This window comes from Rhizobium johnstonii 3841 (assembly GCF_000009265.1).
In the GTDB taxonomy this organism is placed as follows: Bacteria; Pseudomonadota; Alphaproteobacteria; order Rhizobiales; family Rhizobiaceae; genus Rhizobium; species Rhizobium acaciae.
In genome coordinates, this window is sequence record NC_008378.1 from 1 (window position 1) to 113799 (window position 113799).

Here is a 113799-nt window from a genome sequence, read left to right on the forward strand (position 1 = left end):
ATGCAGCCGAGCCTTGCTCTTCAGGACGATCAAGAGCATCTCCCGTCGCTTCTGGCAACAGATGCGAAGGAGTTATCCTATCAACTTCAGCAGCATCAGGCAAAAATCTTTCCCCCGCTCTCGCAAAAGACCATCAGAACATTTTCGCCGGCGGAAGCTGCGGCCTTCATCGGTATCGGCGAAGGTTATCTCCGCCAGGTGGCCGCCGACGGCCATGGGCCGGATCCGCTCGCAAACGGACGGCGGCTTTACAGTGCAACCGATATGGATCGAATTCGCCGGGTCCTCGACGAGCGAAACGGAACGCCGAAATATGTGCCGGCCCGCAGGCCGGGGGAAAAGCTCCAGATCATCTCCGTCATGAATTTCAAGGGTGGCTCGGGCAAGACCACCACTGCGGCCCATCTGGCTCAGTTCATGGCGCTTAGGGGCTACCGCGTGCTCGCCGTCGACCTCGATCCGCAGGCCTCCTTGTCCGCCTTGTTCGGTCATCAGCCGGAGTTCGACGTCGGAGAGGGCGAAACGATCTACGGTGCGATCCGTTATGAGGAGCCGCGCCCCATCGCCGACATCGTGCGCGCCACCTACACGCCCAATCTGCATCTCATTCCGGGCAATCTCGAGCTGATGGAATTCGAGCACGAGACGCCGAAGGCGATGGCGTCGGGTACGGCGGAGACGATGTTCTTTGCCCGCATCGGCGAGGTCCTGACGGAGATCGAAAGCCTTTACGACGTCGTGGTCATCGACTGCCCGCCGCAGCTGGGGTTCCTGACGATGTCAGCGCTCTGCGCGGCAACCTCGGTCTTGATCACGGTTCACCCGCAGATGCTGGATGTCATGTCGATGTCGCAGTTTCTGACGATGACGAGTGAGCTGATGTCGGTCGTGGAAAAGGCCGGCGGGCGTACCAGCTATGACTGGATGCGCTATCTCGTGACGCGGTTCGAGCCGAACGACGGACCGCAAAGCCAGATGACCGGCTTCATGCGGGCGATCTTTGGCAATCGAATGCTCCACAACGCCATGGTGAAGTCGACGGCGGTCGCCGACGCCGGCGTCACCAAGCAGACACTCTACGAGGTCGAGCGGTCGCAGTTCACACGCGGAACCTACGATCGGGCTCTGGAGTCCCTCAATCTCGTGAACGGCGAGATCGAGGCGCATATTCGCTCGACCTGGGGGAGGAAATAGATAGATGGCGCGCAAGAACCTCATCGAAATCTCCGCTCCGAGCCCGGAAAGAATGGACGCAGTCGCACCGCGCGACAATCGCCCGATCGCGGGATTCGTGCCGCAGGAGCGCAGTGCAGCGCCGGTCGGCGGCATCACCAAGACGCTCGGCAACATTACCGAGAAAATGGAGCGGGCGAGTGAGCTGGAACGGCAGCTTGCCACCGGCCAGACCATCGTTGAACTCGATCCCGGGCTGATCGACGCTTCCTTCGTCAGCGATCGATTGGCGATCGATGCGGCCGAACTTGCGCAACTTGTCGAGCAGATCCGCGAGCATGGGCAGCAGGTTCCGATCCTTGTCCGCCCGCATCCCGAAACCAGGGGACGCTATCAGGTCGCCTACGGCCATCGGCGCCTGGCTGCCACCCGAGAAATCGGCATCCGGGTGCGCGCGGTCGTCCGCGATCTCACCGACGGTCAACTGGTCGTCAGCCAGGGACAGGAAAACAGCGCTCGAACCAATCTCTCCTACATCGAGCGCGCGCTCTTCGCATCACGGCTCGAGGAACGCAGCTTTGGCCGCGATGTCATCATGGCGGCTCTCGGTGTGGACAAGGCGGCGCTGTCGAGAATGCTGATCGTCATACGACAGGTCCCCCTTGATCTCGTCAACGCCATAGGTGCGGCACCTGATATCGGCCGCCGGCGATGGTTGGAACTGGGCGAGCGGCTTGAGAAAGCCGACGTCGAAAAGATCGTCGCCGAGTTGTCCGCGGACGACGCGCGCAAAATTTCGAGCGACGAGCGGTTTCAGCGGGCACTCGTTCTGGCAACGAAGAAGACGGCCGCGCCGAAGCCGGCGATGGCCAAAACCCAGGTTAGCGGCGTGCCTGTCATGATCAAGAAGACAGCATCCGGTGCGACCTTCGTCTTCGACGGCAAGACCGCGCCCGGTTTCGATCAATTCGTCCAGGAAAGGCTGAAGGGCCTGTTCCAGGAGTTCAACAAGGACAGAGGAGCGTAGCGCGCAAAAGAAAAAGGCCCCCAACGACGCCGTCGTGGAAGCCCTTCTCAGATCTTAAGCACATCGAGAATCGCATTTCCACGAATCACAGTCAAGCGTCTTAGGCACCAAATTGGTGGATGGTTTTCTTTTGCCTGAACGAAGGTGAAGGCAAATGGAGAGTGGATATGTGACGACGCCCTTTGGGCGGCGGCCGATGTCGCTTGGCATGCTGGCAAGCCAGCAACTGGCCGAGACCATCGAGCCGGGGATGAAACGCAGCAAATGGAAGCTGTTCAGGGCGATCTGCGAAGCGCGGCCTGCGCTTGGCGTCACCGATCGGGCGTTGACGGTGCTCGACGCGCTTTTGACCTTCTACCCTGACGACGAGATCTCCGAGGAAAAGGGACTGATCGTCTTCCCGTCGAATGCGCAGCTTTCGTTGCGCGCTCGTGGCATGACGTCAGCCACCCTCAGGCGGCATCTTGCCGTCCTGGTCGAGGCCGGCCTGATCCTGCGCAAGGACAGCCCGAATGGAAAGCGTTATGCGCGCCGCGACAGGGCAGGGGCCATCGGCGAGGCCTTCGGCTTCAGCGTCGCACCGCTCCTGGCCCGTGCTGTCGAAATCGAAAGCCTGGCCGCCCAGGCGGTTGCTGACCGGGAGTTGCTGCGGGTGACCAGGGAACGCCTGACGCTGTGCCGGCGCGATATCTCCAAGCTGATCGCGGCGGCCCTCGAAGAAGGGGTTTCCGGTGATTGGGAAGACATTTCGGTGATGTTTCGAGCGCTTCTTGCCCGAATTCCACGCGTGGCGACCGCCGAAGACCTGGCACCACTGCTCGACGAGATGAGGCTACTGCGCGCCGAGGTCGTCAACATGCTGGAAAGACGGCTAAAAACAAAAAAAATAGACGCCAATGAGTCTCAAATTGAGCATCACAAACAGAATTCAAATCCCGACTCCACTTATGAACTTGAACCAAGCTTCGAAACGAAGCAGGGCGAAAAGGCAGCGGCCGATAATGACCCGAACGCCGGGCCTTCGGACGAACGAAGATTGAAACAGCAAAAGCCTTCCGGCGGGATGAGCAACAGGGCGGAGGGCGCGGCCGATCCGGGCGCCGGACCAGGCCTGAAATCCTTCCCGCTCGGCCTCGTCCTCCAGGCCTGCCCCAGTATTCTCGATTACGGGCCTGGAGGAAGCATCGGCAATTGGCGAGACCTGATGTCGGCCGCCGTCGTCGTGCGCTCGATGCTCGGCGTCAGTCCCTCGGCCTATGAGGAAGCCTGCTCCGGCATGGGGCCGGAAAACGCCGCAACCGTGATCGCCTGCATCCTGGAAAGGGGAGGGCACATCAACTCACCCGGCGGTTATCTCAGAGATCTGACCCGAAGGACCGAAAGGGGCGAATTTGCGATCGGACCGATGCTGATGGCGCTCGTGCGGGCGAACGGGCTGACGGCGAGGCATGCCAGTTGATCGTGAGAAAGCGACTGCGTCGACATGGGTGTAGCGAGGCAGTGTACAATCACCTCTTTACATCTAACATGTTAGTTTGCTACATCTGATCCATTCTTTGGGAGGAAGCATATTTGACACAAAAATTCGGGCTCTCGGTCGCTCTCGCCACACCGTTCGACAGCAATGGCGATATCGCGATCGAGGCGATGATCGAGCAGGCACGGCGAAGCCTCGCTGCGGGGTGCTCGAGTGTGACCCTGTTCGGGACGACGGGTGAAGGTTCTTCCATCGGCACCCGGGAACGTGAGCGTGTTCTCGCTTCCTTGCTCGATAGTGGGATAGCAGCAAAGCAGATCATCGTCGGTGTGCTGGTCGACGCGGCCGAGGATGCGGCGATGCAGGCCGGCCATGCGCTTTCCAAAGGAGCCCGCAATATCCTCCTTGCTCCCCCTTCCTATTTCAAGAACGTGAGTGACGATGGCGTCTTCCAGTGGTTTTCGGCTGTTTTCACCATCCTGGGCGACAAGGCGCGAGACATTATCGTCTACAACATTCCCTCGGTCACCATGGTTCCGCTGAGCGTATCGCTCATCGGCCGGCTACGGACCGCCTTTCCCGATATCGTCACGGGCGTCAAGGATTCCTCCGGCGACTGGCCTTTCACGGAAGCGCTGTTGAAGGCGCATGGCGATCTCGTCATCCTGGTGGGCGACGAGCGTCACTTGGCGAAGGGCGTGCGGCTTGGCGGCCAGGGTGCGATCTCCGGCATGGCGAATTTCGTACCTCGCGAAGTCAAGCTGATGGCGGAGGAAGGCAAAGACGATTCTCGCATCGAGGATTTCGTGGACGAACTGCTGAAATTTCCGGTGACCGCTGCCGTGAAAGTGATGGTAGCTCACCTGACGTCGGATGAAATCTGGCTTGCGGTTCGCCCACCACTCGTTTCGATATCCGGCGAAGGGCAGGCGCAACTCGCTCTTGTGTTCGACACCCTTTTCCGCTCGAAGGCGGCATAGGTCGGAGATGTTTCTGGGAGAGGCGATGGACGGAACCGACGAGCAGCCGACACTGCGGGAAAAGGCGTATGAGAGCTTCACACGCCACCTTCTTGCGCGTGACGTGCGCCCCGGCCAGTTCGTTTCGCAGCGCCGCCTCGTCGAGCTGACAGGGCTGACGCTTGGCGCCATCCGCGAGCTTATCCCCCGGCTGGAAGCCGAAGGGCTGATCAAGACGGTGCCCCAGCGGGGGTTGCAGATTGCGCATATCGACCTGAACCTTATTCGCGAGGCGTTCCAGCTGCGCGTGTTCCTGGAGAAGGAAGCGGTCGCGCTTTTCACCCGCTCTGCGTCTGACGAGACGGTCGCCGGGCTACTGAAGCAGCATCGGGATATTGCCGACGCCATTCGAAACGGCGATGGATCGCACGAATTGGAAGTGCACGCGCAGGCTGTCGATTGGGGCATGCACGATGCCTTTATCGATGCTTTGGGAAATACCATCATCTCGAACGCCTACCGGGTGAACTCGATCAAGATGCGCCTGATCAGTCAGGACCGTTTTCGAATCGATGGTCACGTCGGACCTGTCATGGTTGAGCACCTGAAGGTGCTCGAGGCGATCGAACGACGATCGGCTGAGGACGCCGTCAACAGCCTTGTCGCACATATCAATCATGCAAGAGATCGTGCGCTCAGGATATAATCGGAAATAAACAGCCGGGGATGAGGAGATCGCCGGCAAAAGGAGGAGGAATCACATGTCATCGTTTTTGAACCCGACGAGGCGCGGCTTTCTGGCGGGTACGGCCGCTTTTGGCGCCAGCAACATGCTCGGCGTCCGGTTGGCATCGGCTGCCGTCGATTGGAAGCGCTTTGCCGGCACGACGCTCGAAGTCAACCTGGTCAAGAGCCCGCGCAGCGAAATACTTCTGAAGTACCTGTCCGAATTCGAGGAGCTCACCGGCATCAAGGTCAATGCCGAAGCGACGCCCGAACAACAGCAGCGTCAGAAGACGACCATCGAGCTGAGTTCCGGCAAGCCGAGCTTCGATGTCGTGCACATGAGCTATCATGTCCAGAAGCGGCAGTTCGAAAAGGGCGGCTGGCTTGCCGATATCGGCGGCTTTCTCAAGGACCCCTCACTGACCGACCCGTCTCTGGTTGAAAGCGACTTCGCCGAAGCCGGCCTGACTTTTGCCAAGGATCCGGGCGGCGTTCTGCGTTCGCTTCCATTCTCGGTCGACTACTGGATCATCTACTGGAACAAGGCGTTGTTCGAGAAGAAGGGGCTGGCCTACCCGACGACGTTCGAAGAACTCGCCAGTGCTGCGGAGGCGCTCACCGATCCTTCCACCAACACCTACGGCTTCGTCGCCCGCGGCCTGAAGAACGCCAATACGCCGGTCTGGACGTCGCTGTTGCTCGGCTATGGTTCGAGCCCGCTCGGCCCTGATGGCAAGCTGCGCACGACATCGCAAGAAGCGATCGATGCGGCCAAGCTTTACCAAAGACTGATGACCAAGACCGCCCCTCCCGGCGTTTCCGGCTTCAACTGGGCCGAGGCGCAGTCGGCCTTCCTGCAAGGCAAGATCGGCATGTGGCTGGACGGCGTCGGTTTTGCGCCGCCGATCGAGAATCCCGAAAAGTCGCGTGTCGTTGGCCAGGTCGGTTACGGCATCATGCCGAAAGGTCCGAAGGCACAGGCCGCAGGCACCTTCGGTGACGGCCTTGGCGTCGTCGCGGCAAGCCAGAAGAAAGAAGCCGGGTACCTCTTCTGCCAATGGGCGATTTCGCATGAAATGGGTGCACGTCTGCTGCAGGCCGGCGCCGGCGTTCCCTTCCGCCAGTCCGTCCTCGAGGATGCGAAGGTCCGCGAAGGCGTCAAGATGCCGGGCGCCTGGCTTGATGCCGTCGTTGGTTCCGGCAAGATCTCGCAGCTCGCGCTGCCGGTCATCATTCCGGTCACCGAGTTCCGCGACGTCTATGGTGTCGGTCTCACAAACATGATCGGCGGCGCCGATCCCGAAACCGAGCTGAAGGCAGCGACGGCACAGTTCGAACCCGTCCTGGCGAAAAGCGAGGGATAATGGCCTCGACAAGCATCGAAACGGCCGCAGTGGCCAAGACGTCGAAAGGAAGGAGCAAACCGGATCGGTTTGCTCCCAACTACTGGCCTTTCGTTATCCCGGCGCTCATCGTCATTGCGGCCGTCATCGTTTTTCCATGGGTGTTTACGCTTTGGATGAGCGTCAACAGCTGGACGCTCGGCCAGTCCCAGGTCTTTGCGGGATTGGACAACTATGCCCGGCTGGTCGTGGACATGCGCTTCTGGGACTCGCTGTGGCATACGGTGCTCTACACGACGCTTTCCGTGGTGGTCCCACTTTTTCTAGGGACGCTCGCGGCGCTGATCTTCGATGCTCAATTTCCGCTGCGCGGTCTTATACGCGGCATATTCGTGATGCCGATGATGGCCACACCCGTCGCCATCGCTCTCGTCTGGACGATGATGTACCATCCGCAGCTCGGCGTACTCAACTATCTCCTCTCCTTCATCGGCATCGGCCCGCAGGAGTGGATCTACAATCAGAGCAGCGTCATCCCGTCGCTGGTACTGGTGGAGACTTGGCAGTGGACGCCGCTTATCATGCTGATCGTGCTCGGCGGTCTGGCGGCGGTTCCGCGCGAGCCCTACGAAAGTGCTGAAATCGACGGAGCCAATGTCTGGCAGAAATTCCGCTATCTGACGCTGCCGATGATCGCGCCGTTCCTGATGATTGCCGTGATCATCCGCAGCATCGATGCGGTGAAGAGTTTCGACATCATCTATGCCATGACCCAAGGCGGTCCCGGCACGGCGTCGGAGACGATCAACATCTATCTCTATAACACCGCTTTCGCCTACTACGATATCGGCTATGGCTCGGCCATGGCGGTTGTCTTCTTCATCCTCATCGTCCTGCTCTCCTTCGTCCTTATGATGCTCCGGCAGCGCGTGAACTGGTCCGACGGGGAGGCACGCTGATGAAGCGCAAGACGCTCGATCGCATCGGACTGCTGTTTGTTGCCCTGGTGATGATCTCGCCGGTCGTCCTGTTCTTCCTCTGGATGATCTCGCTGTCGCTGAAATATGAGATCGACAACGGCGCCTATCCGCCGATCTTCATTCCGGAACGCTTCGCCTGGTCGAACTATCTGAAGGTCTTCCAGGAGAACAACTTCTTCCTCTATCTCTGGAATTCGGTGCTGGTGACGGGTGCGGCCACGCTTCTGGCGCTGTTGATCGGCGTGCCGGCCGGATATGGCATCGCGCGCCTGAAGGCCGAGAAGTCTGCCATGGTCATTATGATCGCGCGCATGACGCCCGGCCTTTCCTTCCTGATCCCGCTCTTCCTGCTGTTTCAGTGGCTGAACCTGCTCGGCACGCTCATGCCGCAGATCATCATCCATCTCGTCGTCACCGTGCCGATCGTCGTGTGGATCATGATCGGTTATTTCGAGACGACGCCGATGGAGCTGGAGGAGGCTGCAAGCATCGACGGCGCAACACCCTGGCAGGTTTTCCGCCTGGTCGCCTTGCCGATCGCAAGGCCGGGCATCGTCGTCGCCTTCATCCTATCGGTCATCTTCTCGTGGAACAACTTCGTCTTCGGCATCGTGCTTGCCAGCCGCGAGACGCGCACGCTTCCTGTCGCGGTCTACAACATGCTTTCGTTCGAGCAGGTCAGTTGGGGTCCGCTGGCGGCGGCGGCGTTGATCGTCACCTTGCCCGTGCTGATATTGACGGTGTTTGCGCAACGGCAGATCGTGGCGGGCCTGACGGCCGGAGCCGTCAAGTGAGCGGGTGAGACAACGGTTTTGACGACTTCTGCTGCCTTCGGCCCACCTCCCGGTCGGGAGCGCCGCGTTTTGTGTGTCGGCGCGGCGGTTATGGACACCCTGTTTCGGGTGCGCACGTTGCCGACCGGCCAGGGCAAGATTCTGCCCTACGATATGCTCCAGATCGCCGAAGGCATGGCATCGAGCGCCGCCTTTGCGGTCGTCCGGCTGGGCGGCGATGCCAGCCTCTGGGGCGCAGTCGGCAATGATGCCATCGGCGAACGAATCGTTGCCGATCTCAGTGAGAGCGGCATAGACACGAGCGGCATGCTGCGTGTCGAAGGCGCCCGCTCGGCCATCTCGACCATTCTTGTCGATGATCAGGGCGAGCGCTTGATCGTGCCTTTCTACGATGCAGGCCTGCACGAAACGGTCAAGCCGGTCACGGAACAGGACGCTTCTGCTTTCGATGCGGTGCTGGTCGACGTGCGATGGCCGAAGCTTGCACTGCGGACACTGTTGGCGGCCCGGGAGGCGGGCAAGCCGGCCATTCTCGATGGCGATGTCGCAGGCGATGGTGTGATCGAGATGCTTGCACCGGCGGCCAGCCACATCGTGTTCTCGCAGCCGGCCGCCGAGCGCCTTGCGGGTGCAGCCGAGCTGGTGAAGGTCGTCGGCCTTCTGAAACGAAAGTTCGAGCATGCTTTCATCAGCGTCACGGCTGGCGAAAATGGCTCCTTCTGGTTCGATGACCTGACCGGCGACGTCTTCCGTCTTGCCGCTCCGAAGGTGAGGGCGGTCGACACGCTCGCAGCCGGCGATGTCTTCCATGGCGCTTTCGCGCTGGCTGTCGCCGAAGGCTTGCCGATCGAAGAAACGATGCGCTTTTCATCCATGGCGGCAGCGCTCAAATGCCAGGTGTTCGGCGGACGCATTGGCGCACCCACCAGAGCCGAAGTCTGGGATGCCCTGCGGGATTGGGACGTGCCGATGACCAAGATGAGGGATCGTTGATGGAAGAGGTCCGAAAGCCAATAGCCTAAGGCTGAAATGATCGCAGCGACGGGGAGTGTGACAACCCAGGCAACAACAATGTTGCCCGCCAAGCCCCAGCGTTGATCGTATGTGTGGTCGAAACCGGGATGCCTAGCCAGGTTGCGCCAACCAATGTCAGAGCTCCACCTGTTTCGGCACAAAAGGCCTGCATTGGGTTGAGACGCGTAATCTTCGATCCCATGGCGTGGACCATCCGCCAGCCGCCGAAAAGCGTACCGAGTGCTATTGCACTTTGGCATGAAAGGACGATCAAGAGCGGCACATGGAAATCACCCGCCAACTATCCTAGCGAATATAGCAAACGGCGATGATGCCCATCGTCTTTTGAGCGTCATTGCCCTATGGCCGAGGGAATAGAGGGGGCGGACACAAACTGGAGGGCTTCGGCCGCACCGACGACGGTCTTCGCATGTTGGGCGAACAAATCGAAGAGGCGATCTTCCCGCGGCATCAGTTTTCGGAAACCAGTTCAGCATCTGCGCTCCATCGAGTGTCGCAAAACTGCCACAAAGCACGCCGCTGCCCGTGAAAAGCCGTTAACGACCGGTGTCATGGGACTTCCTGGGGATCATGCGAGCCATCCCAAAGCTAGGCCAGCGCGCAAATCGATCGGCCACTCAACTCATACTTCCGGCCAGCCGCCCTGTATGACCGTCGGGCTTGGTGTCATCTAATGTTCATATGAACATTGCATATTTGCAAAGTGAAACTCGCCTGTTACGATCGGCTCACGTTCGTAGCGGGAGGCTATGAATCGACAACAAGTGGGAGTGAGAATGAACAAGATCGCTTTTTTCCTGTCCGCAGGACTGACCAGCCTTTCGTTATCCGTTCCGGCCATGGCCGCCACGAAGATCCAGTGGTGGCACGCAATGGGTGGCGAGAACGGCGCGAAGCTTGAACAGATCGCCAAGGGGTTCAACGCGTCTCAATCTGACTACGAGATCGTCCCGGTCTTCAAAGGCACCTATGACGAGACGCTGACCGGCGCCATTGCTGCGTTCCGTGCCAACCAGCAGCCGGCTATCGTACAGGTCTATGAAGTCGGCACCGGCACGATGATGGCAGCACAAGGTGCGGTCTATCCCGTCTACCAGTTGATGAAGGACGAAGGGGAGGCCTGGGACCAGAGCAAATTCATTGCCCCGGTCGTCGGCTACTACTCGGACACCAGCGGCAACGTCTTGTCCTTGCCGTTCAATTCCTCGACGCCGATCATGTATTACAACAAGGACGTCTTCAAAAAGGCGGGGCTCGATCCGGAAACACCGCCGAAAACATGGGCGGACGTCGAAGCCTTCTCACGGACGATCATGAAGTCCGGCGCAGCCAAATGCGGCTTTACCAGCGCCTGGATCTCCTGGATCCAGACCGAAAACCTCAATGCCTTGCATGACAAGCCCTACTCCACCAAGGCCAACGGTTTTGGTGGCCTGGACGCGGAATTCACCTTCAACAACGATCTGACGATCCGCCATTGGGGCAATCTGAAGAAGTGGCAGGACGAGGGGCTCTTCAAATTCGGCGGACCTGGCGGCGGCGATAACGCTCCTCCGATGTTCTATTCGCAGGAGTGCGCGATGTACATGAATTCCTCGGCCGGCCGGGCCGGTGTCATCAACAATGCAAAGGCTTTCAAGGTCGGGTTTGCGCCGCTTCCCTACTATGACGATGTCATTCCGCAGCCGCTCAATTCGATTATCGGCGGCGCCACGCTCTGGACGCTGAAAGGCCGCCCGGAAGAGGAGTACAAGGGGGTCGCGAAATTCTTCACCTATCTGCAGAAGCCGGAAGTCCAAGCCGATTGGCATCAGTTCTCGGGCTACCTGCCGATAACCGAGGCTGCGTATAAGCTGGGCCAGGACCAGGGCTATTACGAGAAGAATCCCGGAGCAGATATCGGCATCAAGCAACTGACGCGGGTGACACCCACCGACAATTCCAAGGGTATCCGGTTCGGCAACTACGTCCAGGTGCGTGGCATCATCGACGATGAGTTTGCAGCCTTGCTGGGTGGGAAGAAGACGGCGAAGGAAGCGGTTGATTCCGTAGTCGCAAGAGGCAACGAACAGCTTCGCGATTTCCAGTCCGCCAACTAATGGGCTCCGCGACGGGGGCTGGTGAGAGACCGGCCCCCGTTTCCCATCCGTCAGTGTGAGGGCCTATGCAAACCAAACGGACCGTATTTCCCAACAAGCTTTTGCCTTACCTGCTCATCGCACCCCAAATTTTCGTGACCGTGGTATTCTTCCTCTGGCCTGCGGCGACTGCATTCTGGCAGTCTTTCCTGCGCCAGGATGCCTTCGGGTTCAAAACGAATTTCGTCTGGTTCGAAAACTACCGCCGGCTGTTTGCCGATCCGATCTATATCAATGCCTTCGGCCACACGCTCGTCTTCGCCATTCTTGTGACGGTCCTGTCGACGGCGATTGCGTTGCTCCTGGCTGCAGCGGCGATGCGCGTGTTGCGCATCTCTCGAATTTATTCGACCTTGCTCATCTGGCCCTATGCCGTCGCTCCCGCGATCGCCGGCATTCTTTGGTGGTTCATGTTCAATCCGTCGATCGGTATCGTCGCCTATATGTTGCGGGCGATGGGGATCAACTGGAACCATCTGATCAATCCCGACCACGCCATGGCCCTGATCGTCATCGCGGCGACGTGGAAGCAGATATCCTATAACTTCTTGTTCTTCTTGGCTGCGCTGCAGTCCGTGCCGCGCTCGCTTCAGGAAGCCGGCGCCATCGACGGAGCTGGTCCCATGAAACGTTTCTGGACGATCGTGTTCCCGCTGATCTCACCGACGACCTTCTATCTGATCGTCATCAACATCGTTTACGCGATGTTCGATACTTTCGGCATCATTCATGCGACCACCCAGGGCGGACCGGCGCGTGCAACCGAGATCCTTGTCTACAAGGTCTATTTCGACGGCTTCATCGGACTGAATTTGGGCTCGTCGGCGGCGCAGTCGGTCATTCTCATGGTGATCGTCATCGCTCTGACCGCGGTCCAATTCCGCTTCATCGAACGCCGCGTGCAATATTGAGGAATCCCGAGGATGGTTGAAAATCGCCCTTTCCTGAATTTCCTGGCGCACCTTGTCCTCATCATTGGCGTCACGATCGTCGTATTTCCGGTCTACGTGGCTTTCATCGCATCGAGCCACGGTCCAAACGACTTCCTGTCAGGCGTCGTGCCGCTGACACCGGGAAGCCATATCATCGAGAACTATTCGACGATGCTGTCGTCGGGAATGACAAGCTCCGGGGCGCCGCCGATCGGGCCGATGATGATCAACTCGCTGATCATGGCGGTTGGCGTCGCCGTCGGGAAGATCGCTATTTCGATCCTTTCGGCCTTTGCCATCGTCTATTTCCGGTTTCCGTTCCGGACCTTGGCATTCTGGATGATCTTCATCACGCTGATGCTGCCGGTCGAGGTACGCATCGTGCCGACCTATAAAGTCGTCGCCGATCTTGGAATGCTGAACAATTACGGCGGCCTCATCATTCCGCTGATCGCATCGGCAACGGCAACCTTCCTGTTTCGCCAGTTCTTTCTGACAGTCCCCGACGAACTCATGGAGGCTGCCCGTGTCGATGGGGCAGGGCCGATGAAGTTCTTCCGCGATATCCTGCTGCCGCTGTCGATCACCAACATCGCAGCATTGTTCATCATCCTGTTTGTGCTCGGCTGGAACCAGTATCTGTGGCCGCTCATCATAACGACCGACCAGAGCTTCTATACCGTCGTGATGGGAATCCAGCGCATGGCAGCGGTTGCCGATGCCGAGCCTCGCTGGAACCTAGTGATGGCAGCCGTCATTCTGGCCGCACTACCACCCGTCCTCGTCATCGTCGCCATGCAACGCCTTTTTGTCAAAGGCCTGGTCGAAACGGAGAAATGAAATGGCAACGATCAATATCATCGACGTCAAGAAGAATTATGGTGCCGTTCCGGCGGTCAAGGGTATCAACCTGTCTGTTGCAGACGGCGAACTCATCGTCCTCGTCGGCCCCTCCGGCTGTGGCAAATCAACCCTGCTTCGCATGATTGCCGGGCTGGAAACCATCAGCGAAGGCCATGTCGAGATTGCCGGCCGCAATGTCAACAAGGCAGAGCCCGCCGACCGCGATATCGCCATGGTCTTTCAAAATTACGCGCTTTATCCGCATATGACCGTGCGCGGAAATCTCGAATATGGTTTGAAAAATCGCGGCACCGAACGGGCTGAAATCAACCGCCGCGTGGCGGAGGCGGCCGAGATCCTCGAAATCGGGCCGATGTTGGATCGTAAACCTCGCGAACTCTCCGGCGGGCAGCGCCAGCGTGTTGCGATGGGGCGCGCCATCGTTCGTGAGCCGGCCGCCTTCCTTTTCGATGAGCCTCTGTCCAATCTCGATGCCAAGTTGCGGGTGCAGATGCGCGTTGAAATACGCCGGCTGCAACGGCGCCTGAAGACCACCAGCATCTACGTCACCCATGACCAGCTTGAAGCGATGACGCTGGCAGACCGGCTGGTCGTCATGAATGGAGGACTTGTCGAACAGGTCGGCACGCCCGTGGCGGTCTACGATCGCCCGGCGAGCCTGTTTGTCGCCAGCTTCATCGGCTCACCGCCTATGAATCTCGTGCCGATCGACGTCCTCAGGGCAGCCGACAGCGCAAGTTCCCTGGCATTGCCCGCCGGCACCGACATGGTCGGCCTTCGCCCGGACGCGTTGCTCGTCACCAAGCCGGCAGAGCCTTCCGTTCGTCTCGATGCAACGGTCGAATTGCTCGAGCCAATCGGGGGAGAAAGCCATCTGCACGTGCGATTGGGCGGGAGCCAGCAGACAGTCGTCCTGACCGTGCCGGGTCGTCCGGATTTTGCCGAGAATGCAAATATCGACGTCTTCGCACGTGTCGGCGCGATGCACCCTTTCAACAGCGATACCGGAAAACGCACAGATTGACTCCGGTTTATTATTTCTCCATCCCACCCCGGAAGACGACGAAAGAGATGAGACGATGACGACCGTAGAGCCGCGATCCGGCCCAAGACGCAATGAGGTTCAGGCGCATCGAGGCGCCTCTGCCATTGCGCCCGAGAATACCATTGCCGCTTTCCGGGCGGCCGCCGAACTAGGCGCGGAATGGGTCGAACTCGATGTTGCACTTCTTGGTGACGGTACCCCGGTCGTCATCCACGACGTCTCCATCGATCGCTGTTCGTCGTCGAAGGGAAATCTTGCCGACCTCACCGCGTCGGATCTCGACGCCATCGACGCAGGCTCATGGTTCAGCCCGAAATTCAAAGGCGAACCACTGCCGACGCTGGCCCGCGTTGTTTCGGCGCTGGGCGAACTCGGCCTCAGCGCCAATGTCGAGATCAAGCAGCATGCCCATCACAAGTCACTCGACCAGCTGGTCAAAGTCGTTGATCAACATCTGAAGGCGCGGGCGGCGCACACCAAGATCATGATCTCAAGCTTTGATGCCGCTGCGCTGAAGGGAATGTACGAGATCGATCAAAGCTACGAACTCGCCATGCTGTGGAGCAAGTTGCCTGCGGATTGGCTGGATGTCCTTCGGTCGATTCCCGCAAAGACCATCCATCTTGACTACAAGGCTCTGAGTATCGGGTTTCTCGAAGAGGCTGTTCGTCGTGGCATCAAGGTACGGGCTTGGACTTGCAACGATCCCAGGCGGCTCGCATCGTTCTGGGATGTGGGTTTGACCGGTGTGATAACAGACGACCCCAGTGTCTACCTCACGTAAGGAGCGGCGATGGGGCAGCGGATCATATCGAGCCGGCAACGTGAGATCCTCGCGCTGATCGAGACGGAAGGTGTTCAGTACATCGAGGAACTGGCACGTCGATACGATTTGACGACGCAGACGATCCGGCGCGATATCAATGCATTATGCGATCTCGGGCACGCGCGCCGCTTTCACGGCGGCGTCGATCTGCCGGTCGAAGGCAGCAACATCTCGCTCAATGCTCGCGCCCAGCTCAATCGGCGCGCCAAGCGGCTTATCGCCAAGCGTGTCGCTTCCGATATAGGTGCAGACGCGACAGTGTTTCTCGGGATCGGCAGTACGGTTCAATTCGTTGCCGAGGCGCTGCGTGATCATCAGGGGCTGACGGTGATCACCAACAACATCCACGTCGCCTTGAGCCTTTGCGACGCGCCGAGCGTCGAGGTTCATTTGACGGGCGGTCTTTTGCGTCACGATGACCGCGACGTGGTCGGCACGGATGTGATCAGGTTCGTCGAAAAATTCTATGCGACTTACGCAATTGTCGGCGCAGGCGCTTTGAGCCCGCTGAACGGACTGATGGACTTCAGCTACAGCGAAGCCCAGATCACCAATGCCCTCCTTGAGAATTCACAAACGCAGATCCTGGCCGCGGACGTCAGCAAGTGGACGCGCAACGCGGCCGTGCGTGTTGCGCCATTCAGCAAACTCACCCGTTTCTACACCGATCGGCTGCCTGGCGACGCGGCCGCCACCAATGCTCTCGCCGAGAGCGGCTTGGATGTGGTCACATGCAGCGAGGATATGACATGAGCTATGTAGACTTGGCGCCATCAGCTCGTGAATTACGGGATGTACGCTACCTGTTCACCGACATCGACGATACGCTGACCACCGAAGGCAAGTTACTGCCGCAAACCTACGAAGCTCTCTGGGATCTCAGCCGGGTGGGCATTGCAGTCGTGCCGGTTACGGGCGGCTCCGCCGGTTGGTGCGAACATATCGTTCGTGCCTGGCCGGTGGCAGCGGTCATCGGCGAAAGTGGCGCATATTGTGTCACCCGTCAGAACGGCGCAGTCGTCTTCGACTATTGGGAGGACGCCACCCTGCAGGCTGAGCGCCAGCGCCAGCATCTCCAGGCAATTAAAGAGCTGGTCTCTCAGGGGAGCAAGACGTTCAGAATTGCCCACGATCAGGTCTTCCGGCTGGCGGACGTCGCGATTGATATCCAGGGTCACGACCCGCGTGAGGTTGAGGACCTCGCGTCCAGTATAAGGGCCATTGGCGGAACGGTTGCGATCAGCTCCATTCACATCAACACGTGGATCGGCGATTACAACAAGCGCTCGATGAGCGAACGCGTTCTAACCGAGATGTTTGGTGTGGATCCCGATGAAACGGCCGCTGTGACCGCCTTCGTCGGTGACTCTCGAAATGATGCACCGATGTTTGGCTTTATCCGCAACTCCTTCGGGGTCAACAACATCATCCCGGTTCTTTCACAACTGCAATACGCGCCAAAATGGGTCTCCTCGCAGCCCGCCGGGCTTGGCTTTGCCGATATTGCCCAAACGATCTTGGACGCGGCTGGCGCGGGTTCTGAGACGTCTCGTCAGCTTTTGACCGAGCCGGCGGTCATGCCCGCCAGGAAGTAGCGTTGAGCAACCAGGTAAAGGACCAGAAGGGGGAGGGAACCGAGCACGCTCATCGCCATCATTTCGTTCCATTCGAAAGCGTGCTGGCCCATCAGAAGCTGGATGCCGATCGGCACGGTTCTGAGGTCCATCGATTTCGTCAGAGTCAGCGCAAAGAGGAATTCGTTCCAGGCCAGCAGGAAGGTGTAGACCGCAGTGGCGACGATCCCGGGGATGGAAACGGGAACGATGACACGCCAGAGCGCCGTCCAGCTTGAGCCGCCGTCGACTAGGACGGCCTCATCCAGCTCTTTCGGCAGGGTGTTGAGATAGCCTGTCATCAGCAGGACGGCGTAAGGCAGGGTGAAAACCAGGTAGGTGAGGATCAGCGCCAGATAGGTATCGAAGATCCTGAAGGCGACCACCATTCCGAAATAGGGGATGAGAAGGGTGATTGGCGGAACGGTCTGCGTGCTGATGATGAAGATGTTCAAGGTGTTCTTGAACCGGAACTGATAGCGGCTGAAGCCGTAGGCGGTTACGATCGCGACGACCAGGGTCAGGGCGGTGACGACGCCGGCGACGAAGTAACTGTTGATGAAGAACCGCACTTTCACGGGATCGTTGAAAATCGTCAGATAGGCGGCCACCGTAAAATCATCCGGCAACAGCCGCGGCGGAAGGGCGAAGATTTCTGTATTCGACTTCAGCGAACTGAAAAACATCCACACGATCGGAAAGGCCGAAAAGACGAGGCCGATCGCCAGGCCGAGATAGGTCAGGATGGTCGGCAATACCGAGCTTTTGAAGGAACGCTTTGCCATGGATCACCTGCGCTGCTGGTGTTTGATGTAGAAGTAGGTGACGCTCATCGAGATGATGAGGATGATCATTGCGCTCGCCGAAGCCAGCGAGAATTCATACTGGGAGAAGGCGAGCTTGTAGGTGAAGGTGGAGAGCACTTCCGTCGAATAGATCGGGCCGCCGCCCGTCGTCATCCATACGAGTGGAAAAACCTGCATCGTCCAGATGAAATCGAGGAGCGCGATGCTGATGATGATCGGCATCAGCTGCGGAATGGTGATGTACCAGAACTTTTGGATTTCGTTCGCGCCATCGATACCGGCCGCCTCGTAAAGCTCCTTCGAAATGCCCTGGAGGCCGGCGAGCAGGCTGACCATGTAGAGCGGATAGCCTGCCCAGATGTTTGCGAAGGTCAAAGCGTGGATGGCCGTGCGCGTCGAGGAGAACCACTCGACCTTGAAGTTGATGATATGGAGCGCCATCAGCACGCTGTTGACGACGCCGTTCGGGTCGAGCAGCAGGCGCCAGATGATGGCGATGATGACGGCCGTGAACAGCCAGGGCAGGATGAAGAGCACGCGCAGGATGCTGCGAATGAGCGGATCGACGCGGTTGGTGTTCAACAGCAGCGCGAAGGCCAGGCCGATGATGAAGTGGAAGATGACGCTCATGATCGTGAAATAAAGCGTCTGCACGACCGACTGCCAGAAGACCGGATTCTCGAAGATGGTCATATAATTCTGGACGCCCGCGAAGGCAGCGTCCTTTTTCATGATGGCGCCGTCCATCAGTGAATATTTGAAGACCATCACCATGGGAAACAGCATCAGCAGGACAAGCAGCAGGGTCGCCGGCGAAACGTAGAAATACGGCACCAGCTTCCTCAAGGTGCTGTAACGAAGCCATCCTTTTCTTCGCGCTTTGGCTTGCGCAGCGACCAGAGCCGTAGCCGAATGATTCATGAGCTGTGACTTTCTATTCTGCCGAAATTTGACGACTTGCACCGGCAGCGCATGGTTGCGCTGCCGGTGATCCGTGAAAGCGACGTGCTTAGAACTTCGCCAGCCAAGCCTTCTCGGTATTGGCAGCTGCCTCCTTGGCTGACTGCCCGCCGTCGAACATCTTCTGAACTTCGACGTTCATGTCGCGCATCAGCTCTTCGGCAACCGGAAGGCCGACGAATTCGTTCGCAGGATAACCGCTCTGGAAGATTTTGAAGGCTTCCGCGAAGATCGGGTCCGAGGCCACGAAGTCCGGCTTGGCATGGACGTTGCCGGGGAAGGCATTGGCAATCGAGACGAGACGGCCATTGACGTCAGGGCTCATCAGGTATTCGACCAGCTTCCAGGCTTCTTCCTTGTGCTGGCTGCCTTCGCTGATGCCGATACCCCAGGATGCATAAGGCATGCCGCGCTTGCCGGTGTAGCCGTCAGTGGCGGGCAAAGCGGAGATGCCGAAATTGAGCTTCGGATTGCGCTCGCGGATCAGGTTCACATGGGCGAGGGAGTCGACCATCATGCCGACGCGGCCATTGACGAATTCCTCTACCTTGTCCTGTTCCTTCTTGGCAAAAATGCCGGGAGAAATAACCCCTTCCTTGTTGAGGGAAGCGATATAGTCGAGCGTGCCGACGACGGCGTCATTTTCGAGGTCAGGCTTGCCGTCCTTCAGCATCGAGGCACCGGAGGCCCAGACCCAGGACATGACGTCGTTCTGGATTCCGCTCGGAGACTGCAGCGATAGCGGCAGGACCCAGCCGTACTGGTTCTTCGAGGCGTCGGTCATCTTCTTCGCTGCTTCGGCAAATTCCGTGCGCGTGGCCGGCAGCTTGTCGACGCCGGCGGCCTTGGCGATATCGAGGTTCACGAAGACCGGGTAGACGAAGGATGCCAGCGGGAACATCACGCTCTTGCCATCGACCTTGACGATATCGGTGATCTGGCTCTTGTCGTATTTCGCCTTCTCCATCAGTTCGTCCATGGAGGCGATCGCGCCCTGCTTGGAGAGCCCGTTTACCCAGGCACCATCGAGGCCCACCACGTCGCTGAGCGTTCCGGAGGCGGCGCCGACGACGATCTGGTCGCGCGTCGTGGCATAGGGGCCGCTGACCAGCGTCACCTTGATGCCGGGGTTTTTGGCTTCGAAATCGTTCATGATGCCGCGCAGAGCGCCCGACGGCATTTCGGGTTCCCACCATTGAATGAACTCGATGGTGGTGTCGGCAAACGCCGATGTGGCGCAGAGCGCCCATACCGCCACGGCAGCCCGCATCGTCACGCCGAATTTTCTGATATTCATTTGTGCCTCCCAAAGATTGTCAGTTAATCGATCCTCCTCAAGATCGTAGGCAAAGTAGGTTCCCTGAAGCCCCCATCTGTCAATGAAGAACTGCGATCGGGAAAAGATGGGAGGCCGGCATTCACCGCGCGTGTTGCGTTAAATCATTGATAAAAAATCATAAAATTGATTGACATCATCAGTGTTTTTCTGCAGCATTTGTATTGCTTGTGACGCATTTTTTCTTTACTTTCGTAAACAAATGAAAGTTTACCCAACAAAATGAAAAGCGTGGCACCTGGCTTCTTCACTGCAAATTTTCGAATTTTGGGTGCTGAAACAAGCGCCTTTTGCAACCACGCGGCGCAGACTGCACAAGTCGAAAATGAAGGGAATATTTCGATTTTCGAAAGGGAGGGCGGGGCTGCACCAAAAATGACGGATCACGCCGGCTTACGCGGTGATTTTCGACGATTCAGGATACGAAGGTCATCCTGTGCAAATTGCCGAATGCATGATTTGGCGCATCAGAGGATCGGCCGTTGAGTGAAATCGTTCCCGATCAGTTGTCGTCGCCCCGCCAGTAAGGAATTGAATGGCCAAGAAGAATTATAAATCGATGGACGACTTCGCGACTGCCGCCGGCGTATCGCGTCCGACCTTGTCGAAATATTTCGATGACCCCTCGCAGATCAAGGAGGTGACCCGCAAGCGTATCGAGGCGGCTCTCAGGAAGTCGCATTTCGAGCCGAATCTTTTCGCGCGGCATCTCAATCGCAAGCGGACCAGGAACATCGGGATTCTGGTCCCGACCATGTCGGATCCCTTTTATGTGCAGGTCGTGTCGCTGATCGAGCTGGAGTTGCGTGAAAAGGGATTCTGGCCTGTTCAGATTTCTTCGCACACGCGGCCGGAGCTGGAGGCGGAGGCCGTTCGGACCTTGCTCTCGCTGAAGGTCGCGGGTGCGATCGTTGCGCCGCTCGGAGCCGGTTCGCGCCGTTCCGCGCTGGAAAGGCTGAGGGATGCCATACCCGTCGTCTGCTTCGACAATCCTGCCGACGCCGACCTTCCTTATGTCGGCAACGACAACGCGCAAAGCATGGCAGCCATTGTGCAATATCTCTGCCGGTCCGGTGAGCCGCCGATCTTCCTGGAAATTCCGCATATGACCGAGAATGCCGGCGAGCGGCAGGCGGGCTACCGCGCGACCATGGCGAGGGAAGGGCACTCCCCGCTCGTCATCGATTGCGACGCCCCACCTTCCTGGGAATTCGAGCGTCTCGGATACGAGCAGATGCAGAGAATTCTTGCGAATGGCAGTCTTCCGGGCAAAACGCTGCTATGCGCCAACGACCGCTTTGCTTTCGGCGCAATGGCAGCCGCATTCGCGTCGGGACTGAAAATCGGCCGGAACGACGCGTGCGACGTGCGCATTGCCGGGCACGACGATCACCCGCTTAGCCGATATACCTGTCCGTCGCTGACGACCATGGCCCAGAACGCGCCCGAGATCGCCGCAAAATCCGTGGAGCTTTTGCTGGCGCATATCGAGAGTGAGGATGATGGAACGACCCCCGTGACGAACAAGGTAATCCTCGAGGCAACACTGGTTATGCGCGAGTCGGCTTGAGGCCGTGTTTCCGCGTTAACGGGCAAGCGCAGGGTCCATGGCGCGCCATGCTGTTGCGATGGCTTCGAGGGCCTCTTGCCCCTCCGGAATGGCCCGTCTCTTCGATACGAAGCCATGGATCTGTCCGGGCCAGGTCCGGGTCGTTGCCTTCGCTTCGGTGCCGAGCCGCTCGGCATAAGCTGCCCCTTCGTCGAACAACACGTCGTATCCGGCAAGGATCACCAGGGCCGGCGCCACGCCCGCCAGCGATGCTGCGTTAAGCGGCGAGGCTCGCCAGTCCGACCGGCTCGCGGCGTCCGGCAGATAGTGGTCTCGGAACCATTTCATCGCGGCTGCCGTCAGGCCGAAATCCTCTTCGTAACGTGAGTAGCTGTCGCTTGTCTGCAACTGGTCGGTCACCGGATAGATCAGCACCTGTCCGATGACAGCCGGCACCTGTCCGTCCCGCGCCAGCAGGGCGACGACGGCGGCCAGATTGCCGCCGGCGCTATCGCCGGCGACGACAACCCGCAAGGGATCGATGCCGAGCGCATCAGCCTGCTCCGTCATCCAGACGAGTGCGGCGGCGCAGTCGTCAATGGCAGCAGGAAAGGGATGTTCCGGGGCCAGGCGATAGTCGGGCGAAACCACGACGGCGCCTGCCATATTGGCAAGCGTCCGGCAGATATCCTCATGGGTTTCCGGCGCGCCGATCACAAAACCGCCGCCATGGAGATAAAGCAAGGCCGGCGCGCCCTGGCGCGGCGCAGCGCGGCCGCGCCATATCTTCAACCGGATGGCGCCTGCATGCCTTTCTAGGGTCTCGACCACGTCTTCGAGCGGCCGTTGAATGTCTGCGAAACTATCCAGATATTGCTGCCGCGCCAGTGCCGGAGTGCAGCTTTCGACCGGCGTTTGCGGATCGCCAGGCCATGCAAGCGCGCGTTTGGCGGATTCATCCAGTTGTGTCATGCCAGCAAACTCCTCGCTTCGTCTTCCCGCAATTCCCTCGGCTGCGCGACGGTACCCGAAATGGTCTGCGCGAGACCGGTTTCGCCGGCACGCAGGATCGCTTCCATGACTTCGAGCACGTGCAGCGCCAGATCGCCCGAAGCGCGGGGCTTGCGGCCTTCGATGATTGCGCGTGCGAGATCGGCAAGACCAAGCATGCGATAGTTGGCACGATCAGGCGCTGCGATCGGCCAATTGACGGCACCGAAGAGTTCGCCTGACGTGTCCGTTTCCTGCCAGGGCGCGCCGCGGCCGGAGAGCGCGACGGAGCCGCCGAAATTGTCGGGGTCGGGCAGGCGCAGCGAGCCTTCGGTTCCGTGGAGTTCGATGGGGTGGTTGGAATGGCGGAATACGTCCCAGGAGGTGCCGAAGGTGACCGTCGCACCGCAATCGAATTCCAGCAGCGACTGCACGCTGGTCGGCGTGCCGACCTTGAACGTGGTGCCCTGCTTCGGTCCCTCCGCCGTGATGAGCCGCTCTTCCTGCCCGCTTGTGGCGACGGCCTGCACACGGCGGATCGGCCCCATCAGATTGACCATCATCGTGAGATAATAAGGCCCCATATCCATCAGCGGGCCTGCACCGGCCTGGTAATAAAAGCTGGGATCCGGATGCCAGTGCTCCATGCCGCGCCCCATCATGAAGGCAGTCCCGGTCACCGGCTTGCCGATGGCGCCGGCTTCCATCTGCCGCCGGGCATGGCGTCCAGCCGCGCCGAGGAACGTGTCTGGCGCCGAGCCGAGCATGAGGCCCTTCGCCGCGGCGGCATCCACCAGGCTGCGTCCTTCTGCGGCCGTGACGCCGAGCGGCTTCTCCGTGAAGACATGCTTGCCTGTCGACAGAGCCCGCATCGAAACGTCAAAATGCGCAGCCGGGATCGTCAGGTTCAGGATGAGGTCGATGTTCCTGTCGTCAATGAGGCTATCGACGTCAGCTGCGCGCAAATTGAACTCCGCCGCGCGACGCTTGGCAGCATCGGCGTTGAGATCTGCACAGGCGGTGATTTCGACGCCGCAAAACAGCGGCGCGTTGCGCATATAGGCGAGCGAAATGTTGCCGCATCCCACCACGCCGATCCTGAGTTTCATACCATTGGTCTGTGCCATCTAAGAACCTGATTTTGCCGTAGCGGGTGCGAAGGGTTGAGGGGTGCGTTACATTTTAATCGCAAGGAATAAAATATGTTGACGTACGGTAACATTTGACCGTAGGTAATGGCAAGACGCCGGCGTCGCAATCCTTGCTGAAGAGCCCGCCGTTCCGGTGTTCAGCCGCCTCTCCCGGCGGAAGGGGCTTTCGGCAAGGCTGGCGAAGCCTCCGAGGATTGCCCGCGCAGGGAAGCCTCCGGCTTCGGTATCGGCTGTCATCAACGAATAGGTCAGGACCGCGATATGAAAAATGCTGAGCTGCAGATCGGCTGCCAAACATTCACCTGGGAGATGCTGGGGACAGATTGGGGCGGCGGTCCGGACGATCTGGTGCGCGCCATCGCCGACGGCGGATATGCCGGTATCGAAATCACCGATACGATGATCGGTCACTACGCGCTCAAGCCTGCCGACTTCGCCCGCACCCTGACGGATGCCGGCTTGACGCTGGTCTCCTTTGCCTTCGGCTCCGCCAGCGGCTTCACGGTGCCGGAAAAGATTGCCTCCGATCTCGACACGGCGCGGCGATGGGTCGATTTTGCGGCGAACTTTCCCGGTGCGATGGTCTCGATGGGGTCGGCGACAGTCGTTTCGGATGGCCCGCGCGATGAGAAGTTCGCCATTGCGGCCGAGTGCTACAATCGTGCGACCGAGATCGGACAGTCGGCTGGCGTCACTGTAGCTGTCCATCCTTCCTCGCATCACAACACGCTGCTTTTCACCCGGAACGACTATGATCGCCTGTTTGCTCTCTTGGATCCACAAGTGGGTTGGGTGCCGGATACCGGCCATATCCTGCGTGGCGGCCAGCAGATCGACGATACGCTGGCGGCCCACCGGGACCGGATCCGTTACGTGCATCTGAAGGATGTCGACGCCGGCGGGATCTGGGCGATGCTCGGCGAAGGCGTCTGCGACGTGCCTGCGGTCATTTCGGCCGCTCGGGATGCGCCGAAATTTATCGGCTGGATCGTGGTCGAGGAAGAATCGGACCATGCCGCAACTGATCCTGCTGCCGCCGTTCGCACGAACCGCGAAACGCTTCGGCGCCTGGGATTTTAGCCTATCTCGCTTTCCCCGGCATCGGCTGGGGCCTTCGGCCCGCACCAAAGCCTCTCTCGGCTCTCTTCTGAAATGGACAGGTTGACTGCAGGTCACGCGTAGCGAACCTCCACGCCCAGCTTGTCCAGCCGGTGGCGAATGCTGTGCGGCATGTTGCTGTCCGTGATGATCAGGTCGACGCGCGACAGCGAGAAGGCTTTGGAGGAGGCGCCGATGTCAAATTTGCTCGAATCCGCCACGAGGACGACACGCCGGGCCATGCGAACCAGGTTACGCTTGGTCCGCGCCACGTCCTCGGAGACATCGACGACATCGAAGGCCTGATCGATCGCGTGGGCGCCGACAAAAGCCTGGTGGGCGACGAGGCCGCCGACCGCCTTGTCGGAGTCCTGTACGATCGTGCTCACGGTACTGGGAAATACGCGGCCGCCGATCATGTGCACGTCGAGCCCTGGCCGGTACATCAGATGCTGGGCGATGTTCATCGCCGTTGTCGCAACCACGACGTTGTTGACCGGTGGCATCTGCATGGCCACCTGCAGCAGGGTCGAACCGCTGTCGAAGACGATCGACTGGTTATCGATGATCTGTCGCGCAGCCATCTGGGCGATGCGTCGCTTCGCATCGAAATTGCGCTGCATGCGTTCCTCGAAGGCCGCTGCCGGCGAGTCGGACGGCAGGGCGATTGCCCCGCCATGCGTTTTGATCAGCTGCTTCTTGGCGTCCATGATTTCGAGATCGGAGCGGATCGTCACTTCCGAGACTTCGAAGAATTCCGCGAGCTGGCGGGTGCGTGCCTGGCCGACCCGTTGAAGTTCCAGCATGATCTGCTGCCGCCTCTGTTCTGCAAGCATATGTGATCCCGACTGCCGTTATATGCAACAATGCGACTTTTGAAAAACGAAAGTTCACCGTCTTATTCCACGGCTCTTGCTGCAGAAATAGCCGTTCGATGGCGAAAATGCACGTCAAAAATTCATCATTCATGTAAAAACGAAAGAAATCGAAATATTGAATATTTGTTTGTTTTCGAGTTAGGGTTTTGCCAGCATCGGCGCCAGCAATCGCAAAGGCTGCCATCACAAAGGAAGTATCGCCATGGGTCTCGGAACCAAAATCCGCCTCGCACGCCTGTTCTCGAACCCCTCGGGTCATCTGTTCGGAGGCGCCGTCGATCATTTTGTCGGTTATGGCAATGTGCGTGAGGGCGGGCTTGCCGACCTGCCCGGTGCGCTCAGACGCGTGATGGCGGGAGGCCCCGACTATATCAGCATCCAGCCTGGCGCGGCGCGCCACCTGTGGTCGGAATATGCCGGAAAGGCAGCGCTGGTCATTCAGGGTGGTTGCTTCACCGCCGACGACCGCATTCGTCAGCTCATTGCGACCCCGGAAGACGCGGTGCGTTATGGCGCGGACGCTCTGGCTGTCGCCATTCCCGTGCGCGGCGCCACCGAAGGAGAGTATATCCGTTGGCTCACCGATACGGTCAACGCCGCCGCCCGCTTCGAAATGCCGGTCGTCGCCCATGTCTATCCCCGCGATTTCTCCGACGGCGGCAAGATCGTGTTCACCCCGGATGAAATCGCTTACGCCGTGCGCATCGGCTTCGAGGCCGGCGTCGACGTGATCAAGGTCGGCTACACCGGCGATTTCGAGTCCTTCCGCGAGACCGTTGCGACCTGCCCGATCCCGGTCGTGATCGCCGGTGGCCCGAAGACCGATACGCTGCTCGGAGCGCTCGTCCAGACCTCGGAAGCATTGCGCGCAGGAGCCAAAGGCGCGGTCGTCGGTCGCAACCTTTGGGGTCACGGCGATACGACCATGGCCGCACGCGCCTTCAAATTCGTCATTCATAAAGGCATGACGCCGGAGGATGCGCTGGCGGCGGCCGGTGCTTGAGAAGTGTCGCGCCCTTTCCAGGTTCTGGGCTTCGGTGCCCTGGCAATCGATGACATCATCTATGTCGATCGGGGGCTGACGGCCGGCAAGGGGAAGGTGACGAAACGCGCCACGGACCATGGCGGCAACGTGGCGACGGCCCTTGTTGCCGTTGCCCGGCTCGGCGGTCAGGCTGGCTTCATCGGCTGGCTTGGCGATGAGACAACGGCCGACGTGGCGGGCAGCGAGCTTGAGCGGGACGGCGTCGACATATCGCTGGCTCCCCGCCACGCGGATGCCGCGCCGATCCGTTCCGTGATCACGGTCGCTCCCGACGGCGACCGGTTCATCGCCTATGATGATGATGTGCTGCACGGCACGTCGGATGCGCTGCCAGACGATGTTTTGATGCGGGCCCCGGTACTGCTGATCGATGGCTATGCCACGCACTCGGAAAGTGTCGTGGCGCGCGCACGCGCTTTGGGCCTGGCCGTGATTGCCGATATCGAATGGACGGTCGGTGCCGCGACCGACCGGATCCTGGCTGTTGCCGATCATCTGGTGTTGCCGCTTGCCTTCGGGAAGGAATACACCGGCGAAGGTGATCCCACGATGATCCTGGACAAGCTCTGGTCCAAGGATCGGTCCGCCGTCGTTCTCACCGATGGCGAACGAGGGGCTTACCTCCGCCAGAGAGCCGATGTCACCCGGTGGCATGTGCCGGCCTATCAGGTTCAAGCAGTCGACACGACCGGCGCCGGGGATTGTTTTCACGGTGCTTATGCTCTTGCCCTCGCTAGGGGTAAGAGCCCGCTTGATTGCGTTGCCTATGCCACGGCGGCTGCCGCCATTTCCGTGACCGCACGGGGAGGGCGCAGGGGCTTGCCGGATCACCAGACGTGCCTGACATGGATGGCGGCAGAGAATGCACCTGCGCCGCTCCCGATGCCGGGATACCAAAAATGAGCGCGGGCGGCGACGGGTGCCGGCGCCGGTCGACCGCCCGAGCATAGCCTCAGCGCTGAAGTGTCATTGAATCGCATTGAGCGAACTCTCAACGGCTGCAACTTCGATCATAAAAGTTACGCGCGGTAAAAAATATAATTCCGCAGTTTATTTTTAATTTCTCGTAAAAGATCTATATTTTTCAAATAGATATTAAGAACTGATGGTGATCATTGGTGAGTTATCCTCGATTCTTTGGTTGACTTTGAAGCCCAGTCCTGAGCTTTCTTGTCGAAAGGATCGGAGACGTCGGGGAGCGCCGTTGGAAGATGTGATCCGAACTGGTACGGGAGGACGAGACGTGGCTGTGGTTGTACTCGACAAGATCTGCAAGACCTATGGAAACAGCTACCATGCGATCAAGGATCTGAGCCTGACGATCCATGATGGTGAGTTTCTGATTCTGGTCGGGCCGTCCGGATGCGGAAAATCGACCGCTCTGCGCATGATTGCGGGGCTCGAGGAAATCAGCAGCGGAACATTGAGCATCGGCGGTCAGGATGTCGTGGATCTCGCGCCCAAGGACCGGGACATTGCCATGGTCTTTCAGAGCTATGCGCTTTATCCGCACATGACCGTCTTCGACAACATCGCCTTTTCGATGAAGCTGGCCGGAAAGAACAAGGCCGAACGCACCAAGCGCGTGCATGAAATCGCCAAAATCCTGCAGCTGGAGCCCTTGCTGGGCAACAAGCCCGCGCAGCTCTCCGGCGGCCAGCGCCAGCGTGTTGCGATGGGCCGCGCCATGGTCCGCGAGCCTGCGGCATTCCTCATGGACGAACCGCTCTCCAACCTCGATGCGAAGCTGCGTGTTCAGATGCGGGCAGAGATCGCAAGCCTGCAGAGACAACTGGGCGTGACGACGATCTACGTGACCCATGACCAGACCGAAGCGCTGACCATGGGCGATCGAGTCGCGGTGCTGAAGGGCGGTGTACTTCAGCAGGTGGATACGCCCAAGGCTCTATATCACCGCCCGGTTAATGCGTTTGTGGCGGGCTTTATCGGTTCGCCGTCGATGAACCTTTTCGAAGGGCGTCTGGCGAGCGGGCGGATCCATCTGCCGGGCTTCTCCATTCCCTTGTCCGACGGTGCCTTCGAGCGTGCTCCCGGTCTATCCGCTTTCGAGGGAAAGGATGTGATCTTTGGGGTCAGGCCCGAGGACCTCTACGACAGCCGGTTGCCGTCAGGCGCCTCCCATCCGACGATCCCGGTTGTCGTGAAGTCGATCGAGGAGCTCGGCTCCGAGTTGATCGTGCACTTGAAGATCGACGCGGTCCGGATCGACTCGGGCGATCCCGATGCCGTCGAGGACCTGAGCGGGGCCGCCAACGCCGTCGCGCGGTTCGAAGCGGTCAGCGCGGTCGAGACGGGCCAATCGATCGATCTGGCCATCGACCCGGCGAAACTTCACTTTTTCAATCCTCAAACACATATGGCGCTGTGAAGTGACGAGGGAGAGCCGACACGCCGGTGGCGGTCCAGCCAGAAGACGTCGGCGACGTTTAATGTCTTGAAAGCATTCCATCCGACGCCGAAACCAGCATTCATCTTCAATATCCGATCCAAAGGGCTTATCGATGCCAGCAAAACAGGAACGACGTCTCCGCATCGGCGTATTGGGAGCGGGCCAGATTGCCCAGGCCGCGCACTTCGAGAGCTGCACGAAGGCAGCCAATGCCGACCTCTATGCGATTTGCGACGTCGCCGAGGATCTCCGCGAACGCATGGCTATCACCCACGGGGCAGAAAAAACCTATGGCGATTACGATCAGATGCTGGCCGATCCCGACCTCGATGCCGTGGTCATTGCGACGGCCGATGCCTTTCACGTCCCGGCTTCCCTTCGCGCCCTTCAGGCGGGCAAACATGTCCTCTGCGAAAAACCGGTCGGCGTCACCATCGAGGAATGCCTTGAACTGAAGGCGGCAGTCGACAAGTCGGGAAAGGTGTTTCAGGTCGGGCACATGAAGCGTTTCGACGCCGGGCTCCAAGCTGCCAAATCCTTCATCCGCGATGAAATGGGCGAGATGGTCGCTCTGAAAGCATGGTATTGCGACAGCACGCACCGCTATCCGATGACCGATGCGGTCCAGCCTCTGATCGTCACCAGCGCCAATGCGAAGAAACCCTCCACCAATCCGAAGGCCGACCTGAGGCGCTACTATATGCTTGCGCACGGTTGCCATCTGATCGACACGGCACGTTATTTCGCCGGCGACATCGTTTCCGTCAACGCTCGTCTGTCGGAGCGAGCCGGTATCTGGTGCTGGTTCGTGGACGTGGAATTTGCCTCCGGCACGCTCGGCCATCTCGATCTCACCGTCCAGGTGCGCATGGACTGGCACGAAGGCTTTCAGATCTACGGCAAGAACGGCAGCATTTTGGGCAAGACCTATAACCCATGGTATTACAAGACCAGCGAGGTGGACATTTTCCGGGAAGTGGACGGAGCCACCCATCGCGTTCTCGGTGCCGACGGCCATTTCTATCGCCGTCAGGTCGAAGGCTTCGCCCGCACCATTCTGGATGGCGCCGTAATGGAAGGCGCCGACATCGATGATGGTCTGGCATCCGTCCGGGCCATGGTCGCGGTTGCGCGCTCCGTCGAAAACGGCAAGACGGTTGCGCTGGCTGACGTCACGGGTGGCGTGTGATGAAGCTCGGCATCTTCGCAAAGACCTTCGAGGGAACGGAACCCGCAACCGTTCTCAACTCGGTCGCAGGCGCCGGGTTCAACTGCGCACAATACAATATGGCCTGCTCGGGCCTTGCGCCGATGCCGGAGATCATCACGGAAGCCCAGGCCCGCGCAGTCGGCGAAGCGGCGCGTAGCAGCGGCGTCGAAATCGTTGCCGTTTCGGGCACCTTCAACATGATCCATCCGGATCCCGCCGTGCGCGAGGCCGGCCTTCGCAGACTGGCAACGCTGGCCGAGCGCTGCGCCGGCATGTCGACGACCCTGATCACGCTCTGCACCGGCACGCGCGACCCCATCGATCAGTGGAAGGCGCATGCCGACAACGACACGCCGGAGGCCTGGCGGGATCTCCTCGAGGCCATGGGGGCGGCAATCGAGATCGCCGAGCGCTACGAGGTCGATCTCGGCATCGAGCCCGAGCTTGCCAATGTCGTCAACTCGGCTGAGAAGGCTTCCCGGCTGATCGCGGCTCTGAAGAGCCCCCGCGTCAAGATCGTACTCGATCCGGCCAATCTCTTCGAGATCGCGACGCTGGATGAGCAGCGGAGCATTGTCTCTTCCGGCATCGACCTTCTGGCCGATCGGATCGTCATGGCGCATGCGAAAGATCGCAATCCGGACGGCAGTTTCGCGACCGCCGGCAAGGGCGTGCTCGACTACGCGCATTATCTCGGCCGTCTCAAGGCGATCGGCTTTAAGGGCAGTCTCGTCACGCATGGTCTTTCGGCCTCGGAGGCGGCTGGTGTGGCGGCCTTCCTGAAGAATAGCCTCGACGGCGAAGCTGCGGGGGCAGGAAGATGAGACGGGCTGAACCGTTCGAAACCAGCGACGGGACCATTCTCAACGTCGATATGGCGGGCGAGGGCGCGTCCATAATCTTCCAGCACGGCTTATGCGGCGACGCGGCGCAGACCGATGAAGCCTTTCCGCTTGAAGCGGGTTTTCGCCGGGTCACGATCGAAGCGCGCGGCCACGGCCATTCCCAAGCCGGCAATCCGGAGCAGTTGTCGATCGCGACCTTCTGCGATGATATCGCCGCCTATATCGAGAAGAGCCTTACGCCGCCGATGGTGATCGGCGGCATCTCGATGGGCGCGGCGATCGCTTTGCGTCTCGCGGTCAAGCGGCCCGATCTTGTCAAGGCACTGATCATCGCAAGGCCTGCCTGGCTGACGGCATCCGCGCCGGAGAATATGTCACCCAACGCCGAAGTCGGGCATCTTCTGAAAACTCTGCCGCCGGATCACGCAAAGGCCGCATTCCTTGCCGGGCCGGTGGGCGTGCGGCTCGCCGCCGAGGCTCCGGACAATCTGGCCTCGCTTGCCGGTTTTTTCTCCCGCACGCCTTTGGATGTGACCGCCGAACTGCTCACCAGAATTTCCAATGACGGTCCTGATGTGACCGACCAGGACGTCGGCAATCTCACCGTACCGACGCTGGTTATCGGCCATGATCGGGACAGCATTCATCCTCTCAGCCATGCGCGTGCTCTTGCCGAGCGAATTGCCGGCGCGCGTTTCGTGCAGATCACGCCGAAGACCAAGAGCCGCCCGCAATACGTCGCCGACTTCCGGCTTGCCATGGGTAATTTTCTGAAGGAGCTCTGAAACAATGACGACCCCCTCCAAGTCCTGGATCGCCGATCTTCCGAAGGATCGCCTGATTGCTGAATTCTCCGTCTGGTCGGCCGATCTCGTACGTCTGGCGGATGATCTGGCGCGTGTCGATCGTCACGTCGACGTCCTACACATCGATGTCGCCGATGGCCATTTCGCGCCGGCCATGTTGTTTTTCCCCGATCTTGTTGCCGGTGTGCGCAAAGTGTCCGCGCGCCCGATCCATGTTCACCTGATGGTCTCTGACAGCATCCTCCTGTCGCAGATCGAGCAGTTCGCCGATGCGGGCAGCGACCTGATCAGTCTTCATGTTGAAAACGAAAGCGTCGCCGCCGAGGCGCTCGATCTTCTCGATCGCCGCGGTGTCGCAGCCGGCATGGTGCTCAAGGTCGACACTCCTGTCGAACGCGTCGAGAAATATGCGTCCCGGTTGCGCTTTGTGACGCTGCTCGGCACGGCGATCGGCGTGAAGGGCCAGGGTCTCGACGAAAAAGCCGGAGCGCGGCTTCAGCAGGCAAAGCAGATCATCGCCGGTTGCGGTGCGGCGCATCGGATCGTGCTGGCGGCGGACGGCGGTATTCGCGAGCACACCGTGCCTCTTCTGCGCCAGTCGGGCGCGGAGACGGTGGTCCTCGGTTCCCTGGCTTTCAATGCGCCGTCGCTCGACGAGCGGATGGCATGGGTGCGCGCACTCTAACTCATGGTCTTCACATGCAGCAGGTTGCCATTGGAATCGACCTCGGCGGGACGCAGGTGCGCGCTGCCCTCGTCGACGAGCAGGGCAGGATCCTTGCCCGCGCAGCCGAACCGACGGATGCGCTGGCAGGCCCCGACCGGGTGCTCGCCCAAATCTGCGGCCTGACCGATGGACTGCTTGCAGCATCAAATCCTGCTTCGGTGGTGGGCGTCGGCGTATCCGCTCCAGGCCCGCTCGATACGGTCGCCGGTGTCGCCTCGAATATCCCGACCCTCTCCGGCTTTGTCGACTTTCCGCTGAAGGCGGAGTTGCAGAAGCGGTTTCCGTTTCCGGTCGACCTCGAGAATGATGCAATAGCCGCTGCCATCGGCGAGTGGCAGTTCGGAGCCGGCAAGGGCCTGGATAATCTGGTCTATGTCACCGTGAGCACCGGCATTGGCGGTGGCGTTGTGTCGGATGGTCGCGTCGTGCGCGGCCGCAAGGGCATGGCAGCCCATGTCGGGCACATGTCGGTCGTGCCGAACGGAGAGCTTTGTCCCTGCGGCAACCGGGGTTGTTTCGAGGCCTACGGATCCGGAACGGCTTTTGCGCGCCGCGCCCAAATGAGGGCGATGGAAACCAGCGGGACGACGATCGGCAGCGACGGCGGCGCCATTGACAGCCGCGGCGTTTTCGCGGCCGCAAGGGATGGCGATCGTCTTGCAAATCAACTGGTTGACGAGGAAGCGGAAATTCTCGGTCGCGGCTTCACCAGCCTGATCCATATCTTCAGTCCGGATATCATCGTGATGGGAGGCGGGCTTTCCCACGAGTTCGATCGTCTACAACCCGGCATTCAAGCCTACATCACGCAATGGGCAATGCCGGCATTCAGGGATGTCAAAGTGGTGCTGGCGGCGTTGGATCAGAACTCGGGCCTCGTCGGCGCCGCGGCTCTGGCGTTTCTGACCGGCAAGGTCCCTGCGATCGATCAGCTTTAGAAAAGCAGGCCGATCCTGCGTGCGTCGGTAAACGCGCTAGAGCATGATGCCGAAAAGTGTGCGCGGTTTTCGGACGACATCCTGATCTATTTCTTTGATTTAGATCAGGATTCAGATTTTAGGCTGATCGGGCCTAAAATCATCCTGATCTGGCGCAAGGTCCCCTGTCCGTATCGAGAGGTTGCTCTCCGTCAGGGCGGCGGGGCGGTACTTTCCCTCAGGATCAGTTCGACTGGCCACAATTCGTGGACCTCATCCACCGCACGTCCAGCGATAAGCTGTAGCGTCAGCGCCTCCGCGACCTTCTGCAATGGTCCGATTGCCAAATCGATTTCAATTTCTGGGAGGAGATTATGAAAAAGTTTGCTTTAGCTTTGTCGGCAATCAGCGTCGCTATCGCTGCCGGCTCTGTCCGTGCCGCTGAAATTTCATTTGCCGCAAATACCACCGGCAAAAACGTCGAATTCCTACACAACCAGCTCGCAATTTTCGAGAAGAATACCGGCAATCATGTCAAGCTCGTCACCATGCCGTCATCGAGCAGCGAGCAGTTTTCCCAATATCGCCTGTGGCTTGCTGCTGGAAACAAGGACGTCGATGTCTATCAGACCGATGTTATCTGGGCGCCGCAGCTTGCCGACCAGTTCGTCGATCTGAAGGAGGCAGCCAAGGACGTGGTCGGCCAGTTCTTCCCGTCGATCATCGCGTCTCAGACTGTCAATGGCCGGCTTGTGGCGCTGCCGTTGTTTACCGATGCTCCAGCGCTGTTTTACCGAAAGGACCTGCTGGAGAAATATGGAAAACAGCCGCCGAAGACCTGGGACGAGATGGCCGCAACCGCCAAAGAGATTCAGGATAAAGAACGCCAGGCCGGACAGAAGGACCTCTGGGGCTACGTCTTCCAGGGCAATTCCTACGAAGGGCTTACCTGCAACGGACTGGAATGGGTGAAGTCGTCGGGCGGCGGCCAGATCGTCGAGCCGGACGGGACGATCTCGATCAATAACGAGAAGGCGGCAGCAGCGCTTGAACGGGCCAAGGACTGGATCGGCACGATCTCACCGCCAGGGGTGCTCGCCTATCAGGAAGAAGAATCGCGCGGCGTCTGGCAGACCGGCAACGCCGTCTTCATGCGCAACTGGCCTTACGCCTATTCTCTCGGAAACGGTGCCGACAGCGCGGTGAAGGGCAAGTTCGACGTGATGACGCTACCGGTTGCGGCTGTCGGCGATAAGCCGTCTTCGACACTTGGCGGCTGGAACCTGGCGGTGTCGAAATATTCCGAACAGCAGGACGCAGCCATCGCGCTCGTAAAATTCCTGGCGTCGAAGGACGTTCAAAAGGCGCGTGCCATCGAACTCTCCAATTTGCCGACGCTGACGGATCTTTATGACGACAAGGATGTCGCTGCCGCGCAGCCCTTCATGCCGAACTGGAAACCCATTTTCCAGGACGCGGTGCCACGCCCTTCGGCGACGGCCAAGGTAAAGTACAACGAGGTGTCCTCAAAGTTCTGGACTGCAGTGCACAATACCTTGTCAGGCAGCGGCTCGGCTGCCGAGAACCTCGAGCTTCTCGAAGCCGACCTAACGACCCTCAAAGGCGACGCTTGGTGAGTATTCCGACCGGCGGCTGTCAGGCCGCCGGTCCGGTCTTCGGACGCGCTAACGAGGGATAGACGTTTCATGAGCGAAATCGTAGTTCCACAAGCAGTCAAGCCCAGGGTTTCCCATTTCAGAGCCACCACGGAGTTGCGGTCCGAGCGCATTCGATCGGCATGGATGTTTCTGGCGCCGACGCTGTTGATCTTGGCAATCGTCGCTGGCTGGCCGCTATTCAGAACGATCTATTTCAGTTTTACGAATGCGTCGCTGAACGACCTTGGCAATGCGCAGTTCGTCGGCTTTGACAATTATTTGTCGTGGGTGACGCTGAAGAGCGGAAGGACCGTCTATCGCGGGCTGCTTGCCGATCCGGTCTGGTGGAATGCCGTCTGGAATACTGCCAAGTTTACCGTCCTTTCGGTGGTAATCGAGACCGTACTAGGGCTGATCGTCGCCTTGGTGCTGAACGCACGGTTCGTCGGGCGTGGGATCGTAAGGGCCGCAATCCTCATTCCTTGGGCGATCCCAACAATCGTCTCAGCAAAGATGTGGGCCTGGATGCTCAATGATCAGTTCGGCATTCTGAACGATATTCTGCTCGGTTTCGGTCTTATCAGCGAGAAGATTGCCTGGACCGCCAATCTGGAAACGGCGATGATCGCAGTGCTGATCGTCGATGTCTGGAAGACGACGCCCTTCATGGCGCTTCTGATTCTTGCGGGACTACAGATGGTTCCGGGAGACATCTATGAGGCTGCCAAGATCGACGGCGTCAATCCGGTCAAGGTTTTCTGGCGTCTGACGCTGCCGCTGATCCGACCGGCTATCATGGTTGCCGTGATCTTCCGGATGCTGGATGCAATGCGCATCTTCGACCTGATCTATGTTCTGACACCCAACAATGCGCAGACGAAGACCATGTCGGTCATGGCGCGCGAGAACCTGTTCGACTTCGACAAGTTCGCCTACGGCGCCACCGCGTCAACGGTACTTTTCCTCATCATTGCCTCCGTAACCGTCCTTTATATCTGGCTCGGTCGCGTCAAGCTCGGCGGGGAGGAACGTTGATGCTGCTTTCGATCGCCAAAAATACGCTCTTCTACCTGCTCGTCACAATCATCGTCATCATTGCGGTATTTCCGTTCTACTATGCAATCCTCACGAGCCTGAAGACCGGCACGGCCCTTTTCAAAGTCGATTATTGGCCGACCTCGATCTCCTTCGGCAACTATACTTCCGTGATGGGCCAGGGCGGTTTCGTCCGCAGTCTGGGGAATTCTGCGATGATCGCCTGCGTCGTGGTTTCAGCATCGTTGCTACTTTCGATCACCGCTTCCTTCGCTTTGGCCCGGGTGCACTTCCGCGGGCGGGCACTGTTGATGTTGACCATCCTCTCGGTGTCGATGTTTCCGCAGATTGCCGTTCTTGCGGGCCTCTTCGAACTCATCCGCTGGATCGGCATCTTCAACACGCCCTTCGCGCTGATCTTTTCCTACATGATCTTCACGCTCCCCTTCACCGTCTGGGTGCTGACGACCTTCATGCGGGAATTGCCGATCGAGATCGAGGAGGCGGCGATCGTCGACGGCGCCTCACCATGGGTCATCATCACCCAGGTGTTCATGCCGTTGATGTGGCCGGCGCTGGTGACGACCGGACTGCTCGCCTTCATCACCGCCTGGAACGAGTTTCTTTTCGCGCTGACGTTCACATCGTCGGATACGCAGCGAACCGTCCCGGTGGCGATCGCCCTGCTTTCGGGCAACAGCGCATTCGAGATCCCCTGGGGCAACATCATGGCGGCTTCAGTGATCGTCACCGTGCCGGTTGTCGTGCTTGTTTTGATATTCCAGCGCCGGATCATTTCGGGGCTGACCGCCGGCGGCGTCAAGGGTTGAGGGAGTAGGACATGGCAGAAATCCGACTGGAGAATATCCGCAAGAGCTTCGGCGCTTTCGAGGTGATCAAAGGCGTGACGATGGACATCCGCCGGGGCGAGTTCATGGTGTTCGTGGGGCCGTCGGGATGCGGCAAGTCCACGCTGCTGCGGCTTATCTCCGGGCTCGAGGACATCACGTCGGGAACCCTCTCCTTCGACAACAAGACGGTGAACCAGCACGCGCCGTCGAAGAGAGGGATCGCCATGGTGTTCCAGTCCTACGCGCTCTATCCGCATATGACGGTCTTCGACAACATGGCTTTCGGCATGAAACTGTCCGGGAGCACCAGAGACGAATGCCGCCAGCGTGTTGAACAGGCCGCCGGCATGCTGCAGCTCTCACCCTACTTGGACCGCTTGCCGCGACAGCTTTCCGGCGGGCAGCGTCAGCGCGTCGCAATCGGCCGGGCGATCGTACGCGATCCCAAGGTCTTTCTCTTCGACGAGCCGCTGTCCAACCTCGATGCGGCGCTTCGCGTCGCGACGAGGCTGGAAATCGCGAAGCTTCATCGCAGCATGCACAACACGACGATGATCTATGTGACCCATGACCAGGTCGAGGCCATGACACTCGCCGATCGGATCTGCGTGTTAAGGGACGGCGTCGTCGAGCAGATCGGCACGCCGCTGGAACTCTACGAAAGCCCCAATTCGGTCTTCGTTGCCGGCTTCATCGGTTCGCCGAAAATGAATTTCCTCTCGGGCGGGCTGGCGCAACCCTATGATAGCCATACGATTGGCGTGCGCGCAGAGCATGTTCGCATCACGCCCGAGTCGCCCGTTTGGAGCGGCACGGTCATCCATTCAGAAATCCTCGGCGCCGATAGCTTCGTCTATCTGGATATCGGGGCGGATGAGCCGTTCGTCGTGCGGGAAGCCGGTGTCTCCAGCCACGCGCCCGGCCAAACACTTGGCCTTGTGCCACTTGCCAGCCACGTTCACCGTTTCGACCGGTCGGGCCGGGCGCTTGAGCGAGCATCCATGCGGGCTGCCTGATTTTCCCAGGGTCGATGTTCCTCCCAAGGCTCGATCCGTTTTTAACTATAAGGAGAGAACGACGTGACCATTCGCACCGTGGTGTGGGGTGAAAACATCCACGAGAATACCAATGAGATCGTCCGGGGGATCTATCCCGAGGGCATGCACACTACGATCGCCAATGCGCTGAACACCGATCCAAGTATCTCGGCGACGACAGCGACGCTGCAGGAGCCGGAGCACGGCCTCAGCGAAGCCCGTCTTACTGAGACCGACGTCTTGACCTGGTGGGGCCACAAGGATCACGGCGCGGTCTCCGATGTGGTTGTCGAGCGTGTCGCCAAGCGCGTCTGGGAAGGCATGGGCCTGCTGGTGCTGCATTCCGGCCATTTCTCCAAGATCTTCAAGCGGCTGATGGGTACGCCCTGCGCGCTGAAGTGGCGCGAGGCGGGCGAGCGCGAGCGTCTGTGGACGATCAACCAGCGCCATCCGATCGCCGCCGGCATCGGCGAGCATTTCGAGCTTGAGAACGAGGAAATGTACGGCGAGCAGTTCTCGGTGCCGGAACCGCTCGAAACGGTGTTCATCTCCTGGTTCCAGGGCGGGGAAGTGTTCCGCTCGGGCCTGACCTGGCGCCGTGGCGCCGGCAACATCTTCTATTTTCGCCCAGGCCACGAGACCTATCCGACCTATCACGACGTCAATGTGCAGAAGGTGCTGATCAACGGCGTGAAGTGGGCCTATAATCCCGAGGGGTCGTTGACTGGTATTACCGATGCTCCAAATGTGCCGGTAGAAAAAGCACTGGAGCCGATCGTCGAACGCGGCCCGAGACTGCACCAGGCCGGCGAAGCCGGTTACCGCTAAGGGACTGAAACACCTTCCTTGGGCTTGGACGCCACGCGTGCGGTCGGCCCGGGAAAACACTGCGCTGACAGTCGTCGCTCTCCATTTGCAGGACCATCTGGCGCTTGTGAAAGTCGACGGTTCTGGCGCTAATGATTGCGATAAACGACCATGAGGACAAAAATGCGCTTGATCATTCTCGGAACCGGAGGATGGGCAAACACCCATGCCATGAATTTTTCCGAAATCGCCGACGTAAAAATTGTTGCTGCTGTCGATACGGACGAGGTCCGGCTGCGGGCCTTCGCGCTCAGGCATGGTATCCCACTTACTTTCACGTCGCTTGATGACGCCCTTGCCTGGGGAGAGTTTGACGCCGTGACCAATGTCACGCCGGATCGCGCGCATTATTCCACGACAATGAAGATACTCGGCGCCGGCAAGCACGTCCTCTGCGAGAAGCCGCTGGCGGTTAACTACCGCGAAGCCAAAGAGATGGCCGACGCTGCCGCTGCGTCCGGCAAGGTCACGATGGTAAACCTTACCTATCGTAATGTAGCGCCGCTGCAAGCAGCGCGTAAGATGGTGCTGGACGGACGCCTCGGCGCGATCCGCCACTTCGAAGCGTCCTATCTCCAGAGCTGGCTGGTCTCAAAGGCGTGGGGAGACTGGACCAAGGAATCGCAATGGCTTTGGCGGCTGTCGACAAAGCACGGCTCCAATGGCGTGCTGGGCGATGTCGGTATCCATATTCTCGACTTCGCGGTTTTTGCCGCCGGAAGCGACGTCAAGGCGGCCGCATCGCATCTTAAGGTGTTCGACAAGAGCCCCGGAAATCGGATCGGCGAGTATGATCTCGACGCTAACGACAGTTTCCTGATGATGGCTGAACTCGAAAACGGTGCCGCTGGCGTCATCCACGCAACGCGCTGGGCGACTGGCCATCTCAACGAATTACGCCTGCGCCTGCATGGAGACAAGGGCGCGCTGGAGGTGGTGCATACGCCTGAAGGTTCGACACTCAGGGCCTGCGAAGGTCCCGATGCCGACAAGGCAATCTGGCGTAAGATCGAGGTCGAACCGGTAATCACCAATTTCCAGCGTTTTGCAAATGCCGTGCAAAAGGGGCAGCCGGATGAACCTGGTTTCGGCCACGCAGCCAAGCTGCAATTCGTTCTCGACCACGCAGTGAAGACGGCCGGCGCTCTGACCGAACTTTAAGCGAAGGCGCTCCAGTTCGGTGCCACCTTTGCAGGTTGCTCGTCGTTTCAAGGCGAGGGCACCGGTTATGCGGCCTCCTTGGAACCGGCGCTGACAGCCTCGTACAAATTCCTCGACAGGGGAGTTGCAAAGGGACGTCGGCTTGTCAGATGCGCCGGTTCAATTCGTCTTCGCTGATCCCAAAGTGGTCGAGAATGATGCCGACGTTTCGGCGATGAGATTTGAAATAGACGTCGAAGATATCGCCGAGCAGGGGAACGGTTCCGCCGGCGGCGTCGATGCCGAGATTGACGGCCATGCGTGCGAGCTTGTGGGTGGGAATGCCGAGGCGTCTTGCCTCATCGATGATGAAAAGACCGATGAGGGATGCGGCAATGTCGCCGACGGCCGGGATAAGGCCGAGAATCGAATCCGCACCGATCCGCACGCCGATGACAGGCAATCTGACCGCGGTATCCATCAGGCGCGCTATGCCGACGGCGCGCCGAATTCTTCCAAGTTCGATGGACGTCAGGTGTTTCGTGCTGGCGGAGGCTGGCATCAGCGACCTTTTGGCGCGAACGACCGTTCCGCCTCCTCGAGTGAGGGCTCGGGAAGGATGTCATCGCATTGCTGCGAAATATTCCGACGCAGCGAAAGCCCGGTGCCATCATGATGTTCCATGGCCGTGAAACGCTGCAAACCCGATAAGGTTGCCCGCGAAAGCAAGGATCATGTCTCGTCGGGAACGACGACCAATTTGCCCACGAAGTTCTTCGCCATGAAATCGGTCTGCGCGCGGTGGAATTCCGACAGCGGATAGACGCCGCCGACGAGAGGCCGGATTTTCCGGCTTTCGATATAGCCGACGATCCGGCGGAAGTCGGCGCGGCTTCCCTGGCTCGATCCGTGCAGTTCCAACTGCTTCAGGTACATGGTCCGCAAATCGAGCTGAACGACCGGGCCGGCGATGGCGCCGGCTGTCGTGTAGCGGCCTTCGGGGCGCAGGATCTTCAGGAGATCGTTGAACAGCGGTCCGCCGACGAGATCGGCGACGACATCGATCGGCTGGCCACGGCTGGCGGAATGGGCGGCTTCGACGAGATCGCCCTTGCCGCGGGTCACGACTGCTTCGGCGCCGATATCGAACATCGCCGCCTCCTTGCCGGGGCCGGCGACCGCGATCGGGATGGCGCTGCGGGCACGTGCGAGCTGGATGATCGCCGAGCCGACGCCACCCGAGGCGCCGGTCACCAGGACGCGTTCACCGGCGACAAGCCTTGCCCGTTCCAGCATACGCTCGCCGGTCAGATAGGCGCAGCAGAAGGTGGCGAGTTCGACGTCGGTCAGATCGGTTGCGACGACATGGGCGTTCTCGGCCGGCAGTGCCATGTATTCGGCATAACCGCCGTCGCGGCCATGGCCCATGTAATCGATGTCGGCGAGGCTGTCGTCGTCCCGGTTGTAGATTGAGAAGTCGACCATGACGCGCTCGCCGATGCGCGCCGGATTAACGCCGGCGCCGACGCCGACAATATGGCCGACCGTATCGGTGCCCTGGATGCGTGGGAATGTCAGTGTATTGCCTTGCCTGCGCCATGTGGAGACGGCAGACGGATCGTCCTCGGTGCCGTAGGCGCCTTGGCGGACCCAGACGTCGGTATTGTTCATGCCGCAGGCCGTGACGCGGATCAGCACCTCGCCGTCCGCAGGTCTCGGGACGGGCACCTCCCTGTCATAGACGAGCTTGTCCAACCCGCCATGGCCGGTGAGCAATACCGCCGCCATCTTTTCCGGGATCGTCATGTTGAGCTTCTTCCTCAGATGTTCTTGAAGACGGTTTCGATCGCATCCGCCGCGGCCTTGACCACGATGTCGGCCTCCTCGCGTGTCAGGCAGAGCGGCGGGGCGAAGCCGAGGATATCGCCCTGCGGCATGGCGCGGCCGATGACACCGCGTTCGAGAAGGGCGGAAGCAACCTGCGGGCCGATCTTGCGGCCGGCGTCGAAGAACGTGCGGTCGTCCTTGTCGTCGACGAATTCGACGGCCGCCATCAGCCCGTCGCCGCGGACTTCGCCGACGTTCCGGTGGCCGCTGACGGCTTTCTCCAGTTCCGAGCGGAAATAGGCGCCGGTCGTGCCGGCATTCTCGACAATCCCGAGTTCATCGATCAGTTCGAGATTGGCAATGCCTGCGGCAGCACAGATCGGATGGGCGGAATAGGTCCAGCCGTGACCGATCGCGCCCAGCTGATCGGAACCCTGCACCAGGACTTGCCAAATCTTGTTCGAAACGATTGTGCCGGAAAGGGGAGCGTAGGCCGAGGTCAGGCCCTTGGCGATGGTGATCACGTCCGGCTTCATATCGTAGTGATCCGAGCCGAACATCGTGCCGAGACGGCCGAAGCCGGTGACGACTTCATCGGCGACGAGCAGGATGTCATATTTGTCGAGCACGGTCTGGATCTTCTGCCAGTAGCTTTTCGGCGGCGGCACGATGCCGCCGGTGCCGAGAATGGGTTCGCCGATGAAGGCGGCGATCGTTTCCGGGCCTTCGGCGATGATCATCTCCTCGAGCTTGTCGGCGCAATATTGCGAGAACTGCTCCTCGCTCATCGACCGGTCGGGGCGGCGGAAATAATAGGGTGCTTCGGTGTGCAGCACGGGTGCGCGCGGCAGGTCGAAAGCGTTGTGAAAGAGCGCAAGGCCGGTGAGGCTGCCGGTCATGACGCCGGAGCCGTGATAACCGCGCCAGCGCGAGATGATCTTTTTCTTTTCCGGACGGCCGAGGATGTTGTTGTAGTACCAGATGAGCTTAATGTTGGTCTCGTTGGCATCCGAGCCGGAGAGACCGAAATAGACGCGACTCATGCCAGTGGGGGCGCGGTCGATAATCATCTTCGACAGCGTAATCGAAGCTTCCGTGCCGTGGCCGACATAGGCATGGTAATAGGCAAGGTTCTTTGCCTGCTCGGCGATCGCGTCGGCTATCTTCTGGCGGCCGTAGCCGACATTGACGCAGTAAAGACCGGCAAAGGCGTCGAGGCTTTTGCGGCCTGTCGTGTCGGTGATGTAGACGCCTTCGCCGCCGGCGACGACACGGGTCGGCGTCTCGCCGCGGGCATGCCCGCCCATATGGGTCGAGGGGTGGAAGAAGTGATCGCGGTCCCAGGCGGCGAGTTCGTTGCTTCTGTCGAGCATGTCGTAGCCTCTTTCTTGAAAATAGGGTCTCACTTGAAATGGGGTCAGGCGGCCGTATCGATGCAGAGATATTTGAGCTCGGTGAAGGCCTCGAGCCCATGGCGTGAACCTTCGCGGCCGAGACCCGACTGCTTCCAGCCGCCGAAGGGAATGGGAGCGCCGGTGATCTTCACCCGGTTGACCGCCACCATGCCGTATTCCAGTGCGCGGCCGAGGCGCATCTGGCGGGCGCCGTTCTCCGTGACGATATAGGCGACGAGGCCGTATTCGGTATCGTTGGCGCGGGCGATAACCTCGTCTTCCGTGTCGAAGGCGGCAATGGCCGCCACGGGCCCGAAAGTCTCCTCGCGCATGATCAGCGCATCCGCCGGCACATCGCTCAGCAGTGTCGGCTCATAGAAAAGCCGGCCGGCCTTGTGACGCCTGCCGCCGGTGACGAGCCGTGCGCCATGTCCCAGCGCGTCGGCGACCTGTTCCTCGACTTTGGCGACAGCGCGTTCATGCATCAGCGGTCCGATCTCGGCGCCATCCTCCAGCCCTGCACCAACCTTCAGTTCGGCAATGCGGTCTGCGAAGGCCTTGGTAAAGGCATCGGCGATGCGCCGCTGGACGAAAATGCGATTGGCGGCGAGGCAATCCTGGCCGGAGGTTGCAAACTTGGCGTTGACGGCGATCTCGACCGCCTTTTCGATATCGGCGTCGTCGAAGATGATCAGCGGGGCGTGGCCGCCGAGTTCCATCACCAGCCGCTTCAGGGTCGGCGCGCATTCGGCGGCGATCAGCCGTCCGATCCCGGTGGAGCCGGTGAAGCTCATGGCGCGTACGCGGGTGTCCGCACACATCCGTCCGACGATCGTTGCAGCATGGCCGGTGACAACGTTGAAGACGCCGGCGGGAACGCCGGCGCGCTCGCCAAGCTCGGCAAGAGCCAGTGCCGAAAGCGGCGTTTCGGAGGAGGGGTGGGCGACGACCGTGCAGCCGGCGGCCAGGGCCGCGGCAACCTTTCGGGTGAGCATGGCGGAGGGGAAATTCCAGGGCGTGACGATGCCGACGACGCCGAGCGCCTCGCGCCTGACGATCATTTCCGCGCCGGGCAGATGGCTGGTGACGCTTTCGGCGTTCAGCCGCTTGCCCTCCTCGGCATACCATTCAACGAAGGAGGCGGCGTAATCGATCTCGCCACGCGATTCCGCGATCGGCTTGCCCTGTTCGAGCGTCATGATCAGCGCCAGATCCTCCTTGGCCGCCAGCATCAGCTCAAACCATTTGCGCAGGATCGCCGCGCGGCCCTGCGGCAGCATTGCGCGCCAGGCGGCGCAAGCCTCCGACGCAGCATTGATCGCGACTGCCGTCTCATCGGCGCCAAGGCTTGCAACCCAGGCCAGCGTCGCCGCAGAGGCAGGATCGGTGACCTCGAAACTTTTCCCTGATTGGCCGGCGATCCACCGGCCGCCGACATAGGCCAGATCGCGCAGGAGATGACGGTCGGCGAGCCGCGACAGCGCGTCATGATAGGCGGGGCGGGCAAAAACGGCGGTCATGTCCAGTCTCCTCGTGGCGGTTGACGTCAGTCTTCCACGGGAGCGGGCGAGAGATTGTCTGTTGGCGGATGCGAAAAGAGAGAGATGGTCTAAAGGACGGCGGCCTGGCAGAGAGATTGTCTACGGCGCGCTCTGTTCTTCATCGGTGGCAGTGAAGGAAGAGACCGGAAGGACGGTGTCCTCCTTCACCGTCTTGGTGACGATGTAGGTGAAGTAGCGGTCGATGCCGAGTTCGCGGTCGAGAAGCCCGTCGACCAGCCGCTGATAGGCGTCGATATCGGGTGCGATGATCTTCAGGATATAATCGACGCCGCCGCCGACCGACCAGCAGGAGACGACCTCCGGGACTGCGCTGATGGCGCGCTCGAAGCGCTCGAAATCCGCCTGGCGATGGTTGGCGAGCGTCACTTCCATCATCACGCTGGCGACCGGCGCGATGCGCCGCGGCGCGATGCGTGCGTGATAGCCGGTGATGATCCCGGCCTTTTCGAGCTTGCGCAGCCGCATCCAGCATGGCGTCGGCGACAGGCCGGCCTTTTCGGCGAGCGCCAGTTTGGTGATGCGGCCGTCGCGCTGGACGGCGTCGAGAATGCGCAGGTCGATGGCGTCGAGCTTCATGGTGCTTTCTTTAGAAAGAATTCATTTCAAACGCAGGGAAAAGACAATGGGAGCGCATTTTGGCATTGTCAATTGAACTGATTTTCAGCAGTGTTGAAATCATGACAAAGTGGCGCCCCGATCCCTCGCAACTCCGCCGGCCGGCCTATCTCTCACTTGCCGAGCAGATCGCAAACGCGATCACGGATGGCAAGCTCATCGACGGCACCCAATTGCCGCCGCACCGCAAGATGGCGGATGATCTGCATCTCTCGGTGCAGACGGTCAGCCGCGCCTATGACGAGTTGATCCGCCGGGGGCTGATATCAGGCGAGATCGGACGCGGCAGCTTCGTCCAGACCAGACCGCGTGAGCCGGAGCCGCCCTATCTGCCGGAACGGCTGGGCGAGGTGATCGATCTGTCGATCCTGAAACCGGTCTGCGAGCAGATCCATTTGGAAAGGCTGCGGCAGGCCTTCGGCTGGCTTTCGGAAAACCTGCCTTCCAGCTCGGCGCTTTCATTCAGGCCGAATATGGTGTTTCCGCGCCACCGCGCGGTCGCCACGGAATGGCTGGCGCGCTGCGGGTTGGAGGTGTCGCCGCTGAACATCAGCGTGACGAATGGTGCGACATCGGGCATGACGGTGGCGCTGATGAGCGTCGCCCCGCCCGGCTCGACGGTTGCGACCGAAGCGATCAGCCATCATACGCTCGTTCCGCTCTCCACCTATCTCGGCCTGCACCTCGAAGGACTGGCGATCGACGAGGAGGGCATGATCCCCGAAGCGCTGGACGAGGCCTGCCGAAAGGGACCGATCCGGGCCATTTTCCTGCAGCCCTCGGTGATCAACCCGATGGCGGCGCTGATGAGCGCGGAGCGCAGGCAGGCGCTTGCCGCTGTGGCGGCCAAGCATGATATCGCGATCATCGAAAACGACATTCTCGGCCCGATGGTCGAGGGTCGTGCGCCGCCGATGGCCGCGTTTGCACCGGAGCGGACACTTTACGTCACGAGTTTCACGAAAATTACCGTTCCGGGCCTGCGGATCGGTTACCTCACCGCACCCGACCGCTATGTCGCCGCCGTCGCCAACCGGCATCTCGTCTCCAACTGGATGGCGACGCCTGCCATGGCCGAGATCGCCACCCGCTGGGTCAGCGACGGCACGGCGATGGAACTCGTCAACTGGCAGCGCCGTGCCCTTTTGAGCCGGCACGCGATCGCGGCGGAGATGCTGGCCGGCCTCAGCTACCGGGCGCATCCGCAAAGCCTGCACGTCTGGCTGCCGCTCTCCGGCAATCATACGGAGGACGGTTTCGTATCGCAGGCAAGGCTGCGCGGTGTGGCGATCGCGCCTGGCAAATCGTTCCACACCGCCGATCAGGGCTGGACGCCGGCCGTGCGCATCTCGCTTGGTTCGACGACGGAAAGCGAGTTGCGCACCGGGCTCGGCATTGTCGCCTCATTGGCGCAGGGAAATCCTGAAGAGCTGCTGCTTGCGATCTGATGCAGATGCCTTGCGTTTGAGCATGTGCAGAATAATTGTCATGATATTATTTTACGAATTGACATGATTTTGATGGGCCGTCATCGTTAGGACATTGCTTGTCTCAACAGGGAGAGACATGAATGCTTCCGCCCATCATCCGCATCGATAATATCGTCAAGAAATACGGCCCGCTGACCGTGCTCGACGGCCTGTCGATGAATGTCATGCCGGGCGAGAAGCTGGCGCTGATCGGGCCGTCCGGCTCCGGCAAGACGACGATCCTGCGCATTCTGATGACGCTGGAGACGATCAGCGGCGGCCATATCGAGGTCGACGGCGAACAGCTCTACCATATACCTGGTAGCAGTGGGCTGGTGCCGGCCGACGAACGGCATCTGCATCGCATGCGCGAAAAGATCGGCATGGTGTTTCAGCATTTCAATCTGTTCCCGCATAAATGCGTGCTCGACAACGTGACGCTGGCGCCGATGCTGACGAAGGGCATCAAGCGGCCCGTGGCGGAAAAGCGGGCGATGGAGCTTCTCGATATGGTCGGCTTGGCCGACAAGGCTAAAAGTGTCCCGGCGCAGCTTTCCGGCGGGCAGAAGCAGCGCGTTGCCATTGCGAGGGCGCTGGCGCTGTCGCCGAAGATCATGCTGTTCGACGAGGTGACCTCGGCGCTCGATCCGGAACTGGTCGAAGAGGTGCTGAACGTCATGCGGCGGCTCGCCTCCGAGACCGACATGACCATGCTTCTCGTCACCCATGAAATGGGCTTCGCCCATGATTTCGCCGACCGTGTGCTGTTCTTCGATCGCGGCAAGATCGTCGAGGAAGGCAAGCCGGGCGACATCTTTCGCAATCCGACGCAGGAGAGGACGCAGACCTTCCTGCGCAAGATCATTGCGGCGGGGCACCGCATCTGACCTCAGACATTGCCCGCAAGAACAAAACTCAAGGAAAATCAGAGGAGTTGGGAACGATGAAAACAGGATATTTTTTGTGCGCCGCCAGCCTGTCGGTGCTTCTGGTCACGGCGGTCGCCCCGGCGTCCGCCGCCGATGACAAGCTCGAGCAGCTGAAGGAGCAAGGCTTTGCGCGTATCGCCATCGCCAACGAGCCGCCGTTCACCGCTGTCGGCGCCGACGGCAAGGTGTCCGGCGCTGCCCCCGATGTGGCGCGCGCAATCTTCGAAAAGCTGGGCGTCAAGGAAGTGGTCGCCTCGATCTCGGAATATGGCGCAATGATCCCCGGCCTGCAGGCCGGCCGCCACGACGCGATCACCGCAGGCCTCTTCATGAAGCCTGAGCGCTGCAACGCCGTCGCCTATTCCGAACCGATCCTTTGCGACGCTGAAGCTTTCGCGCTCAAGAAGGGCAACCCACTGAAGCTGACGAGCTACAAGGACATCGCCGACAATCCGGACGCCAAGATCGGCGCGCCGGGCGGCGGCACCGAGGAGAAGCTGGCGCTCGAGGCCGGCGTGCCGCGCGACCGCGTCATCGTCGTTCCTGATGGCCAGAGCGGCATCAAGATGCTGCAGGACGGCCGCATCGACGTCTACTCGCTGCCGGTTCTGTCGATCCACGATCTGATGGCCAAGGCGAACGATCCGAACCTTGAAACCGTCGCACCCGTCGTCAATGCGCCGGTCTATTGCGATGGTGCGGCTTTCCGCAAGCAGGACGTTGCGCTCCGCGACGCCTTCGACGTCGAGCTGAAGAAGCTGAAGGAATCCGGCGAATTCGCCAAGATCATCGAGCCCTACGGCTTCTCGGCGAAGGCGGCGATGTCGACGAGCCGCGAAAAGCTCTGCGCTGCGGCGAAGTAACAAAGGGTAAGCAACCGGCCATGCCCCAGGCGTGGCCGGATCGCCCTCGAACGATCTCCCAAAGCGCGTCGCGATCTTTCAGATGCACTCCTCGCGCTTTAGGTCCTTGTTTTTACGCATGTCGTTATCGCAAAACCGCTGCACAGTTTTGTGCGACATGCTCTAGGAAGTGAGTTGCCGATGTCGGTATGGTCCGGCTATCTGACACTGATCCTTGAGGGCGCCCTGGTGACGCTCGAACTGACGATCATGGGGTCTGCGCTGGCGTTGGTGATGGCCTTCCTGGCGGGCCTCGGCCGCCTGTCGCGCTTCTTCGCCGTGCGGGCTCTGGCGACGGCCTATATCGAGTTCTTCCGCGGCACCTCGATCTTCGTCCAGCTCTTCTGGGTCTATTTCGTGCTGCCCTTCGCGGGCTTGACCCTGACGCCGCTGCAGGCGGGCGTGCTGGCGCTCGGGCTGAATGTCGGCGCCTATGCGGCGGAAGTGGTGCGCGGCGCCGTCAAGGCTGTCGGGCGCGAACAGTCGGAAGCCTGCATCGCGCTCAACCTTTCGCGATACCAGCGCATGCGCCACGTTATCCTGCCGCAGGCGCTGCCGCTGATGCTGCCGACCTTTTGCAACAATGCGATCGAACTCTTGAAGGGCACGGCCGTCGTGTCGCTGATCTCGCTGACGGATATGACGTTCCAGGCGCAGGTGGTGCGGGCGCAGACCGGCAATACGCTGGTGCCCTTCGCGACGATCCTCATCCTCTATTTTCTCATGGCCTCGGCGATCTCCGCGACGATGCGCTGGCTGGAGCGGCGGATGGCACGCAGCCTCGACGGCATAAGGACCTGATCAGATGGAATGGGATTGGGACTTCGTCTGGCAGATCATGCCGACCCTTCTCGAAGGGTTCAAGATCACTCTTCTCGCGACCATCCTCGGCGCTGCAGTCGCGATGATCGTCGGCCTGGCTCTCGCCATTGCACGACGATCACCGGTCGCTGGCGTGTCACGCACGGTCGGTTTCGTCTCGGAATTCATCCGCGGCACGCCATTGCTGGTGCAGCTCTACTTCATCTTCTACGTGCTGCCGGATATCGGCATCCGGCTGGCGCCGCTGGTCGCCGGCGTCATCGGCATGGGCATTCACTATGCGACCTATACCGCCGAGGTTTATCGCGCCGGCATCGAGAACGTGCCGCGCGGACAATGGGAGGCGGCGAAGGCCACCAATCTGTCGACGCGCCAGGCCTGGATCCACGTGATCCTGCCGCAGGCGATCCCGCCGATGATCCCGGCGCTCGCCAATTATTTCATCGCCATGTTCAAGGAGACGCCGCTGCTTTCGGCGATCACCGTGCTCGAACTCATGAACCAGGCAAAGAGCATCGCCAACAGCAATTACCGCTATATCGAGCCGATGACGCTGGTCGGCATCTTCTTCCTCGTCATCAGCCTGATTTCGGTGGTGGGATTACGCTGGCTTGAGGAACGCTACGCCAGGATGGATGACTGACCATGACCGTAGAGATTGAGATCATCACAGCCGGCCGGCCGCCGCGGCTGGAGGACCGGCCGCTGGAAAAGCGCATCGGCTTGGTCATCCTCGCGACGGACCACACGACGGAAGTCGACTTCCAGCGCATGGTCGCCAGCGATCGCCTCGGCGTCTATGTCAGCCGCATCCACTATGCCAATCCGGTCACGCCGGAAAACCTCTTGAGGATGCAGCCGTCGTTGACCGAAGGCGCGGCACTGATCCTGCCGGGCGAGACGCTCGATGCCATCGTCTATTCCTGCACCTCCGCCTCGGTCGTGATCGGCGACCGGAACATCGAGGCGGCGATCCATGCCGCCAAGCCCGGCGTTCCCGTCGTGACGCCGACGGCGGCCGCCGTGAAGGGTCTGAAGGCGCTTGGCGCCAGACGGATTTCGGTGCTGACGCCCTATACGATCGAGACCAGCCGGCCGATGGCGGATTATTTCGCGGATCTCGGCTTTGCGATCGACCGCTTCACCTGTCTCGGGCTGACCGATGACCGCGAGATGGCGCGGATCGCGCCGGACGAGATCCTTGCCTTCGCGCGCCAGGCGCTGGCGCCGCACTCGGACGCGCTGTTTATCTCCTGCACGGCGGTGCGGGCAGCAGAGGTCGCGGCCCGGATCGAGGCTGAAATCGGCAAGCCAGTCGTCACTAGCAATCTCGCGACCGCCTGGGCTTGCCTGCGGCTTTGCGGCGATGATCTGGCGCGGCCCGAACTCGGTCAATTGATGACCAAGCCCTATCGGGAAGGCTGAGATCATGGTGAGCACCTTGCCCGTTTCGCTGGAGGATATCCGCGCTGCGGCGCGCCGGATTGCCGGCCGCGTGATCGGCACACCGATGGTGCAGTCCTTTTCCCTTGGCGAATTGGCCGGCGTACCTGTCCATCTCAAGCTCGAACATCATCAGACGACCGGCAGCTTCAAGCTGCGCGGCGCGACCAATGCGGTGCTCTCCTTGTCGCCGGCCGAGCGCTCGCGCGGCGTCGTCGCGGCCTCGACCGGAAATCACGGCCGTGCGCTTGCCTATGCGGCAAAGGCGGAAGGGGCGGTTGCGACCATCTGCATGTCGCGGCTGGTGCCGGACAACAAGGTTTCGGAAAGCCGCCGCCTCGGTGCCGATGTCCGCATCGTCGGCGGATCGCAGGACGAGGCGCAGCAGGAAGTCGAGCGGCTGGTTCGCGAGGAGGGGCTGGTGATGGTCCCGCCCTTCGACCATCCTGATGTCGTGGCCGGGCAGGGGACGCTGGGGCTCGAAATCATCGACATCTTGCCGGAGGCGGCAATCGTGCTGGTGCCGCTCTCGGGCGGCGGCCTTGCGGCCGGCGTTGCCGCTGCGGTCAAAGGCATCAGTCCGACGACCAAAGTGATCGGCCTGACGATGGAGAAGGGCGCCGCGATGAAGGCGAGCCTCGATGCCGGACGGCCGGTGCAGGTCGAGGAGGTATCGAGCCTTGCCGACTCGCTCGGCGGCGGCATCGGCCTCGACAATCGCGTGACCTTTGCCATGTGCCGCGAACTTCTCGACGACGTCATCCTGCTGACGGAGGTGGAAATCGCCGTGGGCATGCGCCATGCCTATGCCTGCGAACGCCAGATCGTCGAGGGCGCTGGCGCGGTCGGCATTGCAGCGTTGCTTGCCGGGAAGATTGTGGGGAACGGCCCCATCGTCGCGATCCTGTCCGGGGCGAATGTCGACATGGAGCAGCATCGGCGGGTGATCAATGGCAAGGCGGCACTCTGCGGCGAGGAGAGACCATGAGCCGGATGATCATTCTGACGGAAGCGGAACTGAGGAAAGTCATCGCGCTTGATCGCGATACGGTTGATTGCGTCGAGGCCGCTTTCGCAGCGCTTGCGACCAAGGCCGTCGCCATGCCGCCGATCCTGCGGCTCGACATTCCGGAATATCGGGGCGAAGTCGATGTGAAGACCGCCTATGTGCCTGGCATCGAGGGCTTCGCGATCAAGATCAGCCCCGGTTTCTTCGACAATCCTAAGATCGGCCTGCCGAGCACAAACGGCATGATGGTGCTGCTGTCGAGCCGAACCGGACTGGTGCAGGCCTTATTGCTGGACAATGGCTATCTCACCGACGTGCGCACCGCAGCAGCGGGCGCCGTCGCGGCAAAACATCTGTCGCGAGAAAGTGCATCCGTGGCTGCGATCTTCGGCGCCGGCATGCAGGCGCGGCTGCAGCTTGAAGCACTGACGCTGGTCCGGCCGATCCGCGAAGCGAGGATATGGGCGCGCGATGCTGCCAAGGCGCAAAGCGTGGCAGCGGAATTGGCCGGAAAGCTCGGGTTTCCCATCACGGCCACATCGGACGCCAGAGGCGCGGTGATCGGCGCTGATCTCATCGTCACCACCACGCCGTCGGAAATCCCGATCATCGAGGCCGGGTGGCTCGAACCCGGACAGCATCTGACGGCCATGGGCTCGGATGCCGAACACAAGAACGAGATCGACCCGGCCGCCATCGCGGCGGCCGACCTCTACGTCGCCGACAGCTTGAAGCAGACGCGGCGTCTCGGCGAGTTGCATCACGCAATCGACGCCGGCCTGGTCGCAGGCGATGCGGTCTTTGCCGAGCTCGGCCAGATCGTCGCCGGCCGGACGCCAGGGCGGACGCGCAACGACCAGATCACCATCGCGGACCTGACTGGAACCGGCATCCAGGACACCGCCATCGCCACGCTCGCCTTTGCCCGCGCCGGCGCGGTGAAGGCCGGGACCGCATTCGAAAGCTGACCGGCGCGGCGCCGGAAGAGAAGGGAAGAAACATGACCCAGCCCAAACTCAAATTCTCGCTCGGCGAATATGCCGCGCGGCTGGAAAAGACACGGCGTGCCATGGAGGCGAAGGGTGTCGACCTGCTGATCGTCAGCGACCCGTCGAACATGGCCTGGTTGACCGGTTATGACGGCTGGTCCTTCTACGTGCACCAGGCGGTGATCGTGCCGCCGCAGGGCGAGCCGATCTGGTTCGGCCGCGGCCAGGATGCCAATGGCGCCAAGTTCACCGCCTATCTGAAACACGACAACATCGTCGGTTATCCCGATCACTATGTGCAGTCGACCGAGCGCCACCCGATGGACTACCTTTCGGGCATCCTGACCGAGCGCGGCTTCGGCAAGCTGACGATCGGCGTCGAGATGGACAATTACTGGTTTTCGGCGGCGGCCTTTGCGGCGCTGCAGAAGCACTTGCCGAATGCGCGTTTCGTCGACGCGACCGCCCTCGTCAACTGGCAGCGAGCCGTCAAAAGCGAGACCGAGATCGGCTACATGCGCAATGCCGCCCGTATCGTCGAGGCGATGCACGCCCGCATCTTCGACAAGATCGAGGTCGGCATGCGCAAGTGCGATCTGGTCGCGGAAATCTATGATGCCGGCACCCGCGGCGTCGACGGCATTGGCGGTGATTATCCGGCGATCGTGCCGCTGCTGCCGTCCGGCGTCGAAGCATCCGCACCGCACCTGACCTGGGACGACCGACCGCTGAAGAAAGGCGAGGGCACCTTCTTCGAGATCGCCGGCTGCTACAACCGCTATCATCTGCCGCTGTCGCGCACCGTCTTCCTCGGCAAGCCGACGCAGGCCTTCCTCGATGCCGAAAAAGCGACGCTGGAGGGCATGGAAGCCGGTCTTGCGGTCGCCAGACCTGGCAATAGCTGTGAGGATATCGCCAACGCCTTCTTCGCGGTGCTGAAGAAATACGGCATCGTCAAGGACAACCGCACGGGTTACCCGATCGGCCTTTCCTATCCGCCGGACTGGGGCGAGCGCACCATGAGCCTGCGACCGGGCGATCGGACGGAGCTGAAGCCCGGTATGACCTTCCATTTCATGACCGGCCTCTGGCTCGAAGACATGGGCTTCGAGACGACCGAGAGCATCCTCATCACCGACAGCGGTGTCGAGTGCTTCGCGAACGTGCCGCGCAGACTGATGGTCAAGGATTGAGGCTGTCATGACAGAGATTGGCTTGCGGCCGTCGCCGATCAGCGCGACGGTCAATTTCGCCGCCGAGGGCGTCCAGCACGGATTCCTGCGCCTGCCTTACAGCCGCGACGATTCCGCCTGGGGATCGGTGATGGTGCCGATAACCGTCATCAGGAACGGCAAGGGGCCAACGGCCCTTCTGACCGGCGGTAATCACGGCGACGAGTATGAAGGACCGATCGCGCTCTTCGATCTTGCCCGCTCACTGAAGGCCGAAGAGGTGAAAGGCACTGTCATCATCGTGCCGGCCATGAATTATCCGGCATTCCAAGCGGGAACCAGGACCTCGCCGATCGACAGGGGCAATATGAACCGCAGCTTCCCGGGTCGGCCGGACGGCACGGTGACCGAGAAGATCGCCGACTATTTCAGCCGTGTGCTTCTTCCGATGGCGGATCTCGTCCTCGACTTCCATTCCGGCGGCAAGACGCTCGATTTTCTGCCATTCTGCGCGGCCCACATCCTGCCGAACAAACAACAGGAGACAAAAGCCTTCGAATTCGTGACGGCCTTTGCCGCTCCCTATTCGATGAAAATGCTGGAGATCGATGCGGTCGGGATGTACGACACCGCGGCCGAGGAGATGGGCAAGGTCTTCATCACCACGGAACTCGGCGGCGGCGGCACCGCCACGGCCAAAAGTGCGGCGATTGCCAAGCGCGGCACCATGAACGTGCTGCGCCACGCAGGGATCGTCGCCGGCGCCGTCGATCCCGGTTCAACGACCTGGCTCGACATGCCGGATGGCCGCTGCTTCTCCTTCGCAGAGGAGGGCGGGCTGATCGAACCTGTCATTGATCTCAGCGAAGCCGTCACAGCCGATGCCGTCATCGCGCGCATCTATCCGACCGGGCGGACCGGGTTGGCCCCCCGCGAGATCCGCGCCGGCATGAACGGCATTCTTTGTGCCCGGCATTTCCCAGGGCTGGTCAAGGCTGGTGACTGCGTTGCCGTCGTGGCGATCGTTACGGGCTGAGGTGATTGGACAGGCAGAGGCGGGATCCGTTTCGACTGCTGCCTCAAGCAGCTTTTTGCGCCCTTGACGTGCTGGCTCCCGCATCGACCTGAAAGCGGTTGACGACCCCCTCCAGTGTCTGTGTCTGGCTACCGAGGGCGCGGCAGGCCGAGGCAGTTTCGACCGCCATGGCTGCGTTGCGCTGGGTGACCTGATCGAGCGCGTTGACGGAGGCGTTGATCTCGCCGATCGCTACCGCCTGCTCGGAAGACACCGAAACGATGCGGGCGATCAGGCCGGCAACTTGCTCGACCTGCCCTTCGATTTCCAGGAGCGCCTTGCCGGTTCGGTTGACGAGCTCCACACCGGTGGAGACCTGCGCCGAGGAGGTGGAGATCAGAGATCTGATCTCCTTGGCGGCGTTGGCCGAGCGCATGGCTAGTTCGCGCACTTCCTGCGCGACGACGGCAAAACCCTTGCCTGCTTCGCCGGCGCGCGCTGCTTCAACCCCGGCATTGAGCGCCAGAAGATTGGTCTGGAAGGCGATTTCATCGATGACATTGACGATGTCGCCGATCTGGGAGGACGAACCTTCGATCCTTTCCATGGCGGCGATGGCTTCGCGAACGACGGCTGCCGAATGTTCGGCGCTGGTGCGGGTCTCGGCCATCATGCCCGTCGCCCTGCCGGCATGGTCGGAGGCATCCTTGGCCTTAATATTCATTTCATCGAGCGCGGCTGTCGCCTCTTCGAGCATTGCGGCCTGCTGTTCCGTGCGCGACGCAAGACTGTCGGCTGCATCGGTGATGCCGGCCGAGGAACTGCCCACTTGCTTGGAGGTCTGGGCGATCTCCGCCATCGAAGCGCAAAGCGCGTCCATACTGTCGTTGAACTTCGCGCGCAAAGTCTCGTAGGCGGCGGCGAAGGGTGTCTTGATCCGGCAATCGAGATTGCCGGTCGACAGCTGTTCCAGGCCGTATGTCAACCGATCGATCACCGTTTCGCGGATCTGCTCCTCTGCGGCCCTTTCGGCCAGCTGGCTGCGTTCGCGCTCAAATTCCGCATCGCGAAGTGCGGTCTCGCGCTTCTGCGCCTCCTGCCGCTCGAGCGCGTTGCGGCGGAATACCGCCACAGCCTTGGACATGGCTCCGATCTCGTCGGACCGGTTGGCGTAGGGAACTTCGGTCGAAAAGTCGCCTTCGGCAAGGTTGCCCATATAGGCCTTCATGCCATCGAGCGGCACGATTGCTCGGCGGCGCAGGAGATAGAGCCCCACCAGCAACAGCCCGAACGAACCGAGACCCGCAGCACCCGCATAGATCGTCCAGGTGACGATCTCCGAGGCTGCATTGCGCTCCTCGCCCTTCAGGAAGGCGTCGGAATTGGCAACGAGTTTCTCGACCGCATCCTGGTGCGAATGAAAGGCGACGCGCAGTTGCTCGATCGCACCATGCGCCTTGTCTTCATCCCTGGCATTCAGGGCCGGGATGATCTCACGGTTCATCACCCCCCAGAATGTATCGCCCTTGGCGATGACATCGTTTTCAAGCTCGTCCTTCAAAGCCTGCGGCAGCCGGGTGGTTTTCCAATAGGCGCGGCGGTCGTCGTAGGCGGCCTTGAGATTTGCGATCTTGGCAAGATTGGTTTCGGTGAGCTCGGGAAATTTGCTCGCCTCGAAGGACAGCATGTAGGATTCCACCACAAACAGTGGCGGCGGCAGAATATCGGCGATCAAATCCTTGCCGTAGACGACCTGCTCGTAAACCGGCCCGTTGACTTTCAGCCGTTCGAGCGCCGATTGCTGCAAACCGATCGACATGAAAAGGCCGGCTGAAACGGCGACACCAAACGCCACCAAACTACGAGCAATGGTAAGTGCCAAGACTGCCTCCAAATAACTTTTGGCCTCTCTGCTTCGAGATGCCTGATCTACGTATGGCATTATTTCGCAAGAACACTGAGATATGGTTAATTCTTTTGGCATCGGAACAAAGTAGGGGTCGTGAATACTTGTGGTATCCAGCCATCAGTTGCCATCTTGATGGCTGGCAGGCTGATGTATATACAGATGAAAGGAGACCGACATGGCTGAACCTCAACTTTCCGTGCGCAGCGCGAAGGCACGCGATCTTGCGCATCGGCTTGCCCGGCGCGAAAATCGCTCAATAGCTGACATCGTTGAGCGGGCTCTGGAATCGTATGAAATACGGGAAGCCGGCCGCGAGGCAGCCACGACCTTCTATGCTCGTCTTTTGCAGCAAAGTGGCACGGATATCGACCTTGAATCAGTTATCAAAGAGGACAGGCAGGAGCACAAGGGCATCGAACTTTGATCTTTCTCGATACCAACGTCATATCGGAAACCCTAAAAAAGTCGCCCGACGAGGCCGTGATTGCATGGCTGGTCCGTCATGATGCAGAATTGGCGTTACCGACGGTGACAATTGCGGAAATAGCTTTTGGTATCCAGAAGATCCGCGATCAGCGAGCCGAACGCCTCGAACAGGGGCTGTCCGACTGGCGCCGTCGCTTCGCGGACCGGATTTTCGGTCTGACCGAAGAGGCAGCTCTTGCTTATGGCGACATTATGGGCCTTGCTGCTCGTCAAGGGCGTGGAATGTCGGCTCCGGATGGCATGATAGCCGCTATTGCGCGGGTTAATGGCGGTCGACTTGCGACGCGAGACCTGGGGGACTTTGCGACCACAGGCCTTGAGCTGATTTCACCATGGCAATTTTGAATTCCCGAAACATGCTTGGCGCTCGTAGCTGAGAGGCCTTTCAAGCCAAGCGCAGGAGCTTTTCGTTCAGGCCGCTGATCTCGCGCAGGAGCTCGACCAATCTGTCCGTGTTTTCCTGGCTGAGCCGGCCCGTTCCGCCGCTGCTGTTCCAAAGATCTTGAAATTCTTGGCTCATGGTGCGTGCGCTGCTCATAATTTCGATGATTTGAGCGCGGTTTTCCCAGGTTGCAACGATGGTCGGTTCGTCCATCTCCAGCGACATGTCCGGTTCGCGTTCCAGCAAAAACAATTCCTGATTCCTCTTGGGCGATGACGGTTCGGTTCGGATGGCGCCATCCAGCCTACCGGATGGGCCATTCCTACGATGACTCAGGAACATGGGTTTGACAGTGTCGGAACGATTGAAAATCAAACGATTGGCTAGCGGGTGTGGGGCGGACCCGTTAGCCAATCGGCAAACCCTCCCTGGAATCACCCGAAGCAGAATTCGCATGAACAATAAATGGGAAAATTTCCCATTTGTCAACATGCGGCGACAGCGTTTTCAGCGCGGACCCGGGCCTGGGCCCGGTGGCGGCGGCCCAGGCGGCGGGCCGTCCTGCGGTGGCGGTCCGCCTCTATCCGGAGCGGGAAAATCTCGGTCCGGCCCGCCTCTGCCGAAGGGCGAACGATCGGGCGGCGGTCGATCCGAAGGTCCTCCTGGACGTCGCGAACCGAAGCCGTCCGGAATGCGCCCGTCGGGAAAGCCGGTCATTCTGCTTGAGTCCCGCACGCCGACATCGACGAAGCCATGACCATCAGGAGATGGCGGCCCCGAGCCGAAAGGCGCGGACCCTCCGGGTCCCGCGCCCGGCCGGTCCTTATCGGTCGGCCGGAAGGTCTCGACGTTGACGATGCCGTGTTTCAAGCCCGGCACGAGGGGTTCAGCCTGAATGCGCGTGATGATCAATCGATCGGCGACGGCCTTGAGACGCACGAGCGTTTGCTTGCCGGCCAGGTATCCATGCGTGCTTCCAAGCGAAAGACCGCCGATCAGGACGCGATTGCTGCTCTTGACGGGGATGCCTCGAACATGGGCGCCTTCGGAAACGGAGCGAGGCTCGATGCGCCGGGCAATGATCGTACCGTCAGGTTTGCGGATGCCGAACACGGCGACCCGCTTGCCCTTGCGCAGGCCCTTCGTCGCGACACCCGTCGTGTCGATCGTTTGCCCCAGTACGGTCATGCCGGTCTTGTTTATCCGGTCGATGCGGCCCTGGACTTCGCTGGCGATGGTGATGCGGGCGGCAAGCTTGCCCGTCAGCAGCACCCGGGCGACATGGCCGACCTTCATCGCGCTCGCGCGAACGCGTCGGCCGTCGATTTCGATCGGTGTCGTCGCACTGAACGGGATGTGGATGTTGTTGACGATGATGCTTCCAAAACCCTGGATGGTTCCAACGATGCCCGTCCCGCCGATGCCGTGATCTTCGTTCTCCCCGCCGCCCTGGATGGAAAGTCCAGATCCGCCGATGCCATGATCGCTGGTGCCCGTCGGCTGCGCGGCGGCAATCTTGGGCCCTAGAACCTGAAGCGCTATTCCGGCCAGCAGAAATTGCCTTCTCGAGATGGCCGACGGGGTCATTCGTCCGTCTCCGTCTTGGATGCGGTGTCTGCCTGAAGATCGGCCTCGCCCTCCTCGGTCATGACATAGAGCCCGGCGATCCAGCGGCTGTTGCCGCCGGGGTCGTCCTTGATGGCCTGATGGGCGATCTTGTTGAGTTTCAGGAGCAGCGCCATTCCTTCCGCGCGCGCGATCTCGTCGAGCCGGGCCGCCAGAACGGGCGATATCCCGTCATAATGGACGGCGCGTTCGAAGTTCGGAGGAGGCTCGTTCATCAGGTTCATGACCGACGCCTGCACATGGTCACGGAGGTTGCGGGTAAAATAATGCCGGCGGGCCTCGTCGCCGGCATTGGGGACGATCGATGAGAGATCGAGCTGGATCCAGCCGTTCTGATCGACAACGACGATGCCTTTGTCCAGCCAGTCGTCCAGGATGGAGCGGGGGTGGACGTCCTTGGTGATGTCGCTCACCAGGCTCTCGAATGACGGACCGCCGTCGCTGGAGGTCCGGGGCAGGGCACTCGGCCGATCCTCCGCATCGCAATAAAACGGATCGGCAAGCCATCTGGCGAGAATGCGGCTCGTCTGCGAAACGCCGGTGGTCAGGAAGGATGCCGCAAGCACCTGTCCGCGCAGCCGGTTGACGTCCTTGCGGTGAATGCCGGTCAGGAGCGAGATGCGGCTATCCGTCTGGCTCTTGTTCGGCAGCGCGAATTCCTTCTCTGCGACCTCGATATAAAGGCGGCGAAGAACGGTCGAAAAAGCGATGAAGTTGAAGCCGGAGGCGAGTGCGAGCTTGACCAGCGGGCGAAGCACGCGGATCAGCATGGCCTGCAAGGTCTCTTCGGAGAAGGGTAGCTTCGTGCGCGGCTTCGACATCAAGAACACACTCGGTCTCTGAAAGACCATTGCCGGCAGACCTTCGGCAATCGTCCTCAGTCTCCCCTATGGGAAAGTCCAGACTGCCGCAACGGAGAAGCCCTACGCAAGACCAGCTTATGCCATGATTGCTGGCGGCGCGGCCGTGATCGCGCCACCATTGGGAAAGCATTTTGCGTCTTCTGTCAATGCGTTACGGGATGCGGTTCGGGTGACAGCACTGCGCCGTGGCGCCAGTCGATCAGCCGGTCGATGCGTGCAATCTTGTGGAAAACCTCGAAAACGTCGAATGACGTACCTTTCTCGACGTGGGCTGCCAGCAACTCGCAAAGCTCGAATATTTCAGGGGGCGTAGCGGTCATCTCGACGCCGTCATCCGTGAAGACACCCGATCGCGGCCATGCCCGCGTCTGTTGCTCGTCGAGTTTGCTGCCGACGAAGGGGATCGTATCGATGATGCCGGAGGCAAGCGCGAAGGCCGCCTCCGCCACGATTTCGGAACACGTCGTGTTGGGCTCCTTCGTGAGAGCCGGTATTTGCAACTGCTTGAATTCCCGCATTTTTCAATCCGTCAGAGATAGTTGACCAGGCTCAGGCTCTGGAGTTTCGAAACGAGCGTGTAGGCCGTTTCCAATTGCGTCTGCAGTTGGTTGACGAGCGTCGAGGCTTCATAGGTATCTACGCCCTGGAGATCGACGAGGTTTCCCTGAAGCAGAGTGGATTGAGCGTCGAGCGCGTCATTTGCCTTTTCGAGCCGTTCCTGGGCGAGGCCGAGTTCGCTTTGCTGCGTCACGATCCCGGAGGTCGCCTGCGCCGCATAGGCGATCGCCTTGGATGCGACGGTACTCTGCGCGTCGGAGCTGAGATCCTGGCCGAAGAGAGCGGAGACGACGACGGAGGCGAGCGCCAGATAACGCATGCCTTCGGAATTGGCGTTGGTCGACGAGGTGATGGTTTCCGATCCGCTGATCCGGCTCGTCATGTTGGTGCTGGAAGCGGCCGACCAGCCTTCGGAAGCGTCCGTCCAGGCGCTCTCGGAGAACATCGGCTCGACCGTGTCGGTGATGAAGCTGCCGATTTCCTCGCCCGTCAATTCGCTGACGTCTTTTCCGAGACCGGTTGCATAATCGTTCAGAGCCGAAACGATCGTATCCGAGACCGCCGAGGATTGATCGCTCAGAGGCTGGCTGTCGAGGTTCGTTCCGCCGAACAGGAACTCGCCATTGACCGACGTGTTTGCCGTCGAGACCAGCTGCGAAATCGTGGCGCTCGCCGTCTGCAAGGCAACGGCGATGCTCGTCGTATCCTGGCTCGCCTGGAGTGCGGTCAGGTTCGAGACCAGGCTGTCGCCGGCATCCTTGAGGCTCGAAAGGGCGGTTTGCGATGCGTTCATGCGCAATTCGACGACGGCATTACTCATCTTGAAAGAGGCGGCCTGCGCGATAGCACTGGTGAGATTGATCGACTTTGCAGCGCCGGCGCCGAGGGATACGCCGCTATCGGCGTAGGTTCCTGTGGTCGCTTCCGTCGAGGCCTGCTGCAGCTTGTTTTGGGACTGGCTGATGGTGAGCCGCAAAACATTCTGCATCGCCGATGATGAGACAAAAGATGCTTTCATGACTAGCTCGCTATGTCGAGGAGCGACTGGAACATCTCGTCGATGACGTTCAGGATCTTTGTCGCCGCTTTGTAGGATTGTTCGATGTCGAGAAGCAGTGTCAGTTCCTCGTCGAGGTTGACGCCGGTTTCGTTGGAATAGGCCTCGTCGGAGCGCGACAAGGCGGCAGCCGTGGTTTCGGAGGCCGAGGTGGCGTCGCTTCGATATTGCTCGAGCCAGCCGATGGAGGCGCTGGCGTAGTCCGTCAGGCTTTGCGACGTCGAGAGACCGGCGTCGGAAGAGAACGAGCGCTGTTCCGTCAGCGCCTCATACAGGGCGTCGAGATTGTCCGAGAAGCCGCTGTCTCCCGAGGTGTTGAGATCGGTGATCCCGCTGATGGAGCCATCGCGCAGCTTTGTCGCATCGCCGCCCTCGCTGGTGACGACGGCCAGATTGACCGAGATGGTGGAGGCGATCCCTGTCGCATCGTCGGAAGCAGCAGGTGTTGCCCCGGTTGCGCCTGACGCCGTCGTCCAGACGAAAAGTCCCGGCGCGCTCGTGCTGCCGTCTGTTTCCGAGAAGATCTGGACGAGCGATTTGGCGATCTCGTCGAGTTGAGCCTGGAATGTCGGGGCGATCTCGTCGCGAAGCTGCAGCAGTGCCTGCAGGCTGCCCGAGGCACTCGTCGTCGATCCCTCGCCGGCGTCGAGCGCAACGCCGTCGATATAGATGGAATTGCCTTCCGTTCCCGCGACGTAAGTCGCTGTCGGCGCGAAGGTGACGGTGCGGGGTATGGTCTCGAACAGCACGGTGCCATCAGAGGTGTAGAGCGCCATATCGTTATTGTCGCGCACGGTGGAAGTGACGCCGACGATCGAGGAGATCTGCTTCAGGAGCTTTTCACGCTCGTCGAGAGCCGAGGATGTATCGGTACCGGTCGATGTCGCCAGCTTGACCGCATTGTTGGCCGCCTCGAACTGCGACAGCAGTGTATTCAGGGTTGAGACCTGTGTGGCGATCTCCGCATCCGCCTCGGCTCTGATCGACTGGACGCCGTCGCTTGCGGTATTTAGCGAATTGGCGAGATCCTGCGCGGCGGTCACGGCCGATTGCGCGGCGGTCGTGCTGCTCGGCGACGTGCCGAATGTCTGGAGCGCCTGCTGGAATGCCGTGAGATAGGTACTCGGCGAGGTCTCGTAGTCATTGCCGCCCACCAGCGACTTCAGGCTTTCGAGACCCGTCACCAGCGTCTGCTGGGCGCTGTCCTTGGCATTCGTTTGCAGATACTGGGCAAGCAGCGCAGTTTCCTGCGCCCGGCTGATGCTGACGACCTGGGCGCCGGAAAGAGATGTCGTAACCGACGCCTCCCGTCTCACATAGTCGGAATTTCCGACATTGGCGATATTCGTCGAGATGACGCTGCTTTGCTGGCCCGTAGTGTTGAAAATACTTTGCACGTTGTTCAATGCGGAGGTGAGCGACATGCCGGCGCCCTCCCTATCGTTTCAGATTGACGAGGACATCCATGATATCGGAGCCGGTCTGAAACACCTTGGAATTGGCGGTATAGCTGCGCTGCGCCTCGATCATTTCCGTCAGTTCGCCGGCGAGATCGACGTTCGAGCTTTCGAGAGCGCCGGACTGGATGGAGCCAAGCCCGTTCGTCTGCGGGAAGCCGGTGACCGTGACGCCGGACAATCCGTTGGCACTGTAGACGTTGCCGCTGAGCAGCGTCAGATTGTCGGGGCTGGCGACCGTCGCGAGAGGGATCTGGTAGAGAGCCTTTGTCGCGCCGTTCGCATAGGAGACCGACACCACGCCGTCCGCACCGATAGACACCGAGCTCACCGCACTTGCGGCTTGGCCGTCTGCGGAGCCCGTCGCCGAGAAGTCGGAGGCAAGCTGGGTGAAGTCGGAATAGTCCATGGTGACCGTCTTTGCCGTCACCGGATCGACGATGTCGGTGTCGGTTGCGGAGGTCAGCTGGCCATCGGCGTCGAAGGAGAGCGTTGCGACGCTCACGGCATCGGAGGAGTAGGGAAAGGATGTCGTGCTGCCGGTGGCTGCATCGGCATTGCGGTAAACCGCGACTTCCCAGGTGCTGCCGGTGACCGCGCCGCTCGCGTCCGTCGTGACGCCGGTCTTGGTGAAGTAATAGTCGTACTGGACGGTGCCGCCGAGGCTGTCATAGGCAACCAGCGACATCTTCTGCGTGTCGTCGGTGACGCTCGCCGTGTTGGCGCTCGGCAGTGTCGTCGTATTGGTGACGACGGTCGCTTCGGAGTTCAGGTTGCCGCTGAAATAGGCGCTGCTCGAAGCGATGGCGCTCAAGCCAGATTGGGATACGTTGACCGGCACCAGGCCGTCGAAGCCGTTGACGACCACCGCCGGCACGCCGGAGTCATAGGAATATCCCATCAGCGTAAAACCGGCGCCGTTGACGAGATTGCCGTCGCTGTCGACCGAGAAGTCGCCGGCCCGGGTGAGCACAGGCGTGCCGTCGGCGCTTTCCACGATGAAGAACCCGTCTCCCGAGATCGCCAGGTCGTAGGCCGAGGTCGTATAGGAAATGTCGCCTTGTTGGGAAATCGCCTGGCGCACCGAGGTCTGAACGCCGCCTGAATTGTAATTGCCCGAGGAAGACGGCAGAACCAATGACGAAAAGGACGTTGAAACGGCTTTGTAGCCGGTAGTATTCGCGTTGGCGATATTGTCGGAAACCGTGCTCAGCCGGTTTGCCTGGGCGCTCATGCCGGAGACGGCGGTTTTCATGCTTCCAAAAATGCTCATGGCTCGATCCTTTAAGGTTTGGGAACATGCCATGTGACGAGGGGCTTCCAGGGCCCGGATTGCGGGCGCACGACATCGCTGGCGCCGGGCAAAGGCCGACACCGGTCGATGATCTGATTGTCTGGACTGACCCCGTGATGGCGATAGGCGCTTCGGCTCATCCGCGCGCTAGTATCGTGCGCCTGTGGCGGCGCACCAACGTTTCAGCATTTCAGGAGCGGCCCGGCTGAAGGCTCTGCCAGCTCCACGGCCGGGCCGCTTTCAGATCGTCTCATTGCAGCTTCTCCAGCAACTGCAATGGCGACGCTCCGTATCCGCCGTCAGCCCGCGGACTGTACGGACAATGAACCGGTGTCGGATGTGTCGAGCAGACTAAAGAGCTGGCTCGCCTGGCTTTCGGTGACGTCCTCGGGCTTGCCTGCCATGAACTCGTCCAATGTCACGAGCCCGTCTCCATTCGTATCGAGATCGGAGAGCAAGGATTGAGACTCGTCGTCTTCTGCGGGCGGCGGCGGTGGCGGTCCTTCGGAACGTTGCGACTGCTCGGCCGACATGGCCTCGGTCAGCTCATCGACCGATAGCGAACCCGCTCCTTCGCTGTCGAAGCTGTCGAAAAGCGTGCCGGCCTGGTCTTCCGTCACATCGGAGGGCCGGCCTGCGACGAACTCGTCCTTGCTGATGGAGCCGTCGCCATCGGTATCGAGATCGGAGAGCAGGGATGCAAGATCGTCGCCGCCGGGGCGTTGCGACTGCTGAGCGGACATGGCCTCGGCGAGCACATCGACCGATAGCGAGCCAGTGCTTTCGCTGTCGAAGCTGCCGAAAAGCGTGTTGGCCTGGTCCTCCGTCACGTCGGACGGCCGGGCCGCGACGAACTCGGCCTTAGTCACGTAGCCGTCGCCATCGCTGTCCAATTGGGCAACATCCATGCCTTCGCCGCCATCCTCATCCTCGCCGGATACCGACTGATCGGAGAAGCGATTCATCGACAGCGTCATCAGTTGGGACAGGAGTTTGTCGGCGCTGCTGGACGTGTCTTCATCGAGCTGCCCGCTTTTGGTTGCTTTTGCCGACGAAACCGTATTAGAGGATAGGATCTCCTCGGACGCGGATGTCGGGTACTTGCTATAGGAATAGGAAGAGACTGATGTTGCAGCGGAAATGGTCGTCATAAGCGCTCCATCGCTAGGAGGGTGAGGATGCAACGCATTACAGAACTGATCAGTTCTCTAAATCGAAATCACTAATGCCACAACCGAAAAAATTGCCCCTCAGAAATCGTAGTCTACGTTCTCAGGTCGTCGGCACGCGTTTCGGCAGGGTGGTCTAGACCGTCATGGATATTATCGACGAACCTGCGGACGAGCCGCGCAAACGCGGTCGACCGAAAGTTTCCAGCGACGAGGATAAGCGGGCGCATATCGTCGAAGTCGCGGGCCGCGTTTTCGTCAAATACGGTTATGCCGGAAGCACGACCGCGATCGTCGCCTCCGAGGCGGGCGTTTCGAAGCAGACGCTCTATAAGCTGTTTCAGAGCAAGGAAGAGTTGTTTGCCGCCGTGGTCGGCGCGCATCGACGCCTGATGCTCGATCTGCCCAGGCCTGCCGAAGATATCTCGATTGCCGCGAGCCTCGAGCGCATTTTCATGATCGATATGGATGAGGACAAGGATGCCGATCGCACCGGATTCCTGCAGCTCGTCTTTCGCGAAGCGGCGCAATTTCCCGAACTTGTCGATATCCTGCAACGCGAAGGCATGCTTGCCAGCCGCCAGCATCTCGCCGACTGGCTGAGCGAACGCCGGTCGGAAGGCAGATTGACGCTGGACGATACGGCGAGCGGAGCCCGGATGCTGATGGATATGATCCTCGGCGGCATGGGTCCGCCGGAAGGGCGCGCGCAGGCCTGGCCCGATCGGGCTCAACTGTTTGCCCATCTTCGCCGCTGCATTGCCATCTTTGCCGCAGGCGTCGGCGCCACCTAAAGCGCTGAGATTCGCTCCTCGCGCTTTCGTCCGGCAAAACGCGATCCCTTGACTTTCGCTTTCCAATTCCGCATTGGATAAATTATAGAACTATAGAGTTCTATTAAGTTGATTCGGCCACATATAGGTGGCTGCGCTTCGCCATGACCGGCGACGACATTCCCGCAGAGATGAAAATGTTCACCCGTGACTGCCGGCCGGCTTTCGCGCGGCACCGCCGTGCCTATGAAAGGGACAGACGTTGGTTTCCACCTATGTAAGCTATCTCACGGTCGCGCGAAATCTGAACGCCAGCCTCTCGAACGTGGCTTCACAGGCAACGGTTGCCCGCGACAGCGCCTATTACAAGGAAAACATCGACAAGGTCACGACCGTCGATGAATTCATGAGCGATTACAAGCTTTATTCCTATGCCATGAAGGCCTACGGCCTTGAAGACATGACATATGCCAAGGCCTTCATGAAGAAGGTGCTGGAGAGCGATCTCAGCGATTCATCGAGCTTCGCCAACAGCTTGAGCGACACCCGTTATGCCGAGTTCGCTGCCGCCTTCAAATTCGCCGGCGAGACGAAGACGGCGCAATCGGACGTGCAGCGGGACAATCTGCTCGATGCTTATGAGGAGTCCTTCGACACCGAGGCGGGCGATATCGCCGACGCGACGGACTATTTCGAAGACAATATCTCGTCGATCACCTCGGTCGACGATCTTCTGTCGAGTTCGAAGCTGAAGAACTACGTGCTGACGGCTTTCGGGCTCAGCACCGAATATACCTCGAGCAGCTTTCTGAAGAGTGTTTTGACGAGCGATCTCGACGAGACCGATAGTTTCGTCAACCAACTCGACGACGAGGTCTATGTCAACCTGTCGAAGGCCTTCAACTTCAACGAGGATGGCTTGACCGACGGCGACGTGATGTCGGAAGATCAGATCTCGCTGGTCACAAGCGCTTATGCGGTAGCCTCGGCGACGATCGCTTCCTCGGAAACCGGGGAGGCCTATGACACTTACTTCGCGGCGCAAATTGGCAACATCACCTCCGTCGATGAGTTGATGAGCGACGACAAACTGGTTTCCTATCTGAGAACTGCCTATGGGCTTACCGATAGCGAAACCGATAACTTCATTTCTGCGGCGCTGAAAAGCGCCGACATCGCCGACGCGATCGGCTTGTCCGAGCTGCACGATGCCTTCAATTTCGATGAAGACGGCGCGCTTGCCGATGGTGACACGGCCCAGACATCGGAACAGACCGCCGCCACCACGGCGGCCTTCGATGAAAATTATGAAGTGCTGATCGCCAACACCGACACTGAAGACGCCGTCGACAACTATACGACGCGCATCGCCAGCGTCACCTCGATCGATGATTTCCTGGTGTCGAATGATGACGACGACGATGACGACAACGACGATCTCCCGGAACTGTGGGAAATGGCGTTGCGAGCCTATGACATAGACCCGGACAGCGTTTCGAGAAGCGAGGTCCGGAAAATTCTCGAAAGCGATCCCTCGGACTCGAAAAGCTATGTCAACAGCCTCGACGATGACCGGTTCGTCGCCTTTCGCAAAGCCTTCAACTTCGACGATAATGGCGACGTGACCGTTCCGCTACAGGCCATGTCGGAATCCGTCGTCGACGACTATGCGACCTATTACAAGCAGAACAAGATCCGATACCTCGAAGGCGACGAGATGACGGAAGCGACCGACGCGGCGGACGAGGGGATCACCTATTTTCGCGAGCAGATGGCGACGATCACCACGGCCAGCGAATTCCTGGCCGATGATCGTCTGGTTTCCTTCGTGCTCGAGGCGAAGGGGCTCGATCCTGATGATGTCACGTCGGACGCGTTGGAAGAGATGTTTGCTTCCGATCTCGACGACGAAGACAGTTACGTCAATAAGCTGGACGACAATCGTTTCGCCGAACTCGTCGGCGCGTTCAATTTCGATCAGGACGGCAATATTTCAGCGGAGCCCACCGGAACGGTGCAGCAGCGCGGCGACGTGCTGGAGACGATCGACGCCTATGTCAGGCTGACGCTGGAGGATGATCAAGGCGACAGCAACACCGGCGTGCGCCTTGCCCTCTACTTCCAGCGCAAGGCGCCGGAGATCTCGAGCGCCTACGACATTCTGGGCGACAGCGCGCTCTTCGAGTTTTTTACGACGAGCTTCAACCTGTCCAGTTACGTCTCGAACATGGACGTCGATAAACAAGCCGAGATGATCGACAATTTTATCGACATCGAGGATCTGTCGGATCCTGACAAAGTCGACGATCTGATCAAACGCTTCACCGCCATGTATGACATGGCCAACGGCACAGGCACCACGTCGACGGCGCTGTCGATCCTGACCGGCTCGGCGACGATAAGCGCCGATACGCTGCTTGCGATGGCGCAATTGAAAAGCGGTTGAGCGGCCTGCAAGCCCCCCGTTCCCGGAGAGCCTGCATCGCTGCCCACGGCAGGGCAGGGGGGCGGCTGCCTTTGCCCGGATGTGCCTGATGGACGCAGCGCTGGTTGAAAACAAAATATCCTGCACGTTATATTCATAATTAAATCCTCGTTAATAAGCATAAGCGAATATTCGCGACATGGCTGGACCAACAGCAATGAAATCTAGGGGGATTGCGCGTGAGTATTCTTAATCGTGGTGCAAATGCTGTCGCGGCTCTTGCCGCTCTATCGAATTCGCAAGCCATGATCGAGTTTGATCTATCGGGCAGGATCCTCACCGCGAACGAAAACTTCTGCAGGGCGCTCGGCTACGAGTTGAGGGAGATTGTCGGAAAACATCACAGCATGTTTGTCGAGCCTGCCTATGCGTCGTCGGCAGAATACAAGGCTTTCTGGACGAAGCTCGCAGCCGGGAAATTCGACCAGCAGCAATATAAGCGTCTCGGAAAAGGCGGGCGCGAGGTCTGGATCGAAGCATCCTACAATCCCGTGTTCCGACGCGGGAAGCCGGTCAAGGTCATCAAGATTGCAACTGACATCACCGCGCAGAAGCTGAAGTCTGCCGAGGATTCGGGCAAGATCGATGCATTGTCCCGGGCTCAGGCGATCATCGAATTCACGCCGGCCGGCGAAATCCTGACCGCCAACGACAATTTCCTGTCGACGCTTGGTTATTCGCTTGCCGAAATCCAGGGCAAACATCACTCGATGTTCTGTGAAGCCGACTACTCGAGATCGGAGGCTTACAAGGAATTCTGGCGGAGACTAGCGAGCGGCCAGCTGGTTGCCGACGAATTCATGCGTGTGGGCAAGGGCGGCCGGAAGGTCTACATTCAGGCTTCCTACAATCCGATTTTCGACCTGAATGGCAAAGTGTTCAAAGTCGTGAAATTCGCAACCGATGTCACGGCGCGCGTCGAAAATGTCGAACAACTTGCCCGTTGCCTGACGAATCTTGCGGACGGCGACCTGTCGCAGATGATCCAGAAGCCTTTCATTCCTTCGCTGGAAAGGCTGCGTGCCGACTTCAACAGCGCCTCGGAGAAGCTGAAGGGCGCAATGGCAACGGTTGCCGAAAATGCCAAGGCGATATCAGCCGGTTCCAACGAAATCCGCACAGCGGCCGACGACTTGGCAAAGCGTACCGAGCAGCAAGCGGCATCCGTCGAAGAAACGGCCGCCGCCCTTGAGGAAATCACGACGACGGTCAAGGATTCGAGCCGCCGCGCCGAAGAGGCCGGTCAACTCGTGGGGCGCGCCAGAAATCACGCCGAGCATTCCGGCCAGGTGGTGCGTGACGCCATCGGAGCGATGGACCAGATTGAAAACTCGTCACGCGAAATTTCCAATATCATCGGAGTCATCGATGAGATTGCCTTCCAGACGAACCTTTTGGCGCTCAATGCCGGCGTAGAGGCGGCACGAGCAGGGGAGGCGGGCAAGGGTTTTGCGGTCGTTGCCCAGGAGGTCCGTGAGCTGGCGCAGCGGTCGGCGAAAGCTGCCAAGGAGATAAAGAGCCTGATCACAGCGTCCGGTTCTCATGTCGCAAACGGCGTCGCCCTCGTGACGAATGCCGGATCCGCGCTCCAGGAAATCGCCAGTCAGGTTCACGAAATCAATACCAACGTCACGGCGATCGTGGAGGCGGCGCGCGAGCAATCGACTGCGCTCGGCGGGATCAGCCAGTCCATCAACACCGTCGACCAGGGAACGCAGCAGAATGCCGCAATGGTCGAGGAGCAGACGGCTGCGAGCCATGGTCTCGCCCGAGAGGCTGCCGCGCTCTTCGAGCTTCTTGAACAGTTCCGTTTCAACGATGCGCCGAGATCCAGGTCTTCGTTTGCGCAGGCGGATCGTCACCCCGCCGCACCGACGGCTTTGAAAGTCGTTCGCAATTCGCCCCTCGCATCCATCCAGCGCGGGTCGGCCTCCGTCGCGCTGAAGTCCGACTGGGAAGAGTTCTGATTACGCTGACTGAGCCATTCTCGGCAGTGTTGGCGGCAATCAATCGAGCGACCACGAGCCGGGATAGTTCGGCTTGCGACGCTCGATCCACCCGTCGAGCCCTTCGCGCAAATCGGCGGTTGGCGCCATCCGGGCGAATTGTTCGCCTTCGATCAGCAGCCCCTCCGCAATGCTCTGGTTGATGCCGCGCGTCACCGCCGTCAGAATGCTCGCCGCCGCCAGCGGTGAATGACGCCGAATGCGCCGCGCGAGGTCGTGGGCGGCCGGCATGAGAGCGTCATGCGGGACAACTTGGTTGACAAGGCCGAGTTCGAGGGCGCGCTGCGGGGAGAATGCGTCGCCCGTCAACAGCAATTCGAGGGCGCGCTTGCGCCCGGCCAGCCTTGGCAAACGCTGCGTTCCGCCAAAGGTCGGCGGCATTGCGAGATTGATCTCGGGCTTGGCGAACAGGGCGCATTCGCTGGCGATGGCGAGCGGCACAGCCTCGGTGATCTCGCAGCCGCCGCCAAAGGCAAGGCCGTTGACGGCGGCGATGACGGGTTTGCGGAAGGCTTCCAGCCGCGCAGTTAGGCGCTGTCCGCGCGCGACGAAATCGCGCATGGCGACATCGGCGCCCTGCGCCACGCTTTCCGAGAATTCGTAGATATCGCCGCCCGCCGAGAACGCCCGCTCGCCTGCGCCGGTGAGGATGATCGCCCGGATTGAACTGTCGGTTTCGATGGCGTCGAGGATCGCGAGAAAGCGGTCTATCAAGGCGTAATTCAGCGCATTGAGCTTTTCCGGGCGATTGAGAGTGAGCGTGGCGATTCCGTCGCGGCTGTCGATCAAAACAGTGTCGGCCATTCGGTTTTCCTTTCCGGTATGCTGCGTCAGGAGAAGTATGCCGCCGGTCGATGCTTGTGTATATTCACTAGTCGGTATACATAACGGCATGATCTCACCTGCAATCCCGACGCGCCAACGCATCATATCGGCCGCCGCCAAGCTGTTTTACAACGAGGGCATCAGGAGCGTCAGCGTCGATGCGGTGGCTGAAGAGGCCGGCGTCACGAAACGCACCCTTTACTACCATTTCGCCAGCAAGGACGACCTCATCGGGGCCTACCTGGAGGCGCGCGACCAGCCCAACCTCGCTCTGTTCAAACGCTGGTACGCGGAAACGACGGGCGAACCGGCGGATAAGGTGCAAGGCATCTTTCGCAATCTCGCCCGCGCAGCCCGCCACCCGAAATGGAAGGGCTGCGGCTTCCTGCGCACCTCTGCGGAACTCGTCAATATGCCCGGCCATCCAGCCATGAAAGTCGGGATTGAACACAAGAAGAGGGTCGAGGCCTGGTTGCGGGTGAGGTTCGAGGCGGCCGGCATCAAGGCGGAAGCGCCGCAGCTCGCCCGGCAGATCGTCCTGCTGCTTGATGGCTCCTTCGCCGTCGTTCTGTTGCATCGCGATCCGACCTACATGGAAGCGGCAGGCGAGGCGGCTGGTTCACTGATCCGTGCTGCGACCGCAAACGCAAATGCGTAAGGCGCTCGCTCTGAAGACCGCATCCTTCGCCTTCGGCATGGCCTGAGGTCGCTGAGCGGGAAGGGCATGATGTTGAGCCTCTAAACAACAAAACAATGCTGCACTGCCGAAAAAATCGCCACGCGCGCTACTGCGCGTTTTTTCAGCATGACCCATTGACAATTCATCCTTGATGGCACTTCATAACATTGTTCCAGTAAAACAGACATGCGTCCATTATACTGGAACAAACGGAATCATCCATAAGGGGAACGCCATGACCATTTCCTTTCGCACCGGCGTGATGTCGCTGGCCGTCGCCGCTCTGTTGTCCACGCCTGCGCTGGCTGAAGGCAGCAAGCTCGATGAAGTGCTGGCCCGCGGCCATCTCGTCCTCGGCACGGGCAGCACCAATGCGCCTTGGCACTTCAAGAGCGCCGACGACAAGCTTCAGGGATTCGACGTCGACATGGGCCACATCATCGCCAAGGCGCTCTTCGGCGATCCTGAAAAGATCGAGTATGTGAACCAGTCCTCCGACGCGCGCATCCCGAACATTACCACCGACAAAGTCGACATCACCTGCCAGTTCATGACCGTTACCGGCGAGCGTGCCCAGCAGGTTGCCTTCACCATTCCTTATTATCGCGAGGGTGTTGGCCTGATGCTCAAGGCGGATGGCAAATATGCCGACTACGCCGCCCTCAAGGCGGCAGGCTCCTCCGTTACCATCTCGGTTCTCCAGAACGTCTATGCCGAGGCGATGGTGCATGCGGCATTGCCTGAGGCGACCGTCGACCAATACGATTCCGTCGACCTGATCTATCAGGCGCTGGAATCGGGACGCGCCGATGCTGTCGCCACGGACCAGTCGTCGCTTGCCTGGTACATGACGCAGAATCCGGGCCGTTACAAAGATGCCGGCTACGGCTGGAACCCGCAGACCTACGCCTGCGCCGTCAAGCGCGGCGATCAGGATTGGCTGAACTTCGTCAACACCGCCCTGCACGAGGCCATGACCGGCGTCGAATTCGACTTTTACGCCAAGTCCTTCAAGACCTGGTTCGGCAAGGATCTGGCGCCGCCGCAGATCGGCTTCCCGGTCGAGTTCAAGTAACAGCCATGCGGAGCGGGACATGTTTCCCGCTCCGCATTTAAAGGGTGAGAGCATGATGCCGTCCGAAAACCGTTCATATTTTTCGGCCTCATGCTCTGGTCTGAAAGGGCGGCCCGTATGGGTTACACGTTGAATTTCGCTGCCGTCTGGCGCAACTTCGATTTTCTTTTGAGCGGGCTCGCGCTCAGTCTCGGCCTTGCGGTGATCTCGATCCTGATCGGGGCCGCGATCGGTCTTGTGGTGGCCTTCGCGCTGACGTCCAAAAACCGCTTTGCGGTCGTGCCGGCACGGATCTATGTCACTGTCATCCGCAACCTGCCGATTCTCGTCCTGGTGCTTTTTGTCTTTTTCGCGCTGCCGCAAATGGGTTTGCGCCTCGACAAGATAAAAAGCTTCGTCCTGGTTCTGTCGCTTTATTCCGGCGCCTATCTGGCCGAGGTGTTCCGCGCCGGTCTGCTGTCTATTCCAAGAGGGTTGACGGAAGCGGGGCTTGCCATCGGCCTGACGGGGATGCAGATCCGCAGCTCCATCATCGCTCCGCTGATGCTGCGCAACGTGCTGCCATCACTGTCCTCGACGATCATCTCGCTCTTCAAGGACACCTCGCTCGCCGCCGCCATCGCCGTGCCCGAACTGACCTTTGCTGCCCGCAAGATCAATGTCGAGAGCTTCCGCGTCATAGAGACCTGGATGGTCACATCAGCGCTCTATGTCGCGACCTGTTTCCTCATCGCCGCCGTGATGCGCTTCGTCGAGCGCCGCCTGGCCCTGCCGAGATAGACCCGATGTCCCACACCTTTCTCGAACAACTCTGGATCGCCCGCTACGTCATCATGAACGGCATCGGCGTGACCGTGTCGATCTCCCTGCTGGCCATCCTCGCGGGTTCCATACTCGGCGTTTTCGTCGGTTTGGCGCTCGTCTATGGCGGCGTTGTTTTGCGTCTGGCCGTGCGCGCCTATACGGATATCATCCGTGGCACGCCGGTGCTCGTGCTGGTTCTGGCGAGCTACTATGTCTCCGCCGCCGTCGGCCTCGATCTCGGGCCGTTCTCGGCCGGCGTGCTCGCCCTTGCCATCTTCTGCTCCTCCCATGTCGGCGAAATCGTGCGCGGGGCGCTTCAGGCAATCCCGAAAGGGCAGACCGAAGCTGCCAAGGCGATCGGCCTGACCTTTACCCAGACCTTCACCTCGGTGCTGTGGCCGCAGGCCATGCGCCAGTGCCTGCCGGCCTGGGTGAATACGGCGGCCGAGATGGTGAAGGCCTCGACGCTGCTCTCCGTCATCGGCGTCGCAGAACTTCTCCTGCGCACGCAGGAGATCATCTCCCGCAATTTCATGAGCCTCCAGTTCTATTTCCTGGCTGGCGGTCTCTATTTCATCATCAACTACGGCATCGAGCACTTCGGCAAATATGTCGAGCGCAAGACCGCCCTGCCGTCCTGAGGAGTTCCCCCGATGGCCAAGACCATTCTCGACATCCAGGGTCTGCGCAAGACTTACGGCATCCACGAAGTCCTCAAGGGCGTCGATTGCGCCGTTGAGGAGGGCGAAGTCATTTCCATCATCGGCTCGTCCGGTTCCGGAAAGACCACCTTGCTGCGCTGCATCAACATGCTCGAAGAATTCCAGGGCGGCACGATCAGCCTCGATGGCGAGGAGATCGGCTACCGCGCCGAAGGCGCGACGCGACGCCGCAAGAGCGAGAAGGAGATTGCGCGCCAGCGCGCGCTGACCGGCATGGCGTTTCAGCAGTTCAATCTCTTCCCGCATATGAGCGCCGCTGAAAACGTCATGCTCGGCCTCGTCAAGGTCAAAAAAATGGCGAAGCCGGATGCCCGCGTCATCGCGGAAAAATGGCTCGATCGTGTCGGCCTTTCCGCCCGCATGAACCATTATCCCGGGCAGCTTTCCGGCGGTCAGCAGCAGCGGGTCGCGATCGCCCGCGCAATCGCCATGTCGCCGAGGCTGATGCTGTTCGACGAAGTGACCTCCGCGCTCGACCCGGAACTGGTGGGCGAAGTGCTCCAGGTCATCAAGGGGCTTGCCGCCGACGGCATGACCATGCTGCTCGTCACCCACGAGATGCGCTTTGCCTACGACGTTTCGTCACGCGTCATCTTCATGAACCAGGGCGTCATCTGCGAGGAGGGCGATCCGAAGGAGATGTTCGTGCATCCGAAGACCGAACGGCTGGCGGAATTCCTCAAAACCTCGAGTTTCAATTAGGCGAAATGAAAGATCCCGTGACGATCACACGTTACGACGCGACGCCTCCAGCGGCACGGTATCGGGTACATGCAACGCGCATTGAAGAGTGATGGCAGATCAATTATATTGCTAGCATCGCTATCATCTCGTAAAGTTGCTATCATGCCCGCAGTCACAATCAGAAACCTCTCCGAGGCGACGCACCGTGCTCTCAAGGTGCGTGCGGCTCATCACGGGCGCAGCGCCGAAGCGGAAATGCGGGAAATCCTCGAGGCTGCCGTGCGTCCAGAAACGCGGCTTCGTCTTGGTAGCGCACTCGCCGAACGGAGCCGCCGCCTCGGACTGACGAATGAGGACTTTGCCGTTCTGGACCAAGCTCGCGACACATTGCCTGCAAAGCCGATGAGCTTTGAATGATTATCCTCGATACGAACGTTGTTTCCGAGGCGATGAAACCCACGCCCGACGAAGCCGTGAAATTCTGGCTCGATGAGCAGGCAGCCGAAACCCTGTTCCTTTCTAGCGTCACGATCGCCGAACTGATGTTTGGAATCGGCGCGCTCCCGGCTGGCAAGCGCAGGGAAAGGCTCTCCGACGCGTTGGACGGTCTGATGGAGCTCTTCGAAAGCCGTATTTTGGCTTTCGACATCACAGCGGCACGGCACTATGCCGATCTCGCCGTCAAGGCCCGAGCCGCTGGCAGAGGATTCCCCACTCCGGATGGCTATATCGCCGCCATCGCAGCATCAAAAGGGTTCGCCGTCGCCACGCGCGATACAAGTGCTTTCAACGCTGCGGGCGTTAAAGTGATCAATCCCTGGGCGGCTTCGACCGCATAAGGTTGTTCGGCCAGTGAACACGGCGCCATGTGAGCGGGCCGACGCTGATCCAGGTTTGCAATGAGTTGCAGGCACTCGCTCAATTTGCGCTCAGTCTGCATTCTCAGCGTGCAAATTCCAGGGGGAGGGATCCGAGACATCTTGAAAATCCTAAACGCAGAATTTTGGCACGAGCTTTGCTTTCCTGTCTTGTATGCAAGATAGCCACACATCTGAGAGCACGCAGAAGACCATTGAGGAGACGATCGTCTCCGGGATTCTTTCAGCCAAAATTCGGCCTGGGACGCGTCTGAGTGAAAACCAGCTGGCAACGCTCTTCGGCGTGTCTCGGACCCGCGTTCGGGAAGCCATGATGCGTTTGGAAACACGCGGTATCGTGCATGTCAGTCCGAGACGGGGCTGGTTTGTCGTCGAGCCGTCCGCTGAAGAGGCGATCGCGGTCTATGAGGCACGGCGCGTCATCGAGGCCGGGTTGCTGCGCAGCATGCGTGTGCTGACGGACGAAGGAGGCAAAGCTCTCGACGTGCATTTGAACGAGGAAAAGACCGCAATGGCTGCGGGCGACCGCCAGCGCCTGACGTATTTGATGGGCGATTTCCACATCCGCATCGCAGAATTGAGCGGGAACGCCATCATCGTCGATATCCTCCGCGATCTCACCGCGAGGACGATCCTCATTTCGATGCTCTATCAGTCTGAATTTCACGCAGCACAGTCTCATGACGGGCATTGCCGCATCTTCGAGGCCATGCAAGCGGGCGATTTCGCCAGAGCTGCCGAGCTCTCTATCGAACATCTGGACGAAGTGGAAATGGGCCTCGACCTTACCACGCGCCCCGATCCGCTCTCGGAACTGCGCAGTTCCCTGTCACTTCCTCCCAAGGCCGTGCCCTCGGTCTCCCAACTGTCAGACCCAAAAAACCACAACTTCAAAGGAGCAATTAAAACATGCTGACAAGACGAGTCTTCTTCGCAATCGCGACCCTGGCTGCAACCTTCGGCTTCGGCTCCGCGTCTTACGCCGATGCTCTTGCCGACATCACGGCGCGCGGTACGCTGCGTGTCGCCGTCCCGCAGGATTTTCCGCCCTTCGGTAGTGTCGGCACCGATATGGCGCCGATGGGCTACGATATCGATGTGGCCAATCTCATTGCCGAAAAGCTGGGCGTCAAGACCGAGCTCGTGCCGGTCACCAGCGCCAACCGCGTTCCCTATCTGCAGACGAACAAAGTCGATCTGGTCATATCAAGCCTCGGCAAGAATGCGGAGCGCGAAAAGGTGATCGATTTCACAACGGCCTACGCACCCTTCTTCAACGGCGTGTTCGCACCGGCCGATGTTTCGATCGCCAAGGTGGAAGATCTCGCCGGCAAGAGCATCGGCGTCACGCGCGGCGCCGTGGAGGATCTCGAGCTGACGAAGATCGCGCCGGCCGACGCTACGATCAAGCGTTACGAGGACAACAACGGCACTATCTCGGCCTTCCTGTCCGGCCAGGTCGACACCATCGCCACCGGCAACGTCGTGGCCGCTGCGATCCTCTCCAAAAATCCTCCCAAGCGCCCTGAGATGAAGTTCCTCATCAAGAACTCGCCCTGCTACATCGGTCTCAACAAGGAACAGACGGCCCTTCTGGAGAAGGTGAACGGCATTATCGCCGCCGCCAAAACCGATGGCGCGCTGAACGCCATATCGCAGAAGTGGCTCGGCGCCGATCTCCCGTCGGATCTCTAAGGACCGGTCTCACGGATGTCATCCCGCGCCCGCGCGGGATGACATGACGCTCCGTCGCCACAAGAGGGGACAATTCCTTGAGTTACCATTTCGAATTCGGCTGGCTGCTTGAATATTATCCTGAGATCATCAAGGGCATACTGATCACGCTGGAGCTTATCGCGATCGGCGGAGTGCTCGGCATATCGCTCGGCATCTTCTGTGCCTGGGTGCGTGCACTCGGCCCGGCCTGGCTGAAGCCTGTCGTTGCGACCTATGTCGAACTGATCCGCAACACGCCGTTCCTGATCCAGCTCTTTTTCATCTTCTTCGGCCTTCCGTCGCTCGGCTTCAAGCTTTCCGAACTGACGGCCGCCAACCTCGCGATGGTCGTCAACCTCGGCGCCTATAGCTGCGAGATTATCCGCGCGGGCATCCAGGCAACCCCGAAGGGCCAGTTCGAGGCAGGCGAGAGCCTTGCCATGACGCGCTTCGAAACCTTCCGGCATGTCGTTCTCGTGCCATCCCTGCAGCGCATCTGGCCGGCGCTGTCGTCGCAAGTGGTCATCGTGATGCTCGGCTCATCGGTCGTCTCGCAGATCGCCGCCGAGGATCTGACCTTTGCCGCGAACTTCATACAATCGCGAACCTTCCGCGCCTTCGAGGCCTACATCGTCTCGACAGCCATCTATCTTGTGCTGGCGATCCTGCTCCGGCAGCTGCTGGCGGTGGTCGGCGGGTTCATTTTCCCGAGGAGAGCAGCACGATGATCGAGTTCACGCTCTGGGACATCCTGCGCAACCTGCTGCTCGCCACCCGCTGGACGATCCTGCTTTCGCTGGTCTCGTTCATCGGCGGCGGCGTGGTCGGGCTGGGGCTGCTGTTCCTGCGCATCAGCAAGCGCAAGGCATTCAGGACAGTCGCGAAATATTATATCGAGCTCTTCCAGGGCACGCCGTTGCTGATGCAGCTCTTCATCGCCTTTTTCGGTCTCGGCCTCTTCGGGATAGACGTGCCGGCCTGGCTTGCTGCGGGTTTTGCGCTGATCTTGTGGAGCGCTGCCTTCCTCGCCGAAATCTGGCGAGGCTGCGTCGAAGCGGTCGTGAAGGGTCAGTGGGAAGCCTCCGCCAGCCTCGGCATGGGCCGGTTGCAGCAGATGCGTTATGTCATCCTCCCGCAGGCACTGAGGGTCGCCATACCGCCGACGGTCGGTTTCTCCGTTCAAATCGTCAAGGGAACGGCGCTGACCTCGATCATCGGTTTCGTCGAATTGTCGAAAGCCGGCACGGTCGTCACCAATGCCACTTTCCAGCCCTTCACCGTCTACGGGCTCGTCGCCCTCATCTACTTCGCCCTTTGCTGGCCTTTGTCGAAAAGCAGCCAGATCCTGGAAAGGAAGCTCAATGTCGCTCATCGAAATCACTGAAGTCCGCAAGAGCTTTGGCACCACCGAGGTGCTGAAAGGCATCAATCTCGATGTGGAGGCCGGCGAAGTTATCGCCATTATCGGCAAGAGCGGTTCGGGAAAATCGACCCTGCTTCGCTGCATCAACGGCCTGGAGACCATCACTGACGGCTCCATCTCCGTGGCCGGCGCGCAGCTCCTCGATGACGAAGTCCATCTGAAGGCACTGCGCCTCAAGGTCGGCATGATCTTTCAGCAGTTCAACCTCTTCCCGCACCTGACCGTCGGCGGCAACGTCATGCTGTCGCAGACCGTGGTCAAGAAGACCCCGAAGGCCGAAGCCGAGGCCACCGCCCGCAAGATGCTGGAGCGGGTAGGGCTGGGCCACAGGTTCGACGCCTATCCGGACGAGCTCTCGGGCGGCCAGCAGCAGCGCGTCGCCATCGCCCGCGCGCTCGCCATGCAGCCGACCGCACTTCTCTGCGACGAGATCACCTCCGCGCTCGATCCGGAACTGGTCGCCGAAGTTCTGGCCGTCGTGCGCGAACTCGCCGCAGAGGGAATGACACTGCTGATGGTAACGCACGAGATGAAGTTCGCCCGCGACGTCTGCAACCGCGTGATCTTCATGCATCAGGGCCGGGTCCATGAAGCAGGCCCGCCGGAGGAAGTCTTCGCCAAGCCGCAGACAGCGGAGTTGAAGCAATTTCTCGGTGTCAACTAAGAGGCAGTGACAATATCGGCGTCGTCGATGATCGCGGTCGGCCGTCCTCAGGACTTCGGCCGAGGATGTCCCATCAACGCTGCATACTCTCTGTCGGTCAATCGTTCGATTGTCCTCAGCTGTGCGGGAATATCCATCCGCTCATGCAAGACCGCGGCAATGACGAAGGTTGAGTCGTCAACGACGATGTATACGGCGTAATGGTGTTCTATCTTGTAGAGCCGGAAGAGCGAATTCCCGACGCGCTCGTCTTTCTTTATCCTTACGCGGGCATAGGCTTCGGGGATGCCTTCAAATCCCGCCCGCAGCAAGCGGCTATATGCTTTCGCCTGTTCGGTGGACCATTTTCGCGCCGTTTCGCGGACTGCCAGACGGTAGTTATCAAGGGCGGTCGGCAGGATGAGAACGCGAGGAGCCACTAGCGCAGTTCTTCATCCAGCTCCGCGTCGATAGCATCCAGAGCGGAAAGGGGCAGCATCTCTCCGCGCCGGAATTCCTCTTCCGCCCGTAGCAGTGAGCGGATGGCAAAGCGGCGATCTTCTTCGCGTGCCATATCTTCGCGAATAAGGGCGCGTACATATTCGCTCGGCGTCGTGTACTGGCTCTTCCCGTTGGCGCGCATATCGACGAAGGCGCGCATTTCATCGGGCAAGCTTACATGCAGGCTGCTGGTCATGTAGCACCCTCCTTATCAAATTCCTGAAATTGTTCTGCATCCGGGTCGCTATGTCAATATTTGACATTGAGATTCGGTCCCTTCCAAATATCCCCGTGGCTCCAAGACGTTCATGACGTGGGCGGATGCAGCCGTGTATCGAGGGCAAAAGCCTCCTGGAACTTCAGCGCATAGGCGCCCGTTGCGCCGCCTGCCAGAAAAATCAGGTTCCAGCTATGCCGCGAGACCGCGCTCGGGATTGCCACGAAACGATGCTGTCGAAGCAAATCGTCTCCGAAGGCCTGCTGTCCGGCGCTGGGAATGCCCGGGCGCAACCAGTTGGGATTGGGCACGTTTCCCGGATCGACAACATGGATATCGCCAGCATCGGCAATGACAGCTGCCGTCATCCTGTGCGTCACGGTGTCGAGCGCCCGGAACCCCTTATGGACCGCGACTTCAAGGATCGCCGTCGCGGGATCGAGCGAGCAGTAGACCGCGCGCACCCCCTTGCTGTTCCAGCGGCCGCCAACCCGATAGGCGCCTTCTCCGCTATCCCAAGTCGGCGCATGGACGGCCTGGTCGAGCCGCCACGCGACCAGTTCGGTCCCGCCGAGCGCGATCGGCAAAAGGGTCATGCATAGACGCCGTATTCCAGGCGATCGAGATGATCCTCGACAAGCTCGACGCCGGCGGGCGTCCCGAGAAGATCGATCGGGCGGCGCTGCTCAAGTCCGACCGCCGGACGCTCCAGCCATTGTTCGGCTTCTGCCTGCGATCCGAAGATATCCGTTGCCTTTGCGAGGATCTCGGCGAACTTCCACGCTCGGCCGCTCTGTTCCTGGTTGAGCGGCTTGGAAGGCGTGTCCTTCCGCCGCTGCCAGGTGCGCAAGCTCATGCCCACCGCCTTTTCGAGGGACTCGTTCTTGCCGAGGACGACGAGAGTACCGACAAGATGATCCAGTGCCGATGCAGGCAGGCCGTGCAGGAGCAGCTCATGGGCGTCGAGGGCATTGGTCAGGCTGCGCGACAGAATGCGCGAGCCGCCGAGCAATGCTTCTATCTTTTGCAGTTCACCACCGCCCGCTGCTGCTAAGGAAGGTACTTTTGCCGCGACAGCCATGATCTTTCTCCCGCGTCATCTGTCGCTTATTATATGTCATGTGTCGCGACAAATTTCAAGATCTGACGGGCGTATTCGGCGTATCGGCCGCGGAACCGTGCCTTTCTCGCTGCCGGCGCCAAACAAGCGGGCAGGCGGCGATGGCACCGCCTGCCAAGGGCAGCTTGCAGCGTATTGAAATGCCGCGATCCCCACTGCTTTAAGAGGCTGGGTTGCGGCGCTCCAATTCCATAAGCGCGCGGATGGCAGGCAGGGCTGCCGCTCCCGGGATTGTCAGTCTTTTTGGCTGGTCGGCGCTGGCAGCAAGATGGGCTCGACCGAATGTTTCGGTGCCATCAGCTGTGCAAGAATGTCGTCGGCCGAGTGGCTCGAACTGCCAATGCCGGCCTCGCGCAGCTGACGATCGAGGTCGCTGCCGTTTTCCAGCGCGGCCAGTTCAGCACCGGCTTCGATGCGGCCGGCAGTGATTTCCTGGCGTTTTTTGATACGCTCGAGACTTTCGACGGCGCTACCGAGGCGGGTATTGATGCCCGACTGGCTATGGGCGATCGCCGACTGAGCGCGCAGCAGCGACTCATTGGCTTTGACATTCTCCACCTCACGCTTCATCTGAGCAATGCGCGCTTCGGTCTCCTGGATCGTGCGCAGCATTTGCTGCTGGCGGGGCAGCAGCCGGTCGAGCTCTTCCTGGTCGCGCTGCACTTCGGCTCGGGTACCGGCAATGCGCTGAGCGAGACCCTGAGCGAGATCCGTGCGGCCCGCGGAGATCGCAGCGCGAGCGCTGTCGGTATCCTTGGTCTCCTTGGCGCGGTTTTCTTCAAGTCGGCGCATGACGCTCTTGTTGGACGCCATGATGCCGGCCAGATCGGATCGCGCCCCGCGCAACGACTGTTCAGCATCGCGGATTTCTTGATCAAGGACACGCATGGACTGACTGTCGGCGGCCGCTTCCGCTACCTCGTTAATGCCGCCGCGAATGGCGGTGAAAATCTTGCCCCAGGTGCTCACGCTGCAATCTCCCCGCTTTTCCATTCTTCAATCATGTGGGCCGCATCGACGGCATTGGCAGCCAGAATCGCGACCTCCTCGACCACCGTCTCGGCCGGCGAGCGTGCTGACAGCGAGCCGAACAATTCATACCATTCCTCACCGTCGATCGTGGTGATGCCGAAGCTGGAGAGCGGCACGAACTTGTGGGTCTTCAGCACCATCCGTTCGAAGGCTTCTCGATTGGGCACGTCCTTGCACGGCACCAGAACAGCGCTGACAAGGATGTCGCGCTCCCCGCTCACCGCAACGAAGACGTCGAGATCGCCTTTTTCCTTAAGAGTCACGCATATGACGTCGCCCTGTTCGGGTACGGCTACATCCACATCGCCCAGTGCGTCGGGATCGGCGGCGAACAGGCGCGTTAAAGTGGTGAGGTTCCAGGTCTCCAAAAAGTCCTCCATCGGTTGGAACGTCAAAATATTTGGGTAATCGGTTTGCAACTTAAAGATCTGGTGCGCTAAATAAATTTCGCTAGGGTACGCGTTGGGAACGGGGGCGAATCGCTTGCCATTTATCGCTTCATTGCTGCGGCGTGTATATCTCTCGCTCAGCGAATTGGCCTGGTCAGCCCTTTTTGTTATCCTCGTGATCCACCTGGTCGCTTCTTACCTGCTCTTCCTGTTGGCCGGCGAAGGCGATCTCGTCGGCAATCCGGTCGACTTTCTTTATTACTACATGGTGACGGCAACGACTGTCGGCTATGGCGATCTTTCTCCAAAATCGGGGCCTGGCCGATTAATTGCCGTCCTGTTCGTTCTTCCCGGCGGCATTGCCATCTTCACCGCTGTTCTTGGCAAGTTGTTGACAACTATCGGTACGATCTGGAGGAACCGCATGCGTGGATTGGGTGATTACAGCGAGCGCGCCGGCCATATCATTGTCCTGGGCTGGCAAGAGGGGCAGACATACCAGACGCTGCGGCTGCTGCATGCCGAACGACAGGCCAACGAACCGATGAGTGTTCTGGTTGCCAAGGACCTGCCGGAAAATCCCGCCAGCAATTACGCCGACTATATCAGAACCGAGCGGCTTGGTGATGCCGACGCTCTGGTGCGGGCCGGAGTGGCGAAGGCGCGCGCGATCATCGCGCGCGGCGCAAATGACGACGAGACGCTGGCCGCGGTGCTGATTGCCGAAGACCATGCGCCTAATGCCCATATCGTGGCCTATTTCGCCGACGACCGCACGGCACAGATGGTCAAACAACGCCGGCCGCGCGTCGAGGCTGTGGGCTCGCTCGCCGAGGAGCTGCTGTCGCGTTCCGCCCGTGATCCGGGCTCTTCGGAAATCGCCGCACGGCTGCTGTCGGCCGCCTCCACCGACACGGCCTTTTCCCTGCCGGTACCGCCTCTGCAAACGCCGCTGCTCTATGGAGACGTGTTTTTAAGCCTCAAGCGTCAGCACAATGTGACGCTGGTGGGCATGCTGAGCCAGGGCGTGACCGACCTCAATTGCGGAGACGAGGCGCCGCTTCGGGGCGGCGAGACTCTTTACTACATCAGCGGAATGCGGCTAGATCCCGCTGCCATCGCTTGGGCTCGAATGGGAGACGTATCATGATCGGCTGGTTCGGCAGAGACAAGAACGAAAGGCCTTTACCCAAAGAACATGGCCCGTTGAGCGCCGCCATCGGCGGGGCGTTGGAGATCGATTTCCTCTCCCTCGAAGCCGATGCTTTGGCCGGCCAGCCGGCCATGCCGCTGCCACGGAGCGGCCCGTTCATCATTGCCGCCTACGGTGAGGTTTCGCTCGATGCCGCGACGGTTCTGTCGCGCTATTACGATGAAGACCATCGGATGATTCAGGTGATGTCGACGTCGGGCCAGCCGGGTGATGTCGACGACATCAGCTTTTATCAGCCCTGGGACAGCGTCGTGCCTGCCGGGCAGGGCGAATGGAACCGCTGGACCGGGCCGGACGGCCTGATCGGTCAGCCAAGCTACGATGCCGATGGCATCCTCTATAGCCGCTTCTGGGGCGAAGGCCCCGAGCGCACCCCATTGGCGGAGTTTGTCGAGAAGGTCGACGACGGTGAGGCGCAGCGCTCCATTCACCAGACCTGCATGCTGTATTATCGCCCGCTTGGCTCGACGCGCGAAATGCTTTTGATCAATGTCGAGCGCGACCTCGATCTCGGACAGAGCCAGGCAGGCAGCTCGGTGGAATTTCTGATCGGCTACGGACTCGCTCCGGCCGATGTTCGCCGCGTCTGATGGATCCTATCAATTTCAACGGAGGACTTTTTCAATGCTCGACTACGTGGCGGGCCTGCCTGCCTTCCTCGGCTATTTCGCCGTCGGTCTTGCCGCCTATGGCGTTTTCGCGGTGATCTACACATTCCTGACGCCGCAGAAGGAAGTCCAACTCATTCGCGCAGGCAATCTTGCCGCCGTCACGGCATTCTTGGGCGCGCTTGTCGGTTTCAGCCTGCCTCTGGCTTCGGCCGCAGCCAATTCGGTCAGCATCGTCGACTACATCATATGGGCGGTGGTCGGCATTCTGGCCCAGATCCTCGCTTACTATATTGCGAATTTCACCATGACGGATCTGCATGAAAAGATCACTGCCGGCGATATCGCCGCGGGCTTATGGGGCGGCGGCATCGCGCTGGTCATCGGTATTCTCAACGCCGCCTGCATGACCTATTGAGGGGAGGGAACGATGCGCAGACGTAAGAGCGGGCACAAACGACCTTTCCTGGCCCTCGGCACGATCGCTGCCTCGACCCTGGCGCTGTCCGGTTGCGGCGATCAGACTCCCTCGGAGGCAATGTTCACCTCCGTCGACCAATGCGTGACTTCCGGCATGGACCGGCAGGTCTGCCAAGCCGGCTATCAGGATGCCATGCGGGCCCATCTCGCCGCCGCGCCGCGTTTCAACGGCATGGCCGCCTGCGAGGCCGAATACGGCTCGGGTCAATGCGCTGAACAGCCGGCCAGTGCCGTCCCCAACAATACCGGCGGAGGCGGCAGCTTTTTCGTGCCGTTCCTGACAGGCTACGTGCTGTCTTCCGCACTGAACAACATCGGCGACTATTACAATTATCGCCGGCGCCAGGAGGAGAGTGGCTCCTACGGCTCGACACCGATTTATCGCAATCGCTCGGGACAAACGGTGACAACGACTGTTCGCTCGGGCGGCAACGACACCGCGATCGCGCCCTCGCGTCAGACTGTCAAGCCGGTCAACGTCAACACTCGCACCGTTGCCCGTCAAGGCTTCGGGGGTCGTTCGTCGTTCAGTTTCGGCGGCTGACATGAAGCGCATCACACTTCCGGCGCGTCCCGATTGGCGTGACAAGGCGCGCGCCGTCGGCTTCGGGTTTCACGTCATGTATGGCGAACCCTACTGGCTCGACGATGCCGCCTATACATTCACGCTCGATGAGATCGAGACACGGATTGAAGAGCCGAGCCAGGAACTGCACGACATGTGCATGGATATGGTCGGTGATATCGTCAGAAGCGAAGAGTCGCTCGACAGGCTGGCCATTCCGGAGGATCTGCGCGATGTGGTGCAGCGCTCCTGGCAGCGTCGCGACCGGCACCTCTACGGCCGGTTCGATCTTGCTTACGACGGGACTGGCCCGGCCAAGTTGCTCGAATATAACGCCGATACTCCCACTTCGGTGTTCGAGACAGCCTATTTCCAGTTCAACTGGCTGACCGACCAGGTGGCTTTGGGTATCCTGCCCAAGGATGCGGACCAGTACAATTCCTTGCAGGAAAGCCTCGTCGAGGCGTTCGAGCAATTTTCCAAGGAGCCGATCTTCCACTTCGCGGCGATGACCGACAATGAGGAGGATCGCGGCACGACGGTCTATCTGATGGACTGTGCAGTGCAGGCCGGCCATCGTGTCGAGCTTCTGGATATCCGCGAGATCGGCATCGATGCACAGGGCCGTTACACCGATCTCAAGGATCGGGTGATCGACCGCTGCTTCAAGCTGTATCCGTGGGAATTCATGCTGCGCGAGCCGTTCGCCCGCGACCTCGTGCGCTCGGGCGATGTTTTCGTCGAGCCCGCCTGGAAGGCCGTGCTTTCCAACAAAGGGCTTTTGCCTCTGCTCTGGCAGCGGCACCCCAATCATCCCAACCTGCTGGCTAGCTATTTCGCCGACGACCCGGCGGCCTCGACTTTGAGCGATTATGTACGCAAACCACTGCTGTCGCGGGAAGGCGAGAACGTCACGATATTCCGAGATGGCCGGGAATTGATTTCCGCCCCCGGCGATTATGGCGACGAAGGTTTTATCGTCCAGGCCTATGCCCCGCTTTTCGAAAGCGATGGCGGCTTCGCCGTGCTCGGCAGCTGGATCGTCGGTGATCGCGCCTGCGGTCTTGCGGTCCGCGAGGACCGCTCGCGCATAACCGCCAATCTATCGCGTTTCGTGCCGCACGTCATAGTCGGATAAGAGGAGATATATCGCTTCAGCCGCAGCGATCTTCGTCTCTTGCGGCGTTCACCCAGGTCGATATGGGAATAGGTGTGTCTCATTGCGCTTGCCTTGCAAGCGACACCCATTGGCATCTTTCACAGGTCGCACTTCATCCTTGAACCCACCCGGCTACATGTGAAAGTGGCGTAATCAACGTTATGGAACTATGTATGGGTATATCGGCTTGCATATTGTTTGGGCGCTTGCCGCAGCAAAGACCGGCTCAAATGCCGCGTTGGCTGGCGCCGATGCCGCTGCGGCTATGACTGACGGAATTCGAGCCGCGTTCCTTTGTGGCGCGATCATCTCCATTGCATCGGCTATAACGGCCTTCTTCGTTAGAACGCCGGCTGGCGAGCATGCTACTCCTCGGGCCGAGCCAGCACGAAATCGTGCTCTATCTGCCAGAACTTGCCAGAGAAACTGAGCTCGTTAGCGCGTACCGAATCCTCAACGTGCTGGAACTTGGCAAGCAAGCTCTCCTTCACGCCGAAGACGGCGTCAGATTGGATGTACGGGTCGTCCGGATCGAAGATGTGTGTCGTGAGCGTCTCGAAGCCGTGGGCCTTGATGATATAGTGCAGGTGGGCGGGCCGGTAGGGATGGCGACCGAGCGCGCCGAGCAGCTTGCCAACGGGTCCGTCGTCCGGGATCGGGTAATACTTGGGCTTGACCGCTCGAAACCAATAGCGGCCGTCGGCACCGGTGCGGAAAACGCCGCGAAGGTTGAAGTCTGGTTGGATCCCCTGCTGCTGCACGTCGTAGAAGCCCTCGTCATTGGCCTGCCAGACGTCGATAACCGCATCCTTGATGGGTTGCCCCGCCGTATCGAGGATCCGCCCGCCGATCACCATGTCCTCGCCCTTGGCATCGAGGCAGATATTGGCGCCCATCGCCAGTTCCGGCGCACCCTCGACATGGAAGGGACCGAGCACCGTGCTTTCGGATGCGCCCGACGGCTTGCGGTTGTTGATCGCATCCACCAGCATCGAGACGCCGAGAACGTCCGACAGCAGGATGAACTCCTGCCGCCATTCGTTGCACATCTGGCCGGTGCGCGTCAGAAACAGGATCGCCTGCATCCATTCGTCCTGGGTCGGTTCGATCTCCTTCACCGCCTCATGCAGCTTGCGGGTAATCACTTCCATGATCTGCTTCAGCCGCTCGTCCTTGGCATTCTTGTTGCGGCCGGTGACGACCTCGACGGAGATCTCTTCGGTGAAGAAGCCTTTCTCATGCGCGTCCATCACGGCCTCACTTTCCAAGAATTGCTGTCAGCGCGCGGCGCAGTTCAGTCGTCGGATCGTCGACCATCGCCTCGCGCCGCCAGGCGACGTGGTGGTCGGGACGAACCAGCAGGATGCCGCTGTCGCGTATTTCGCGGATATTGGCCCAGTCGCCGGTAAAATCCTGCCACGGCTGGCGGGGCCCGATGACCTGGGCAACGATCTCAATGCCGAATTTGTTGCCGAGACTGCGGGCCGCCTCGACCCAGCCCTGCCCGCCGATGCCGGTCAGCACGGTCAATTTGCCGTGGCCGGTGAGGTCGAGCGTCGAAACCTTCTCGCCGGTCGCAGAGAAGAGCCAGGCATGCGGCAGCCGCGCGCCGGGCCAGCTCGTCTGTTGGCAATGCAGTTCCGGGTCCTTGGTAAAGGCGGGCTCGGCCTGTCCATCTGATATCGCAGCACTGGAGTGGTAGCGCTGGTTCATCTCGACCCCGTGGCAATCGAACTCGTAGACCTTATCGGCGATCGCCTTGCGGATTGCGGCCCGTTGCTCCTCGGCAGCAGCCGTGTTGTTGCAGCGGGCGTCCATGTTCTGCTGCATCTTCACCGGGTCGATGGAATCGAGCAGCCCCAGCGCCTTGAAGATCGGCCCGAACTCCTCGATCGACTTGTTGGCGCGTCTAACGATCTGCTTGGCAACGGGCGCGCGCTCGGCCTGATAGCTGTCGAGAAGTTTCGGGCCTGCGGCCCCCTTCAGGACGAAGGCGAGCTTCCAGGCGAGATTGAAAGCGTCCTGAATCGAGGTGTTGGAGCCGAGGCCGTTCGACGGCGGATGGCGGTGGGTGGCGTCGCCCATGCAGAAGACGCGGCCATTCGACATTGACGTAGCGTACATATTGTTGACGGTCCAGGTCGAGACCGACTTGATGGTCATCTCGAGATCGGGATCGCCGACCAGGTCGCGCACGACCTTCTTCGCATGCGCTTCGTCCACCTCAGGCGCCGGCTGGTTGATGTCGTAACCCCACACGATCAGCCATTCGTTCCAAGGCCTGACCATGCGCACCAGCCCCATGCCGATGCCGCCGACATCGGCACCCGGCTGCAGCACCCAGTAAAGCACCGATGGACGATGGGCGACCAGCCGCGACAGATCGGCTTTGAACAGAATGTTCATCGAGCCGGCAACGCCCATCTTGCCTTCGAAGGTGAGGCCCGCATGTTCCGCAACCTTGGAATTGCCGCCATCGGCGCCGACCAGATATTTCGAGCGGACGGTAAATTCCTTGCCGGTCAGCCGGTCGAGACAGGTCGTCGTGACCCCGTCTTCGTCCTGCGCATGGCTCAGATATTCCGTCGACATGCGCGATTGGCTGCCGCGCGAACAAGCCGTCTTGAAGAGCAGCGGCTCCATGAAGGTCTGCGGCAGGTCGTTCATATGGGTCGGCGACGACAACTGGTGCTCGGCGCGCGACAGCGGATGTTTGCCCCAGCTCTTCATCCGGCCGATCTCTTCGCCGGTGAGCGAGGTGCAAAACACGTTCTCACCCATCAGGTCCTGCTCGGCCGCAAACATATAGGCCTCGTCCTCCACGTCGCGGCCGAGATCGCGCAGCACTTCCATGGTACGCTGGTTGGTGATGTGGGCGCGCGGCGTGCTGGCGAGCCAGCGGTAGCGGTTGATCACTAGGTTCTCGACCCCGTAGGACGAGAGCAGAGCAGCGGTGGCAGAGCCTGCTGGGCCGGTGCCGATGATGAGTACGTCGGTGGTAATGTCAGCCATGAGTCCCTCCCCTATGCGTGAGATTGAGCGGCCCGCCCTTCAGGACGCGGCGAACCGGGAAAAGCTGGATGCCGGTGCGCTCGGAGAACAATCCCCAGAGGCCGCGCGGCGCGAGAAGCATGATGGCGATGCCGAGAAGACCGAGCATCAGCAGATACCAGGAGCCGTAATCGGCCAGGAGGTTCTGTAAGAGAAAGAAGATGATGACGCCGAGGATCGGTCCCTCGATCGTGCCGATGCCGCCGATCACGACGATGAAGATGACATAGGCCGTCCAGTCGGTGACCGAGAAGGCGGCGTCCGGCGAGATGCGCGCCTTCTGCACGTAGATCAGCGCCCCGGCGATGCCTGTCATGAAGGCGGTGGCGAGATAGACCAGCGTCTTCATCCGCCGCGCATCGACGCCGAGGGCGCGGGCTGCCTGCTCGTTGTCACGAACGGCGGCAAGGCCGAGACCCTGCTTGCTGCGCAGAAGACCATAGATGAAGCCGATTGTGGCGACGGCGAGGATCAGCGCCAGCCAGTAAGTCAGCGCGTCGCCCGCCTCGGAAGCCTTCATGCCGAAGAGGTCGCGCATCGCGCCGACGCCCATCATGTCGCGGGTCGCCTCCCGCGGCAACGAGGTGCCGGTGCCGCCGCCGAGCGCCTTCCACTGGGCCAGCAGCAACCGCACGACTTCGGCCACAACCCAGGTGCCGATGGCGAAATAGGGACCGTAGAGGCGGAAGGTGAAGAAGGCTGTGGGAATGGCAAGGGCGACGGAAAATACGCCGGCAATCAGGATGGCCACGACAGGATCGACGCCGAACAGGATGACGCAGCCGAACATCGTATAGGCTCCAAAGCCGACGAAAACCTGCTGGCCGACCGAGATCAGCCCGGCATAACCGGCAAGCAGGTTCCAGTTCTGTGCCAGCACCAGCATGGTGAGGATGAAGAAAAGGTCCTGGATGACGCCGCGCGCGACGATGAAGGGTGCAGCGAAGGCAAGCAGCAGAAGGGCAACGACCGCGACAGCCGACAATGTCGATGCCCTGGTACGCGTCTCGACGGTGAAGGATGGAATGGCCATGGTCATCGATGCACCTCAATCCACCGCGCGCGGGAAAAGGCCGCGCGGCTTGAACAGGAGAACGGCGAGGAATGCCAGGTGGCCGGCAAGGATCTGCCATTCCGGATTGATCGCGGCACCCACAGTCTGGGCAACGCCGAGGATGATGCCGCCGGCGAGCGTGCCCCAGAGCGAGCCGAGGCCGCCGATGATCACCGCTTCGAAGGCGTAGATCAGTCGCGCTGGCCCTGACGTCGGATCGAAATTGGCGCGTGTCCCGAGATAGAGGGCAGCGATCGTCACCACGACCATGGCGAGCCCCGTTGCCATCGCGAAGATGCGCTGCGGCCGAATGCCCATCAGCCCTGCCGTCACCGGATCGTCCGAGGTTGCCCGGAAGGCGCGGCCGACGGAGGTGCGGTAGATGAGCTGGTTGAGACAGACGATGACGGCGACGGCGGAAAAGAAGGTCATCAGCGGCATGATGCCGGCGGTGACAGGACCTAGATTGACGGAGGCGCTCTCGAGACTGCCGGCAAAAACACGGCGGCTATCGGCCGAAAATCCTTCGAGCAGGCCGTTCTGGATGACGATCGACAAGCCGAAGGTGACAAGCAGCGGCGGCAGGATATCCTTGCCGAGAGTGCGGTTGAGCAGGAAATATTGCAGGCCCCAGCCGATGGCGAACATCAACGGCATCGCGATCAGGGCGGCAACGAACGGGTCAAGCCCGAGTGTTGTCACCAGGATCAGAATCAAGAAGGCGGCAAGCACGATCAGGTCGCCATGGGCGAGGTTGACCAGCCGCATGATGCCGAAGACGAGGCTCAAGCCCGCCGCAAACAGCGCATAGAGCCCGCCGAGCAGCACGCCCTGGAGAATGGTATCAAGCCAGTTCATGATGATCGGTCCCGAAATAGGCCTTGTGGATGTCGGCGCGGCTAAGATCGGCAGTGCGGCCCGACAGCGTCACTCGCCCCTCCATCATGCAGTAGACGCGGTCGGCCACCTTCAGCGCCTGAGCAATATCCTGCTCGACGATGACGATCGAAGCGCCGGTCTCGCGGATGAGCGGGAAGGCGCCGTAGATATCGCGGACCACGACAGGCGCAAGGCCAAGGCTGATCTCGTCGCAGAGCAGTAGCGCAGGATTGGACATCAGCCCGCGGCCGATCGCCACCATCTGCTGCTGCCCGCCGGAAAGTGCTGTGGCCGGGTTGTTGCGCCGCTCCTTCAGGATCGGGAACAGCGCGAAGATGCTTTCGAGCGTCCACGGGCCATCGATCTTGCGGCCATAATTGCCGACCAGCAGGTTTTCCTCGACATTCAGCGACGGAAAGAGTTTTCGCCCTTCCGGCACCATGGCAATGCCGCGCGCCAGAATGTCCGGCGCCGGCAGCGCCCCGATCGGCTCGTCGCGGTAAAGGATCGATGCCGGCGCATTGGCGAGCACGCCGGAGATCGAGCGCATTAGCGTCGTCTTGCCGGCCCCATTGGCGCCGATGATGGCGATGGTCTCGCCGGAGCCGACCATGATATCGACGCCGAATAGCGCCTGGAAGTCGCCGTAGGAAGCGGTCAAGCCTCTGGTTTCGAGCAGCGCCATCAGATCTCGATCCCCAGATAGATTTCACGCACATCGCGCGACGCCATAATGTCCTCCGGCTTGCCGATGCCGATGACTTTGCCGAAATGCAGCACCAGCAGCCGCTCGACGACGGAATTCAGCGCATGCAGCACGTGCTCGATCCAGATGACGGCAACGCCGCGCGCATGAATGGCGCGGATGGTGGCCACCAGCGACCGGCACTCGCCCTCGGTCAGTCCGCCGGCGATTTCATCGAGCAGCAGCAGCTTCGGTTCCGTCGCCAGCGCCCGGGCCAGTTCCAGCCGCTTGCGCTGCAGCAGCGACAGGCTTCCGGCCAGCACATTCGCCTGATCGATCAGCCCAGTGTCCACCAGGATTTCGGCGCAGCGGTCCGACACCTCGGCCTCGCGCCGCCGCGATCCGAAGGCGCCGGCGACCAGGAGGTTTTCGAAGACCGTCAGCTTCTCGAACGGCTGCGGGATCTGGAAGGTGCGGCCCATGCCCGACAGGCAGCGCGCCATCGGCGGCGTGCGGGTCACATCGCTGCCGAGAAAGCGGATGCTGCCGCTATCGGCAGGGATATTACCGGTGATCAGATTGAAGAGCGTCGACTTGCCGGCGCCGTTCGGCCCGATAATGCCCAGCGCCTCTCCTTCGCCGACGGCAAAGGAAATCTGCTCGGCGACCGTCAATGCGCCGAATTTCTTCGAGACCCCATCGAGTTCGAGAATTGCCAAACCCATTCCTCCCAGAATAGGCGGGGCCCCTAGCAGGCCCCGCGCCAAAAATCAGGCGATCGCTTCCATTTTGCCGCCGACCGGAATGTTCGGCGCCGTCTTGTTGTCGGTGATGACGAGATCGTAGCCGCCGCCGTCCTTCAACCGCCACTGGCCGCCGACGAGCGGCGTCTTGGCGATGTTCTTGGCGGCAAACGGCGGCAGGCCCTTGCCGTCCCAGGCGATCGGACCGACCAGCGTATCGAGCTTGGTGGCGGCAATCGCCTCTGCGACGGCATCCCCGTCCGTGGGGTCTCCGGCCCGCTTCATCGCATCCACCGCCAGTTCGAACAGCGCATGGGCAAAGCCGATCGGCTGCGTCCAGGGCCTGTTGGTCGCCTTGGTGAAGGCGTCTGCCACCTGTGCTGTACTTTCCCCGGTCAAGGACGACTTGAACGGATGGCTCGGCGTCCACCAGACTTCCGACGACAGATTGTGCCCGGCATTGCCGAGCGCCTCCACCGTCTGCGGGAAGAGCAGCGCCTTGCCGATCGAGGCGATCTTCGGGGCAAAACCCTGCTGCTTGGCCTGGTTCCAGAAGGTGGTGAAGTCAGGCGGGATCACCACGCCGGTGATGATTTCGCACTGGCCTGATTTGAAGGCGTTGATCTGCGCCGAGAAATCATCCGTCATGTTCTGGTAGCGGCCGGGGTCGATCAGGCCGTAGCCCATCCTTTCCAGCACCGGCGGGAAGCCGACGACCTTGTCGCCCCAGGCATTGCCGTCGCCATCGTTGGGGAACAGGCCGCCGACCTTCTTATTGGTCTCGATCTGCGCCCACATATTGGTGAAGACCGCGATGACGTCTTCGAGACCCCAGAAGAAGTGATAGGCGAAGTTGAACGGTTTCCATGAGCCGGGGTCGCCGGGATTGCCCTGCTGGCCGATGAACCATGGCTGCCAGGGCGCGACCGTCGAAATGCAAGGCATTTCCTCAGCCTCGCAGGTGGTCGCCACCGGATTGGTGGTCTCCGGCGTCGAGGCGACGAGGATCAGGTTTACCTCGTCGGTGACGATCAGTTCCTTGGCGACCTCTGCCGCCCGGTTTGGATTGGACTGGCTGTCCTTGACGACGACCTCATAGTTGAGACCCATCGACTTGGTGGTCGCCAGAAAACTGTCGATGACGAATTTATCGGCCTCACCGAAGGCGGCAAGCGGCCCCGTCTGCGGGCTGACATAACCAAGCTTGATCGCGGCATCCTGCGCAATCGCAGGGGCGGCGAGCCCTGAGGTCACCGCCAATGCACCGGTGGCGGCCGTCGTCTTCAGAAAATCGCGTCTGGTAAACATGTTTCCTCCTCCCATTTTTTCTCTCCTCCCAGAGAGCGTGATGTCTGTCGTCAACCTATGCCGGCCGCGTGCCCTCCCAGGCATCCTGCAGCAGGGCGCGAATGGATTGCCGGTCGATCGGCCTTGGATTCCAGTAGGGATTTTCGGTGGCGATCTCGGCTGCGCGATCGAGATCGGCTTCGCTGAGGCCGAGATCCTTCAGCGCCAGCGGTGAACCGATTTGTCTCGCGAAATCCCAAAGCCCGCCGCCGACCGAACCGCCGAAGATATCGGCGACCGGCGCCAGAAGTTCCGGCACGGCTGCGGCATTGTAGGCGGCGGTGTGCGGCAGCATGATCGCATGCGTATCGGCATGCGGCGTATCGAAGGTGCCGCCCAGCGTGTGGCAGATCTTGTGGTGCAGGGCCATGCCGACCGTGCCGAGCACGGTGCCGCAGAGCCAGGCGCCGTAGAGCGCATCGGCACGGACATCGGCAGCCCGGGGCATCGCGACGATGTCAGGCAGACTGGTCTTGAAGGCCCGCAGCCCCTCGGCCGCCATCAGTGTCGAAATCGGGTTGCGATCCCGAGCATAGAGCGCCTCGACCGCATGGGCCATGGCATTCAGCCCTGAGGTGACGCTCATGCCGACCGGCAGGCCGAGCGTCAGCGCCGGGTCGTAGATCACCACCTCAGGCAGGATGCTCGCATGGCGCACGGTCGTCTTGCGCCCACCCTCGGTCTGGCCGAGGATAGGCGTCACTTCCGATCCGGCATAGGTCGTCGGAATGACGATCTGCGGCAGATCCGTGCGATAGGCGATTGCCTTGCCAAGCCCGGTGGTCGAGCCGCCGCCGAGCGAAACGACGCAGTCGGCCTGCGTTCGGAGAACGACCTCCCTCGCCTCTTCGGTGACATCGACCGGAGTGTGCATGACGGCGCCGGCAAAGACGCCGACAGCGAGAGAGCCCAGTTGCGCTGCCAGCGCTTCGGCATCGGCCTTCTGTTGCGGCGTCGAGAGGACGAGCGCATTAGCGCATCCGAGCTTTTCCACCCACTCGCCGGCGGCAGCGCTCTTGCCTTCGCCGAAGACGATATGGGCGGGGCTGCCGCTATAGATGAAATCGCGGCTCATATCTCGGCTCCCTGCCTGGCGCGGACCATGACGAAGGTCAGATCCAACAGCCACCCCTTGCCCCGCGGCTCGAAGGTTCGCACCAGCTCCGGCTTGACGGCGAAGATCGCGTCTTCGGCCAGATGCGGATCGCTGCCGTCATAGATATGCGTGGTGATCGTCTCGAAGCCCGGGGCCTTGATCATGAAATGAAGATGCGCGGGGCGGCGCAGCGGATAGCCCGCCTGCCGCAGAAGTTTTCCCACCGGCCCATCGTCCGGCACGCCATAGCCGCATGGCTTGATGGTCCGATAGTGGAAACGTCCATCCGAATCCGTGCGGAAGCCGCCGCGCAGGTTGAATTCCGGCTGCAGATCCGGCTGCTGGTTTTCGTAAAATCCTTGAGCATTGGCCTGCCAGGTGATGATCTCGGCATTTGCGATGGGATCGCCATCGAGATCCTGCGCGCGGCCGGAAACATCAAGCGTCTCGCCGATCCCGTCGAGCGAGATATTGCTGCCGAGCGCCAGTTGCGGAACGTCGGCGCGGAAGAAGGGTCCGCGCACGGTGTTGGGGGTGGCCGTCTTCGGACGGCGCGAATTGATTTCTTCGACCAGAGCCGAAGCGCCGAGCAGATCCGACAGCAGCACCCACTCCTGGCGCCGCTCGTCGCTGGCATGGCCGACATCGGTCAAGAATTCGATGACCTGGCGCCATTCCGCCTGGGTGGGCCGCACTTCGCGGATCAGCGTATGAAGATGCGTCACCGCTGCCGCGAGAACCTGCGGCAGGCTGTTGTCCCTTGATGGCGGTAGTCGTTGCGCGAACATGTCATGCGAGGTGGCCTCGCTGAAATTCAGCGCCATCGGACCCGGCGTCATGCGTCTCCTCCAAGGCAATGGCTGGTGGAGACAAATTTAGTCCAATCGCTATATGCCGGTAATGATTTTATTCGCGATTAATATATCATATCGTTATGAAGATAGACGAACGTCACCTTATCCAGCTTGCGGCAGTCGTCAAAACCGGCGGGGTCACCGAGGGAGCGGCCCTGCTCGGCCTATCGCAGCCGGCTGTTTCGCGCACGCTCTCGATGCTCGAGGCTCGCATCGGCGAACCGCTGTTCCTCAAAGGGCGACGGCCGCTGCAGCCAACGCCATTGGGACGAGCGCTGGCCGATCACGGTCAGACTATGCTGTCGGCATCGCGCAAGGCCTCTGATGTCGTCGAAAGCTTTCGGGCCGGCCGAAGCGGCGTGGTGCGCGTCGGTGGTACGCCTTTTTTCATGGATGCGTTGATCGCGGGGATGATCGCCGAGTTCCAGAACCTGCATCCAGACGTGCGCATCGACCAGACCTATGGTTATTTTCCAGACCTCCGTGCCGCGCTCAATGCCGACCAGATCGACCTTGCCATCTGTCCGATCGATATTCTCGACGAGGGCTCCGGCCTTGAATTTCAGCAGATCCTGCCCGGCCGCAACGTCGTCGCCTGCCGGGTCACCCATCCTTTGCTGTTGAAGCGGCGACCTCAGCCGGCGCACCTGCTCGATTTTCCTTGGGTGGCGCCCCCGCCAGGCAGCCCGCTACTCACCGATCTGCGCAGCATGCTGCTGTCTTTCGGCGCAACCGAAGTCAAGATTCGCTATTCGGGCGGCTCCCTCATGAGCGTCGTCCACTACATGAAGGCGGCTGATGCGCTGACCATCATGCCGCACAGCGTCGTCTTCGCATTGCGCAACGAAAAGTCCATCACCGCCCTGCCCGTCCCCATCCCCCATTCGGAACGCGCGCTCGGTTTGCTGAAGCGTTCGGACGCACCCCGCACGCCCGCCGCCGATCACTTCGCCCGCCACATCCGCACAGGCTTCGATAACCTCAAGCATCTGATCAAGCGGCACGAGCAGTCAGTGGTCTGGGGAGCCTAGACGCTAGTTTCCCGGCGAGTGACCCATGAGCGTCGCCGCCGGGGCATATGCGGGTCGCGTGGGCGAGTGGGTTGGCGACATTTGCAGTTCCTGACCGTCTTGGTCACCTGCAGGGCGACTGATCATCTCGATCTGGAGATCGGCGAAATGGCTGGCTCCGGTACAGTTGCAGAGAACGGATTTGCGGCATTGCAATAGGTGATAACGCAGCGCAATATAACTGTCATAAATTGGGGCAGTCAGGCGCCGTGCGATGAGGATTTGCATCTATAAGTCGGATAGGGCACCTGAGCTTACCCTCTTGCTGCGAGAGGATTTGCCCATACCTTCGGATACCAAGATAGACAAATGGACCAAAATTAAGGTCGTCACGGACAGAGAGATGAGGGCAGACCTTTTGATTCAAATTGGCGGGGCGGGGTATGTGTTAACTCGACTCAGCGCGAATAGACGAGGCTAGCATGGCCGTTGCCGTCGCGTTATCACGCCACCAACGCCGCATAATCCGAGCCGGTAAACCAGCATCCGAGTGCTGAGTTGCACCGAACGAGCTAGAGCCTTTAAGACCGGTTGCGAAGTATCGCCAACTAGCCTCCTGAGATCAACATGCAGTTCAAGCGCAATGAAATTCACGAACTGTCGATCTTTCTCGCGATAGTCCAGTACCGTAGCTTTCGGAAAGCGGCGGATCACCTGGAAGTAACGGCTTCCGCCCTGAGCCACAGCATGAAGGCGCTTGAGCAAAGGCTGGGCGTTCGCCTCCTTAATCGAACCAGCCGCAGCGTTGCACCAACCGCCGCCGGAACAGCCCTCGCCGAGAAGATTTCTGCCGGGCTCGAGCTTATCAACTCCGGATTGGAGGACTTGAACGGACATTATCAAGGTGGCGCCGGCAGCATTCGCATCAATGTTCTGAAAGATGCCGCCGTTCTGCTTTTGCGGCCAGCCATCCCGGTGTTCCAGCAGCGCTTCCCGAATGTTGAACTCGAGGTCGCCGTGGATGACCAGTTCGTCGATGTCACCGCGGACGGCTTCGATGCCGGTATCCGGTACAGCGGCACCATCCCGGAAGACATGATCGCAGTTCCTCTCACTCCTCCTTTAAAGTGGGTCGCGGTCGCTGCCCCTGATTATCTCAGAAGTCATGGTCGCCCTGTCATGCCGGAGGACCTCAATTCCCACCACTGCATCCGGATACGGACGGGCCGCGGCCAGATCTACAAGTGGGAATTCGAACGCGGCGATGACCGGCGCGAGATCGACGTTCCCGGAGCGCTGATATCAGGCGAAACCGATCTTGCCATCAATGCGGCTCTGGAAGGCGCCGGGCTGTGCTATTGCCTGGAACGGTTGGCAAGCCCCTACGTTTCCGCAGGCCGTCTGGAAGTCGTTCTTCCCAAATGGGCATCGATAGGCCCGCCGTTTTCGATGTATTATTCCAGCCGGCGGCAGCTTCCCTTCGGCGTCGACGCGCTGATCAAGATCGTTCGCGGCTTGAACGGATTTTAGCGGCTGGTTCCAATCGATGAGCCTGGTTCATCGGTTCAGTGATTTCCACTCTATTGATTCATCGCTCTCCCGCGTTGTACCGCTTCCATCGAACCTTCATCAGGAAGCGGACACATCACATGAGCAAGCGGATCATCTTTACCGGCGGCAGCGGCAAGGCCGGCCGCCATGCGGTTCCATATCTGGTGGAGAAGGGACACAAGGTCCGCAACCTCGACCTCGTTCCCTTGAACTGCCCCGGCGTGCAGACGTTGATCACCGATCTCAGCGATAGCGGCCAGACCTTCAATGCCCTGTCGATGCATTTCAGCGGCGAGGGTCTGCAAACGCCGGGCGGACCGGCCAAGGTCGACGCCGTCGTGCATTTCGCCGCTATACCGAGCCTGCTGCTCAAGCCCGACAACCAGACTTTTTCGGTCAATGCGATCTCGACCTACAACGTCATCGAAGCGGCGGTGAAGCTCGGCATTCCCAAGGTGATCATCGCGTCGAGCGAAACGACCTACGGCGTCTGTTTTGCCGAGGGAGACAAGGATTTCCATTCGTTTCCGCTCGAAGAAGACTATGACATCGACCCGATGGACAGCTATGGGCTTTCCAAGGTCGTCAACGAGAAGACGGCCCGCGCCTTTGCGATGCGCAGCGGCATCGACATCTACGCCCTGCGGATCGCCAACGTCATCGAACCGCATGAATACGAGCGTTTTCCGGGTTTCCTTGCCGATCCGCCATCGCGCAAGCGCAACGCCTGGAGCTACATCGATGCCCGCGATCTCGGGCAGATCGTCGATCTTTGCCTGCGGGCCGACGGCCTCGGTTTCCAGGTCTTCAATGCCGTCAACGACACGATCACGGCAAGCGAGCCAACGCGGGGTTTCCTCGGCAAATGGGCGCCGAACACGCCGATCCTCCGGGAGCTCGGCGAATTCGAAGCGCCGCTCTCGAACCGGAAGATCCGGGAGGTTCTCGGTTTCAAGGAAGAACACAACTGGCGGAAATACGTTTCCGGCGCATGATGCAGCGAGCCGCATTTGCGGCACCGCCGATCAACAACTCGGAGGAAAGACCATGAAGACCACAAGACTTGGCAAGACAGGGCTTGAAGTCAGCCGCATCTGCTTCGGCTGCATGTCCTTTGGCAAACAGACGGACGAACGCCCATGGGTTCTCGGGCTCGAAGAGGCGCGGCCACTCTATAAGCGCGCATGGGATGCCGGCATCAATTTCTTCGATACGGCCAATGTCTACGCGCAGGGCACGAGCGAAGAGATCACCGGCGTCCTGCTCAAGGAACTGGCGCCCCGCCAAGAGATCGTGCTGGCGACCAAGGTGTTCGGCCGCATGCGTCCCGGCCCGAACGGCCAGGGTCTTTCCCGCGCCGCGATCCTTACCGAGATCGACAACAGCCTGCGCCGCCTCGGCACCGACTATATCGATCTCTACCAGATCCACCGCTTCGACCCGTTCACCCCGGTCGAAGAAACCATGCAGGCGCTAAACGACGTCGTGCGCGCCGGCAAGGCCCGCTATATCGGCGCATCCTCGATGTGGGCCTGGCAGTTTTCCAAGCTCCAGCATGCAGCCGAGGTCAACGGCTGGACGAAGTTCGTTTCGATGCAGAACCAGGTCAGCCTCACCTATCGCGAGGAAGAACGCGAAATGCTGCCGCTCTGCAGCGATCAGGGTATCGCCGTCCTTCCGTGGAGCCCGCTTGCCGGCGGCAAGCTGACCCGTCCCTGGGGCACCGAGACCAAGCGCGCCACCACCGACCGCTACAACAAGAGCATGTACGAGAAGACCGGCGATCGGGACGTCGTCGAGGCCGTCGAAGCCGTCGCCAAGGCGCGCAAGACGTCCATGGCGCAGGTCGCGATGGCCTGGGTGCTGCAGAAGCCGGTCGTGACCTCGCCGATCGTCGGCGTCAGCAAGATGAGCCATCTCGAAGATGCGATCGCCGCGGTCGACTTCGAACTCACCGGTGATGACGTCAAAGCGCTTGAAGCCCCCTACAAATCGCTGCACGTCGCCGGTTTCTGACGATAGCTCCGCGCGGGTTTTCAGACGCACAGTAACGTTTTGGATTGCGGCATAGGAAGAGATCATGACGAAAGAAGCAATGGTCGCTGGCATCCCGCAGATGGGGTACGGCACATGGAACCGCTCGGCCGATGAAGCCCATCAGGGCGTCATCTGGGCGCTCGAAGCCGGATGCCGCCACATCGACACCGCCCAGGGCTACGGCAACGAGCAGGATGTCGCCCGCGGCATCAAGGACGCCGGCGTGGCGCGCAACGAAATCTTCATCACCACGAAGGTGAAGCCCGACAATTATGGCCCTGGAGCCGTCATGCCGTCGGTCAGGGAAAGCCTGGAAAAGCTCCGCGTCGACCAGGTCGACCTGTTGCTCCTGCACTGGCCGTCGCCGCATAACAAATATCCGCTTGCCGATTATCTCGGCCAGTTCGCCGAGGTTTTCGATTCCGGCCTTGCCAGGCAGATTGGCGTCTCGAACTTTACCAAAGCGATGATCGACGAAAGCATCCGCCTGCTCGACAGCCGCACGATCACCACCAACCAGGTGGAGTGCCACGTCTATATGCAGAACCGGCCGATCATCGATTATTGCCAAAACCTCGGTATCGCGGTCACGGCCTATTCGCCGCTCGCGCGCGGCGCCGTCGTCGGCGACCCGGTTCTTGAAGAGATCGGCAAGGCCCGCGGCGCCACCAGCGACCAGATCGCGCTCGCCTTCCTGATCGCCAAGGGGCATGTCGTCATCCCGTCTTCCAGCAAGAGGGGCCGCATCATGCAGAATTTCGAAGCCCGCAAGATTACGCTGACGCCGGCCGAGATCAAACGGATCGAGGGCCTCGAGAAGGGCATGCGACTGGTAAACGGCGATTGGTGCCCCGTTTGGGACGTGTGAAGGCAGTTCGCTGCTCGTTCTTTCACCGCCGTCGACATCGAAATGACAGCCGCCGCTGATGCCGCAGTTGTGTTCAAAGAGGAGATGAATATGGATTATCGCAAGCTCGGTCCCAGCGGGACCGTCGTCACCGCCTATTGCCTCGGCACCATGACCTTCGGCGCGGAGGCCGATGAGGCCGCCTCCCACAAGCTGCTCGACGATTATTTCGCCTGGGGCGGCAATTTCATCGATACCGCCGATGTCTATAGCGCCGGCAAGTCGGAAGAGATCATCGGACGCTGGCTGAAGGCGCGCCCGACCGAGGCCCGCCAGGCGATCGTCGCCACCAAGGGGCGGTTCCCGATGGGCAACGGCCCCAACGATATCGGCCTGTCGCGCCGGCATCTTAGCCAGGCGCTCGACGATTCGCTCCGCCGCCTCGGCCTCGAGCAGATCGACCTTTACCAGATGCATGCCTGGGACGCGCTGACGCCGATCGAGGAAACGCTGCGTTTCCTCGACGATGCGGTTTCCTCCGGCAAGATCGGCTATTACGGCTTCTCCAATTATGTCGGCTGGCATATCGCCAAGGCCTCCGAGATCGCCAAGGCGCGCGGCTATACCCGTCCGGTGACGCTGCAGCCGCAGTATAACCTGCTGGTGCGCGACATCGAACTCGAGATCGTCGCGGCCTGCCAGGATGCCGGCATGGGTCTGTTGCCGTGGTCGCCACTCGGCGGCGGCTGGCTGACCGGCAAATACAAGCGCGACGAGATGCCGACGGGCGCCACCCGCCTCGGCGAAAACCCCAATCGCGGCGGTGAATCCTATGCGCCGCGCAATGCGATGGAGAGAACCTGGGCGATCATCGCTGTCGTCGAGGAGATCGCCAAGGCGCATGGCGTCAGCATGGCGCAGGTGGCGCTCGGCTGGACGGCGGCGCAGCCGGCGATCACCTCCGTCATCCTCGGCGCCCGCACGCCGGAACAGCTCGCTGACAATCTCGGCGCCATGAAGCTCAAGCTCTCCGACGACGACATGGCGCGGTTGAACGAGGTGAGTGCGCCCCAGCCGTTCGACTACCCCTATGGCAAGGGCGGCATCAACCAGCGCCATCGCAAGATCGAGGGTGGGCGGTAGTTCGTGGACTGGGACGGTGGCCGAGCCGCCGTCCGGTTTGCCTCGTCACGGCGCCTGTCTCATCGGTCGTCCGCCAAGCCGGCATTTCGATGGAACTCCATCTCGCCGCCACCTTTGTCACGGTTCTTGTCATCGGCATCTGGGCAATCTCCGGCATGCGGAATGCGCCGGCGCGGATCGCGTTGCATGAAGGCAAGGCACCGCTGGTAGCGCTTCCCACCTGGGGCCTAATGCCGTTCTGCGTGATCGGCATCGCGGCCTTTCTCGTCGAAGGTGCCGGCATCGATTGGTCGGCGATCTATATGCGCGATGTGTTTTCGGTCGAGCCCTTCATTGGCGGACTGGGATTGACGCTTTTTACCTTCTGCATGGCGCTGACGCGCCTGTTCGTCGATCCGCTGGTCGATCGGTTTGGCGCGCGGGCCGTCACCACGATGTTGCTTGTTCTTTCGGCGATCGGCATCTGCGCCGTGTCGGGGGCGCCGCATCCCTATGTCGCGCTGGCGGGTTTTGCCTTGATGGGCGCCGGCTGCAGCGCGGTCTACCCTCTCGCCGTTTCGGCGGCGGCCCAACGCACAGATCGCGCGGCGCTCCGGGCTGCCGGCGGAGGTAGCGCTGCGACTGCTCGGAGCGCCGTTTCATCGCCCTCAGAGTTTCTGTTGCTCTATCGCGCTGAAGCGCAATGCCCTTCCATCGGCTTCTGCCAAAGCGTCCATTTCCTTTTCGAGTACATCTCGATCGTCGACGCCGCGCAAGAGGCGACCAGCAAGCACATCGAACCGGCCAGCGGCGATGTCCGCGATAAGAAGTGCAGCTCGAGAAGGGTGGATATCGATGCCGTCGTCGAAGAGCTGCTGGATGGCGGGCAGATAAGTTTTGCCTGCCTCCGAAAACAACTGCTTTTCCGTCATGTCGGTTCGTACGAGCCCGGGGTCGACGGCAAAAGCGCGTATGCCATGAGCGATGGTCGTATCATTGAGACACTCGGTCAGCCGCATGATCGCTGCTTTACTCGATGCGTATCCGGAACCGTGTGGAAAACTATTGCCCGTCCCTCCGCCAACCAGGTTGATGATCCGGCCTCTGCCGCGCGCCAACATTGTCGAACAAGCCGTGCGGGAGGTGTGAAACGTCCCTTGCAAGTTGATTTCCACATCCCGCCACCAGGCAACAGGGTCACACTCCCATATCGGTCCAAAAGCCTGGAAAGAACCGTGATTGTTGACTAACGTATCAACCGGACCGAACTCAGATGCGATCCGGGCAAAAGCGTTTTCGACGGCGCTGTATTGGGTAACGTCGGTCGTCACAGCGATCGCTTGCCCGCCTTCATCTTCAATCAGCGAGGCTGTTTCCTCGATCTCAGTGGCGGTTCGCGCAAGCACTGCGACCTTGGCGCCTTCTCGCGCCTGCCGGAGCGCGATCTCCCGACCGATTCCTCTACCGCCACCGGTGACGACCGCTACGCTGTCCTTAAGCCGGGTCATTTTGTGCTCCTATCTTGTTTAGTGCCGCCGCCACGCAACGGTTCGGCTCGTTGAGCACTATCAGACAAAACCCTTGCTAGTTTCAAGATAGATGATAACGTTTCAATTAAATTGAGTGCCAAGGGCAAAGTCAACGTTTGGGAGGATGTGACATGACCAACAGCAGTGGATTCACGCATGAGATACGTCGCCGCACCCTGCTTGCGGGTGCGGGAAGTGCCGCATTGATGGCTTTGGCGGGTAGCGCCAACGCGCAGGATAGCGTGAGCGGCGAACTTGTGGTGCTGAATTGGCTCGGTGGTTCCGAGCTCGACATGATGCACCAGATCCAGAATGCCTTTACGGCGAAATATCCGAAAGTGACGATCAGGGAAGTTGCCATTACCGGCCAAGGAGACATGCGCGGTGGCATCCGCACGGCACTCATGGGCGGCGAAGTGGTCGATGTTCTCTACAACACCTGGCCGGCCTTCCGGAAGGAACTGCTCGATGCCGGCATGCTGCGGCCGATCGACGACCAATGGAAGTCCTTCGGCTGGGACAGGCTCATCAGCCAATCCTGGAAGGATCTCGGCGCTATAGCCGGCAAGACCTATGGCCTGACTTACACCTTCGGCAACCGCTCCGGCATCTGGTACAAGAAGGAGCACCTTGCCAAGGCGGGCATCACCGAGCCGCCGAGGAGCTGGGACGAGTTCGTCGCCAGCTTTGCGAAGCTTACAAAAGCTGGGTTCGCGGCTCCGGTCGCTATTCCCGGCAAATACTGGGCGCATGCCGAATGGTTCGAAACGCTGCTCCTGAGAACGGCAGGCGTCGAGACGGCTTCGAAGCTGGGCGCGCACGAAATTTCGTGGACCGATCCGGCCGTGAAGAATGCGCTTACAAAATATGCCGAAATGTTGACCGCGGGCTGCTGCGGTGCGCCGAACAGCATGCTCGCCAACGACTGGGACGGGGAAGCCGACCAAATCTTCCAGGCGAATTCCAAAAATTACCTGCTGATCGGCATGTGGATGAATAACCGCGCCAAGAACGATTACAAACTCACCGAAGGTAAGGATTACGGTCTCTTCCAGTTCCCCGCCCTCGGCATGGGTCATGACGACACGTCGAGCGTCGATACCAAGGAACTGCTCGTCACGGCAAACGGCCCCAATCCGAAGGCAGCCGACGCCTTCCTCGATTTCTGGACAAGCGCCGAGGCCGCCAACATTCTTGCCAAGAACGGCTATGCATCACCAAGCAGCAATACCGACACGTCGCTCTATGGCGAGACGCAGAAGGTGGCGACATCAGCGGTCGCAAGCTCGAAGCTGCAATTCGTGCTCGGAGATCTCCTGCCCGGCGATCTCGTCGATGAATATCGCGTGCAGCTGCAGAAATTTCTGCAGGATCCCTCGGATGCTAATATCGATAGCGTCCTTGCGGCAATCGAAACCAAGGCCCAGGGTTCCTACTGATGGCCGGCACCTCCGCTTCCCCCGCGCGGGAAGCGGCGGGCGTGATGCAGGTTTCCCCGCTAGCGGTCAGCATTGAAGGTCGCCGGCGTCTGCTCAGGGACACGCCCGCCGCATTGATCCTGATCGCACCCGTCATCGTGCTCTTTGCCCTCGCCGTGGTCTATCCGCTGGTGGAGACTATCCGCTTGAGCTTCTGGGACATACAGGGCCTGCGGAAGCCTTCCTTCATCGGCTTCGGCAATTATGTGCGGCTGTTTTCGGACGCCGCCTTTCGCAGCACGCTGCTAACGACCCTGATATTCACGATCGGGACGACGGTGATTTCTGTCTCGATTGGCTGGGCTCTGGCAATGACGTGCGCGTTCGCGCCACGACAGACGCTGCCGTTCCGCGTGATGATCTTTGCCGCCTTCGGTATTTCGGAGGCAGTTTCGGGCTACATGTGGATCGGCATCTACAGGGCCGACGCCGGCGGCCTGCTCAATTCGCTGATTCAGCTTTTCGGGTTTTCCGGCTTCTCGCATGCTTGGCTCGGTGACGCCAATACGGCACTGTGGGCGCTCATCATAGCCGCATCGTGGAGCGGCGTAGGCTTGCCCCTGATGCTGATCTTCGCCGCCATCCAGGCAATCCCGAAATCCGTGCTCGAAGCAGCCTATATGGACGGCGCCAAGCCGCTCTCGACCATGCGCCATATCATGATGCCGCTATCGATGCCCGGCGTGCGTGTCGCGGTTTTCATCAATCTTCTGGGTGCCCTGCGCGCCTTCGACATCATCTACATCCTGACGGGCGGCGGACCGGTGCGCTCAACCGAGACGGTCGGCTATTTCATGTACCGGGAATCCATGACCCAGTTCAAACTGGGCTATGGCGCCGCCGCGACCGTCATCCTGCTGCTGGCCGTGCTCATCGTCTCGATCCCCGCCATCATCCAGCGAACGGCAGGTGCGAAATGATCGGCAAGGCTCCCCGCTGGATTGTCATATTCGTCGGCATCATCGCCTGCATCTGGGTCATCCCAATCGCCGGTATCGTTGTTACATCCCTGCGTCCTCCCGAGGGCGTCTCGCTTGGCTGGTGGCACTTCGAGCGCTTCGATCTGACCTTCGATGCGTGGCACCGTGTCTGGGACAAATATCCGCTCTCCCAATCCATGTGGGTGACGATGAAAACGGCGGGGATTGCGACGGCGCTGACGATGGTTTTGACGCCGGCAGCGGCCTACGCCTTCCATTTCCTCAATTTCCCGTTCCGCCGCATCTTGCTGATCATCATCATCAACGCATTCGTGTTGCCGCAGCAGGTTGTCATCATTCCGCTCTTCACGCTGTGGCGCGATCTCGGGCTGATCGACAACATTCTCTCCGTTCTCATTCCCTATGTCGGGATGTCCTTCGCTTGGTCGATCTTCCTCGTCAAAAATTTCTTCGAGGATTTCCCGCGCGAACTAGTGGAAGCAGCCAAGATTGACGGCTGCGGACCGATTGCGACTTTCCGTCACGTGGTACTGCCGAACAGCCTGTCGCCGATCTTCGCCGTCGGCATCCTGCAGTTCCTCTGGACCTGGAACGCCTTGCTACTGCCGATGCTTTTCCTGCGCAACGACGTACCCCTGCCCGTGCTGCTCGCCCGCATCTCCGGCAGCTACGAGATCAATTGGGACCTGCGCTCGGTGGCGGCGATCATCACGACAATCGTTCCCCTCCTCGTTTTTCTTGTCTTCCAACGTCAGTTCGCCGCCGGCTCTCAAACCCGCACCGGCGCAAAGGAATAGGACCATGCCGAACACCACAAACAAGCCGTTGCGCTACCGCCAGATCCATCTCGACTTCCATACGTCGGAACATATTCCCGGCATCGGCGTCGACTTCGATCCGGATATTTTCGTTTCAACGCTGAAGGCGGCGCATGTCGACTCGATCACGATCTTCGCCAAGTGCCATCACGGCTGGTCCTACTATCCGACCAAGGTCGGCAAGCCGCATCCGCGGCTGGCCCGCCCGGACCTCCTCGGCGACATGGTGAAGGCGCTGTCGGCGGCCGATATCGAAAGCCCGATTTATATATCGGTACAGTGGGACGAGCTGACGGCGCGCGAACATCCCGAATGGCGCGCCATGACCGCGTCGAACCAATACCATCACGACCGTCCGGACGACCCTTCGGCGGGCAAGCAGCTTAGCCCGGCGTGGCATACGCTCTGCCTCAACCATGCCGGCCTACGGAAATACATTCTCGACCAGGCGCGCGAAGTCGCGCAAAGCTATCCCACGCAGGGTCTGTTCTTCGATATCATCCTCACGCCGGATTGTGTATGCCCGGCTTGCATCGAGCGCATGCAGTGCGAGGGCCTCGATCCAGAAAATTCGGCGGACCGGCTGAAGAACGACGAGGCCGTCAACGAACAGTTCCGGCGTGAAACGAGCGAGGCGCTGTTCAAGGAGTTCCCTAATCTCCGCGTCTTCTACAATTGCGGACATATCCACAAGCAGGGCCCGAAGCGCTTTTCCACCTATTCTCATCTCGAGCTCGAAAGCCTGCCCACCGGCGGTTGGGGTTACGATCACTTTCCGTCCAGCGCGCGCTACGCGGCAACGCTCGGCATGGATTTCCTGGCACATACAGGCAAGTTCCACACCTCGTGGGGCGAGTTCGGCGGTTTCAAGCACCCTGATGCGTTGGAATATGAATGTGCGCAAATGATCGCGCTCGGATCGAAGTGCCTGGTCGGCGACCAGTTGCATCCGAACGGCGCCATCAACCCGGATACTTACGCTTCGATCGCGCCGGCTTATCGACGCGTTGAAAAGCTGGAGCCGTTTCTGGATGGCGCGAAGCAGGTCTCCGAGATCGCTATATTGTCCGCCGAGCACATGAACCCCAAGGGCGCGCGCAATCACCCGAGCGACGATGGCGCGGCACAGATGCTGCAGGAGCTGAAGCGGCCCTTCGACGTGCTCGACAGTTCCGCTCGTTTCGAGGAGTACCGACTGCTGATCCTGCCGGATGAAATCCCGGTCGATGCTGCCCTTGCGGCGCGGCTGAAAGCCTATCTCGCCGGTGGCGGCAAGATCATCGCCTCCTGGCATTCGGGCATCGGCGAAGATGGTGCATTTGCTGTCGATTTCGGCATTGAGCGGCAGGCAACGCCGATCGCGTCCAGACCGAGCTATGTGAAGGCAGGCAAGGACCTTGATCCGTCCATGCCGAAAACGGCCTTCGTTTTCTACGATGAAGCCGAAACCGTCCGCGCGGTCGGCGCAACGGTGCTGGCCGGTATTTACCCCTCCTACTTCAACCGGTCTTACAAACATTTCTGCTCGCACCAGCATGCTCCCGACGATACAGCCGCTGATATGCTTGGCGCTGCCGTGACCGAGCATGGGGGCATCGCCTATATTGCCTACCCGATCTTTCGGCTTTACCGGGCCATTGGCCAGCCGCTTTACAAATATGTTGTTCGAGGGCTTCTCGATCGTCTCGTTCCCGATCCGGCGATGGTTACCGATCTTCCCTCATCCGGCCGGGCAACGCTGACCCGGCAGATTGGGCACAATCGCCACATCCTGCATCTTCTTTACGGACCGCCGCAGATCCGCGGCAAGGACGTTCGTGGCGATGACGGCTCGAGGCGGGTGATGGAAATGATCGAGGACATCCCGGCGATCGGCCCGGTTAACGCCAGCGTGCGGTTGCCGGCGAAGCCGAAGCGGGTTTTCGATGCCATGACCGGAGAGGATCTGGCCTGGGAAGCCGGCGCAGACGGCGCCATTAGCATCACAGTGCCGCGACTGCATATCCACAGCGCCGTGGTGTTCGAAGGCGTCTGATGCAGGTTGAGGTAGGGGAACCGTCGGACATTGCTCTTGCCGCCCGCAACGCTGGTGGGCGGCAGAGCGCTGGGCTATACGACGGAAAAGCGCTTCCCCTGGCGCTATTTCCCCTCAATGAGTGCAGGAGCCCGCTCGACATGCGACAGACGGACCGGACGGCCGGAAAGAGACGCGGAGCCACGATTATCGACGTTGCCAGGGTGGCGGACGTCGCTGTCGGCACCGTGTCGCGCTATCTCAACGGCGAGACGATCCGCCGCTCGAACCGCGAACAGATCGAGCGCGCAATCCAGGATCTGGGCTACCGGCGCAATGCCGCAGCGGCCTCGATCCGTACCGACCTTACCCATATGATCGGCTTCCTGGTGCCGACCTTCGACGAATTCCATGCCCGGATGTTGGAATATCTGGCCATTTCCGTGCGTCAGACCGGACGAGCGCTCTTGACCTACTGTCATGGCGGCGATCCGCGCGTGGTCGCCGAGGCTCTCGATTTCTTTGCCGCGCAACGCGTCGATGCACTGGTCATGGACGGCACGGCTGAGGTCTATGATCGCGTCGACGACCTGATCCATCACGACATTCCGATCATCTTCTACAATAACGACGTGCGTGGGCTCGCGGCGGACCGGGTGATGGTCGAAAATCACCGCGCGAGCTACCGCCTAATCAGCCATTTGATCGATCTCGGCCATACGCGCATCGGCATGCTGACGGGTGACCCGCGCAATTCGTCGGGAATCGAACGCCTGGCCGGATACGAGCAGGCGCTGCGCGACCGGGGCATCGTGGTGGATGCTTCCCTGGCAGTGCGCGGCAACTGGCGCATGGATGGCGGCTACGAGGCGACCAAGCGACTGATGTCGCTGGAAAGCCCACCCACAGCTATTTTCTCCGCCAATTACGGCATGGCGGTCGGGGCGCTCAGCTGGCTGAAGGAGAACGGCCGTCACGTGCCCGACGATATCTCGCTGGCGAGCTTCGACGACGTGGCGATCTTCCGCCTCTATGAGGCCGGCATTACGGCGGTCGCCCAGCCAGTCGCCAGCATTGCCGAGACCATCACCGACATTCTCGTGGAACGCCTGACGGAACCATCAGGAGGGGCGACCCGCAGCGTCGTTCTTGAATGCGACATCATTTTGCGGGGCTCGACGCGACGGATCACCTGACGCGTTCTGCCCGCCAAGCGGTTAAAGGGAGGAAGCTTTGGCCAGCGTAGAATTACACGATATCGACAAGTCCTATGGCAGTTTCGAAGCAATCGAAGGGCTCAATCTAAGCGTTGATGACGGCTCCTTCACTGTCTTTGTCGGCCCTTCCGGCTGCGGGAAATCGACACTGCTGCGTATGATCGCCGGCCTTGAAAAGATCACCGCTGGCGATCTCAAGATTGATGGGCGGCGCATGAACGAGGCGGATCCGATCGAGCGCGGCGTCGCCATGGTTTTCCAGAACTACGCGCTCTACCCGCATATGACGGTCGAGCAGAATATCGGCTTCTCGCTGCGCATGGCGGGCCTTGGCAAGTCCGAAATCCAGCGCAGCGTTGCTGTTGCGGCGGCAACGCTGCAGATAGAGCCGCTGCTCAAGCGCAAGCCCGCTCAGCTCTCGGGCGGCCAGCGCCAGCGCGTCGCGATCGGCCGGGCGATCGTGCGCAATCCGGCTGTCTTTCTGTTCGACGAACCGCTGTCGAACCTGGATGCCGAGCTCCGCGTCTCCATGCGTGTCGAGATCGCCAAGCTGCATCGGCGCATCGGCGCCACGATGATCTACGTCACCCATGACCAGACCGAGGCGATGACACTCGCCGACAAGATCGTCGTCATGCGCGCCGGCAAGATCGAGCAGACAGGGACGCCAGATACGCTCTATGCCGACCCCGACAACCTCTTCGTCGCCGGTTTCATCGGCTCGCCGCGCATGAATTTCCTGGATGGCACGCTGGACCCCAACGGCGTGGTTAGGCTCGATTGCGGCGCTGTCTTCAAGACCGGTCTTTTGCACGGCGCAGGCGACATTCCGATCAAAGCCGGCATTCGGCCCGAGCACTTCACCGGACGCGACGATGCTGGCGGCGCAATCGACCTCAAGGTCGACGTGGTGGAAAATCTCGGCGGCACCCGTTTCATCTATGGCACGCTGAATTCAGGGCAGGCCGTGATCATTGAGGACCGCTCCGAGACCATCCGCCGCCCCGGAGAGACCGTCACCGCCGGCTTCCCCGCAAGAAGGGCCTTGCTCTTCAGTGCGGACGGTGAGCGCATCCGCGAGACGCGCCCGGAAAACACCCTTCCGGCGGCGTGGCCATGACCGCTCATCTTCTCTGGTACGATACGCCCGCACAGCTGTGGACGGACGCGCTGCCGCTCGGCAACGGCCGGCTCGGTGCCATGGTCTTCGGCGATCCTCTGCGCGAGCACCTGCAGATCAACGAAGCCACCTTCTGGGCCGGCGGTCCCTACCAGCCCGTCAATCCAGACGCTTTTGGTCATCTGGAAACCGTGCGGCAGCTGATTTTCGAC

At 60.5% G+C, this 113799-nt stretch carries 113 protein-coding genes and 4 pseudogenes (1 of these 117 only partly in view); 78 read left to right on the forward strand and 39 right to left on the reverse strand.

The window, feature by feature from the left end; all coding sequences use genetic code 11:
* From repA to RL_RS32990, 9 genes are all read left to right on the forward strand, one after another.
* Complete coding sequence (gene repA, locus RL_RS32950) at window positions 1-1194, forward strand: plasmid partitioning protein RepA (protein ID WP_003550127.1); 1194 nt, start codon at window positions 1-3, stop codon at window positions 1192-1194.
* 4 nt (window positions 1195-1198) lie between these two features.
* Complete coding sequence (repB, locus tag RL_RS32955; RefSeq protein WP_011648803.1) at window positions 1199-2200, forward strand: plasmid partitioning protein RepB; 1002 nt, start codon at window positions 1199-1201, stop codon at window positions 2198-2200.
* Between the two features lie 154 nt (window positions 2201-2354).
* Window positions 2355-3659, forward strand: a complete 1305-nt coding sequence (repC, locus tag RL_RS32960) for a plasmid replication protein RepC (protein ID WP_011648804.1) — start codon at window positions 2355-2357, stop codon at window positions 3657-3659.
* Between the two features lie 113 nt (window positions 3660-3772).
* The gene (locus RL_RS32965; RefSeq protein ID WP_011648805.1) at window positions 3773-4657 is read left to right on the forward strand and encodes a dihydrodipicolinate synthase family protein; all 885 of its coding nucleotides are present in this window, start codon (window positions 3773-3775) and stop codon (window positions 4655-4657) included.
* Between the two features lie 7 nt (window positions 4658-4664).
* On the forward strand, window positions 4665-5342 hold the full coding sequence (locus RL_RS32970; RefSeq protein WP_011648806.1) for a GntR family transcriptional regulator: 678 nt from the start codon (window positions 4665-4667) through the stop codon (window positions 5340-5342).
* Between the two features lie 55 nt (window positions 5343-5397).
* A complete protein-coding gene (locus RL_RS32975) occupies window positions 5398-6726 on the forward strand; it encodes an ABC transporter substrate-binding protein (RefSeq protein WP_011648807.1) in 1329 nt (442 codons plus the stop codon).
* A complete protein-coding gene (locus RL_RS32980) occupies window positions 6726-7664 on the forward strand; it encodes a carbohydrate ABC transporter permease (RefSeq protein ID WP_011648808.1) in 939 nt (312 codons plus the stop codon). Before RL_RS32975 ends, RL_RS32980 begins: the two co-directional genes overlap by 1 nt.
* Entirely contained in the window at window positions 7664-8479 is an 816-nt protein-coding gene (locus RL_RS32985; RefSeq protein ID WP_011648809.1) for a carbohydrate ABC transporter permease, read from the forward strand. Before RL_RS32980 ends, RL_RS32985 begins: the two co-directional genes overlap by 1 nt.
* An 18-nt stretch (window positions 8480-8497) precedes the next feature.
* Window positions 8498-9472, forward strand: coding sequence for a sugar kinase (locus tag RL_RS32990; RefSeq protein WP_011648810.1), 975 nt, complete (start codon window positions 8498-8500; stop codon window positions 9470-9472).
* Window positions 9473-9486: 14 nt separating this feature from the next.
* Here the strand turns inward: RL_RS32990 and RL_RS38740 are convergent.
* Both RL_RS38740 and RL_RS39570 read right to left on the reverse strand, forming a co-directional pair.
* A pseudogene (locus RL_RS38740) lies at window positions 9487-9873 on the reverse strand (anion permease); the annotation flags it as partial.
* Between the two features lie 17 nt (window positions 9874-9890).
* Window positions 9891-9965, reverse strand: a pseudogene (locus RL_RS39570) (nuclease PIN); the annotation flags it as partial.
* Window positions 9966-10290: 325 nt separating this feature from the next.
* Between RL_RS39570 and ugpB the strand changes: the two are divergent.
* From ugpB to RL_RS33025, 7 genes are all read left to right on the forward strand, one after another.
* Window positions 10291-11613 carry a sn-glycerol-3-phosphate ABC transporter substrate-binding protein UgpB gene (gene ugpB / locus RL_RS32995; RefSeq protein WP_026160235.1) on the forward strand — a complete coding sequence of 441 codons (1323 nt, stop codon included), beginning with the start codon at window positions 10291-10293 and terminating at the stop codon, window positions 11611-11613.
* 65 nt (window positions 11614-11678) lie between these two features.
* Entirely contained in the window at window positions 11679-12563 is an 885-nt protein-coding gene (ugpA, locus tag RL_RS33000; protein WP_011648813.1) for a sn-glycerol-3-phosphate ABC transporter permease UgpA, read from the forward strand.
* A 12-nt stretch (window positions 12564-12575) separates the two neighbouring features.
* A complete protein-coding gene (ugpE, locus tag RL_RS33005) occupies window positions 12576-13424 on the forward strand; it encodes a sn-glycerol-3-phosphate ABC transporter permease UgpE (RefSeq protein WP_003562583.1) in 849 nt (282 codons plus the stop codon).
* 1 nt (window position 13425) lies between these two features.
* Window positions 13426-14472: a sn-glycerol-3-phosphate import ATP-binding protein UgpC gene (locus RL_RS33010; RefSeq protein ID WP_011648814.1), complete on the forward strand. Its 1047-nt coding sequence runs from the start codon at window positions 13426-13428 to the stop codon at window positions 14470-14472.
* Between the two features lie 55 nt (window positions 14473-14527).
* Window positions 14528-15277, forward strand: coding sequence for a glycerophosphoryl diester phosphodiesterase (locus RL_RS33015; RefSeq protein WP_011648815.1), 750 nt, complete (start codon window positions 14528-14530; stop codon window positions 15275-15277).
* A gap of 9 nt (window positions 15278-15286) precedes the next feature.
* Window positions 15287-16072, forward strand: a complete 786-nt coding sequence (locus RL_RS33020; protein WP_011648816.1) for a DeoR/GlpR family DNA-binding transcription regulator — start codon at window positions 15287-15289, stop codon at window positions 16070-16072.
* Window positions 16069-16914, forward strand: a complete 846-nt coding sequence (locus RL_RS33025; protein ID WP_011648817.1) for an HAD-IIB family hydrolase — start codon at window positions 16069-16071, stop codon at window positions 16912-16914. Before RL_RS33020 ends, RL_RS33025 begins: the two co-directional genes overlap by 4 nt.
* Here RL_RS33025 and RL_RS33030 read toward each other — a convergent pair.
* The 3 genes from RL_RS33030 to RL_RS33040 form a co-directional block, all read right to left on the reverse strand.
* Window positions 16872-17717: a carbohydrate ABC transporter permease gene (locus tag RL_RS33030; protein ID WP_011648818.1), complete on the reverse strand. Its 846-nt coding sequence runs from the start codon at window positions 17715-17717 to the stop codon at window positions 16872-16874. The two genes, RL_RS33025 and RL_RS33030, sit on opposite strands and share 43 nt — an antisense overlap.
* A 3-nt stretch (window positions 17718-17720) precedes the next feature.
* The gene (locus RL_RS33035; RefSeq protein ID WP_003550151.1) at window positions 17721-18659 is read right to left on the reverse strand and encodes a carbohydrate ABC transporter permease; all 939 of its coding nucleotides are present in this window, start codon (window positions 18657-18659) and stop codon (window positions 17721-17723) included.
* A gap of 88 nt (window positions 18660-18747) precedes the next feature.
* A complete protein-coding gene (locus tag RL_RS33040; protein WP_003550152.1) occupies window positions 18748-19995 on the reverse strand; it encodes an ABC transporter substrate-binding protein in 1248 nt (415 codons plus the stop codon).
* 574 nt (window positions 19996-20569) lie between these two features.
* Between RL_RS33040 and RL_RS33045 the strand changes: the two genes are divergently transcribed.
* Window positions 20570-21604, forward strand: coding sequence for a LacI family DNA-binding transcriptional regulator (locus RL_RS33045; RefSeq protein WP_011648820.1), 1035 nt, complete (start codon window positions 20570-20572; stop codon window positions 21602-21604).
* A gap of 15 nt (window positions 21605-21619) precedes the next feature.
* Here RL_RS33045 and RL_RS33050 read toward each other — a convergent pair whose 3' ends face one another.
* Together RL_RS33050 and RL_RS33055 are read right to left on the reverse strand one after the other, a co-directional pair.
* Window positions 21620-22555 carry an alpha/beta hydrolase gene (locus tag RL_RS33050; protein ID WP_011648821.1) on the reverse strand — a complete coding sequence of 312 codons (936 nt, stop codon included), beginning with the start codon at window positions 22553-22555 and terminating at the stop codon, window positions 21620-21622.
* The gene (locus RL_RS33055) at window positions 22552-23700 is read right to left on the reverse strand and encodes a Gfo/Idh/MocA family protein (RefSeq protein WP_011648822.1); all 1149 of its coding nucleotides are present in this window, start codon (window positions 23698-23700) and stop codon (window positions 22552-22554) included. The genes RL_RS33050 and RL_RS33055 overlap by 4 nt, the downstream gene beginning before the upstream one ends.
* A 285-nt stretch (window positions 23701-23985) precedes the next feature.
* Here RL_RS33055 and RL_RS33060 point away from each other — a divergent pair, with 285 nt between their 5' ends.
* Window positions 23986-24804 carry a sugar phosphate isomerase/epimerase family protein gene (locus RL_RS33060; RefSeq protein ID WP_011648823.1) on the forward strand — a complete coding sequence of 273 codons (819 nt, stop codon included), beginning with the start codon at window positions 23986-23988 and terminating at the stop codon, window positions 24802-24804.
* Window positions 24805-24896: 92 nt separating this feature from the next.
* On the opposite strand, the gene RL_RS33065 is transcribed toward RL_RS33060, so the two are convergent.
* Window positions 24897-25658: a DeoR/GlpR family DNA-binding transcription regulator gene (locus RL_RS33065; protein ID WP_003550157.1), complete on the reverse strand. Its 762-nt coding sequence runs from the start codon at window positions 25656-25658 to the stop codon at window positions 24897-24899.
* Window positions 25659-25902: 244 nt separating this feature from the next.
* Here RL_RS33065 and RL_RS33070 point away from each other — a divergent pair, with 244 nt between their 5' ends.
* The 14 genes from RL_RS33070 (at window position 25903) to RL_RS33135 (ending at window position 40269) form a co-directional block, all read left to right on the forward strand.
* Window positions 25903-26703: a class I fructose-bisphosphate aldolase gene (locus RL_RS33070; protein ID WP_003562561.1), complete on the forward strand. Its 801-nt coding sequence runs from the start codon at window positions 25903-25905 to the stop codon at window positions 26701-26703.
* Between the two features lie 3 nt (window positions 26704-26706).
* A complete protein-coding gene (locus RL_RS33075) occupies window positions 26707-27648 on the forward strand; it encodes a PfkB family carbohydrate kinase (RefSeq protein ID WP_011648824.1) in 942 nt (313 codons plus the stop codon).
* 340 nt (window positions 27649-27988) lie between these two features.
* Window positions 27989-29134, forward strand: a complete 1146-nt coding sequence (locus RL_RS33080) for an ABC transporter ATP-binding protein (protein ID WP_041936975.1) — start codon at window positions 27989-27991, stop codon at window positions 29132-29134.
* A gap of 133 nt (window positions 29135-29267) precedes the next feature.
* Entirely contained in the window at window positions 29268-30344 is a 1077-nt protein-coding gene (locus RL_RS33085; protein WP_011648826.1) for a Gfo/Idh/MocA family protein, read from the forward strand.
* Complete coding sequence (locus tag RL_RS33090) at window positions 30344-31189, forward strand: sugar phosphate isomerase/epimerase family protein (RefSeq protein WP_011648827.1); 846 nt, start codon at window positions 30344-30346, stop codon at window positions 31187-31189. The genes RL_RS33085 and RL_RS33090 overlap by 1 nt, the downstream gene beginning before the upstream one ends.
* Window positions 31186-31995 carry an alpha/beta fold hydrolase gene (locus tag RL_RS33095; protein WP_011648828.1) on the forward strand — a complete coding sequence of 270 codons (810 nt, stop codon included), beginning with the start codon at window positions 31186-31188 and terminating at the stop codon, window positions 31993-31995. Before RL_RS33090 ends, RL_RS33095 begins: the two co-directional genes overlap by 4 nt.
* A gap of 4 nt (window positions 31996-31999) precedes the next feature.
* Window positions 32000-32701 carry a ribulose-phosphate 3-epimerase gene (locus RL_RS33100; protein ID WP_011648829.1) on the forward strand — a complete coding sequence of 234 codons (702 nt, stop codon included), beginning with the start codon at window positions 32000-32002 and terminating at the stop codon, window positions 32699-32701.
* A 14-nt stretch (window positions 32702-32715) separates the two neighbouring features.
* Window positions 32716-33681 (forward strand): ROK family protein, encoded by a 966-nt coding sequence (locus RL_RS33105; protein WP_011648830.1) that lies wholly within the window; start codon window positions 32716-32718, stop codon window positions 33679-33681.
* A gap of 353 nt (window positions 33682-34034) precedes the next feature.
* Entirely contained in the window at window positions 34035-35297 is a 1263-nt protein-coding gene (locus RL_RS33110; RefSeq protein ID WP_011648831.1) for an ABC transporter substrate-binding protein, read from the forward strand.
* Between the two features lie 69 nt (window positions 35298-35366).
* A complete protein-coding gene (locus tag RL_RS33115; RefSeq protein WP_011648832.1) occupies window positions 35367-36353 on the forward strand; it encodes a carbohydrate ABC transporter permease in 987 nt (328 codons plus the stop codon).
* On the forward strand, window positions 36353-37183 hold the full coding sequence (locus RL_RS33120) for a carbohydrate ABC transporter permease (RefSeq protein ID WP_011648833.1): 831 nt from the start codon (window positions 36353-36355) through the stop codon (window positions 37181-37183). Before RL_RS33115 ends, RL_RS33120 begins: the two co-directional genes overlap by 1 nt.
* An 11-nt stretch (window positions 37184-37194) precedes the next feature.
* Window positions 37195-38220 (forward strand): ABC transporter ATP-binding protein, encoded by a 1026-nt coding sequence (locus tag RL_RS33125; RefSeq protein WP_011648834.1) that lies wholly within the window; start codon window positions 37195-37197, stop codon window positions 38218-38220.
* A 63-nt stretch (window positions 38221-38283) separates the two neighbouring features.
* Window positions 38284-39069 carry a ThuA domain-containing protein gene (locus RL_RS33130; RefSeq protein WP_011648835.1) on the forward strand — a complete coding sequence of 262 codons (786 nt, stop codon included), beginning with the start codon at window positions 38284-38286 and terminating at the stop codon, window positions 39067-39069.
* 162 nt (window positions 39070-39231) lie between these two features.
* On the forward strand, window positions 39232-40269 hold the full coding sequence (locus tag RL_RS33135) for a Gfo/Idh/MocA family protein (RefSeq protein ID WP_011648836.1): 1038 nt from the start codon (window positions 39232-39234) through the stop codon (window positions 40267-40269).
* A 145-nt stretch (window positions 40270-40414) separates the two neighbouring features.
* Here RL_RS33135 and RL_RS33140 read toward each other — a convergent pair whose 3' ends face one another.
* The 5 genes from RL_RS33140 to RL_RS33160 form a co-directional block, all read right to left on the reverse strand.
* Window positions 40415-40810: a DUF4112 domain-containing protein gene (locus RL_RS33140; protein WP_011648837.1), complete on the reverse strand. Its 396-nt coding sequence runs from the start codon at window positions 40808-40810 to the stop codon at window positions 40415-40417.
* 170 nt (window positions 40811-40980) lie between these two features.
* Window positions 40981-42054: an alcohol dehydrogenase family protein gene (locus RL_RS33145; RefSeq protein WP_011648838.1), complete on the reverse strand. Its 1074-nt coding sequence runs from the start codon at window positions 42052-42054 to the stop codon at window positions 40981-40983.
* A 14-nt stretch (window positions 42055-42068) separates the two neighbouring features.
* On the reverse strand, window positions 42069-43448 hold the full coding sequence (locus RL_RS33150; RefSeq protein WP_041936976.1) for an aspartate aminotransferase family protein: 1380 nt from the start codon (window positions 43446-43448) through the stop codon (window positions 42069-42071).
* A gap of 44 nt (window positions 43449-43492) precedes the next feature.
* Window positions 43493-44989: an NAD-dependent succinate-semialdehyde dehydrogenase gene (locus RL_RS33155; RefSeq protein WP_011648840.1), complete on the reverse strand. Its 1497-nt coding sequence runs from the start codon at window positions 44987-44989 to the stop codon at window positions 43493-43495.
* A 120-nt stretch (window positions 44990-45109) separates the two neighbouring features.
* The gene (locus RL_RS33160) at window positions 45110-45607 is read right to left on the reverse strand and encodes an Lrp/AsnC family transcriptional regulator (protein WP_011648841.1); all 498 of its coding nucleotides are present in this window, start codon (window positions 45605-45607) and stop codon (window positions 45110-45112) included.
* 101 nt (window positions 45608-45708) lie between these two features.
* Here RL_RS33160 and RL_RS33165 point away from each other — a divergent pair, with 101 nt between their 5' ends.
* From RL_RS33165 to doeB, 10 genes are all read left to right on the forward strand, one after another.
* On the forward strand, window positions 45709-47094 hold the full coding sequence (locus RL_RS33165; RefSeq protein WP_011648842.1) for a PLP-dependent aminotransferase family protein: 1386 nt from the start codon (window positions 45709-45711) through the stop codon (window positions 47092-47094).
* Between the two features lie 122 nt (window positions 47095-47216).
* Window positions 47217-48002 carry an ectoine/hydroxyectoine ABC transporter ATP-binding protein EhuA gene (ehuA, locus tag RL_RS33170; RefSeq protein WP_011648843.1) on the forward strand — a complete coding sequence of 262 codons (786 nt, stop codon included), beginning with the start codon at window positions 47217-47219 and terminating at the stop codon, window positions 48000-48002.
* A 56-nt stretch (window positions 48003-48058) separates the two neighbouring features.
* Window positions 48059-48907 carry an ectoine/hydroxyectoine ABC transporter substrate-binding protein EhuB gene (ehuB, locus tag RL_RS33175; RefSeq protein WP_011648844.1) on the forward strand — a complete coding sequence of 283 codons (849 nt, stop codon included), beginning with the start codon at window positions 48059-48061 and terminating at the stop codon, window positions 48905-48907.
* Between the two features lie 180 nt (window positions 48908-49087).
* On the forward strand, window positions 49088-49747 hold the full coding sequence (ehuC, locus tag RL_RS33180; protein WP_003550191.1) for an ectoine/hydroxyectoine ABC transporter permease subunit EhuC: 660 nt from the start codon (window positions 49088-49090) through the stop codon (window positions 49745-49747).
* 4 nt (window positions 49748-49751) lie between these two features.
* Complete coding sequence (ehuD, locus tag RL_RS33185) at window positions 49752-50411, forward strand: ectoine/hydroxyectoine ABC transporter permease subunit EhuD (RefSeq protein WP_011648846.1); 660 nt, start codon at window positions 49752-49754, stop codon at window positions 50409-50411.
* A 2-nt stretch (window positions 50412-50413) separates the two neighbouring features.
* Window positions 50414-51193 carry an ectoine utilization protein EutA gene (eutA, locus tag RL_RS33190; RefSeq protein WP_011648847.1) on the forward strand — a complete coding sequence of 260 codons (780 nt, stop codon included), beginning with the start codon at window positions 50414-50416 and terminating at the stop codon, window positions 51191-51193.
* Between the two features lie 4 nt (window positions 51194-51197).
* On the forward strand, window positions 51198-52199 hold the full coding sequence (gene eutB, locus RL_RS33195; protein ID WP_011648848.1) for a hydroxyectoine utilization dehydratase EutB: 1002 nt from the start codon (window positions 51198-51200) through the stop codon (window positions 52197-52199).
* The gene (gene eutC, locus RL_RS33200) at window positions 52196-53188 is read left to right on the forward strand and encodes an ectoine utilization protein EutC (protein WP_011648849.1); all 993 of its coding nucleotides are present in this window, start codon (window positions 52196-52198) and stop codon (window positions 53186-53188) included. The genes eutB and eutC overlap by 4 nt, the downstream gene beginning before the upstream one ends.
* Window positions 53189-53220: 32 nt before the next feature.
* Window positions 53221-54402 carry an ectoine hydrolase DoeA gene (gene doeA, locus RL_RS33205; RefSeq protein ID WP_011648850.1) on the forward strand — a complete coding sequence of 394 codons (1182 nt, stop codon included), beginning with the start codon at window positions 53221-53223 and terminating at the stop codon, window positions 54400-54402.
* A gap of 7 nt (window positions 54403-54409) precedes the next feature.
* A complete protein-coding gene (gene doeB / locus RL_RS33210) occupies window positions 54410-55417 on the forward strand; it encodes a N(2)-acetyl-L-2,4-diaminobutanoate deacetylase DoeB (protein WP_011648851.1) in 1008 nt (335 codons plus the stop codon).
* Between the two features lie 43 nt (window positions 55418-55460).
* Here the strand turns inward: doeB and RL_RS33215 are convergent, their stop codons facing one another.
* Window positions 55461-57278, reverse strand: coding sequence for a methyl-accepting chemotaxis protein (locus RL_RS33215; RefSeq protein WP_041936978.1), 1818 nt, complete (start codon window positions 57276-57278; stop codon window positions 55461-55463).
* Between the two features lie 202 nt (window positions 57279-57480).
* Here RL_RS33215 and RL_RS33220 point away from each other — a divergent pair, with 202 nt between their 5' ends.
* Together RL_RS33220 and RL_RS33225 are read left to right on the forward strand one after the other, a co-directional pair.
* Window positions 57481-57729 carry a type II toxin-antitoxin system VapB family antitoxin gene (locus RL_RS33220; RefSeq protein ID WP_028742565.1) on the forward strand — a complete coding sequence of 83 codons (249 nt, stop codon included), beginning with the start codon at window positions 57481-57483 and terminating at the stop codon, window positions 57727-57729.
* On the forward strand, window positions 57726-58136 hold the full coding sequence (locus RL_RS33225; RefSeq protein ID WP_011648853.1) for a type II toxin-antitoxin system VapC family toxin: 411 nt from the start codon (window positions 57726-57728) through the stop codon (window positions 58134-58136). The genes RL_RS33220 and RL_RS33225 overlap by 4 nt, the downstream gene beginning before the upstream one ends.
* Before the next feature lie 40 nt (window positions 58137-58176).
* Here RL_RS33225 and RL_RS33230 read toward each other — a convergent pair whose 3' ends face one another.
* The 8 genes from RL_RS33230 to RL_RS33265 all read right to left on the reverse strand — a co-directional run bounded on the left by RL_RS33230 (window position 58177) and on the right by RL_RS33265 (window position 66179).
* On the reverse strand, window positions 58177-58425 hold the full coding sequence (locus RL_RS33230) for a hypothetical protein (protein WP_028742563.1): 249 nt from the start codon (window positions 58423-58425) through the stop codon (window positions 58177-58179).
* A 255-nt stretch (window positions 58426-58680) separates the two neighbouring features.
* Window positions 58681-59760, reverse strand: a complete 1080-nt coding sequence (locus RL_RS33235; RefSeq protein ID WP_011648855.1) for a DUF5666 domain-containing protein — start codon at window positions 59758-59760, stop codon at window positions 58681-58683.
* Window positions 59757-60650, reverse strand: a complete 894-nt coding sequence (locus tag RL_RS33240; protein WP_011648856.1) for a DUF6502 family protein — start codon at window positions 60648-60650, stop codon at window positions 59757-59759. The genes RL_RS33235 and RL_RS33240 overlap by 4 nt, the downstream gene beginning before the upstream one ends.
* A 155-nt stretch (window positions 60651-60805) precedes the next feature.
* Complete coding sequence (locus RL_RS33245; protein WP_011648857.1) at window positions 60806-61180, reverse strand: DnaT-like ssDNA-binding protein; 375 nt, start codon at window positions 61178-61180, stop codon at window positions 60806-60808.
* 11 nt (window positions 61181-61191) lie between these two features.
* A complete protein-coding gene (locus RL_RS33250) occupies window positions 61192-62238 on the reverse strand; it encodes a flagellar hook-associated family protein (protein ID WP_011648858.1) in 1047 nt (348 codons plus the stop codon).
* Between the two features lie 2 nt (window positions 62239-62240).
* Complete coding sequence (flgK, locus tag RL_RS33255) at window positions 62241-63701, reverse strand: flagellar hook-associated protein FlgK (protein WP_011648859.1); 1461 nt, start codon at window positions 63699-63701, stop codon at window positions 62241-62243.
* A 13-nt stretch (window positions 63702-63714) separates the two neighbouring features.
* Window positions 63715-65007: a flagellar hook protein FlgE gene (locus RL_RS33260; RefSeq protein WP_011648860.1), complete on the reverse strand. Its 1293-nt coding sequence runs from the start codon at window positions 65005-65007 to the stop codon at window positions 63715-63717.
* A 320-nt stretch (window positions 65008-65327) separates the two neighbouring features.
* Window positions 65328-66179, reverse strand: a complete 852-nt coding sequence (locus RL_RS33265) for an EF-hand domain-containing protein (RefSeq protein WP_011648861.1) — start codon at window positions 66177-66179, stop codon at window positions 65328-65330.
* Between the two features lie 164 nt (window positions 66180-66343).
* On the opposite strand from RL_RS33265, the gene RL_RS33270 reads away from it, so the two are divergent.
* From RL_RS33270 to RL_RS33280, 3 genes are all read left to right on the forward strand, one after another.
* Window positions 66344-66991, forward strand: a complete 648-nt coding sequence (locus tag RL_RS33270) for a TetR/AcrR family transcriptional regulator (RefSeq protein ID WP_003550211.1) — start codon at window positions 66344-66346, stop codon at window positions 66989-66991.
* 241 nt (window positions 66992-67232) lie between these two features.
* Entirely contained in the window at window positions 67233-69416 is a 2184-nt protein-coding gene (locus RL_RS33275) for a DUF1217 domain-containing protein (RefSeq protein WP_011648862.1), read from the forward strand.
* A gap of 218 nt (window positions 69417-69634) precedes the next feature.
* Entirely contained in the window at window positions 69635-71422 is a 1788-nt protein-coding gene (locus RL_RS33280) for a methyl-accepting chemotaxis protein (protein WP_028742558.1), read from the forward strand.
* 39 nt (window positions 71423-71461) lie between these two features.
* Here the strand turns inward: RL_RS33280 and RL_RS33285 are convergent, their stop codons facing one another.
* Complete coding sequence (locus RL_RS33285; RefSeq protein ID WP_011648864.1) at window positions 71462-72265, reverse strand: crotonase/enoyl-CoA hydratase family protein; 804 nt, start codon at window positions 72263-72265, stop codon at window positions 71462-71464.
* An 88-nt stretch (window positions 72266-72353) separates the two neighbouring features.
* Between RL_RS33285 and RL_RS33290 the strand changes: the two genes are divergently transcribed.
* The 12 genes and pseudogenes from RL_RS33290 to RL_RS33345 all read left to right on the forward strand — a co-directional run bounded on the left by RL_RS33290 (window position 72354) and on the right by RL_RS33345 (window position 80931).
* Window positions 72354-72944 carry a TetR/AcrR family transcriptional regulator gene (locus RL_RS33290; RefSeq protein WP_011648865.1) on the forward strand — a complete coding sequence of 197 codons (591 nt, stop codon included), beginning with the start codon at window positions 72354-72356 and terminating at the stop codon, window positions 72942-72944.
* Window positions 72945-73200: 256 nt separating this feature from the next.
* Window positions 73201-74040 (forward strand): transporter substrate-binding domain-containing protein, encoded by an 840-nt coding sequence (locus RL_RS33295; RefSeq protein WP_011648866.1) that lies wholly within the window; start codon window positions 73201-73203, stop codon window positions 74038-74040.
* A 117-nt stretch (window positions 74041-74157) separates the two neighbouring features.
* Window positions 74158-74820 carry an amino acid ABC transporter permease gene (locus tag RL_RS33300; protein WP_028742556.1) on the forward strand — a complete coding sequence of 221 codons (663 nt, stop codon included), beginning with the start codon at window positions 74158-74160 and terminating at the stop codon, window positions 74818-74820.
* A gap of 5 nt (window positions 74821-74825) precedes the next feature.
* Window positions 74826-75485: an amino acid ABC transporter permease gene (locus RL_RS33305; RefSeq protein ID WP_011648868.1), complete on the forward strand. Its 660-nt coding sequence runs from the start codon at window positions 74826-74828 to the stop codon at window positions 75483-75485.
* 12 nt (window positions 75486-75497) lie between these two features.
* Window positions 75498-76268: an amino acid ABC transporter ATP-binding protein gene (locus tag RL_RS33310; protein WP_011648869.1), complete on the forward strand. Its 771-nt coding sequence runs from the start codon at window positions 75498-75500 to the stop codon at window positions 76266-76268.
* A 144-nt stretch (window positions 76269-76412) separates the two neighbouring features.
* Complete coding sequence (locus tag RL_RS33315; RefSeq protein ID WP_011648870.1) at window positions 76413-76667, forward strand: FitA-like ribbon-helix-helix domain-containing protein; 255 nt, start codon at window positions 76413-76415, stop codon at window positions 76665-76667.
* A complete protein-coding gene (locus tag RL_RS33320; protein WP_011648871.1) occupies window positions 76664-77089 on the forward strand; it encodes a type II toxin-antitoxin system VapC family toxin in 426 nt (141 codons plus the stop codon). The genes RL_RS33315 and RL_RS33320 overlap by 4 nt, the downstream gene beginning before the upstream one ends.
* 193 nt (window positions 77090-77282) lie before the next feature.
* A pseudogene (locus RL_RS33325) lies at window positions 77283-78034 on the forward strand (GntR family transcriptional regulator).
* Between the two features lie 3 nt (window positions 78035-78037).
* Window positions 78038-78823: a transporter substrate-binding domain-containing protein gene (locus RL_RS33330; RefSeq protein ID WP_011648873.1), complete on the forward strand. Its 786-nt coding sequence runs from the start codon at window positions 78038-78040 to the stop codon at window positions 78821-78823.
* Window positions 78824-78900: 77 nt separating this feature from the next.
* Window positions 78901-79572 carry an amino acid ABC transporter permease gene (locus tag RL_RS33335; protein WP_011648874.1) on the forward strand — a complete coding sequence of 224 codons (672 nt, stop codon included), beginning with the start codon at window positions 78901-78903 and terminating at the stop codon, window positions 79570-79572.
* Window positions 79569-80228: an amino acid ABC transporter permease gene (locus RL_RS33340; RefSeq protein ID WP_011648875.1), complete on the forward strand. Its 660-nt coding sequence runs from the start codon at window positions 79569-79571 to the stop codon at window positions 80226-80228. Before RL_RS33335 ends, RL_RS33340 begins: the two co-directional genes overlap by 4 nt.
* Window positions 80206-80931, forward strand: a complete 726-nt coding sequence (locus RL_RS33345; RefSeq protein ID WP_011648876.1) for an amino acid ABC transporter ATP-binding protein — start codon at window positions 80206-80208, stop codon at window positions 80929-80931. Before RL_RS33340 ends, RL_RS33345 begins: the two co-directional genes overlap by 23 nt.
* A gap of 47 nt (window positions 80932-80978) precedes the next feature.
* Here the strand turns inward: RL_RS33345 and RL_RS33350 are convergent, their stop codons facing one another.
* From RL_RS33350 to RL_RS33375, 6 genes are all read right to left on the reverse strand, one after another.
* Window positions 80979-81350, reverse strand: a complete 372-nt coding sequence (locus RL_RS33350; RefSeq protein WP_011648877.1) for a type II toxin-antitoxin system RelE/ParE family toxin — start codon at window positions 81348-81350, stop codon at window positions 80979-80981.
* Window positions 81350-81607: a ribbon-helix-helix domain-containing protein gene (locus tag RL_RS33355; protein WP_011648878.1), complete on the reverse strand. Its 258-nt coding sequence runs from the start codon at window positions 81605-81607 to the stop codon at window positions 81350-81352. Before RL_RS33355 ends, RL_RS33350 begins: the two co-directional genes overlap by 1 nt.
* Window positions 81608-81717: 110 nt before the next feature.
* Entirely contained in the window at window positions 81718-82224 is a 507-nt protein-coding gene (locus tag RL_RS33360; protein ID WP_011648879.1) for an RES family NAD+ phosphorylase, read from the reverse strand.
* Window positions 82221-82709: a type II RES/Xre toxin-antitoxin system antitoxin gene (locus RL_RS33365; protein WP_011648880.1), complete on the reverse strand. Its 489-nt coding sequence runs from the start codon at window positions 82707-82709 to the stop codon at window positions 82221-82223. The genes RL_RS33360 and RL_RS33365 overlap by 4 nt, the downstream gene beginning before the upstream one ends.
* A 273-nt stretch (window positions 82710-82982) precedes the next feature.
* Entirely contained in the window at window positions 82983-83717 is a 735-nt protein-coding gene (locus RL_RS33370) for a PspA/IM30 family protein (protein WP_011648881.1), read from the reverse strand.
* Window positions 83714-84160, reverse strand: a complete 447-nt coding sequence (locus RL_RS33375; protein ID WP_032992943.1) for a YjfI family protein — start codon at window positions 84158-84160, stop codon at window positions 83714-83716. The genes RL_RS33370 and RL_RS33375 overlap by 4 nt, the downstream gene beginning before the upstream one ends.
* A 103-nt stretch (window positions 84161-84263) precedes the next feature.
* Here RL_RS33375 and RL_RS33380 point away from each other — a divergent pair, with 103 nt between their 5' ends.
* The 5 genes from RL_RS33380 to RL_RS33400 are packed head-to-tail and all read left to right on the forward strand — an operon-like array spanning window position 84264 to window position 88173.
* On the forward strand, window positions 84264-85319 hold the full coding sequence (locus RL_RS33380) for an ion channel (protein ID WP_011648883.1): 1056 nt from the start codon (window positions 84264-84266) through the stop codon (window positions 85317-85319).
* On the forward strand, window positions 85316-85972 hold the full coding sequence (locus RL_RS33385) for a YjfK family protein (protein ID WP_011648884.1): 657 nt from the start codon (window positions 85316-85318) through the stop codon (window positions 85970-85972). Before RL_RS33380 ends, RL_RS33385 begins: the two co-directional genes overlap by 4 nt.
* A gap of 34 nt (window positions 85973-86006) precedes the next feature.
* The gene (locus RL_RS33390; RefSeq protein WP_011648885.1) at window positions 86007-86408 is read left to right on the forward strand and encodes a DUF350 domain-containing protein; all 402 of its coding nucleotides are present in this window, start codon (window positions 86007-86009) and stop codon (window positions 86406-86408) included.
* Window positions 86409-86420: 12 nt separating this feature from the next.
* Window positions 86421-87014 carry a DUF1190 domain-containing protein gene (locus RL_RS33395; RefSeq protein WP_011648886.1) on the forward strand — a complete coding sequence of 198 codons (594 nt, stop codon included), beginning with the start codon at window positions 86421-86423 and terminating at the stop codon, window positions 87012-87014.
* Between the two features lies 1 nt (window position 87015).
* A complete protein-coding gene (locus RL_RS33400) occupies window positions 87016-88173 on the forward strand; it encodes a glutathionylspermidine synthase family protein (protein WP_011648887.1) in 1158 nt (385 codons plus the stop codon).
* 386 nt (window positions 88174-88559) lie between these two features.
* Here RL_RS33400 and RL_RS33405 read toward each other — a convergent pair whose 3' ends face one another.
* The 9 genes from RL_RS33405 to RL_RS33445 are packed head-to-tail and all read right to left on the reverse strand — an operon-like array spanning window position 88560 to window position 97888.
* Window positions 88560-89444: an intradiol ring-cleavage dioxygenase gene (locus RL_RS33405; protein WP_011648888.1), complete on the reverse strand. Its 885-nt coding sequence runs from the start codon at window positions 89442-89444 to the stop codon at window positions 88560-88562.
* A 7-nt stretch (window positions 89445-89451) separates the two neighbouring features.
* Window positions 89452-91206, reverse strand: a complete 1755-nt coding sequence (locus RL_RS33410) for an FAD-dependent oxidoreductase (protein ID WP_011648889.1) — start codon at window positions 91204-91206, stop codon at window positions 89452-89454.
* The gene (locus tag RL_RS33415; protein WP_011648890.1) at window positions 91199-92284 is read right to left on the reverse strand and encodes a branched-chain amino acid ABC transporter permease; all 1086 of its coding nucleotides are present in this window, start codon (window positions 92282-92284) and stop codon (window positions 91199-91201) included. Before RL_RS33415 ends, RL_RS33410 begins: the two co-directional genes overlap by 8 nt.
* Window positions 92285-92293: 9 nt before the next feature.
* Entirely contained in the window at window positions 92294-93157 is an 864-nt protein-coding gene (locus RL_RS33420; protein ID WP_011648891.1) for a branched-chain amino acid ABC transporter permease, read from the reverse strand.
* Window positions 93144-93863: an ABC transporter ATP-binding protein gene (locus RL_RS33425; RefSeq protein WP_011648892.1), complete on the reverse strand. Its 720-nt coding sequence runs from the start codon at window positions 93861-93863 to the stop codon at window positions 93144-93146. The genes RL_RS33420 and RL_RS33425 overlap by 14 nt, the downstream gene beginning before the upstream one ends.
* A complete protein-coding gene (locus RL_RS33430; RefSeq protein ID WP_028742544.1) occupies window positions 93863-94582 on the reverse strand; it encodes an ABC transporter ATP-binding protein in 720 nt (239 codons plus the stop codon). Before RL_RS33430 ends, RL_RS33425 begins: the two co-directional genes overlap by 1 nt.
* A gap of 51 nt (window positions 94583-94633) precedes the next feature.
* The gene (locus RL_RS33435) at window positions 94634-95914 is read right to left on the reverse strand and encodes an ABC transporter substrate-binding protein (RefSeq protein ID WP_011648894.1); all 1281 of its coding nucleotides are present in this window, start codon (window positions 95912-95914) and stop codon (window positions 94634-94636) included.
* Window positions 95915-95969: 55 nt separating this feature from the next.
* Window positions 95970-97028, reverse strand: coding sequence for a maleylacetate reductase (locus RL_RS33440; RefSeq protein WP_011648895.1), 1059 nt, complete (start codon window positions 97026-97028; stop codon window positions 95970-95972).
* Window positions 97025-97888, reverse strand: coding sequence for a dioxygenase (locus RL_RS33445; RefSeq protein ID WP_011648896.1), 864 nt, complete (start codon window positions 97886-97888; stop codon window positions 97025-97027). Before RL_RS33445 ends, RL_RS33440 begins: the two co-directional genes overlap by 4 nt.
* 95 nt (window positions 97889-97983) lie before the next feature.
* Here RL_RS33445 and RL_RS33450 point away from each other — a divergent pair, with 95 nt between their 5' ends.
* From RL_RS33450 to RL_RS33485, 7 genes and pseudogenes are all read left to right on the forward strand, one after another.
* Window positions 97984-98934, forward strand: coding sequence for a LysR family transcriptional regulator (locus tag RL_RS33450; protein ID WP_011648897.1), 951 nt, complete (start codon window positions 97984-97986; stop codon window positions 98932-98934).
* Between the two features lie 606 nt (window positions 98935-99540).
* Window positions 99541-100443: a LysR family transcriptional regulator gene (locus RL_RS33460; protein WP_011648899.1), complete on the forward strand. Its 903-nt coding sequence runs from the start codon at window positions 99541-99543 to the stop codon at window positions 100441-100443.
* Window positions 100444-100562: 119 nt separating this feature from the next.
* Window positions 100563-101459, forward strand: coding sequence for an NAD-dependent epimerase/dehydratase family protein (locus RL_RS33465; protein WP_011648900.1), 897 nt, complete (start codon window positions 100563-100565; stop codon window positions 101457-101459).
* Window positions 101460-101511: 52 nt separating this feature from the next.
* The gene (locus tag RL_RS33470; protein ID WP_011648901.1) at window positions 101512-102480 is read left to right on the forward strand and encodes an aldo/keto reductase; all 969 of its coding nucleotides are present in this window, start codon (window positions 101512-101514) and stop codon (window positions 102478-102480) included.
* 64 nt (window positions 102481-102544) lie between these two features.
* On the forward strand, window positions 102545-103369 hold the full coding sequence (locus tag RL_RS33475) for an aldo/keto reductase (protein WP_011648902.1): 825 nt from the start codon (window positions 102545-102547) through the stop codon (window positions 103367-103369).
* 90 nt (window positions 103370-103459) lie between these two features.
* Window positions 103460-104491, forward strand: coding sequence for an aldo/keto reductase (locus RL_RS33480; RefSeq protein ID WP_011655270.1), 1032 nt, complete (start codon window positions 103460-103462; stop codon window positions 104489-104491).
* A gap of 44 nt (window positions 104492-104535) precedes the next feature.
* Window positions 104536-105081, forward strand: a pseudogene (locus RL_RS33485) (MFS transporter); the annotation flags it as partial.
* A 57-nt stretch (window positions 105082-105138) separates the two neighbouring features.
* Here RL_RS33485 and RL_RS38760 read toward each other — a convergent pair.
* The gene (locus RL_RS38760) at window positions 105139-105978 is read right to left on the reverse strand and encodes an SDR family NAD(P)-dependent oxidoreductase (protein WP_086935643.1); all 840 of its coding nucleotides are present in this window, start codon (window positions 105976-105978) and stop codon (window positions 105139-105141) included.
* 152 nt (window positions 105979-106130) lie between these two features.
* Here RL_RS38760 and RL_RS33490 point away from each other — a divergent pair, with 152 nt between their 5' ends.
* From RL_RS33490 to RL_RS33520, 7 genes are all read left to right on the forward strand, one after another.
* Window positions 106131-107438: an extracellular solute-binding protein gene (locus tag RL_RS33490; RefSeq protein ID WP_003550942.1), complete on the forward strand. Its 1308-nt coding sequence runs from the start codon at window positions 106131-106133 to the stop codon at window positions 107436-107438.
* Window positions 107438-108397, forward strand: coding sequence for a carbohydrate ABC transporter permease (locus RL_RS33495; RefSeq protein ID WP_011648904.1), 960 nt, complete (start codon window positions 107438-107440; stop codon window positions 108395-108397). The genes RL_RS33490 and RL_RS33495 overlap by 1 nt, the downstream gene beginning before the upstream one ends.
* Window positions 108394-109215: a carbohydrate ABC transporter permease gene (locus RL_RS33500; protein ID WP_011648905.1), complete on the forward strand. Its 822-nt coding sequence runs from the start codon at window positions 108394-108396 to the stop codon at window positions 109213-109215. Before RL_RS33495 ends, RL_RS33500 begins: the two co-directional genes overlap by 4 nt.
* A gap of 4 nt (window positions 109216-109219) precedes the next feature.
* Window positions 109220-111271, forward strand: coding sequence for an alpha-L-fucosidase (locus RL_RS33505; RefSeq protein ID WP_011648906.1), 2052 nt, complete (start codon window positions 109220-109222; stop codon window positions 111269-111271).
* A gap of 140 nt (window positions 111272-111411) precedes the next feature.
* Window positions 111412-112446 carry a LacI family DNA-binding transcriptional regulator gene (locus tag RL_RS33510; protein ID WP_011648907.1) on the forward strand — a complete coding sequence of 345 codons (1035 nt, stop codon included), beginning with the start codon at window positions 111412-111414 and terminating at the stop codon, window positions 112444-112446.
* A gap of 37 nt (window positions 112447-112483) precedes the next feature.
* On the forward strand, window positions 112484-113587 hold the full coding sequence (locus tag RL_RS33515) for an ABC transporter ATP-binding protein (RefSeq protein ID WP_011648908.1): 1104 nt from the start codon (window positions 112484-112486) through the stop codon (window positions 113585-113587).
* Window positions 113584-113799: the start of a glycoside hydrolase family 95 protein gene (locus RL_RS33520; RefSeq protein ID WP_011648909.1), read on the forward strand. The gene runs 2028 nt beyond the window's last position; only the first 216 of its 2244 coding nucleotides appear in the window; the start codon lies at window positions 113584-113586; the stop codon falls past the right edge of the window. The genes RL_RS33515 and RL_RS33520 overlap by 4 nt, the downstream gene beginning before the upstream one ends.

Bases quoted from the DNA above. Each gene is read 5' to 3' on its own strand.
- RL_RS33010 (WP_011648814.1), top strand. From the start codon at position 13,426: ATGGCAACGATCAATATCATCGACGTCAAGAAGAATTATGGTGCCGTT.
- RL_RS33240 (WP_011648856.1), bottom strand. From the start codon at position 60,650: ATGGTCTTTCAGAGACCGAGTGTGTTCTTGATGTCGAAGCCGCGCACG.
- RL_RS33025 (WP_011648817.1), top strand. From the start codon at position 16,069: ATGAGCTATGTAGACTTGGCGCCATCAGCTCGTGAATTACGGGATGTA.
- RL_RS33115 (WP_011648832.1), top strand. From the start codon at position 35,367: ATGAGCGAAATCGTAGTTCCACAAGCAGTCAAGCCCAGGGTTTCCCAT.
- RL_RS33505 (WP_011648906.1), top strand. From the start codon at position 109,220: ATGCCGAACACCACAAACAAGCCGTTGCGCTACCGCCAGATCCATCTC.
- RL_RS33310 (WP_011648869.1), top strand. From the start codon at position 75,498: ATGGCCAAGACCATTCTCGACATCCAGGGTCTGCGCAAGACTTACGGC.
- RL_RS33245 (WP_011648857.1), bottom strand. From the start codon at position 61,180: ATGCGGGAATTCAAGCAGTTGCAAATACCGGCTCTCACGAAGGAGCCC.
- RL_RS33345 (WP_011648876.1), top strand. From the start codon at position 80,206: ATGTCGCTCATCGAAATCACTGAAGTCCGCAAGAGCTTTGGCACCACC.
- RL_RS33050 (WP_011648821.1), bottom strand. From the start codon at position 22,555: ATGACACAACTGGATGAATCCGCCAAACGCGCGCTTGCATGGCCTGGC.
- RL_RS33120 (WP_011648833.1), top strand. From the start codon at position 36,353: ATGCTGCTTTCGATCGCCAAAAATACGCTCTTCTACCTGCTCGTCACA.
- RL_RS38760 (WP_086935643.1), bottom strand. From the start codon at position 105,978: ATGACCCGGCTTAAGGACAGCGTAGCGGTCGTCACCGGTGGCGGTAGA.
- RL_RS33440 (WP_011648895.1), bottom strand. From the start codon at position 97,028: ATGAGCCGCGATTTCATCTATAGCGGCAGCCCCGCCCATATCGTCTTC.
- RL_RS33405 (WP_011648888.1), bottom strand. From the start codon at position 89,444: ATGGACGCGCATGAGAAAGGCTTCTTCACCGAAGAGATCTCCGTCGAG.
- RL_RS33475 (WP_011648902.1), top strand. From the start codon at position 102,545: ATGACGAAAGAAGCAATGGTCGCTGGCATCCCGCAGATGGGGTACGGC.
- ehuA (WP_011648843.1), top strand. From the start codon at position 47,217: ATGCTTCCGCCCATCATCCGCATCGATAATATCGTCAAGAAATACGGC.
- RL_RS33330 (WP_011648873.1), top strand. From the start codon at position 78,038: ATGCTGACAAGACGAGTCTTCTTCGCAATCGCGACCCTGGCTGCAACC.
- RL_RS33015 (WP_011648815.1), top strand. From the start codon at position 14,528: ATGACGACCGTAGAGCCGCGATCCGGCCCAAGACGCAATGAGGTTCAG.
- eutA (WP_011648847.1), top strand. From the start codon at position 50,414: ATGACCGTAGAGATTGAGATCATCACAGCCGGCCGGCCGCCGCGGCTG.
- RL_RS33435 (WP_011648894.1), bottom strand. From the start codon at position 95,914: ATGTTTACCAGACGCGATTTTCTGAAGACGACGGCCGCCACCGGTGCA.
- RL_RS33450 (WP_011648897.1), top strand. From the start codon at position 97,984: ATGAAGATAGACGAACGTCACCTTATCCAGCTTGCGGCAGTCGTCAAA.
- RL_RS33270 (WP_003550211.1), top strand. From the start codon at position 66,344: ATGGATATTATCGACGAACCTGCGGACGAGCCGCGCAAACGCGGTCGA.
- RL_RS33285 (WP_011648864.1), bottom strand. From the start codon at position 72,265: ATGGCCGACACTGTTTTGATCGACAGCCGCGACGGAATCGCCACGCTC.
- RL_RS33410 (WP_011648889.1), bottom strand. From the start codon at position 91,206: ATGGCTGACATTACCACCGACGTACTCATCATCGGCACCGGCCCAGCA.
- RL_RS33385 (WP_011648884.1), top strand. From the start codon at position 85,316: ATGATCGGCTGGTTCGGCAGAGACAAGAACGAAAGGCCTTTACCCAAA.
- RL_RS32980 (WP_011648808.1), top strand. From the start codon at position 6,726: ATGGCCTCGACAAGCATCGAAACGGCCGCAGTGGCCAAGACGTCGAAA.
- RL_RS33235 (WP_011648855.1), bottom strand. From the start codon at position 59,760: ATGACCCCGTCGGCCATCTCGAGAAGGCAATTTCTGCTGGCCGGAATA.
- RL_RS33090 (WP_011648827.1), top strand. From the start codon at position 30,344: ATGAAGCTCGGCATCTTCGCAAAGACCTTCGAGGGAACGGAACCCGCA.
- ugpB (WP_026160235.1), top strand. From the start codon at position 10,291: ATGAACAAGATCGCTTTTTTCCTGTCCGCAGGACTGACCAGCCTTTCG.
- RL_RS33490 (WP_003550942.1), top strand. From the start codon at position 106,131: ATGACCAACAGCAGTGGATTCACGCATGAGATACGTCGCCGCACCCTG.
- repA (WP_003550127.1), top strand. From the start codon at position 1: ATGCAGCCGAGCCTTGCTCTTCAGGACGATCAAGAGCATCTCCCGTCG.
- RL_RS33500 (WP_011648905.1), top strand. From the start codon at position 108,394: ATGATCGGCAAGGCTCCCCGCTGGATTGTCATATTCGTCGGCATCATC.
- RL_RS33070 (WP_003562561.1), top strand. From the start codon at position 25,903: ATGGGTCTCGGAACCAAAATCCGCCTCGCACGCCTGTTCTCGAACCCC.
- RL_RS33155 (WP_011648840.1), bottom strand. From the start codon at position 44,989: ATGACCGCCGTTTTTGCCCGCCCCGCCTATCATGACGCGCTGTCGCGG.
- RL_RS33390 (WP_011648885.1), top strand. From the start codon at position 86,007: ATGCTCGACTACGTGGCGGGCCTGCCTGCCTTCCTCGGCTATTTCGCC.
- eutC (WP_011648849.1), top strand. From the start codon at position 52,196: ATGAGCCGGATGATCATTCTGACGGAAGCGGAACTGAGGAAAGTCATC.
- RL_RS33495 (WP_011648904.1), top strand. From the start codon at position 107,438: ATGGCCGGCACCTCCGCTTCCCCCGCGCGGGAAGCGGCGGGCGTGATG.
- RL_RS33305 (WP_011648868.1), top strand. From the start codon at position 74,826: ATGTCCCACACCTTTCTCGAACAACTCTGGATCGCCCGCTACGTCATC.
- RL_RS33085 (WP_011648826.1), top strand. From the start codon at position 29,268: ATGCCAGCAAAACAGGAACGACGTCTCCGCATCGGCGTATTGGGAGCG.
- doeB (WP_011648851.1), top strand. From the start codon at position 54,410: ATGACAGAGATTGGCTTGCGGCCGTCGCCGATCAGCGCGACGGTCAAT.
- RL_RS33465 (WP_011648900.1), top strand. From the start codon at position 100,563: ATGAGCAAGCGGATCATCTTTACCGGCGGCAGCGGCAAGGCCGGCCGC.
- RL_RS32970 (WP_011648806.1), top strand. From the start codon at position 4,665: ATGTTTCTGGGAGAGGCGATGGACGGAACCGACGAGCAGCCGACACTG.
- RL_RS33360 (WP_011648879.1), bottom strand. From the start codon at position 82,224: ATGACCCTTTTGCCGATCGCGCTCGGCGGGACCGAACTGGTCGCGTGG.
- repC (WP_011648804.1), top strand. From the start codon at position 2,355: ATGGAGAGTGGATATGTGACGACGCCCTTTGGGCGGCGGCCGATGTCG.
- RL_RS33065 (WP_003550157.1), bottom strand. From the start codon at position 25,658: ATGCTTGCAGAACAGAGGCGGCAGCAGATCATGCTGGAACTTCAACGG.
- RL_RS33100 (WP_011648829.1), top strand. From the start codon at position 32,000: ATGACGACCCCCTCCAAGTCCTGGATCGCCGATCTTCCGAAGGATCGC.
- RL_RS33040 (WP_003550152.1), bottom strand. From the start codon at position 19,995: ATGAATATCAGAAAATTCGGCGTGACGATGCGGGCTGCCGTGGCGGTA.
- ugpE (WP_003562583.1), top strand. From the start codon at position 12,576: ATGGTTGAAAATCGCCCTTTCCTGAATTTCCTGGCGCACCTTGTCCTC.
- RL_RS33060 (WP_011648823.1), top strand. From the start codon at position 23,986: ATGAAAAATGCTGAGCTGCAGATCGGCTGCCAAACATTCACCTGGGAG.
- RL_RS33260 (WP_011648860.1), bottom strand. From the start codon at position 65,007: ATGAGCATTTTTGGAAGCATGAAAACCGCCGTCTCCGGCATGAGCGCC.
- RL_RS33300 (WP_028742556.1), top strand. From the start codon at position 74,158: ATGGGTTACACGTTGAATTTCGCTGCCGTCTGGCGCAACTTCGATTTT.
- RL_RS33395 (WP_011648886.1), top strand. From the start codon at position 86,421: ATGCGCAGACGTAAGAGCGGGCACAAACGACCTTTCCTGGCCCTCGGC.
- RL_RS33510 (WP_011648907.1), top strand. From the start codon at position 111,412: ATGCGACAGACGGACCGGACGGCCGGAAAGAGACGCGGAGCCACGATT.
- RL_RS33055 (WP_011648822.1), bottom strand. From the start codon at position 23,700: ATGGCACAGACCAATGGTATGAAACTCAGGATCGGCGTGGTGGGATGC.
- RL_RS33035 (WP_003550151.1), bottom strand. From the start codon at position 18,659: ATGAATCATTCGGCTACGGCTCTGGTCGCTGCGCAAGCCAAAGCGCGA.
- RL_RS33095 (WP_011648828.1), top strand. From the start codon at position 31,186: ATGAGACGGGCTGAACCGTTCGAAACCAGCGACGGGACCATTCTCAAC.
- RL_RS33045 (WP_011648820.1), top strand. From the start codon at position 20,570: ATGGCCAAGAAGAATTATAAATCGATGGACGACTTCGCGACTGCCGCC.
- RL_RS33145 (WP_011648838.1), bottom strand. From the start codon at position 42,054: ATGACGATCCCGGAAAAGATGGCGGCGGTATTGCTCACCGGCCATGGC.
- doeA (WP_011648850.1), top strand. From the start codon at position 53,221: ATGACCCAGCCCAAACTCAAATTCTCGCTCGGCGAATATGCCGCGCGG.
- RL_RS33150 (WP_041936976.1), bottom strand. From the start codon at position 43,448: ATGCTCGACAGAAGCAACGAACTCGCCGCCTGGGACCGCGATCACTTC.
- RL_RS33420 (WP_011648891.1), bottom strand. From the start codon at position 93,157: ATGAACTGGCTTGATACCATTCTCCAGGGCGTGCTGCTCGGCGGGCTC.
- ehuC (WP_003550191.1), top strand. From the start codon at position 49,088: ATGTCGGTATGGTCCGGCTATCTGACACTGATCCTTGAGGGCGCCCTG.
- RL_RS33165 (WP_011648842.1), top strand. From the start codon at position 45,709: ATGACAAAGTGGCGCCCCGATCCCTCGCAACTCCGCCGGCCGGCCTAT.
- RL_RS33110 (WP_011648831.1), top strand. From the start codon at position 34,035: ATGAAAAAGTTTGCTTTAGCTTTGTCGGCAATCAGCGTCGCTATCGCT.
- RL_RS33295 (WP_011648866.1), top strand. From the start codon at position 73,201: ATGACCATTTCCTTTCGCACCGGCGTGATGTCGCTGGCCGTCGCCGCT.
- ugpA (WP_011648813.1), top strand. From the start codon at position 11,679: ATGCAAACCAAACGGACCGTATTTCCCAACAAGCTTTTGCCTTACCTG.
- RL_RS32975 (WP_011648807.1), top strand. From the start codon at position 5,398: ATGTCATCGTTTTTGAACCCGACGAGGCGCGGCTTTCTGGCGGGTACG.
- RL_RS33400 (WP_011648887.1), top strand. From the start codon at position 87,016: ATGAAGCGCATCACACTTCCGGCGCGTCCCGATTGGCGTGACAAGGCG.
- RL_RS32985 (WP_011648809.1), top strand. From the start codon at position 7,664: ATGAAGCGCAAGACGCTCGATCGCATCGGACTGCTGTTTGTTGCCCTG.
- RL_RS33250 (WP_011648858.1), bottom strand. From the start codon at position 62,238: ATGAAAGCATCTTTTGTCTCATCATCGGCGATGCAGAATGTTTTGCGG.
- RL_RS33460 (WP_011648899.1), top strand. From the start codon at position 99,541: ATGCAGTTCAAGCGCAATGAAATTCACGAACTGTCGATCTTTCTCGCG.
- RL_RS33480 (WP_011655270.1), top strand. From the start codon at position 103,460: ATGGATTATCGCAAGCTCGGTCCCAGCGGGACCGTCGTCACCGCCTAT.
- eutB (WP_011648848.1), top strand. From the start codon at position 51,198: ATGGTGAGCACCTTGCCCGTTTCGCTGGAGGATATCCGCGCTGCGGCG.
- RL_RS33105 (WP_011648830.1), top strand. From the start codon at position 32,716: ATGCAGCAGGTTGCCATTGGAATCGACCTCGGCGGGACGCAGGTGCGC.
- RL_RS33320 (WP_011648871.1), top strand. From the start codon at position 76,664: ATGATTATCCTCGATACGAACGTTGTTTCCGAGGCGATGAAACCCACG.
- RL_RS33290 (WP_011648865.1), top strand. From the start codon at position 72,354: ATGATCTCACCTGCAATCCCGACGCGCCAACGCATCATATCGGCCGCC.
- RL_RS33140 (WP_011648837.1), bottom strand. From the start codon at position 40,810: ATGCCAGCCTCCGCCAGCACGAAACACCTGACGTCCATCGAACTTGGA.
- RL_RS33315 (WP_011648870.1), top strand. From the start codon at position 76,413: ATGCCCGCAGTCACAATCAGAAACCTCTCCGAGGCGACGCACCGTGCT.
- ehuB (WP_011648844.1), top strand. From the start codon at position 48,059: ATGAAAACAGGATATTTTTTGTGCGCCGCCAGCCTGTCGGTGCTTCTG.
- RL_RS33340 (WP_011648875.1), top strand. From the start codon at position 79,569: ATGATCGAGTTCACGCTCTGGGACATCCTGCGCAACCTGCTGCTCGCC.
- repB (WP_011648803.1), top strand. From the start codon at position 1,199: ATGGCGCGCAAGAACCTCATCGAAATCTCCGCTCCGAGCCCGGAAAGA.
- RL_RS33135 (WP_011648836.1), top strand. From the start codon at position 39,232: ATGCGCTTGATCATTCTCGGAACCGGAGGATGGGCAAACACCCATGCC.
- RL_RS33415 (WP_011648890.1), bottom strand. From the start codon at position 92,284: ATGACCATGGCCATTCCATCCTTCACCGTCGAGACGCGTACCAGGGCA.
- RL_RS33020 (WP_011648816.1), top strand. From the start codon at position 15,287: ATGGGGCAGCGGATCATATCGAGCCGGCAACGTGAGATCCTCGCGCTG.
- RL_RS33125 (WP_011648834.1), top strand. From the start codon at position 37,195: ATGGCAGAAATCCGACTGGAGAATATCCGCAAGAGCTTCGGCGCTTTC.
- RL_RS33265 (WP_011648861.1), bottom strand. From the start codon at position 66,179: ATGACGACCATTTCCGCTGCAACATCAGTCTCTTCCTATTCCTATAGC.
- RL_RS33445 (WP_011648896.1), bottom strand. From the start codon at position 97,888: ATGACGCCGGGTCCGATGGCGCTGAATTTCAGCGAGGCCACCTCGCAT.
- RL_RS33375 (WP_032992943.1), bottom strand. From the start codon at position 84,160: ATGGAGGACTTTTTGGAGACCTGGAACCTCACCACTTTAACGCGCCTG.
- ehuD (WP_011648846.1), top strand. From the start codon at position 49,752: ATGGAATGGGATTGGGACTTCGTCTGGCAGATCATGCCGACCCTTCTC.
- RL_RS33425 (WP_011648892.1), bottom strand. From the start codon at position 93,863: ATGGCGCTGCTCGAAACCAGAGGCTTGACCGCTTCCTACGGCGACTTC.
- RL_RS33470 (WP_011648901.1), top strand. From the start codon at position 101,512: ATGAAGACCACAAGACTTGGCAAGACAGGGCTTGAAGTCAGCCGCATC.
- RL_RS33030 (WP_011648818.1), bottom strand. From the start codon at position 17,717: ATGGCAAAGCGTTCCTTCAAAAGCTCGGTATTGCCGACCATCCTGACC.
- RL_RS33220 (WP_028742565.1), top strand. From the start codon at position 57,481: ATGGCTGAACCTCAACTTTCCGTGCGCAGCGCGAAGGCACGCGATCTT.
- RL_RS33355 (WP_011648878.1), bottom strand. From the start codon at position 81,607: ATGACCAGCAGCCTGCATGTAAGCTTGCCCGATGAAATGCGCGCCTTC.
- RL_RS33160 (WP_011648841.1), bottom strand. From the start codon at position 45,607: ATGAAGCTCGACGCCATCGACCTGCGCATTCTCGACGCCGTCCAGCGC.
- flgK (WP_011648859.1), bottom strand. From the start codon at position 63,701: ATGTCGCTCACCTCCGCATTGAACAACGTGCAAAGTATTTTCAACACT.
- RL_RS33365 (WP_011648880.1), bottom strand. From the start codon at position 82,709: ATGGCTGTCGCGGCAAAAGTACCTTCCTTAGCAGCAGCGGGCGGTGGT.